This window comes from Coprococcus sp. AF19-8AC, assembly GCF_003603115.1.
Lineage (GTDB): Bacteria > Bacillota > Clostridia > Lachnospirales > Lachnospiraceae > Coprococcus > Coprococcus aceti.
Genome location: NZ_QTMI01000003.1, coordinates 1 through 115,343 on the forward strand (window position 1 = coordinate 1; position 115,343 = coordinate 115,343).

Genomic DNA, 115,343 nt, shown 5'->3' on the forward strand with positions numbered 1-115,343 from the left:
TATCTTTGAACTGCTGCACGAATCAAGGTCATTCTGATAATCAGCGCATTCCAGTTTGACTATCTGTGGCTTCTCCGATTCAACTGGCAATTCTGGTTGAGGGCCAGAGGACCGCATGAATGCTGCAAGTCTCAGCTGCTTGAACCAGTAGTAATACTGATCCTTTGATATGTTATTTTCAGCAAGCCAGTCCTTTGTTTTCATACCGCTGTTCCTGCACTCCTGAATAATCGCAGTCCAGGTCTCTAACTGCTTTTCCCGAATAGCAAGTCGTGTTGCCATAATCTACCTCCAGAATATCTGGATTTTTCGCTCTTATTTTCCAACTAGTTGAGGTAATTATAAAAAAATTCGGGTAAGATGGATAGGTACCAGCTATGGAGCGTTTACGATGACAGAGAGATTCTTCAGGATGCGGGTAAAATCACAGCAGAGATTGCCAAAGCAAAAGCTGAAACTGAATTTGAAAAATATCGTGTTATTCAGGATAGGCTGTTCATGTCTGATTTTGATAAGTACATGTTGGAATTGGAAGAGAATGCGAAGAAGTAGCATGAAACCAGTGATGATGTGGATGGGTTCGGATGAGTAACTTTCAGTTACAAAACATTACACTTTTTAACGATAGCTCAGACCTATCGTTAAAAAGTTCGTGAATATGATTCCAGACACAAATGCAAAAATCGGTAATTCATAAAGTCAACATTTGAACTACAAGGGCTGAACGCTCTGTCTAGAGCCTTCAGCCCAGTTATTATCATAGAAGATCACATTTACAGACTTTTATTTACACACTCTCAAATTGGCTACTAACAAACTATGGTTAGGTACCCCTATTATCCTATGTTTACCAAATAGATTCAGATACTCTGCTTTTACCACCCTTAAGTTGTCTGAAATACACAAATGATCAATCTTTAGATAGCCTCTATAACTAGTTCCATTAATAGGTACTACCTTAATCTCTTTCTTCTTGAGCGATTCGAGAAGTATCTGATAATTAAAGAAGCGCCTAGCGTTTTGCTCTCCATAGTTCTGGCTAATTACGCCGTGGTTTAGATTACCTACTATACATAGATTCTTAGTTTTAATAGAGTCTAGATAATCCAATACACGATCCCACTGCTCTTTTCTACCAATATAGTCCGTATCGTCGCTACCAGCAACCAGTATTTTGATCGAGATGATATCCAATATTAGCCCCTCTTTTTCTATTTGTAAATGAAGCATGTGTGGCTCAGTTAATATATGCAGTATCTTCACTGGATATTCCTTCTTTACCATACACATGATACCCCTCTGAGACGCATCCAGGCCTTTATATGGAATATATCCAGCTGTAGAAAAAGCTTCCATATATTCAGAAGTATTGCATTCCATGTACTCGAGATTACAGTATACATCTGCTTCTAATTTTAGCTGTTCTATTGCAACGTTCTTACTCAAGGAATAGTCTTTGAGCACCTTCCCTAATTTCCTCTCTACTCTTAAGTTCAATGACGTCTCTACGATCTTTAGGTCCATTTTTTTACTCCTTCCGAATAATCTTATTTTTGCTTCTATCGCATTCTACTCTAGCACACCATTTTCGATGTGTCAATAAACGAATATGCACTTATTGCAAAATTTATTGCAGAATTGATATGCCTGTGATATTATATAGAAAAGAGACGAAAGCGAGGTTATTAAATGTTCGAATATAATTTATCTGTCAGTCTATCTGATAATTCTACTCTTAACGATAAAATAATTGATATAATAAAAAAATCTGCAGATAAAGCAAACTCAAAAACAAATGCTTTGAGAAAAGGAAGATTTTTCAAAATAGGTGAGTTAATTGATTCTTCACATATATCAGTACAACTAATATCAGATTCTGAAGTTATTCCTTCAAGAGCTTTGACTGCATTATCTAGATCCATGATTGCTATAGATACCGAAAATATCCTAGAAGAGCATTTTTATCGCGGATGTGTTTTAAAATCAGAGATTATGATGCCTTCTAAAAATGTTAATATTACTAATATATCAGACGTCCAATTACTAACAACATTCACAGAGATGCTATTTGGTCAAACCAACATGAATAATAGGGATAAAAAATTGAGCAGAGAGTATACTGAAAAGATACGTTCAATAATACTCGAATACATTAATCAAAAAACACTAAATGATAATCAGTTCAAAGCGCAATAATTAACTTCTCTCAAAACGAGTGTGTGAATAAAAATCTGTAAATATGAAGAATGTGATAATTGGGGTAGATTATGATATACTATTTGGTTAAGGAAAGCTACAATCCAGATAGAACCTGTTTAATGTTTGAATTCGCGAAAAAACAAACAAAAAAATAAACGATAACAGAAAAGGAGCCCCCAAAAGGGTGCCGAAAGGGAACAAAGTTCAACAGTATATGAAGAAATTACAAGAGATACATATTCTCGAGAGAGAAGGAAGCAACAGAAGTGGACGTTGAATTATAGTTGATGAGAATAAAAAGAAAGATTACTAAGGAGACTAAGTGGACAGAAAAACCGAAGCCCTGAACTACCTGAAACAATACCCCAAGATGGCAAAATGGATGAATACCTGCATTTGTTGCGGTTCCATGGGTTACAATCCGGATATGCCAGACAAGATTACTTCGAGAGATGGCAATGGGGAATATAATACTGTATTTTCAAGAAACATAAAGAAGTATTTTTCTCCGTTGAGAGTAAATGACATGGGGATGTGCGACATTTGTCAAAAATATAGGGAAGAAAATCATTAAGCAACCTGATATGATGAAATTGAGGCTTGCAGCAATAAGCCAAATAGAAAAGGAGAAAAGGCGATGGAATTTATATGTTACCCAAAGTGTTCAACCTGCCAGAAGGCAAAGAAATGGCTGGACGAGAATAAGATCGAATACACGGAGCGCCACATTGTGGATGATAATCCTACATATGATGAGCTTAAGAAATGGTATGGTAGGAGTGGACTTCCGCTCAAGAGATTCTTCAATACGAGCGGCATGCTGTATAAGGAGATGAAATTGAAGGACAAGCTTCCTGACATGAGCGAGGATGAGCAGTTACAGCTTCTTGCGACAAATGGCATGCTGGTGAAGAGACCGCTTGTCGTTAGTGAAGGATTTGTATTGACCGGATTTAAGGAAAAAGAGTGGACAGAGAAAATGTTATAGGGGGTAAATGATGAGTTTTGCATTGTTTCTGGACATAGATGGTGTATTGAATACCCGGACGACAGTTGTGGGGGCTCCTAGTGGAAGAACTGGGATAGACGAGTCCAGAGTGAGACTGCTGAAAAAGGCGTTAAAACAGTTTGGCAAGGCGGAGATCGTTCTGACTTCGGATTGGAAGCTTATGAGAGAAGACGGGGACGACTTCTCATATCTTGTATCTATGTTGGGCAAATTTGGACTAAGCCTGTCTGGAAAGACAACCGATGTCTGGGTTGGCAGAGGTGAGGGCATCCAGAGCTATCTGGCGGAACATCCTGGGATAGATGAATACGTGATACTGGATGACAACACATTTGATTTCTCCAATTATCCTAAGCTTTGGGAACGGCTGTTGTTTACCAATGGCATAGAAAATGCCGAATATGCATCAAAGACACCGGCGATTGAGGCTATGCTTTTTCTGGAAGCAGTTAAGGATTGAAAAGCAACATATGAAAAAACTTAGACCGTCCTAAAAGGGTATTCGTGTGAGACTCTGCGGATCACACCTGCCAGTTGCTCCATAAGCCTTCTTTCTACATCTTCGAAATGAACCCTGCTCATGAGATAGGCATATGAATGCAATGCAATGATAGAAAGCACTGCATCGTGTTGTTCTGATTCATTCAGATTATCAAAGTCTGGATAGGAAAAGGCGAGGTTATTTCTTGCTTCTGTGAGAAAACATTTGTCTATAAATTCGTATATATCCGTGTATTTGTTAAATATTTTTTCTGATTTCAGAAAACGGGTAAATGTATGTTCTGAGTAGTCCAGTGGAAAAGTGGACGTGTAATATCTGCTGAAGAGCAGCTCCAGTCTGGATATAAAAGAGCTGGTGAAAGCTGTCGTGATCACATCCCTCAGTTTGTTGTAATAATTCAGCCATGTTATATATTGTTCTATCTCTGCATAGGAATCACCAGAAAAAAGCTCGTTTACCAGGATGGGAGCCATCTTGTTCTTCATGATAGTTATAACAGCATTCTCATCAAGCTTTAGTTCGTCGCAGCACGTCTTTACTGTAAAATTTCTTACCTCATCAAATCCGAGCAGGTAGTTGGGATCCACATTGTATAGATCACATAGATCCACAAATTCATCAAGTGAAGGGAGCCTTTCCATCTTTTTACTTTCGAAATTGGACATGGTGGAACGACTGCCGAGGTTTATGGATTCACATACCTTCTCCTGTGTCATACCTATACCTTTTCTTGATTTACTTAAACGATTCTTAAATTCGATAAAATTGTTGGCATGTGTGTCACTCAGACTGTGCTTCCCCATATATATAATTTCCTCCCTTGATTTTGATTATTCTTGGTGTAATGTCGATGCATTTAAATTAGCTTTTTATAGATTATATCACTAGTGACACAAATATAATACATTAATAATAAGAAAAGTGATAAAAATGTGTCAAAAGATGTGTACAGACAAACACATTGAAATGCAGTAAGCTAGAATAAGCATTGAGTAATACATTTGAAAAGGAGAAATTGGCTATGAATATGAATAAATCAAAGGCGAAGAAGATGTGTGTGGATTATATGAAACAGCACACACTGGAATTTCATGAGTGCTTAAATACAGATAATGGTAGTACATGTATAGTAGTGGCACTGCCACATTGCTATGATTGTCCGGACAAAAGGCTTGAGGCGGAGCTGTCTTTTTACGATTCATGCATTGAGGCGAGAGTTTTCTATAGTCAGAACGCAGCTTCCTGGGTGGAGAAATCAACTAATAAGGATGCCCTATACAGGCTTATGAACTTTATCAATGCCAGGGTCTGGCCTCAGAGTCACGATGGAGCAGATGGAACATTATATAGTGCAAATTGCCTGATATGTCCGCGTATCTATGTTACAGAGGATGACAGCTATGATATAACTGCGACAGCGATGATCGATTATAATATATGCGATATGGCACCGCTGGAGGTTATGGATGCGGTTACGGTGTCGATGCCACAGATATTGAATGAGCTTAGCGCTCCTATATTTCTTTTGGTGCTGGGCAAGATAGACGTTGAGACCGCAATGCAGCTTGTTCGGGAGAAATTTGGTATGGAGTGATTGACAGATTTAATCGAGGAGGGCGGAAACATAGTATAAAGAAATATAGCATAACAATCACAAAGTGTCAGGTGCAGATGAACGAGAGATGAAAGGAAGCGTTAGATGAGAAAAAATTTATATCTTTCTGAATTAGGCATTTCAAGAGCGATATATGCTGGGAATTTTGTTACTGAGAAAAAAAGATATAGAATGTATCAACGATATAAATATGGATTTGATTACCGAGATATTTTTAACCTAGATGCATCTTTTGCTGAATGGCTCTATTCACATATGCGCATGTACAGAGAGAATAGTATTCATGATGAAGAATTGCATACTGTTATATTTGAGGGAAATGAATTTTCTATCGGGGAAGCTATAGATTGGATCATACAAAAGACCGGTGAATATTTGCGGTATAAGTACTATTTGGATACACATTTTGACTATGTAGCCCGACATCCGTTTAAAGGGAAAATGCTTTGCAGGTTAAATCCATCTATCAGAAAATATTTAGAGGATTATGATTGGTCTGAAGAAAAGGAGCATGAGGTCGAGGAAGATTACATTAAGGCGGGGAGACTTTTTCTAGAAATAATGGGATACTGCTGGCTGTAATTGGACACACAAGTAATAGAGGGAGGAACTTTTATATTGTACGTGCGAAAGGAGAATAAGAGAATGGGGAAAGATTTTATCGATGAATTTATACCGTCAAAAGATACAAGAGCTTACCTGAATAGCATTCATTATGAATTCACGGATTTGGAGAAGGCAACGATTGTTGCAAACCATATTATGATTTCATATGAAGAAAAAGTAAAATGGCTAAATAATTTTATGCACCAAATATCTGATGACGCGTTAACAGATAGAATATCAAAGGCATTAGAGAATTTATCTTATAATGAATCTTTTTTTGACTTTGTATTTATTCCACATGACTTTCGACATGGGGATATTGTAAGATGCCTCTATGGTGACTGGAATACAACTGAGTTTTGTGAAAAAGTAGGAATAATTCTCAATTATTCTGATAAAGAATATGAGTTCTATAAAAGTGTTAAAGGGGATTATTCAGATGTTCAGGTTTGTGTAGATATTAAATTTGACGGAGCAGCTTATCAGGGAGAGTTTGAACACGAGCACATTAATCCAATATACATTGAGCGTATAACTTTAAATGAAAAAGATGAAAGAAGGGCATATCTCAATTACCTTACGAATTTATATAGCAAAAAGGATGCTATGGGTGAAACCGATAATAGTAAGCCTGAATATGCGGGTGGTTCTGATGATTTATTAGAGCAAAGATATCTTGGCAATTATATCCCGGTTCAAGATGAGGCTACTGGTAAATGGTGTGTGCAGATGGGATATGGTTTTGAAAGTGGAGATGTAAATTATATTGCAACGGAGTTCTCTGGAATGGGGTTAATATATCATTTGATGTATAATGGCGAGATGGATCACGTCCATGGATTCGATAGCGTGTTAGCTATGGTTTTGCAAGATCCGGAACATGTAGATATCGTAACGGACTATGGTGAATATTCAGAACAGGCAATCCAAATGGTGAAAGGAATAAAGAGGACAGTGGCATTTGTACAATCACATCACAGACCTATGACCAACGAAGAACTACGTAAAAATAGATTAGAGATAAAGAATAAATGAGAAAATAATTATGGGAACAAATGAAGATTTGCCAAAGATGCTGATGCCTGTTTAATAATCGAGTATTCTGGTGACGCTGAAGAAAAGGACATCTTTCACATGGGTGTAAAGACTGGAAACATTATAGAGATAGATAAAAATGGCAGAGACGAACTATACTACCCCCAATCTACATTGAGAGCCTGGTATGATGATATGAAGGAAAGATTGCTGGAAGATTATTATAGTGGTAGGGGGCATATACATGTATCATTATATTATTGCTGATATACACAATTCGATAAAAGAGTTTAATAGTATAATAGACCAGATAGCCCCCTCAAGACAGGATGAAATCGTCCTGCTTGGGGATGTCTTTGATCGCGGAGGGGAGAATTCAGATCCGGTTGGCGTTTACTTTAGCATTTTGCGGCTAAGCATGAATGTAAACGTGAAGTGGGTTCGAGGCAATCACGATCACATGCTCGCGGAGTATATTTATTCTTACTATGGTGGAAAGAAGAGATGCAATATACCACCATATCAATACAACTCGTTTGATCTGATGAAGGATAGACTTGCTCCAGTGGACATGCTGGACTTGGCTGATTTGATAAAGGGGCTGCCCCTGCAGATAGAGATCAATATTGGATCAAAGAAATATCTTCTTGCGCATGCCATGACATTTGATCCAGCACTTGTAGAACAGGATGATACGTTGTATCTGGAAGGTCTTTATGACATGGAAGAGTATTGGCGCCAGGGCGTGAAAGGGTATGTATCACTTGTAGGCCATACAGATTCAAGCTACCAGTATAACAATTCACATGGTAGATATCTTGATGGACAACATTCAATTTGGACGAATGATTTGGAAAATGTGTACATGCTGGATTGCGGATGTGGCTTGCCAAATGGGAGGCTGGCCTGCATATGTTTGGAAACAGATGAGAGATTCTATGCATGAATTGGGCAGTCAAGAGGTTAATAATAAATGAGGAAATACATATGGGAAAAAAGATAAATATCGAAGCGAGTGATGAACCTTGTATGTTCCAGTTCTTTAAAAAGTATATACACCAGACAGACAAGAACGAATTTTATTGTGATAACAGGGTTGTTGATATCAGTAACCCTAATCCGGGAGTAGTTGTTGATTTTAAAAATATTGATCACACTTATGAAGTATTTGCAGTACTTGGAAATTATTGGGGAGGATGGAACTCTACGCCGACAGCAGCAGAGATGTATAATAGAGCTAAGGAATGGGAAGAGCGATTTGGCACGGAGATAGTTGGATTATCATATAACAGCGTTGATTTTGCATTGAACCGAAAGCTATCTGATATAGAAATAGAGGATTTGATCAAAGAATGTGAGGATATTCAGGCAGATGCGGCTTGTAGTGGCGGATATGAAGAAATGCAAAAAATAATAAGAGAAAAAGGCGAGCTTCATATATGGTGGGATTAATATTATAAATATTGGGGAGGCGATTTAAGTGGCTACATATGTTATTTCAGATATACACGGAATGTACAGTAAATTTATCGAGCTTTTGAATAAGATCAAGCTGAAGGATACGGACACTCTGTATATTCTGGGCGATGTTCTGGATAGGGGGCCAGATCCGATCAAAACATTGCTCAAGATAATGAGCATGCCAAATGTGATCAGCATGCTTGGCAATCATGAGGATATGGCGCTTGACTGTCTTAAGTTTTTTATGACTACTGAGATAACGGAGCAGTCGTTGGCTGGAGTATCTGAGGAGATGCTGGAGAATCTGGTAACCTGGCAGTATAATGGCAGCAAGACGACTATAGACGGGTTTCGGGCACTGGACAGAGCGAAGCAGCAAGAGGTCATTGACTTCATAGAGGATATGCCAGAGATAGAGGAGATATCGGTAGCTGGACAGAAATATCTACTTGTGCACGGCGGACTTGGGGACTTTTATCCGGGCAAACCTATCGAGGATTACACGATCGAGGAACTTATCTGGGCAAGGGCGGAGTATGATATTCAGTATTTTGATGACACTTATGTTGTTACAGGCCATACCCCAACACAGGGAATACCGGGTAATCCCAGACCTGGATACATATACAGACAGAATAATCATATCGCCATCGACTGCGGTGCGGTGAGAAGAAGCGGGCGGCTTGCGGCGATAAGGCTTGATGACGGCAAAGAATTTTACACAGGAGACTGATGTTCAAGAGAACAGGGAGGAGTGCTTATGAGGATATATTGTATGAGTGATATTCATGGCTGCATAGCTGAATTCGTGGATGCTTTAGCTTTGGTGTGGGATCACCTGGATGAGCCTGATACTATGCTTTGCCTGCTTGGGGACTATATTCATGGAGGTGCAGATGGTTATGCAGTCCTGGATAAGATAATGAATCTGCAGAAGAAATATGGTCCTGATAAGGTAGTTGCTCTTATGGGTAACCATGAGGAATTTGTTCTTCTGGGAGACTCGAGTATAAACCGGCTGATCGGTGTCTTTGATGACGATGCAGATGATGCCCGGGAATGTGATGATGACAGATATATAAGATGGATCGAGAATCTTCCGAGGTATTTTACAGAGGGCAACACGATATTTGTCCATGCTGGCATTGATGAGGAAGCCGGTGACATGTGGGAATGGATGACCAGCGAGGACACTTATGTCAACAAGTATCCGGCGGAGACCGGGAAGATAGAAGGACTTGATATGAAGGTCGTAGCCGGACATGTTGGCACAGCAGAGATCTCCGGGGATTCCAGATTTCATGATATTTACTATGATGGCGAATCGCACTATTATATAGATGGAGCCGTGCTGGACAGCGGCATAATTCCGGTCCTTCTAGTTGATACTGATGAGGACAAATATTACAAAGTCACAGAGTCTGGTGAATGGCTTGTACAACCATTTACTACTTAGTCCTTTCCCTTAAAATACAAAGGCGCACAGTTCCGTTGGGAGCTTGTGCGCCTTTGTACATTCATTTGCTGAGAACAATATAGCACGGCGGGAGTGAAAATCGAATCTAAGATATTGCAGTAAAGGTGGATATGTACTACAATATCCGAAAAGTCGGAAGTGAAACGGGGGTACATTGTGAAGGTATATGAGAAGATATTTGCAAGGCTTGACGAACTGAATATGAGCCAATCAGAGCTTTCGAGAAGAACGGGGATTTCCACCAGCACGATAAATGACTGGAAAAAGAAGAAGATCAATCCACAGGCGGATAAGCTGGTTGCTATCTGTAGGGCATTTGATATGTCGCTGGCAGAGCTGCTTGGCGATGATGAGACGGAGAACAGCAGTGTTGATTATAGTGCCGAGGAGAGATATCTGATCGAGTGTTATCGCAGGTCGGATGACCAGGTGAGAAAACATATGCTTAGATATATGGAGCTCATTGACAATGTTGAGCCAAATGAGATGAAGACACCACAGAGGAATGTTGCCGTTATACAGGATGTGGATGGGAATAATATTGTAGTTATCAATGATATTATTTTTAAAGGAAAACGATCCATAACATGGTCTGATGTTGAGAAATATCTGCGCCGGTATGTGGGAGAGTTTTATTCTATAGCAGAGACTGGAGATATAGTTTATATTGGTACGGATCTGCCAGATGAGTATACAGGATCTAATTACACAAAACATATTAAAGGGACAGTGGCAAAAGCAAAGGCAAATGCGGCTCAGGCAATTCCGGAGATCATTGAAATAGCAACATCCAAAACAGTGGAAGAAAATAAAAAAGAGAAACATAGCCGTAATGCTAAAAATGGATGGTATAGATATGATACCAGATTTGCGTTACCGGTTTACGATGAAAGTGGTGAGGTTGAGCGATACAATGTGTTTAGTGCAAGATTATTGATCAGACATGCCGCTTCTGGGAAAATGTATCTGTACGATGTTTTAGAAATAAAAAAAGAAACGAGCAAGCCTTGTCAGGTGTAAAACCCTACCCAGTAGAAAACCCATTTCTTAATAAGTAAAGAATAAATCATGCTAAAGAAAAAGTCAACAGACATTTGAGGCGGAGGTTTCGGATTTGTAAATATTATTTATTTTAGCTTGAAGAGGCTGGAAAGGACATAGATTGAATTTACAGGAGACATTAAAACACTATTTTGGATATGACAGTCTGAGAGCAGGGCAGCAGGAGCTTATAGATGGAATACTTGCAGGCAGGGATGTACTTGGAATCATGCCAACCGGAGCGGGTAAGTCGCTGTGTTATCAGCTCCCTGCACTCATGATGGGTGCTTCCGGTAAGGGCATAACGATAGTTATCTCACCGCTAATATCACTTATGGTAGATCAGGTTAAGGCACTGAATCAGGCGGGAGTTCACGCTGCGTATATCAATAGTACATTGACAGAAGGACAGATCAGAAAAGCTTTGGAATATGCCGGACAGGACAGATATACACTCATGTATGTTACCCCGGAGAGACTTGGCACTGCGCAGTTTCTGGATTTTGCCGGCAAGGCAAGTCTTGCAATGGTGACAGTTGATGAGGCTCATTGCATATCCCAGTGGGGACAGGATTTCAGACCAAGCTATCTGGAAATAGCGGATTTTATAGATAAGCTGCCAGTGCGCCCTGTTGTGAGTGCGTTTACCGCTACAGCAACAGATATAGTAAGGCGGGATATCGTCCAGAATCTTAGACTTGAATCTCCTGTCACGATTGTCACAGGATTTGACAGACCGAATCTGTTCTTCAAGGTTGTGAACAGGAAAGGCGGACGTGAGACGGACAACAGTGTATTGAACTATGTCAAGAGACATGAGGGAGAGAGCGGGATCATATATTGTGCTACCAAGAAGAATGTGGAGAAGGTACACGAATTGTTGGTGGCACATGGAATATCTGCCGGTCGGTATCATGCCGGATTATCGATGGAGGAGCGCAAGAGGAGTCAGGAGGATTTTACATATGACAGGCTCAGTGTGATGGTGGCGACAAATGCATTTGGCATGGGTATTGATAAGTCAAATGTGAGGTATGTGCTTCATTATAATATGCCGCAGAGCCTTGAGTATTACTATCAGGAGGCTGGAAGAGCCGGACGTGATGGTGAGGAAGCGGAGTGCGTACTGTTCTTCTCAAAGCAGGATATCATGATAAACAAGCGTTTGCTGGAACATAAGGTCAGTTCTGCAAATGCAGGCATAGACGATGATGAACTGCGGGCAAATGACCAGCGGAAGCTGAATCAAATGATACGTTATTGTGAAACGGATCAGTGCCTGAGACAGTATATACTGAGGTATTTTGGAGATGAAAGCCCTTGCACATGTGACAAATGCAGTAATTGTGTTGTGACGGAGGAAGAGACTGAGCAGTCATACATAACTGACAAACGTGCTGTGAAAAAGATGGCGGTGATGGCTGATCTGACAGATGAGGGAATGGAACTGTTTGAACTTCTCCGGGCTGGACGCCTGGAGCTCGCAAGGAAGCAGAATGTGCCGCCATTTATCATTTGTTCGGATAAGACTCTCAAGGATATGTGCATTAAGTTGCCGAGAAACAGTGAGGATATGAAGAACGTATATGGTATGGGAGTGCAGAAGACGGAGAGTTATGGAGAGACATTTGCAGAGATTATAGACGAATTCTGCCTTGCACATACGGAATATGTGGAGAGCATGAAAGCGGAAGCTTTGGATTCTGACAATCCTGGTGACTTAGGGACACAAGGTGTGGAATCGGAAAAGCAGCGCAGAAAAGAGAAAACAGTCAGGAAGAAAGAGTTCTATATTGATCCGAACATGCTTGATGATGTGGAGATCGTCGATGAATGTATTGTTTCTGAGCTGGCGAATCGTATAAATGAACTGAATCAGAAACAGGGAATCACAGGCATGAAAAAGCTGACAGCGGCATTTATCAATGGTCTGCTACAGCAAAATGGCTACATTGAAGAACTGGACATGGATGATGGCAGCAAGACGAAGCGGGTTACCTCAAAAGGGGCGGAGATTGGAATTCGTGAGGAAGAGCGGAAAGCGAAGTTTGGCAGAAGATACTATGCAATCACACATAGCAGGGAGAGCCAGAAGGTGATAATAACTCTGCTTAAGGAGTATTTTTTCACAGGATACGGTGAGGGAATAGTGGAGTGAGAAAAATATTATTCATCTTAAAGGGACCGAAATCGATACGTTTAAAAAGAAAGTGATAGATTACTTTATGATTAACAATAGATTGACAATAATGAGGTATGAAGATAATGGTATTTGAAACTATATACAGTTTGTATGAAAAAGAAGTAGTAAACGAGATTAAGAAATTAAAAACGGATGAAGAAATAAAATTTATTGAAAGAAAAGGAATTATACGAGATATTGTGTTGAAAAGGTTGGCAAAAGCATTAAGTGTGGCTGTATACAGAAATGGAAAGATAGAGGATGTACATGCGGGGGAATGCGAAGGGGAAGACTATTTTAGAGGTATACCGGATAGTTGTATGAAAGCAATTAATATTGATGTTTGTAATAAAATATATACGATGTTAAAACTATTGCTTAGTACAGATGAGGATGATTTTAAGATAGCTAATGCAGTTCTAAGATTCTCAGAGATGTGTGCGTCAGATTGGAATGAACCAGAACTGGATGATAGTATATACAATAAAGAACTGCTTGATTTGTTGTAATCATTTTTAGAAAGAGGATCAGACATATGAAGATAATAAATGCAACACCAAAAGACAAAGAAGAACTGCTCTCGCTCTATCACGCCATGATAGGCGGACCGTGTGAGTGGAGCGAGAATTATCCTGACGAGAATACCATAGCATTTGACCTGAAGAACGAGGATCTGTTTGTTATGAAGAATGACAAGGAAGAGATTGTAGCCACAATATCCATAGATCACGACGATGCTGTTGAGGCACTTACGTGCTGGAGAGCAGATCTGGCTCCATCGGGAGAACTTTCAAGGCTGTGCGTCAGGAAGGATATGCAGGGACAGGGAATTGCGAAGACTATGATGAACTATGCCTGTGATGTCCTGAAAAGCAGAGGCATGAAGGGCGTTCATATACTTGTCAGAGAGGGACATGTGGTGGCGCTTTCGACATACGCCAAGATTGGTTTTGAAACGGTTGGAGAGTGTGATCTTTTTGATAAGCATTTCGTATGTATGGAACGGGGATTCTAAAGAGGTAGATATTGCAAGTTATAGGATGCAGCTGCAGCTATATTGTAATATAATGGTGGTGTATTGTTTGATGAGTTATAGAGATGAGACATTTCTATTATATAAGAATGATGAGCGGAGGTGCACAGAATGATAATTACAATAGGCAGAGAGTGTGGATGTGACGGCGATGAGGTGGCAGCAAGACTTGCCTCAAAATATGGTATAGCCTGTTACACAAAGAAAGAGATAATAAGGCTGGCAAAGGAGAAGGGTGTGTATGACAAATATCCGTTTTTCTTTGGAGAGAAGGCTATAGATTCTATGATGCAGTCGGTGTCAGATGACTTTGTCGTGAAGAGAAGAAAGACCCCGGAGGAGGTACTTGAGAGATTGCTTGACGGACAGGATGGCGTTGTAGTGGGAAGAGCCTCGGACTTTGCATTCAAGAACAGGAACGATGCAGTGAGAATATTCCTGTGCGGAGATAAAGACAGCAGAATAAAGAGGATAATGGACAAGCATGGCATATCAGAATCAAAGGCAAAGAGTATTGTGGAGGAGACTGATGCCAAGCGAAGAAGCTATCATGACTATTACTCAGGAGAGAACTGGGGATATTCAGGACATTATGACCTGTGCCTTGATGAGGCGAAGCTCGGCGTGGACGGCGTAGTGGAGATGGTCGCGGCGTATATGAAGGTAATTGGCAAGTAGAATTGAGACAGATGGCAGGCAGATAGAAGCCGGATAGTGTGAGTTAGTCAGAGAGGTTTCTGACATTATGATTTGAAAGGTATAGATATGGGAGAAAAAGCAACAGGAAAATACAGCCTTTTGGTTCCGGAAGGGAAGTATTCGTTTAAAACACTGAGCCCTGTGACCATGCATGATCTGGGATTGGACATGATATGCAGGCAGTTGTCTGCAAATGAGTCCGAGCAAAATTATATAATGGGCGTTATGTCACGGATATATGCAGAGCCGTCTGTTACAAATTACAGATGTGGCGTGTTTGACGATGTCATAGGGAATAAGCAGCTTCGGGACGATATGATGGAGATCCTTGGGAAGATAAGCTTTCTCAAGGACTATGGCAGCTTTAAGCGTGACTATGATGAGAACTCAGGTATATGGGATCTTATGCACAGACTTGATGAAATTGGAGATTATATAGAGTGTGTGGATTCATTATATTCCAGCCTGAAAGATAGGAATCTGCATTCTGAGGGATTTACAGGCCTTAAGGCGTATGTTCAGAACATATATGAAGATAATGGTTTTAGTGAACTTAAGAAGGATATAGCAGAACTTAAGAAGGTGAGCGGTGAGGTTAGGAGTATAACCATAGGAATCAATCTGAATAACAGATATGAGGCAGATGGTGTCGGCTTGATATCAGTCAACAGCAAGCAGTTTACAAGGGGCGGCGTGCTGAGTAATTTCTACGGACATCTTATGTCCAGAGACAAAATAAATGATAACATTGAGGCAAAGAACGACTATAAATTCCAGCCGTTAGATGCGGTAAATGAAGCACTGTCAAAATTTCAGCAGGAGCTGCAGGGAAGAGTCGTAACCGGGGGCGCAAATAATCTGGCGGCAGGTATGGTGGGAATCCCTGATTCTGACAAATCTAAAGACATTACAAGGTATACAGACAGGGTAGTCACTAAGCTTATAACAAGAATTGTAAAGAGAATGAGGGAGACGTTAAATAAGTATGTGTCGATTACCATAACTGACATGACGGATCTCATCCCGGAGCTTACATACTATATAAGATGGGCTGAGTATATAGAAAAATTGCAAAGCAGAGGTGCGGTATTTTCCAAGGCAAGGGTTGTGAACTCTGCATATCAGCCGGACGCAGGTACATCTAAGGAAGCCAATTCCAAGAGCAGATATTATATGAAGGCTCGTGGCGTATATAATATCAAGCTTGCAGCATTTGATACGGAGGAGTCGGAGCACATAGTGACCAATGATCTGGACTTTGACAGCGAGCACAGAGTGTATATTCTGACAGGAGCAAATAGGGGTGGAAAGACGACCATAACCCAGACGATAGGTCAGCTTTTTGTACTGGCTCAGGGTGGTATATATATCCCGGGTGATGAATTTGAATTTGCTCCTGTGGACTGCGTATTCACGCATTTCCCTGCTGACGAAGACAAGACCCTTGATCTTGGAAGACTTGGTGAGGAGTGCAAGAGATTCAGGGAGATATTTGACGGTGCAAATGATCGCAGTCTCATACTTCTCAATGAGACGTTTTCAACTACGTCATTTGAGGAGGGCTATTATATAGCCAGAGATTCCGTGAGAGCTATTCTGACAAAGGGAACGAGAACGATATACAACACCCATATGCATAAACTGGGCTTTGATGTGGATGAGATGAATGAAGGGCGTACAGAGGGCAAGGTATATTCGCTGATCGTACACAACGAGGGCTCACAAAGATCTTACAAGATCGAGATAGCGCCACCCGCTGGCAGATCATATGCCAGTGACATAGCGGAGAAATATGGTGTTACATATGACATGCTGGTGAATAAAGAAAAATAGTTGGCTGTATGCACTGCTTGTGGATGATATTACAGACGATATGTGGGCAGTTTAGAGTCATATAATATGAATTGTCTACAGTGAAGATATTGGAGGGTATAGGATGACAGAAAAGCATACAGACAAGAGAACAATACTTATAGTGGATGATGACGCTGATCTGTCTATGCTGATACAGGATATGCTGGAGGACAACGGCTATGCTTTTCTGTACGCAGCCAGCATAGACGATGCATATGAAGTGCTGACAGATAACAAATGTGATCTCATACTTCTGGATATCAATCTTCCTGATGGTACAGGTTTCTCATTCTGTAAAGAACTCAGGCATACTTCGCAGGTGCCAATCATATTTGCAAGTGCAAGGACGAGTGAGGATGACAAGGTGAATGGCCTTGATATGGGTGGAGATGACTATATCGCAAAGCCGTATTCACTGAAAGAGCTTATGTCTCGTATCCGTTCGATACTCAGGAGAACTTATGGTGTTGATGACAATAAGTCTGAGATGTTGACCCTGAACACAGACGGGAACGAGATAGAGATCAACAGGCACGCACGGACTGTGAACAGAAACAAAAGTAATGTGGATATGAAGCCGAAGGAATTTGACCTGCTTGTATACATGGCGGAGAACAGAGGCAGGGTATTGACCAAGGAACAGATCATGAGTGCCGTGTGGGGGCTGTACAGCGATGTGGAGCCATCCACGGTTGCGGTGCATGTAAGGTGGCTCAGGGAAAAGCTTGAGACAGATCCTTCACATCCGCAGCTTATCCGTACGGTATGGGGAACGGGATATGTGCTGGGAGATAGTGAATAGACAAAGACAGTGAGAATAATATGAGCTTGTAAGGTGGATGTCCACTTGGCAGCTATAGGGAGTTTATATGAAACGACATTCAGTAAGAAGCAATATAATAAAAATGCTGATCGTGTTCATGTGCGCCATAACCATAGTTTTTGCCTGGCTGTTCTACAGGGAGAAGCAGGACGAGACACGGCGGATAAAAGATGATGAATATGGGCAGTATATAGTGGAACTGAATGAAGTGAAACAACTGTATGATTCGGGATCCACAGATGCTGACGAAAAGCTTGACGCTGTAATGAATGAACTCAGGGAACAAAAGCTAGATACCGGCAAGTCAGGACTTAGGAATATAGTGATCATGTATATCGTTGTCCTGTGTGTTGTGATTGTATTATTCCTGTACATATACGTGTGTGTTCTCAGGCCATTTGACGAGCTGGAGGATTATGCATCACATCTGGCAGCAGGTGATATGGACACCGAGCTTAAGTACAGACGGGTAAATATGTTCGGAAGCTTCACGTGGGCATTTGACCATATGAGAACTGAGATAATGCATGCCAGGCGGAGGGAGCAGGAAGCGATAGAGAACAACAAGACTGTTATAGCCACATTGTCACATGATATAAAGACTCCGATCGCATCCATAAGGGGATATGCGGAGGCGTTGGTTATGAACATGGATGCCACGCAGGAGCGCCGGGAGAGATATGCGTCGGTCATCATGAAGAAATGTGATGAGGTGACATCCATAACGAATGACATGTTTATTCATTCCTTGCATGATCTGGACAGACTGGTGGTGAAGAGTGATGAGGTTGAGATAAAACCTCTGATGGAACAGATCCTGTCAGATATAGGACTTGGTATGAATATCGTGGTGAATGGAGATATAACCGAGGCAGTGCTTGAGCATTCAGATTCGGGAAGAGTGGTTCAGGTGATAGAAAATATACTGTCAAATGCCTCTAAGTATGCCAGAGACACGGAGATAAGTATTACCACTGGATATATAGATCCAGAAGAACTTCCAAAAAATGTGCATGTAAGTGGTTCGGATGCAGTATATCGATTGTCGATAAAGGATCAAGGAACAGGAATCCCGGATAAGGATATGCCGTTCATATATGAGAAGTTTTATCGAGGGGAAAACTCCGGTGATGAGCCTGGAGCGGGCCTGGGACTGTTTATTGTCCGCTATCTCATGGAGAGAATGGGCGGATATGTGGAACTTGTAAATCATTCCGATGGCCTGGAAGCAGTGTTATATTTTGCAGCAAGAAAAGTTTGTTAAGGACTTGTTAATAAATAGGGTGGTATGGTTGTAGCACGGTGGCGAAGTGAAGATCCGTAGAGGATGTCTGAACGCCCCACCGTGCTACAACTATAAAAGGAGAGAAAAATGGGAGATATAATACTTCAGGCAAGAGATCTTTGCAAAAGCTTTTCCAGTGAGGGCGTGCAGAACCATGTGCTCAACAACATGGATCTGGATATTTATAAGGGAGATTTTACAGTCATCATGGGAGCGTCAGGCTCAGGAAAATCCACACTGCTTTACAGTTTGTCGGGGATGGACAGACCGACTTCGGGAAAGGTCATATATGATGGCGAGGATATAACAGAATACAAAGAGAAACGCATGGCAGAACTCAGGGTGTATGAGTTTGGATTTGTGTTCCAGCAGATACATCTTGTGAGCAACCTCAGCATTAGAGAGAACATACTTGTGCCGGGTTATATGAATAAGAATACGAGCACAAAAGAGACTGAGAACAGGGCTGATGAACTCATAAAGAATATGAATATAGAAAGTGCTGCTGACAGACTTCCTGCACAGGTGTCTGGCGGAGAGGCACAGAGGGGAGCTATTGCCAGAGCGGTCATCAACAGTCCGGGTATCCTTTTCGCGGATGAACCGACAGGCGCATTAAATCGTAGAAATACCCAGGATGTGCTGGATCTTCTAACCGAGCTCAACGTGGAGGGACAGAGCATACTCATGGTTACCCACGATGTGAGAGCTGCCATCAGGGCGAACAGGATCATCTACATAGAGGACGGAAGGATCATAGGTGAGCTGAAGCTGTCACAATATATTGAAGAAGACCGCAAGAGACGTGAGAGCCAGATAGATGCATGGCTTGGTTCCATGCAGTGGTAGGAGGTAAAGGATGAGATATATCATGATGGTGCTTCGAGGAAATATGAGAAGGAACAAGGGCGTGCATATAAGTGTGTTCGTGCTCATGCTTATCATTTCTCTGGCATTCTGTTCAGTGCTTTCTTATTACACGAATTCCATAAGACATGATTCGGAAGCTATGGAAGAGGTTGGTTATGGAGGTATGCTTGCCGCACTTTATGGGGAGAACAGGCTGGATGCCTATGGAACAAGTGCAGACAAGATAATAAAGAATATTGGCAAATGTGATGCGGTGCAGGAAGTGAAAGCAGCAGATGTTGTATATCTGCTGCTTAAGGACTGCAATGGAAAAGGCGGAAACAGCAGCTTCGTTTTGAATGATACAGACAGCGTGCTCACATATGATCAGTATGATGTGGATAACAAAATGACAGATCGCCGGCTTGAAAAAGGTGAGGTAAGTGTGCCGTTCAGTTTCATAGGTATGTATGACTGCAAGATTGGTGATACAGTCGAGCTGGGCAATGATAATGGTTCTTATACCTTCAAAGTTGCGTCATTTTTCGAGGATCCATATATGGGATCTTCGGTCATGGGAATAAAGACGATATTGATCTCAGATGAGGATTTTGCGGATCTCAAGGCAAAGGCTGCGGAAGATAATAGAAGCGGACTGGAAGATGACAAGAGATCCTTTGAATTGTCAAAGCTTATCATAATAGATAAAAAGCCGGGCCTGGACCTTACGGAGATGGAGTTTGAGAGAGAACTGAATAATGTGAGTGATTTCGCGTCATATTGCTGGATAACTTTATCAAAGGAGCAGGCGGGAAGTTACATGCTTCTTATGACAAAGGTATTCTCCGCGGTGCTGCTTATATTTGTTGTGCTGCTTCTGGTGGCGGCTATGATAGTCCTAGGACACAACATCGGCAGCAGCATAGAGATGGATTTTGTTAACATAGGAATACTCAAAGCGGTCGGAATGACAAATGCATCGGTGAAGCTGGCGTTGCTTGCCGGGTATATGTGCACTGTGGCGGCTGGACTGTTTGCTGGAATACCACTGGCCATTCCGATACTAAAAATTATAAATAGTGCCACAAGATCTTCTTCAGGACTTGAAGTTCCGTCTGATATTAATGTAGGACTTGTGCTGTGTGTCATATTGGCGATACTGCTTCTGGTAGCAGCATTTATCATGTTGAAGACAAGGAGAATATCCGAGGCCACACCTATAAAGGCGATAAGAGGTGGACGGGACAGTGTGCATTTCTCAAGCGTTCTTAAGCTTCCGGTCTCAGGCAAGAAACTTGGTGTGAGTCTTGCATACAGACAGTTTATATCTGAGAAGAAACAGTATGCCGCAGCCATCATAGTGACTGCTATACTTGCCATGTTCATGATACTTATGAATGATATGATGCGCTGGTTTAATTCACAGAATATGCTGGTGGATATGTTTTCAGTCACGAAGTATGACCTGACTGCTTCGTTTGTCGATGAGGATACGCAGAAGGATATAGAGAATGTTATATCAGAACACACAGCGTATAGAAAATATCAAATGTTCAGCGAGTACCTTCTGTTCGATGATGTGCAGATGTATTGTTATATAGTGGAGGACCCTGATATGATCAACACGATAAGAAAGGGAAGAACCTGCACATATGACAATGAAGTGCTGATAACCCAGTATGTGGCTGATGGATTTCACATGAACGTAGGTGACACAGTCACAGTCAAGCGCGGCGGCGTGGCAAGGAAGATGGTGATATCCGGCATATACGATTCGGCAAATGATATGGGCAAGAACTTTGCAATTAGTAAGGCTGCATATAGTAAGTTTGCCCACGAAGAGACCGTAAGTGAGTCTGGTGTCAGTGGAGCTGCCAAAAGCAGTTCAGATGAAGAGGAATGGAGCGGCAAAGGAATATGTTATGATCTTGACAATACTGATGAATGTGATGCGATAATCCAGGAGATAGATAAGAGATATGGCGATAATCAGGGCATCACGTATTCAATACATTCAGCAAAGGATGATTTTGAAGGAGTGGCGGGTACAGTCAACATTGCAATACAGGGACTCACATTGCTCACATATATGTTGGGGGCTGTATTCGTGATAGTCACGATCATAATCGTCTGTGGCAAGGTTCTCATGCGTGAGCAGAAGGATATCGGAATATATAAGGCACTTGGATTTACATCCTTCAGACTCAGATGCCAGCTTGCGGTCCGCTTTATCGTGACGGCAGTTGTGGGTTCGCTGCTTGGTATAGTTCTGGCACTTATCGTCAGCAAGCCATTCTTCAAGGCAGGATTTGAATCATTTGGAATATACAGTTTTAATTTAAGTACAAGCGTGATATCACTGGTTATACCATTGGTATTTATGAGCGTGTTATTCTCTGTGGTAGCATTTATCAGAGCGGGGAACATCAGAAAGGTTCAGCCGCAGGTGCTCATCGCAGATCAGTAGAAGTATATAGGAGAGTGGAACTATGTATACAATGTCAGTAGACAAGGTGGGTATATATAATGGATAAGTTGATCATATATCTGATATGTATAAATATACTGGGAGCTGTCCTTGATGGAGTGACGGCTGCGAGACGCAGGAGAACAAGCCATAAGGCGCTCAGTGTTCTGCTGGGGATCATAGCCATTGCCGGTGGTGCCCCTGGCATGATAATAGCATTTGCGTTGTGTGACAGGACTGCATCCAAGACAAATATGATGCTGAGAGTGTTCACAGTGTGCGTGTGTGTGATAGAGCTTGCGGTGTTCATGACTTGGAATCTTAGACCTGCGGGCAAATGGAACTTTGCATTCTGGAATGTGTTTGTGGAATACAGATGGACATTGTGGTTCGTTGCGGCAGTGAGTGTTATAACATTTGTCATGTTCGGAATTGACAAATACAGAGCGGTCAAGGGAGGATACAGGATCCCCATAGCGGTCCTTCTCGGTATGGCATTTGCCGGTGGAAGTATCGGTGCTCTGCTTGGAATGGTGGTGTTCAGGCATAAGATAAGGAAGAATTATTTCTCGGTTGGAGTGCCACTTATACTTGTAATGCAGGTGGTGCTTTTGATGTGTGTGGTTAATCTGCTGTAGGATCCGCAAATATCCCCAGTTCAGGCGGATAGTTGGTAAATGCAAAGAATGCAACCGCGAGAATTGCCAGGATAGTCATGGAAACGTAGTCGTTTATGCACATTTGTCTGGATTTTGATCTGTTCTCGGTTCGCAGTGCATATATAACCCCGGCGAAATAAAGTGCGATGTTCAGAATTTCATAATTCCTGCCCAGTACACCGTTTAGTGTGTAAAACACGACAACAATGAATGCCATACCTGATAGGATACCGATAGTCCTTGCCGGAAGAAAATTTTCCGGCAGGGGCTTTTCTTGTATATGCGCCCAAAGAGATTCGGTCAGAGTCAGGAGGAGCATGGGAAAGAATATGAGTTTCAGGTGCTCCCAGGTCGACTCGTTCACGGCTGAGAACAGGCCGACAGCAGGATTGTCGCCCGACCATTCGTATGTGAAGTGGAGCAGGACGCCGAGGATCGATATGAAGATGAAGCGGAAAAGGTTGAGTTTGGATTTTATTTGCATTAAGGATTCTCCGATGAAAACAAGTGCTATATTACATAGTATATGACGAATATGGTATTTCATGTAGCGGAGAAACCGAAATCAACGAAATTAAGATAAACATAATTGGGATATATTGTCGGTGATGTTATAATTATTTCAACGAATGTTTTGTTTAAAGGGGAAGTGTATATGCGTTTGATCCATTTATCTGATCTTCACATAGGAAAGCGTGTAAATGAATTTTCTATGTTGGAGGATCAGGAGTATATATTAAAAGAAATACTGGGCACCATCGATGATGAGCAGCCGGATGGAGTCATCATAGCCGGGGATGTATATGATAAGTCTGTGCCGAGCGAGGAGGCGGTGAAACTGCTGGACAGCTTCCTGACTTCGCTTGCAAAGAGAAAGCTGCAAGTATATATCATCAGCGGCAACCATGATTCGGCGGCCAAGCTGGCATTTGCATCAAGTCTGATTGATCTCAGTGGAATCCATATATCGCCGGTATATGATTCGGCACAGATAGCCATGATGGGAGATGGGGTGGTCAGACCATATAAGCTGGAGGATGGAAAAGGACAGATGGTGAACATATACATGCTGCCATTTGTGAAGCCGGCAATGGTCAGAGCGGTGTTCCCTGATGAGGCGGATGATATAAAGGATTACACGGATGCCTGTCGTGTGGCGGTGGAGCACATGGATGTTGATGAGAAGGTTACAAATATCCTTGTGGCCCACCAGTTCGTGACCGGGGCTGTGCGCTCGGAGTCGGAGGAGAATGTGGGCGGTCTGGACAATGTGGATGTGTCGGTATTTGACTCATTTGACTATGTGGCGCTGGGGCATATACATGGGCCGCAGAAGGTGGGCAGAGAGACTGTCAGATACTGTGGAACACCGCTTAAGTATTCACTTTCGGAGGCTAACCACACCAAATCGGTGACAGTTGTTGACATCCCTGAGAACAAGAAAATAGAGATAAGGACTGTTCCGCTTGTTCCGATGCATGAGCTGCGCGAGGTAAAGGGAACATTTGACGAGCTGATGGACAGGCGAAACTATGAGGGGACGGCTGTGGATGATTATCTGTATGTGGTTCTCACGGACGAGGATGACGTGCCGGATGCTTTGGGAAAACTCAGAACGGTCTATCCAAATGTGATGAAGCTTGGATACGACAACACCAGAACCCGTGTGACACAGACGATAGACGATGGTGCTGTGCTTGAAGGGAAAAAGCCTATAGATCTGTTTGGAGAGTTGTATGAGAAGCAGAACAACCAGGAAATGAGCGATGAACAGAGGAGTTTTGTTCAGAATATTATAGACTCTGTATGGAAGGAGGCCTGGTGATGAGACCCATAAATCTTACTATGTCGGCATTTGGACCATATGCGGGAGTCCAGATGCTTGACATGGCCCAGCTTGGGGCTGAAGGCTTGTATCTTGTGACTGGGGATACAGGTGCGGGAAAGACCACGATATTCGATGCCATCTGTTATGCGCTGTATGATGAGCCGAGCGGAGCGAGCCGTGATGCGAGGATGATGAGATCAACGTATGCCGATGTGGACACAGATACCTACGTTGAACTGACATTTGATCATATGGGGAAGACTTACAGAGTTAAAAGAAATCCTTCCTATGAGAGACGTAAGAAAAAAGGTGAGGGAACTACCCTGCAGGATGCGGCTGCAGAACTGTATCTGCCGGATGACTTGGTCATTGCCAACAGAACGAAGGTAAATTCATATCTTCAGGAATTGTTGGGTGTGGACAGAGAGCAGTTTTCACAGATATCCATGCTTGCCCAGGGTGAGTTCAAGGAACTGTTGGTGGCGGAGTCCGGGGACAGACAGAAGATATTCAGCAAGCTTTTTCACACATCAAGGTATTTTGTTCTGCAGAAGCGTCTTCAGGATGAGACGAGAAAGCTTCAGAGTGAACGGGACGATATGAAGAAGAGTATAGAGCAGTATATATCCGGGATAGTCTTCGGAGAGGATGACCCGCTGGGGATCGGTGTCCAGAAAGCAAAGGACGGCCAGATGCCGATTGATGAGGTGATCACACTCATCGGAAAGCTTATTGTAACGGAGAAGGCAAGAACAGATTCATATGAAAAGCAGATCGGTACACTTGAGACCCGGGTCGGGGAACTTGACACGCTGATAGGCAAGGCACAGCAGACAGAGAAAGCCAGAGTGCAGCTTGAAAAGGCACATTTGGAGCTTGCAAATGTACAGAATGACAGAACTGCTGCTGAGGCAGAGTTAAACAGGACAAAGGAAGCGCGCCCAGAAACGGAAGAGCTCCAAAGGCAGGCAGCAGTTATAAATAACGAGCTTCCAAACTATGAGAAACTGGACGAGAAGCGAAAAAATATTGCAGACGAGGAACAGCTCCTACAAAGGCAAAATGAACAGGCAGAGAAGGGCAGAATGATTGTGACAGACAAACAGAAGGGCATAGAAAAGCTGAGACTGGAACAGACACAGCTTGCGGATGCGGGGGAGAAAATAGTTGCAATCACGGCATCGAGGGAGAAGATGGCTGACGCTGTTGACTATCTGAATGGCATAAGCAGACTGCTCATGGAATACAGCAGAAGAAAGCAGGCGGTGGACAAAGCACAGAAGCAGTATCTGTTTGATAATGAGATGTATACCAGAAAGCAGGATATGTATGAGCATATGAGCACGCTCTACAGGAATGCCCAGGCGGGAATCCTTGCAAAGGATCTGAAGGAGGGACAGGCGTGCCCTGTGTGTGGTGCGACGGAGCACAAACTCCTTGCATCGCTGCCAAAGGAGGCTCCGACAGATGCACAGTTAGAGGACGCGAAGAAGGATGCTGACAAAGCCCGCGACAGGGCAAATGCCAGTGCTACGGATGCAAAGGTAAAGCTTGCCAGTGTCATGGAGATCAGAAACAGCATTATTGAGCAGGCTGGAAGGAAATTTGACGATCCGGAGGATATAGACGGTCTGCCGGAAAAGGTTGAGAAGAATATTGGATACTATAATGAGAAGATTGCCGATACAGACAGACAGATCGAGGCTGAACGCAAAAGGGTTAGCAGAAGGAATGAGATTGCTACAAAACTTCCTCAGGAGGAAGAAGCATTTGCCGGGATGCAGGTGAAGCTGGCGGAGCTTGAGAGAAATATATCGGCGCTCACGGCAAAGGTTGTCTCAGACAGAGAACAGGCGACAGAACTGGCCGCGGGGCTCAGATTCAGGAATCGGAGTGAGGCGGAAACGCAGATGAACGAGATTCTTGGCAGAGCAAAGAAACTGCAGGATTCATTTGACGCCGCTGAGAAGAGATATAATGCTGTGATCCAGGATATTAAGACGCTGGAGGGGCAGATAAAGGCTCTGACAGACACTCTGGAATCAGCAGAGAAGCTCGAACTTGCTAAGCTTGAGGAAGATAAAACCGCAGTGAGAGATGAGCTGGGAAGGATCAGGCTTCTCATGCAGGATGGAAACAGCCGCATCCGTGCAAATGAAACGGCGATGGCGAATATAAGCATAAAGTCCGATGAGCTTTCGGCAAAAGAAAAGAAATATGTAAGCGTGAAGTCGCTCTATGACACTGCCTCAGGAAATGTATCCGGCAAGAATAAGATAAACCTTGAGGCATATATACAGATGTCGTATTTTGACAGGATAATTCAGCGTGCAAATCTGAGATTCTTGAAGATGTCAGATGGTCAGTATGAGCTGGGGCGTGTGACGGACAGCAGTGACAAGAGGAGCCAGATCGGCCTTGACCTCTGTGTTGTGGATCATTACAACGGCAGCAGACGAGACGTTAAGTCTCTTTCTGGGGGCGAGTCATTTATGGCATCACTCTCCCTTGCCCTTGGACTCTCTGATGAGGTGCAGGCTTCGGCTGGCGGCATACAGATAGATACGATGTTTGTGGATGAGGGCTTTGGCTCACTGGACACAGAAAAGACTCTGCCACAGGCATACAAAGCGCTGGTCAGCGTGACCGAGGGACGAAAGCTGGTGGGAATAATATCACACGTGACTGAACTCAAGGAGAAGATTGACAAGCAGATCGTGGTGGAAAAGGACAGAACCGGCAGGGCGAAGGCGAGGCTGGTGGTGTAGGAATTTTAGTCATCCGAGTATTGGGCTAAAATGTGCTCAAGTTTATTAAAGTCTACACATGGAATGATCCCGACACCAGGATAATTGTTTCTGAATAAGAATCTTTCGTTTTGTTTTATCTGGGGTATCGTGAGGGTTTAATTTCAGATTGACCTTAGATATAACTGAGTTGTTAACTGGAATCATATTGTTTAGATTGAGAATTCCTATGATTTTAGAAGAATACTCAGGATACTTGCTGTTGTGGTCAAATACTTTGATGAAATCAATCTGGCTTTTCATATTTTCAAATTTCTTTTTGGGTGAGGTAAGGGGGATGCAATATTTCTGACCACCTATAAGAATGATTATTCCAAGAAATGGTCGTTTCTCCTTACCTACCTGAGGGGAGACTGACATTACGTTGTCATCTGCACGAGACAGATTTCTTATGTATTTTAAATCAATATAGTAAAAATTAAGGATATCCATTATCGCCTTTCTGAGAATATAAAAGAGCTGTGCTAAAATGCACAGCTCTTAAAAACCTTTTTGCATGGTAGGGCTCCCATAAAATTGTTCCATTTTGTATGGTAGAACATCCATATTAAAATTGTTCATTTGTTTTATATGGTAGAACACCCATCTCTTAAAGTTCCCATTTCGCATGGTAAGGTTACCATAATCATATCATACAAGAATTCTAACATTCAATAATGTTAGTGTCAATTAGAGCTGACTTATTTAGTAACTTATAGTGATCTGAGAATATTCTAAAAAGTGATCAATATCAAGTGCAATTACTGATATTTTATAAAACGTTTATAAAAGTATACAAAGTGTAGAATAGTAGAAAAATGTTAGCTGTTTGCTTTACAAATCGGAATTGATAAACAATAATGGTTCATGTATGAATGAATAAGGACGGTACACTATAATGGAACTTTTTGATATATGCGACGAACAGGGCAACCCTACCGGAGACAAAGTGGAGAGGAGCGAGGCACATGCAAAAGGCATATGTCACAGGACTGCCCATATCTGGATAGCGAAGCAAGAGAATGGAAGGTATAAGGTTCTTCTGCAGAAGAGGTCGATGGATAAGGATTCTTTTCCCGGAAGGTATGACACTTCCTCTGCCGGACATATACAGGCAGGCGATGAACCGATGGAGTCGGCACTCAGAGAACTGGGTGAGGAGCTGGGCATAAATGCCCAAAATGAAGACCTCGATTTTGCGGGAACATTTAGAATACAGTATGAGAAGGAATTTCATGGCAAAATGTTCAGGGACAACGAGGTGGCATTTGTGTTCGTGTATCAGAAACAGGTGGACATAGCAGATCTGATAATACAGAAGGAAGAGCTTGACGGCGTGTGCTGGTTTGATCTTGAGGACACTTATGAGGCATGTAAGAATCATGACCAGAAGTTCTGCGTGCCACTCGGCGGCCTTGAGACGGTGCGAAGATACCTGGATGGCAAATAGAGATAACTTTCAAAAATATGTTGCCAGACTAGTTAGCTTGTGCTAACATAACATATGTTATGGAAAACGACAAGCGCAGTGAAACGATAGAAAAACTGAAAAAAGCAGGTAAAGAGGAATTCCTTAAAAATGGTTACCAGAGGGCAAGTCTTAGAATGATATGCAATAGTGCGGGAGTTACCACCGGAGCCTTCTACTTTTCATTTGAGAGTAAGGAGGCATTGTTCAAGGCGATACTTGAACCGCTTGTGAACCAATATGAAGCTATGCTTGGAAAACTTATGAAGGGGGAGATTGAGAACCCCGGCACGGGCGTGGATGCAGACAAGATCATGATGCAATTCCTTCTGACACATAGGGAAGAGGTAATGATCATCATGCATGGCGCTGACGGCAGCTGCTATGAGAATTATCACCAGAGGGTTGAGGAGTTCATGAGACATTCATTTGCGGCATATTACAGATCGCAGCTTGGATGCGAGCCGGATGAGACTTTGGTTCGCGTGCTGGCTAAGATGCGGCTTGAGGGAGCCATGGCGATACTGAACGAGGATGTAGACGTGGAGAAGAAAATGTATCTGACAGAAAAGATCGGCATTCATGCCACAGGCGGTACAGAAAAGTTGATAGAGAGTTTAAAGAAAGAGGTTCATCGATGATGAACCTCTTATTTTTATGAACATAACAAAACATGACAAATGTTATATTTCATAAGGAGGGGCCCACGTAAGTGGGAGGATTCCGGCAGAGGAAGCGCACTGATGTGCGCGCAGGTCATCAAGCTGCGCTTGACGACATGTTGTGAAGCACGCAAACGTCTCATACGTTTGCACAATTAAAAAGCAGGAGGAAATGAGAAAATGGTTAGCACACAGAACAATACAGTAAGCAGATCAAAGGTAGACATAACGGGAGTCCCGGAGACGATGCTCCAGACACTCTATGCCAGGGCGAAAGAATCAAGAAAGCCGGATCATGTCATATACGATGGCAAGGCTATAGAGATAGTTGACAGCCTGGATTATGACTTTTCACTGGCGGACAAGGATCTGGCAATGGGAAGCGGAGTTATAGCGCGAACTATAGTTCTTGATAAGCTTGTATCAGAATACCTGAAAAAGCACAAGGGTGCTGTGGTTGTGAATATCGCCTGTGGTCTTGACACCCGTTGCTATAGAAATGAGGGTAAATATAAAGGCTGGTACAACATTGATCTCCCGGAGACCATGACTGTAAGGGCAAAGTTTCTGCAGGAGGACGGACCGGTGTACCAGATAGCGGAATCCGCCATGGACGGCAAATGGGCAGACCTGGTAGAGTATGCAGGTGAACCTGTGCTGGTCATCATAGAGGGGCTTACGATGTATCTCACAGAAGCTGATGTGAAGAAAATATTCGACATAATAGACAGGAAATTTACTCATGCTACGGTGCTCGTAGAGACTATGGCTCCGTTCATGGCAAAGCATATTAAGGAGAAATCCATCCATGGAAGCCATGCCAGGTTTTCCTGGGGCGTGCCAAATGGAAAGAAGCTGGCGGAGATCATACCGAAATACAGATACATAGAACAGCACAGTCTTGTAGAAGGAATGGCTGAGTTCATACCGGTATATAAAGTCATTGGCAAAATACCATTTGTCAGCAATATATCTAACAAGATAGTAGTGCTGGAAAAGTGATAAAAAAGTGTTGACATAAAGTTAAAAGCCATTTATGATACAGTAAAATGCAAATGACTTGCAAATTCAAAAAAGAGGAATATTATGGCGAGGGAGTATAAAACGAGAATAAGTCAGGCTATAGAGGCATTTGCTGCAGAGAGGCAGGACAGAGGGTTTTGCGCGGCTGATGTAAGTGTGTATTTGGATGAGAATGGCATAGATGCGAATACAACAACTGTATATCGCAATCTTGACCGCATGGTTACCCAGGACAAATTGATAAAGTATCAGAGTGCTGATGGTGGTTCAAGTATGTATAGAATGGAAAAGGCTGATCATAGTTGTCACGAACACCTTCATATGCAGTGTGTTAAGTGCGGAAGAGTCATACATATTGACCGCGATACCATGAATCACATAGCTAAAGGAGTTCAGGAGAGGTATGGATTTATGATCGACTGTGACAGATCGTCGATATGTGGTATTTGCAAAGATTGTCAGAGGCGTTGTGGAGTCGCTGTAGTCTAAACTAAACGTGATTGTTACAGATGGGATTGTATCGTTACGGTCACAACGAAAACTATATATCCCCAAATTCCTACAATGAAAAGGAGGTGTGCAGAATGAGTAAAAAGAGAATAATGTCATGGATTCTTATAGTGTTCTTTGTATCGGGAGTACTTTTCTCTTACGGCTATATTGCGCGCAATGTGGAGCATGACTGTACGGGGCAGGAATGTCCTATATGTATGCATTTGCAGCAGGCTGCACAGTTCCTTTCAAATATAAAGACAATGTCAACTACGCCAGTGTTCCTGGCGTTCTTAAGTGTGTTCACACTTGGAGTTGTATTGGTGTATACCCACGAGTATTGTACCGATACGCTCATTTCCCTGAAGGTGGAATTGCTGAATTGATTTAAAGTACGGATATTGACTGAGAATTGCGTCTGGAAATACATCTAAAGATAAGGGCGAATACTTATTATTGGTGTTTTTGATCTAGAGGCAGTTTATTAAATTTACCCAATTATAGGCATCAAAATATGCCTGTCAATTTTATCAATCAATTCGGAGGTTTATTGATCATTATGAAAAATAGAATATTTGGCCTTGTTATGGCATCGGTACTTACTGTTTCAGCATTTTGTGGCTGCGGAGCATCAATGACGGCAGCAGATTCTGATCAGAAAGGGGGCAGTGTGCCTGAAAATGCGGCAAATGCTGCGGCGTACAGCATTGTATGTACGACTTTTCCTCAGTATGACTGGATCCGCAATATTATAGGCGGTGATTCCGACAAGTTTCAGCTTACTATGCTGCTCGATCAGGGGATGGATCTTCACAGTTATCAACCAACTGCAGAGGATATAGCAAAGATAGCTGACGCAGATATGTTTGTGTATGTTGGCGGTGAGTCTGATGGCTGGGTGGATAGTGCCCTGAAAGAAGCGACTAATAAGGATATGAAGGTTGTAAATATGCTTGACGCTTTGGGAACTGCAGTCAAAGAGGAAGAGGTAGTTCCAGGCATGCAGGCAGAGGAAGAAGAGGAAGGAGAGGAAGGCCCGGAGTATGATGAACATGTATGGCTTTCACTCAAGAACGCAGTGGCATTGACGAATGTGTTGGCGGATAATATCCAGGCACTTGATCCAGATAATAAATCTGATTACATGGAGAATGCAGGCAAGTACGTTGATGAACTCAATGATCTTGATGGAAGGTACGAACTAACAGTTTCTAAGGGAAAACGTCAGGCAATTCTGTTTGGCGACAGATTCCCTTTCCGATATATGGCGGATGATTATGGCCTTACTTACTATGCTGCATTTGTGGGATGCAGTGCTGAGTCGGAGGCAAGTTTTGAGACGATAACATTCCTTGCGCAGAAGGTGGATGAGTTAAAGCTTCCGGTTATTCTGACGATAGAGGGTGCAGATCACAGTATAGCAGAGTCGATAAAGAAGACAACAGATTCGAAAAATCAGGAGATCCTGACGATGAATTCGATGCAGTCTGTGACTGCAAAGGCTGTAGCTGATGGTGAGACGTATCTGAACGTGATGGAAGATAACCTGAACGTACTTTCTCAGGCATTGAATTAATTGCTGAACAATAAAACAAATTTAAATTTTTAGGAGAAAACAAATGTCATATATAACGTGCAAAGACCTGGCAGTCGGGTACGACGGAAGAGCAGTTGCGTCAGGCCTTAATTTCAGTATAGACAAGGGAGACTATCTCTGTATAGTTGGAGAGAATGGAGCGGGAAAGAGTACCTTGGTAAAAACTCTGCTTGGCCTGTTGAAACCGGTTTCAGGAGAGATAAAGTTTGGCGATGATCTGACATCGCGTGATATAGGCTATCTGCCGCAGCAGACACCTGTGCAGAAGGATTTCCCTGCGACTGTATGGGAGGTGGCTTTGTCGGGAACGCTGCCTAAGTGCGGAGCACGTCCTTTTTATGGCAGAAAGGAAAAGCAGCTTGCGCAATCTCAGCTTGAACGACTTGGAATGTGGGATATACGCAGGAAATGTTACAGGCATTTGTCGGGAGGACAGCAGCAGCGCGTCCTTCTGGCGAGAGCCCTGTGTGCAACTGAGAACCTTCTTCTGCTTGATGAACCGGTAACTGGCCTTGATCCTGTCGCAACGGCACAGTTCTATCAGATGATACAGCAGTTAAATGAAAATGGTGTGGCAGTGATCATGATATCACATGATCTGAGGGCAATAGATTGCGCCAGACATGTGCTTCATATGAATCATGGGGGCTCGTTCTGGGGCAGCAGAGAGGAATATAAGAACAGCAGATATTGGAACATCATTTCGGTAGAATATGAGAAAGGTGGTGGACAGAGTGCAGCTTGTTGATAAGTTAATTTACTATATGCAGTATCCATTTGTTAAGTATGCTCTTGTGGTTGGTATTCTTATAGCATTGTGTTCGTCACTTTTCGGTGCAACATTGGTTTTGAAAAGATTTTCATTTATCGGCGATGGACTTTCGCATGTTGCATTTGGAGCAATGGCGGTAGGATCTGTTCTGAAACTGACAAACAACACGATTATAGTGATGCCGGTGACTGTGGCTGCTGCAATTCTCATACTTATGTCGGGACAAAATGCGAAGCTTAAGGGGGATGCCGCGATAGCTATGATGTCTGTCGGTGCTTTAGCCGTAGGTTATCTGATAATGAATGTATTTTCCACGTCAGCAAATGTATCTGGCGATGTGTGCTCAACGTTGTTTGGTTCAACATCCATACTGACATTGACAATGGGAGAAGTGTGGCTGTGTATAGTTATGTCAATATGTGTAATAGCGTTTTTCTGTTTGTTCTACAACAGGATATTTGCAGTCACATTTGACGAGAGTTTTACCAGGGCAATCGGGAAAAATGCAGGGGCATATAATCTGGCGCTGGCGGTGATAATCGCTGTGATAATAGTGCTTGCAATGAATCTGGTGGGCTCCCTGCTCATCACGGCGCTTCTGGTATTCCCTGCACTTTCGGCAATGAGAGTTATGTATAGTTTCAGGTCAGTGGTATTATATTCGGCTGTATTGTCAGTTGTGGGAACTTTGACCGGCATGCTGGTATCCATATTATTTTCAACACCGGTAGGATCTACGATCGTTGCATGCGATATGGTTATATTTGCATTTAACAGTATAGCAGGGAAAGTGATGAGGAGATAAGAATATGTATATGAATAGAAATAGAAGAATGCATGGATGCAGACACAGATTTAAGCGATTGATTATGTCAATATTGGTGCTGAGTATGTTGCTGACTGTCACAGGCTGTGGTGGAGCATCTCAGACTGCGGGCAGTCGTTTGAACACACAGAATGCAGTGGATAAGGTGCTTAATCAGAAAACAGGCGATGGTGATGTGGAAAGCAAGTCGTCGGCGGGAGCCACAACAGATACGACGATCACAACAGAGATGCAAACCACGACAGAGACAGAATCCGCATCTGTAACTGAGGCGACATCAGAACCAACATATGGGCAGGTCGTGAATGGAGACAGCTCAGTTATAGCGCAATACAAGTCTGAGGGTGTGGATGTGGATCTCACACTTATGGGAAGCGATCTTGTATATGCGACGGTATATCAGATGATGTCAAAACCTGAGGAATATGAGGGCAAGACGATAAGGATAGAAGGAAAGTATTATGCATCCTATTATCCAATAACCGACAAATATTATAATTATTGTCTCATAGCCGACGCTCTGGCATGCTGCAGTCAGGGGCTTGAATTTGAACTTGGTGGAGGTGCAGTATATCCAGGCGATTACCCGGCGGACCAGAGTGAGGTGATCGTTACGGGAGTATTTGAAACCTACACAGAGGAGGCTGGACAGACATTTTATTACTGCAGGTTGAGAGATGCAGAATATCAACTGGTATCGACAGAGAATCAGTAGAGTATAAATTGCATAACATTTTTGGAATCCGGGCAGATTAAAGTGCCCGGATTTTTTGAGTAAAAAATATTCAGAATCAGGAGGCACATAGCTGCATCAAAACCAGGAATCACATAGAAAAATATGGCAAAATGACGCAAATATACTAAAAAGCATTAAAAATAGCTAAAAAATGATAAAATTACTTAAAAAAGAATTTGATATATTGTAAAAACTATGCTAATTTTGAATAAAGGTAAATATTCAGCCGTGCAGGATAAGAACAGCGGATTCGACATGCTTGCATGTAAGAATCAGGTGTTCTTATCCTGTGGTGACTCGAATAGAGTCACCGCCCCATACAATGAGCAAAATAGCTGCGCAGCAGCGAAAGAGCACGGGAACCGTGCGGTTTTGCGAATGTATGGCCGGCTGAATAAAGGTAAATATTCAGCGCAGCAGCGAAAGAGCACGGGAACCGTGCGGTTTTGCGAATGTATGGTCGGCTGAATACATTAAAATACACAGAAGGGATGTGATTAAGTGAAAGAGAAATACAAAGGTGTACAAAAACTCACAGACAATCCGTTCCTCAACCTCTATCATATAGATGCGGTTGACACGGCTGGAAAAGACTTCAATTATTACTTTGCTTCAAGGAATAAAGAGAACGACATCAAGATAAAGACCCACGATATAAAACCGGAAGGAATAGTTATATATGGAGTTAAGCTGGAAGATGAGCCGAAGCTGGTGCTCATAAGGCAGTACAGATACCCACTCGATACATATATATATGAACTTCCTGCAGGACTGGTGGATGGAGATGAGACTCCGGCGCAGGCAGCAGTCAGGGAGATGAAGGAAGAGACAGGGCTTACCCTTGATGTATATGAGGGCGGAGAAGAACTCTACAGAAGGCCATTCTATATGGGCCCGGGATTTACGGATGAGATGAGCAGTGCTGTATTTGGAACAGTTACAGGAACACCAAATCTCGACAGCAAGGAGAGCACAGAGGACATACAGGTCATACTCGCAGACCGAGGTGAGGTCAGAAGAATCCTGTCAGAGGAACAGGTGTCGCTCAGAGGAGCATACCTCATGACACATTTTCTGGCTGAGGGAGATCCACTAGAATTCCTGAAAAAATAGGAAGCGCTGAGCAGTGATTGCTCAAACAGCAGAACGTTCATAAAAGGGCATACTAAATGAGAAAAAAGAAGGAGAAGTAGAAAGATGAGTTACAGAGACACATATGATTTTTGGATGACAGATGATTATTTCGATGAGGACACCAGGAAGGAGCTTGCAGCCATAGCTGATGATGAGGCTGAGATCGAGGACAGATTCTATCGTGATCTTGTATTTGGAACTGGTGGACTCAGAGGTGTGATAGGCGCGGGAACCAACAGAATGAACTTCTACACCGTCCGCAAGGCTACACAGGGTCTTGCAAACTTCATTGTGAAGCAGAATGCGCAGGACAAGGGCGTGGCAATAGCATACGATTCAAGAAAGTATTCTCCAGAGTTTGCAGCAGAAGCAGCTCTCTGCCTGTGTGCAAATGGAATCAAGTCATATCTCTTTGAGTCACTCAGACCTACACCTGAGCTTTCATATGCAGTCAGAAAGCTTGGATGTACAGCAGGTATAGTTATAACAGCCAGCCACAATCCACCAGAGTACAACGGTTACAAGGTATACTGGGAGGATGGCGCGCAGATCACAGCTCCAAAGGACAGAGAGATCATCGCAGAGGTTAAGGCTGTAACAGATTTCCATACAGTAAAGACCATGGATAAGCAGGAGGCGCTTGACAAGGGCCTTCTCACTATCATAGGTGCCGAGATAGATGACGCGTATATGGAGGAACTCAAGAAGCAGATCATTCATCCTGAGATCATCAAGGAGCAGTCAGAGAACATCAAGATCGTATACACACCGTTCCACGGAACCGGTCTTGTACCTGTAAAGAGAGTCCTGTCCGAGCTTGGTTTCAAAAACGTATACATTGTTCCTGAGCAGGAACTTCCAGACCCTGAGTTCACAACGCTTGAGTATCCAAACCCAGAGGATCCAAAGGCATTTGAGCTTGCCCTCAAGCTGGCAAAGGAGAAGAATGCGGACATAGTTCTCGCTACAGATCCTGATGCAGACCGTCTTGGAATATACGCACTCGATACAAAGACAGGCAAGTATATGCCATTTACAGGAAATATGTCAGGACTTATAATCGCTGAATACCAGTTCAGAGAGAGAACAAAATGCGGTCTCATGCCAAAGAATCCGGCCATGGTCAAGACTATTGTAACCACAAATATGGCTGATCCACTGGCTGCAGATTACAATGTCAACCTCATCGAGGTTCTAACAGGCTTCAAGTTCATCGGTGAGCAGATCAAGTTTTTCGAGCAGAATAATTCATACAATTTCGTAATGGGTATGGAGGAGAGCTACGGATGTCTCGTTGGAACATACGCAAGAGACAAGGATGCTCCGGTTGCAGTTATGTGTCTCTGCGAGGCTGCTGCATACTGCAAGAGCCAGGGAATCACTCTGTGGGATCACATGCTTGATCTCTATGAGAAGTACGGATATTACAAGGAAGGCCTCTACACAATAACGCTCAAGGGTGTTACAGGAGCAGAGAAGATCCGCAAGATCATGTCCTCACTCAGAGCTGAGTCACTTACTCAGATCGATACACTCAAAGTTCTCAAGGTTCGTGATTACGAGAAGAACACGATCACAGATCTTGCCACCGGAGAGGTCACAGAGTCAGGACTTCCACAGTCCAACGTTCTCTACTACGACCTTGAGGATGGCGCATGGGCATGTGTACGTCCATCAGGAACAGAGCCAAAGATTAAGCTGTACTACGGAATCAAGGGAACAAGCCTTGATGATGCAGATGCAAAGCTTGAAGCTCTCCAGACAGCACTTGTTGAGAAGCTCAACAAGCTGGCAGAGTAGCATAAGTATAATATATAGCAAATACAAAAAAGCGCCGTCTGGTCTGGTGACCGGACGGCGCTTTGCTGTCCTTATACGATGACGTCGAACTGTATGTAGTCTCCCTGGTCGGTATTTACCGTGTCGAGATATATTTTACCATTGTACTTGTCGGTCAGTTTTTTCAGGTTGTAGAGGCCGTAACCTTGGCCATGTCTGTCTCCGGTTTTGGTGGTATATCCCGGTGAGAACATATTCTGGCGGAATTCGTTGGTTTTGACGGAACCCTTGTTTCTTGTTCTTATTTCTATTTGGTTCTGCCTGCTGTCCAGGTACAGATATGCAGTACCAAATGGGGCGGTCGATTCAAGCGCATTATCGATCAGTATACCGATGATCCTGATCAGTTCATACTCCGGCATTCGGCTCTTCAGATCCCTGGATGCCACCTGGACTACGAGCTCCTTCTGATCCTTCTGTGCCTCCGTGATCTTGCTGTACACAAATCCGGCTACAACGCTCAGGTTGATCTTGAGCAGATCACAAATGGCTTCTGTAAAGGAATAAAAAAAGGTCGGTTATATTACAAGTCAATTGCAGAAAATATAATTATTTTAGTTAATACCACCATAATAAAACGGCTGCACTATACATCTGCGCAACAAAGTGATATAAATTGCAAGATTAAATATTGAATTTAAAAATTACTTAATATATTATACAAATAACAATAAATTAGCTAAAAATAGCCTAATAAAATGAACGGAAGATAAATTGTGGATAGATAAAAAGGAAAAATCTGTGTGGCCTGTGAGGTCAGGAAAGGGGTAGAAGATGGACGCAAAGCAGAGATACGAGATGTGGCTTGGCAGCGATCAGGTAGATGATGTTACGAAGCAGGAGCTCGTAAACATAAAGGATAATGAAGCGGAGATTGAAGATAGATTTTACACAAACCTTGAGTTTGGAACAGGTGGACTTCGAGGCGTGATGGGAGCGGGAACGAACCGCATGAACATTTACACGGTTCGCATGGCAACACAGGGAATTGCTAACTACCTGGCGAAGATCGGAATATCAGAGCCGTCGGCAGCTATAGCATTTGACAATAGAAACAATGCTTCGCTGTATGCGCTTGAAACTGCTCTCTGCCTGTGTGCAAATGGCGTGAAGGTGTATCTGTTTGATGCGCTCCGCCCGACACCGGAGCTTTCATTTGTAGTGAGACATCTGCACTGCAATATCGGCGTGAATATAACGGCAAGCCACAATCCAAAGGAATACAACGGATATAAGGTTTACTGGGATGATGGAGCCCAGATCGTATCTCCTCAGGATAAGGAGAGCATTGCAGAGGTCAACAATATAGAAGATTTCTCCATGGTTAAGACTATGGACAAGGACGCTGCAATAGATGCAGGACTGTTGAATGTGATCGGTCAGGAGATCGATGACGCATATATAGGAGAGCTTCACAAGCTTGTCATGAATCCGGAGGAGATTCAGAAGGCGGGAGATCTGAAGATCGTATATTCTCCGCTTCACGGAACAGGCCTTAAGCCTGTTACAAGAGTTCTCAGCGAACTTGGTTTCAAGGATGTACATGTCGTTGAGGAACAGGCTGTTCAAGATGGTAATTTCCCAACTGTAAAGTCCCCAAATCCTGAGGGCGCAGAGGCGTATGCCCTGAGTCTTGAGCTGGCGAAGAAGGTCGGCGGAGAGCTGATTCTTGTCACAGATCCTGATGCGGATAGGCTTGGAATGTATGGATATGACAGCAAGAATAATGAGTATAAAGAATTTACGGGCAATATGTTCGGTGCGATCCTCTGTGATTACGTGCTGATGCAGAGATCCCAGAGCGGAAGACTGCCTGAGAATCCGGCGATTGTAACTACGGTTGTTATCACCAATATGGTCAAGGAGATATGTAAGAAGTACGACACTTTCTGTGACTGCAACAACCTGATCGGATTTAAGAATATAGCATCTAGAATGAGGGCTTATGAGCAGACTGGTGAACACAATTATGTGTTCGGGCTTGAAGATACATTTGGATGTCTGCCTGGTACATATGCAAGGGACAAGGACTCGGTTGGAACGCTGATGCTTCTCTGTGAGGCTGCGGCATACTACAAGAACCGTGGCATGACTCTGTGGGACAGAATGGTTGAATTGTGGCAGGAATATGGTTACTACAAAGAGAAGGTTCAGACCATGAAGTTTGATGGACGCGAGGGTGCTGCAAAGATACAGTCTATGATACAGACGCTGAGAGATAATCCGGTGCAGAAGGTCGGAACTTACAGCGTGGAGAAAATCTACGACTACAAGCTTGGAACAGAGACAGACGCAGCGACAGGCAAGTCCGAGGCGGCGGTGCTTCCAAAGTCCAACATGATATATTATCAGCTTGCGGATGGCGCATGGTTCCTTGTGAGACCTTCAGGCACAGAGCCGAAGATCAAGTTCTACCTCGGGGTAAAGGGAAGCTCTCAGGAGGATGCGGCAGAGCAGCTTGACGAGCTTGCGGTAAATGTGAAGGCGATGTTCTCGTAAAACGGGATGACTGGTAAGAAACGGAATGGCTGGCAAATAAATGTCAGCAGAAAATAGGCTAGAAGATCGCGGTAGCGACTAAAAATAATTACAAAGTGGAGGTAAAAAAGATGGGTTACATGGACGAATACAAGTTCTGGCTTGAGTCAGACTGCTTTGATGAGAAGACAAAGGAAGAACTTAGAAGTATCGCAGATGATGACAAAGAGATCCAGGACAGATTCTACAAGAATCTGAAATTTGGAACCGGCGGAATGCGCGGAATCATGGGTGCCGGAACCAACAGAATGAATATATACACAGTTACAAAGGCTACACAGGGTCTTGCAGATTACATACTTGAGGTCGGCGCGGATGCTGCGGGGAGAGGTGTTGTTATAGCACATGACTGCCGAAATATGTCAGCAGAGTTCACAGAGGCATCAGCTCTGTGCCTCAATGCAAATGGCATAAAGACTTATGTGTTTGATGCACTCCGCCCTACACCGGAGCTTTCATTTGCAGTGAGAGAGCTTGGATGTATAGCCGGAATCGTGGTAACAGCAAGCCACAATCCACCTGAGTACAACGGCTACAAGGTGTACTGGGAGGACGGCAGTCAGATCGTATCTCCTCAGGATCAGGATATCCTGAAACATGTGGCGAATGTAGAGAGATACGAGGATGTCAAGACCATGGATAAGGACAAGGCTATCGCAGACGGCCTGTTCTGTATGGTTCCTACGAGTGTTGATGAGAATTACTATCAGGCACTCATAAAACAGACCATCCACGGCGATATCATTCCGAAGGTTGCAGACGATATCAAGATAGTATACACACCACTTCACGGAACAGGAAATGTACCTGTAAGGGAAGTGCTAAAGAGACTTGGCTTCAAGCACGTATATGTTGTAGAGGAGCAGACTGTTCCTGACGGAGACTTCAGCACGGTCAAGTCACCAAATCCAGAGGAACCATCAGCATTTGCCATGGGAATAGACCTGGCAAAGAAGGTGGATGCGGACGTTATCATGGCCACAGATCCTGATGCAGACAGACTTGGAATATACGTCAAGGACAGTACGGGAATTTGGAAAGACACGGAATTTGCAGATGATCCTGCATATCCATATGTCCGCTTTAATGCCAATATGACAGGAGCCTTGATCGCAGAGTATGTCTGCCGTGAACAGAAGGCAGTCGGCAAACTGCCGGAAAATGGTGCTATCTGTAATACAGTAGTCAGCACCAATCTTACAAAGGCGATAGCAGAGAATTACAATCTGAAATATATAGAGACACTCACCGGATTCAAGTACATAGGTGAGCAGATCCTTCTCTTTGAGAAGAACAACACATACAAGTTCATCTTCGGAATGGAGGAGAGCTTTGGATGTTTAGTAGGAGACTACACTCGTGACAAGGACGCTTGCGCAGCCGTTGTCATTTTATGTGAAATAGCAGCATTTTATAAGCTGCAGGGAGAAACCATCTGTAATGCCATGGAAGAGGTTTATCACAAATATGGCTATTACTTTGAAGGTGCGTTTGGGATAACTCTAAAGGGTGTAGATGGTGCAGCACAGATTAAGGAGATGATGGAGAACTTCAGGAACCATCCACTTACGAACTTTGCAGGTATCAAAGTTACCGGCATGAGGGATTATGTGAGCGGAATCCGCAAGCCGCTTGATGGCGAAGAGGAGCACATGGGTCTTCCAAAATCAAACGTGCTGTACTATGAGCTGGAAAATAATGCGTGGTTCGCGGTTAGGCCTTCTGGAAATGAACCAAAGATCAAATTCTACTTTGGCGTGAATGAAATCAGCCTAAAAAATGCCATGTCAAAGATAGATGAGATGAAAGCATGTGTGCAGGAGCTTGCTAAATAAACAAACACAAAATATGGCAGAATTTACTGCCGAAAAAGAAAAACATTCCTTCCATATACTACAAAATTAAACATGTAAATGCACTTTCCAGCCAATGCGCTGAACAAGGGGGATCTCGGCCTTGATGCTGAGGTCCCTTTTGTATAAAAAGAAGGCAGGGAATCAGGAGCTTCAGGGGACTAGATAACTGAACGCTGTTATATGTCACAAAGTAAAATATAGTTAAAAATACTAAAAACTGTTTAAGAATTAACTAAAAAATGTTATAATATATAAAGTAACGGCAGTGTGTGGCAAACGCGTACAGGAGTAGTATAGGAGATTATATGCCAGAAAAAGAAATAAAAAAAGAGAGAGAAATAGAAAAGAAAAATATAAAAAGTATCGCTGGACATATCATCGATGAGAAAACCGATGAAAAAGAGAAACGAGAGCCGGAGAGCGTCTTGGATGTGGATGAGCATATGTCTGAGAAACAGAAACTCAGCCTTATGAACAAACAGCAGAAAAAGGAATACATACTGGAGTATTATGCTCCGAAGGCTCTATTTGCACTTGTTGTTGTGGGCATAGTTGTATTCCTTGTTGTAAAACATTTTACGGCGGAATCTGCGGCACTCAACATCCTTGCGGTCAACACTACACAACAGGAATCCGCGGCGAATGACAAGGCGTATTATGAGGAATTCCTCAGTGAAAATGGTCTTGATGCGGAGAAGGAATATGTCAGTATAAGTACAGGAATCGGCGTGTCAACTGATCCGAATGATGCCATGAGTCAGGATAGTCTACAGCTTATACAGAACAAATTTATGGCGAATGCGGTGGACGTGTTCTTTGCCGACACAGACCTTGTCATGAGTTTTGGAGAGTTCGGATATATGCAGGATCTTGATAAGGTGCTGACTGATGAACTGAAAGAAAAGTATAAAGATTCGTTTGTGTATGCAACGGTTATTGAAACGGGTGAGAAGATACCTGTCGGAATAAAGATCGGTGATAATTCCTGGGTGAAGGATACCGGCTGGTATGAAATGGATGCTGCAGTGGGATTTGGCGAGAATGCCAAGAATATGGATCTTGCACTTGAATTTCTTGAATACATAAGCAGAGAGTGATACCCATAAATAAAACGAGGAGACTATAGATACATATGAGCATAAGATATGATGAGGCAAACAGAATATTTGAACTTGATACGAGAAACACGAGTTATCGTATCGGAATCGCCGATGAAGAGGGGTTTGTCGGACATATATATTATGGACAGAAGATCCGTCCGCAGAAATGTGATCAGTTTTTGAGAACGTGTGAGGCTCCTTTTGTTCCGTCCAAGAATAACAGGGAGAGATGTTCATTTATGGACACATTTCCGACAGAGTATTCCGGAAATGGAATAGGAGACTACAGGGAGAGTTGTATTGCGGTAAAGACTGCAAATGGCAGCAGAACCGTTGATCTGAAATTTGTGGATTACGATATTGTAAATGGAAAGCCGGGGATTAGTGGCCTTCCGGCATCATTTGCGGGAGAAGAGGAGGTTCAGACTCTCGTTGTCCATATGATGGATGGGGGATGTGGCATTGATGTTGACCTGATATATTCTGTGTTTGAGGATGAGGATGTTATAACCAGAAGTGTGAGCGTGAAAAATGCAGGTGATAGGGATATCAGGCTCACAAAGGTATATTCTGCATGTATAGATATGGATGATGAGGATTTTGAGATGCTCACTCTCCACGGCTCATGGGCCAGGGAGAGACAGATCGAGAGACGCCCGATAGCTTATGGCAAGCAGAGTGTAAGCTCTCTCCGTGGTGAGTCATCCCACCAGGACCATCCGTTTATGGCATGGATGACAAAGGGTACAGATCAGACTACGGGTGATGTATATGGAATGCATTTTGTGTACTCGGGTAACTTCATCGCACAGATAGAGAAATCACAGTTTGATTCCATACGCGCAGTCATGGGCATACATTCAGAGGGATTTGAGTGGTGGCTCACGCCTGGAGAGACGTTTACAGCGCCTGAGGTTGTGCTTACATACAGCCATGATGGACTTGGACAGATGACTAGAAATCTTCATGATTTTTACAGATGCCACATGATAAGGAGCAGATATCTTCATCAGAAGAGACCTGTCCTCATCAACAACTGGGAGGCTACATATTTTGACTTTGATACCGATAAGCTCCTTGCGATAGCGAAGAGTGCGGCAGAACATGGAATAGAGATGCTGGTCATGGATGATGGCTGGTTTGGACATAGAAATGATGACGCCACAAGTCTTGGAGACTGGTTTGTAAATGAAAACAAGATCAAGGGCGGTTTGAAACATCTTGTTGATGAGGTGAATAGGCTGGGGCTGAAATTTGGAATATGGATGGAGCCTGAAATGATTTCTCCTGATTCTGAACTTTACAGAAAGCATCCTGACTGGGCGTTTGCGGTTCCGGAGAGAACGGCTACATTATCGCGAAATCAGTACGTGCTTGATCTCTCGAGAAAAGAAGTTAGAGACTACGTGTATGAATGTGTGCATAACGTGATATCATCCGCAAATATTGAGTATGTTAAGTGGGATATGAACAGACAGCTCACGGATATCGGCAGCGTAGAATTCACCGGAGACAGGCAGGGAGAATTGGCTCACAGGTATGTGCTTGGAGTATATGAGTTGCAAGAGCGCCTTGTTAACGATTTCCCAGATCTTTTGCTTGAGAACTGCTCGGGCGGTGGTGCAAGATTTGACCCTGGCATGCTTTACTACAGTCCGCAGATATGGTGCTCCGATGACACGGATGCCATAGAGAGACTTTCTATACAGGAGGGAACGGAACTGATATATCCGCTTTCGACCATGGGCGCCCATGTGTCGGATTGCCCTAATCACACAGTTGGAAGGAGTACACCTTTTATGACCAGGGCACATGTGGCTCTGGCGGGAACATTTGGCTATGAGCTCGATATCACAAAAATAAGTGAAGAAGAACGTGCGATGATCCCTGAGCAGGTGTCTATGTATCATAAATATAATGATCTTGTAAGGGAGGGTGATTATTATAGGGTTGCATCGTACAGGGAAAATGGACTGTATGATTGCTGGATGGTTGTTGCAAAGGATAAGAGTGAGGCATTGGTGACTTACGTTCAGGTGCTTGGAAGACCTAACGTACACAGTAGAAAGATAAAACTTTTAGGGCTTGACGTGACTGCTGGTTACAGACTTGACGGAACGGAGAATGTGTATGGGGGAGATCTCCTCATGAATGCCGGAATGCTCATTGAAACTATGCGTGGAGATTATATGAGCAGACTGTATCACTTTGTACTTGACAATAGTTTAACTTAAAAATAAAATAAAAATTAAGTTATTTAACCACGTGAAAAAATAAAGTGAGAAGGACTAGTTATGGCAAAATCAGTAAAATTGGGAGACATAGCTGCCATTGTTGGCGTGAGTACCGTTACGGTCTCAAAGGCACTTTCAGATCAGAAGGGTGTCAGCGAGGAACTCAGAGCACAGATCAAACAGTTGGCAGATGAGATGGGATACCAGTCACCATCTGAGATCAGAAAGAAGACGGCAAAGAAAAAGTATAATATTGGTGTTCTCATTCAAGAGATATACCTTGGAAAGTATCCGTCGTTCTATTGGCAGTTATATCAGGTGCTTAACAAAAAGGCGGTGGCAAGAGGCTGCTTTACTATGCTGGAGTTTGTTTCCAGAGATAGTGTATTGAACGCTGAGATGCCTATGCTCTTGGAGGATGACAAGGTTGATGGAATAGTTGTTGTAGGTTCCATGGGTAAGGAATACCTGGAAAAGCTGGAGAAGACAGCCAAGGTTCCTATAGAGTATGTGGATTACTACGATAATTCGAGACCGATAGACACGGTTATAGCAAACAGTTTCTATGGAAGCTATATGCTGACTAATTATCTGTATGATATGGGACATAGAGATATTGCATATGTTGGCACGATAGGTTCAACGAACAGTATAACTGACAGATATTTGGGCTATATAAAGTCTTTGTTGGAGCATGATATTCCGTTCAGAGAAGACTGGGTTATTCCGGACAGAGATGTGAAGACGGGTCAGTTTGACGAGGAGAACTGTTTTAAACTTCCAAAGAATATGCCTACAGCGTTTGTGTGCAACTGCGATCTTGCGGCAGCTACGCTCATAAAGATACTCAATGCTGCGGGCTACAGAGTTCCTGAGGATGTGTCCGTTGTGGGGTTTGATAATTACATGTATCCTGGAAGCTGCGATATAGGCGTGACCACATACGAGATCAATATGCAGGAGATGGCAGAGAGAACCATGCATAAGATTATAAAAAAGATATCCAACGAAAAATATACTGATGGCATATTTGTCGTGGATGGACGAATCGTGGTAAAGGATAGCGTTGCCAGAATAGAACGATAATAAAACTACATATCAATTGTAATGCAAATCGGAAATAGACACCGGTGCAGCCTGCTTGAAAGACAGCGGAGTTGTACCGGTGTCTTTTTTGAACAGATTTATAAAATGGTTTGTGTTCTCGATTCCAACCTGGGATCCGACCTCGTGGACGGACAGATCTGTTGTGAGAAGGAGCCTTTTGGCAGCATCGATCCTGCGACTGTTGAGATAGCGCATAGGTGATTCACCGAAGTGAAATGAAAATTCTCTGCATATCCTGTATCTGCTGATCCTGTAAGTTGCCTCGAGGTCATCAAGCGACATCGGTTCGGCGTAGTTTGTATCCATCTGATTCTTTACCGATAAAAGATAAGAAGGCACACAATCCATCTTCTTGGATGAGTTTTCAATAAATACACATAATTCGGTCAGGATATCATTAAACCATTTGGAAATTCTGAAAATATCGGTGGCAGACAACTCCCCCTGGAGTCTGCTTATCAGTGAAAGATGGCTCCAGAGTACAGAGGCTCCGGCAGAGTCCTTTTTATAATATATGGATTCGGGGAGAAACTCGTGATACAGGCGAAGCGGAGCTCCGAGGATGAATGCCTCGTAGAAACGACACTTGCCGTTCGTGGCGTATGTTATTTCTGATCCTGCCTCAAAAAGCGCGGCTGTATTCTTGGAATATGATGATTTGCTGCTGCCCGATGTTACTGTAAGAGTTCCTTCATATATATAGAAGAAATGGTAGCACGGAATGAAAGAGAAGGTATAACTGCATGAATAAGCAAAAGAAATATCGCCGTTGGCCAGAAGATGAATCAGACCATCGTTAATCATTGATTCTTCATATGTAAAGAACGCACTGTGGAATCTTGCGTTCTCAATATCTTTCTGAATATTGTAACCTGACAGTACAGTGCAGGAAATTAATTCTTTAGCTAACATGCAAACCACCTCCTATCCATAATAATACAATTATTAAACAATCATCACAAGCTAAAAGCGATATAAATTAGTGGCTAATTAGCTAAAAAAACAATAAAATACTAATTAAAGATAAAAATATATAGATAAAATGTCTATATGATATTGAAAAAAAATAATGATAATGGTAAAATTAACGAAAAGTACAAAATACTGTGATTAAAAACAAAATTGAGTGATGACTAAAAAGTAAATTAATGTATACTTAATATAAAGTTAAAAACAAAGAAGGTTTTAAGGAGGACAAAACTATGAAATCAAAGCGTATTGCATGTATCGCAATGGCTGGTCTTATGGCAGCATCACTTGCAGGTTGTGGAGGCTCAGACAGCGATAACAAGGACACAACAGAGGCAACAAAGGCTGCCACAGAGGCAGCAGGAAGTGATTCAGCAGATGACACAACAGCTGATGCTGAGGGAATCAAGTCATATGCAGACATCCAGTTAGGAACAGACTTCACAGATCTTTCAGCGGAGATCAAGTTCTACAACAACAGAACTGATATGGACTCAGATGATTACGGCGGAAAGAACTGGAAGCAGTATCTTGAGGACTTCAACAAGGAGTATCCAAACATCAAGGTTGATGTTATCACAGATACAAACTATGCAGAAGATGCTCTTACACATCTTCAGTCAGGAAACTACGAGACAGTAATGTGTATCCCGGCAGTTGACATGGCAGACCTTTCAACATATTTCATGTCATTTGGCGATTATGATACAATGAGCAGTCTTGTAAATTACTCAAACAGATGGCTGTATCAGGGTCAGGTATATGGTGTACCTCTTACAGCTACAACACAGGGTATCGTATACAACAAGAAGGTATTTGCTGATGCAGGTGTAACAGATGTACCTAAGACACCAGAGGAGTTCATCGCAGCTCTCAAGGCAATCAAGGATAAGAATCCGGATTGTATTCCACTTTACACAAACTATGCAGCAGGCTGGACAATGGGAGCTTGGGATGATTATATCTCGATCACAGCAACAGGCGATGCTACATACAAGAACCAGAAGTTAGCCCATACAAAGGATCCATTCAAGAACTATGGCGACGATACACATGCTTATGCAGTATATAAGATCCTTTACGATGCAGTATCACAGGGACTTACAGAGGATGATTACTCAACAACAGATTGGGAGTCAAGTAAGGGAAAGCTCAACAACGGCGAGATCGGATGTATGGTACTTGGTTCATGGTCATACCCACAGATGGAAGCAGGTGGACCTAACGCAGACGATATAGGATACATTCCTTTCCCTATCTCAGTAAATGGTAAGCAGTACGCTTCATCAGGTGCAGATTACTGCTACGGTATCAACGTAAACGCTTCAGATGATGAGAAGCAGGCAGCTCTTGTATTTGTTAAGTGGATGACAGAGAAGTCAGGATATGCTTACAACGAGGATTCACTTGCACTTGTTCCTGGTTCAGAGTCAAAGATCTCATTCGATGGTGTTGACTTCGTTGCAGACGAGGCAGCTCTTGAGGGCGAGGAGGATTACCTCAACCAGCTCAACTCAGAGTCAGAGCTTAACGTAAGCAATGGTGGTAATGACAAGATCCAGGCCATCATCGAGCATGCTGCAAACGGCGACATGTCATTCGATGATATCATGGCTGAGTGGAACCAGAAGTGGTCAGATGCTCAGGAGTCATTAGGAATCGAAGTTACTGAGAAGTAATAAAGACTCTATTATAACAAGTAAGAATAAGCTACAGACCGGGGGGGGGATTGCCCGCCCCGGTTTATTAAAAAAGGCGGTGGAATGAGTATGGCTAACAAAAAACAATCCGGCTTTGGTAAATGGGCATCAAGCAGGAAGGGGCAGCAGGTTATAATATGCGCAGCCTTCGCAATTATCCCATTGCTTTTGCTATTAGTATTTACATATATACCATTCGGAGAGATGGTTAAATTTAGTTTCTACAAGATGAAATATACGACGCCTGTAGAAAAGAGAGAATTCGTAGGATTAGCAAATTATATCGATGTGTTCACAAGAAAAGACTGTTTCGGTGCATTAAAGCTCAGTTTGTATTACATCGTAGGAGCACTTGTACAGTTAGTGCTTGCACTTTTCCTTGCAACTCTTCTGAGTTTCAGAGTAAAAGGTGGTAACCTTTTCAAGGGATTTATTTTCTTCCCTTACCTTATCAGCGGTATCGCTGTAGGTTTCATTTTCAAATTCTTCTTCACAAGAGGATTCGTGTTTGACTCAATCCTTCAGTTGTGTGGATTTAGCTTAGACAACCTTCCATACTGGCTCAAAGACCAGAGTGTCAACAACTGGACACTGGTTTCAACCTCGGTCTGGAGATACCTTGGACAGATGATGGTTCTCTTCATTGGAGCTATCATGTCGGTAGATGCAGAACTTTATGAGGCGGCAGAGCTTGATGGTGCAAATAAATTCCAGCAGTTTAGATATATCATACTGCCAAGTATCAAGACAATCGTTACATTAAATGTAATTTTAGCAATAACAGGATCACTCAGTGCTTTCGAGCAGCCTTTCGTTATCACAACAGGTGCAAACGGAACAGGTACTTACTTCATCATCATGAACAAGATAGCACATACAAGCCAGAAGGTCGGTCTCGCTTCAGCAATGGCCGTTGTACTTCTCCTTATCATACTTATATGTGCTGCGCTTCAGAAGCTGTTCTTTGAGTACGTCTTCAAGGATTCAAGCTCAGATGATGAGAGTTATAAGGCAAAGAAGCTTCGCAAGAAACAGGAGAGGGATACCAAGAAATACATGAAGCAGATGGCTGCTTCTGCGAAGGGAGGCAAGTAACATGGCAAGAGGAAAGACAGATGTGCCAAGCATAGCACCAATAAAAGAAAAACGAACCGTTGGATATTATGTAAGAGGTTTCCTCAAGTACTTTGTACTCATATTATTCTCACTGTGTGCGGTTGTACCTCTTATATCATGTGTTACAACAGCCTTCAAGACAACAGATGAGTATAAGGCTACTTCAGTAATGAAACTTCCTGAAAGCTTTCTGAACTTCAGCAACTTTGTAAAGGCATTCGCGACTGCCAACATGGGACGTGCGTTCATCAATTCGGTCATAGTTATGATATGTGTACTCCTTGTGTCAGTAGTAATAGGAACACAGCTTGCATATGTGCTTAACAGATTCAAGTTCCCGGGAAACGGCTTTATCAGAACACTTTTCCTTGTGGCATCATTGCTTCCTGCAGTTGCTATGCAGGTTACAGTCTACAACATCATGGGTGATCTGAGATTCATAGATCACTTATATGGTTACATCATCATGAGCTGTGGTACAGATGTTATCTCAATCTACATCTTTATACAGTTTATGGAGAACATATCAGTATCTCTTGACGAGTCAGCTATCGTGGATGGTGCATCATACTGGACTATCTACTGGAAGATCATACTTCCACTTCTTAAGCCAGCTATCGTTACAGCTTGTATATTGAAGGGCGTTGTAATCTACAACGAGTACTACGCTGCAAACCTTTACCTCATAAGCCCGGAGATCAAGACAATGGCTATCTCACTCTACAAGTTCGTAGGACCTATGGGAAGTCAGTACAACCTGATCTGTGCAGGTGTTATCATATCGATCATACCGGCACTTATAGTATTCATCTGCTGTCAGAAACAGATTTACAGTGGTATTACACAGGGTGCTGTAAAGGGTTAATAATTTATTAGAAGAAGAGAGTTCATGAATATGAGAAATGAAATTCAAAAAGAATTAATAGATGCTATCATCCCATTCTGGGAGGCCCTGAGGGATGATGAGTACGGCGGATTTTATGGGTATATGGATTATGACCTCAACCTTGATAAAAAGGCTGAGAAGGGTTGTATTCTTAACAGTAGAATTACCTGGTTCTTCGCAAGTGCGTATAAGGCACTCAAGGACCCGAAGCTTCTAGATGAAGCTGCTCATGGATATGAATTTCTGAAAGAATATTGTATAGACAGGGAATATGGCGGAATATATTGGTCCATGAATTACGATGGTTCACCCAAAGATACGACAAAACACACCTACAATCAGGCATTTAGTATATATGCCTTATCCGCCTATTACGAAGCTTCCGGTGATTCGGAAGCTTTGGACCTGGCCCTGCAGCTTTTCCATACAATAGAAGAGAAATGTACTGACGAAGGTGGCTATCTCGAGGCATTTACAAGAGAGTTCAAGCCAGAGTCAAATGATAAGCTTTCTGAGAATGGTGTTCTCGCAGAGAGAACAATGAACACACTGCTCCATGCACTTGAGGCTTACACAGAACTTTATAAGGTATCCAAGGATTCCAAGGTAAAAGAGCGCCTGGAATGGCTGCTCGATGTATTTGCTGATAAGGTATACAATCCGGAGCTTAAGAGACAGGAAGTGTTCTTTGATAAGGATTATAACTCTCTGATCGATCTGTACTCATACGGACATGACATTGAGACATCATGGCTTCTGGATAGGGCGACCGAGGTGCTTGGAGAGGCAGAGTATACAGAGAAGATTACAAAGATAACAGATATCCTTGCGGAGCAGATATATGAGCTTGCTTTCGATGGACATTCAGTTCTGACAGAATGTGAAAAGGGCGTGCCATACACGGTAAGAGTATGGTGGGTTCAGGCAGAATCAATAGTAGGATTTATAAATGCTTATCAAAAGTCGGGTGATAAGAAGTATTACGAGGCTGCTGAGAAGGTGTGGGAGTACATAAAGGAATACTTCATAGACAAGAGACCGGGATCAGAGTGGTTCTGGGATCTGAATGCGGATGGAACACCAAGAGTCGGACGTCCTATAGTTGAGCCATGGAAGTGCCCATACCACAACGGCAGAATGTGCCTTGAGATTATGAACAGACTCGCTGACGGCAAATAAATAGCATTCAATTGCTTTCAAATTATAAGGAGAATGCCTAAATGATGAATGAGAAATATTATGTAGAGCTTGACAAACTGAACAAGCTTCTTGAGAGAAAGAATAAGAAGACAGATTTCTATAATGGAATCTATGACAGATATGAGTACCCTGTACTCACAAGAGAGATGATACCTCTCACATGGAGATATGACTTAAACCCTGAGACAAATCCATACTTCATTGAGCGTCTCGGAGTTAACGCTGTCATGAACTCAGGTGCAATCTACCTGAACGGCAAGTATTATCTTGTCGCAAGAATAGAGGGAAATGACAGAAAGTCATTCTTCGGAGTAGCTGAGAGTGACAACGGTATCGATGGATTCCGTTTCTGGGATTATCCAATCCTTCTGGATGATGTATGTCCTGAGGAAACAAATGTATATGATATGAGACTGACACAGCACGAGGATGGATGGATCTACGGTGTGTTCTGTTCAGAGAGCAAGGATACAACTGTGAATGATCTCTCGGCAGCTGTTGCAGCAGCGGGTATCGTGAGAACAAAGGATTTAAAGCACTGGGAGCGCCTTGACAACCTCAAGACTCTTCGTTCCCCACAGCAGAGAAATGTAGTGCTTCATCCTGAGTTTGTAGATGGCAAGTATGCATTCTACACACGTCCAATGGATGATTTCATCGAGACAGGAAGCGGCGGCGGAATCGGATTCGGTCTCTGTGATGATATAGAGCATGCGGTTATAGACGAGGAGAAGATGACAAGTCTTCGTAAGTACCACACTATAACAGAGGCAAAGAACGGTGCAGGTGCACCTCCAATAAAGACAGACAAGGGCTGGATCCACATCGCACATGGTGTGAGAAACACAGCTGCCGGTCTCAGATACGTGCTTTATGCATTTGCGACAGATCTCAATGATCCTTCAAAGGTTATCGCTGAGCCATCAGGAATGCTTATCGGACCTCGCGGCGAGGAGAGAGTCGGCGATGTATCCAACGTTGTATTCACAAATGGCGCCATCGTAAACGAGAACAACGAGGTGTTCATCTACTACGCATCAAGCGATACAAGAATGCATGTTGCAACAACAACAGTTGACAGACTTATCGATTATGTATTCAACACACCATCTGATCCGGGAAGAAGTGTAGAGTGCGTAGCACAGAGATGTGAGCTTATCAAGAAGAACCTGGAGTTCCTTAAGAATGCCGACAAGTAAGAAAGTATAATATATGGGCTGCCAGATGAAACAGCACGTTGGTTAGTATGCCCTTTGCCTGTGCAGATACCATATAACGTGATAATAAAATAAAAAATCCGGCTAAGATGCCGGAAGAAAGAGGTACTTATGTCAGAAGTAAAAATGTTCAGCGAGCCTGTGCCAAACGTGCCATGGCAGGACAGACCGGCAAATGACAATCATGACGCTCCAATCTGGAGATATACAGAGAATCCTATAATAGGAAGAAACCCGGCAAAGGGTGTTGCAAGAATATTCAACAGTGCGGTAGTTCCATTTGAGGGAAAATTTGTCGGAGTATTTAGAGGCGAGCAGGTGAATGGAATTCCATACATCTACCTCGGAGAGAGCGAGGATGCTATCCACTGGAATATCAGCGAGGAGAAGATCAAGTTTGTTGATGAGAACGGTGAAGAGTTCATGCCTATATACGCATATGATCCAAGACTTGTAAAGGTAGAGGATACATATTATGCAATCTGGTGCCAGGATTTCTATGGCGCAGCGATAGGTATAGCAAAGTCAAAGGATCTCAAGACATTTGTGAGAATCGAGAACCCATTCCTTCCATTTAACAGAAATGCAGTTCTCTTCCCAAGAAAGATCAACGGTAATTTCGTGATGCTGTCACGCCCAAGTGACAGTGGACACACACCATTTGGTGATATATTCGTAAGTGAGAGCCCAGACATGGTTTACTGGGGTAAGCACAGACATGTCATGGGCAAGAGCAGCGAGTGGTGGGAGTCACTCAAGATTGGCGGCGGTGCAGCCCCTATCGAGACTTCTGAAGGATGGCTGTTATTCTACCATGGAGTAGCGGGAACATGTAACGGTTATGTATACTCGATCGGTGGAGCAATCCTTGATATCGACAACCCATCGATCGTTAAGTATCGTTGTGAGAACTTCCTTCTCACACCAGAAGAGTGGTACGAGGAGCGTGGATTTGTTCCTAATGTATGCTTCCCATGTGCTACTATTCACGACAGCGAGTCTGGAAAGATCGCCATTTACTACGGTGCAGCTGACAGCTATGTTGGCCTTGCATTCACAAAGCTTGATGAGATCGTAGATTATATCAAGTCACACAGTGTGGTAACAACTTCTGATACCGAGATCGGTAGAAGATAGTTAGTTATAGATCGCTATGAGCCCCTACTCATACGCGGCAATTGTATTAATTTTTTCTCATTTCCCAAGGCGGTGCCCGCCGCCTTCGGGGCCCCTCTAAAAAGAAATGTAATGGCAGGTGATTGCCAAAACTTTTAGACTATGACAGCCTGGCAGTAAGCCGGGCTGAATTTGATTCTGAGGGTTTTGGCAATCATAAAAACTAAAAAGGCAGAAAAAAGACTGTAATATGTAGAAAAAGGCAACAGATGCAATAAAATAGCAGTTACATACATTATCATGGAAATGACGAGTGAAGAAGTCATGGTCAGTGTAAAAATGTGATTTCTTCACCGTCTTATATAGAACAGGCAATTGGGGAATGGTGTAATCAGTAACAGGTGTACACCGTACGGATATGCACACAATTGCCGTACGTCAAAAGGAGGAGAATGACAATGAACAAGGAAATACTTTTTTTAAATCCCGTGTTTACGCACAATATCTGGGGCGGTACAAAGCTCAGAGAAGAATACGGATATGATGTTGAGGGCGATGATATAGGCGAGTGCTGGGGAGTTGCGGCACATGAGAATGGCAACTGTACAGTGAAAAATGGCGAGTTTGCAGGTCATACGCTTGCCGACTTATGGGACAGCCACAGAGAGTTGTTTGGCGGCATAGATGGTGTCAGATTCCCACTGCTTATAAAGATAATCGATGCAAAAGATGATCTGAGTATTCAGGTGCATCCGGACGATGCATACGCAGCAGAACATGAGAATGGTTCATTTGGTAAGATGGAGTGCTGGTATATTCTTGACTGCAAGGAAGATTCAACACTTGTAATCGGTCATAATGCAAGGACAAAGGAAGAATTATGTGATATGATCGAAGGTAAGAAATGGAAGGAATTTATCAGAGAAATCCCTGTTAAGAAGGGTGATTTCATTCAGATAGATCCCGGTACAGTACACGCGATCAAAGGCGGAATCACACTTCTTGAGACACAGCAGAACAGTGACATCACATACAGAGTTTATGATTATGACAGACTGAGCAATGGGAAGCCTAGAGATCTGCATGTAAAGCAGAGCATAGACGTTATAACAGTTCCTGCAAAACCGGTTGAGGACAGCATTATAAGTGTAAGGGCAGATAAGGCAAATGAACTCTGTGAGCTTATAAGATGTAAGTATTACACAGTATACAAGCTGGATGTTGAGGGAAAGGCAGAGCTGAATGTGGGCGACAAGCCATTCCTTATCATGTCTGTAACCTCTGGAAGTGGAACAGTGGATGGAAACGCTATAAAGAAGGGTGATCACTTTATCCTGCCAAACGGATACAGCAATCCAGTATTTGAGGGCAATATGGAGATCGTGGCATCCACAGTCAGCAAGTAAGATCCCGCCTTTGGAAGAGAATGTCAAGGGGGATAGTTATGAAGAGAAAGACGATAGGTGTTCTGGTAGGCGGAATCACGGATGATTTTACGAGGCTGCTCTGTCATGGGGTTATAGAGAGAGCAAAGACACTTGATGTCAATATAGTTGTTATTCCGGGTAAGTTCCTTGACCGGGAATACTCAGAAACGTCAGATATATATTATGAATATCAGTACCAGACACTGTTCTCCTATGTTACAAAGGAGAATCTGGACGGCGTTATTGTTGCATCGAGTTGTATTGGCTGCTTTGCAACCAAGGAGCGTATCAGAGAATTTATGAAAAGATATCTGCAGATGCCGTGTGTGATAGTGGCTGCAGATGAGCCGGATCAGATTTGTGTCAGATATGACAATGGAGCAGGCATAAGAGAAGGACTCAATTACATGATTGAGGAACTTGGTTATACAAGAATAGGTATGATAGGCGGTCCGGACTCCAATTATGATGCAAAGGAGAGAAGGAGAACCTACATTGAGGCGCTTGAGGCTCATGGAATAGAGTTTGATCCGGAGCTTTATGTGGAGGGCAATCTTACATCGGAATCAAAAGAGGTTTTCAGAGATATTCTGGACAGAAATCCAGATATGCAGGGAGTGTTCTGCGTGAATGATTCCTGTGCATCTGGTTTTTATGAAGAACTTAAGGCGAGGGATATTCTGCCGGGAAGAGATATATCAGTCATGGGTTACGATGATATTGAGTGGGCTACACAGATATATCCGACGCTCTCGACTGTGCGCGCAGACGCGGGAAAACTTGGCTCAGAGGCTGTAAATCTTATGGTCAGGCTCATTGATGGCAAGCAGGTTGAGAGTAAGATACTTCCTACTGAGTTTATCAGAAGAGATTCATTTTGTAAAAAAGGCGGATCAAGAAAACGTAATAAGAATGTCATTGAGGGATATCTCTCAATGAACCATATGCTCTCAGAGCAGTGGGAAGAGCGGAATAAGACTCAGTTCAAGATGAAAACATTTATCCAGAAGGTCTTGAGCTTTGACAGAGGCAACGACAGAAGTTATGGAGAGATTCTTGGCACCATGGACTGGCTGGACATAGAGAATGCATTTATATTCTTATATAAAGAGCCAATAATACATCTGATCGGTGAGCCATTTGAACTGCCTGACCAGTTATATCTCAAGACTAAGGATCTTAAAGAGAAGGTCAGCAGTGTGATCACTGTGAACCAGAAGGTGTCATCATCAAATCTCTATGATTTTGAGAGCCTCGGTGTGGAAGGAGCTGGAATATATGTACTCTTGCCGCTGTATTCCAACGAAATACTCTATGGAGTTCTTCTGTGTGATCTCACGGAAGGAGTTCTGGTGAATGGGGAGTTTCTTGGAAACCAGGTCTCAGCTGCTGTCAAGATGATCAATCTGCTCAAGACGAACGAGGAGATCATGAAGCGCCTTGAGGAGAGTATGGCGATCCTGCAGAAAAACAACATTATGCTTGACAATCTGTCAAAACAGGATCCCCTTACAGGAATCATGAATAGACGAGGTTTCTTTGACAGATCATTACAGCTGCTCAAGGAATGTGAGGAGCAGAAAAGGACGGCTACGGTATTCTACGCTGATATGAACAGTCTCAAGATTATCAATGACAGATATGGACATGATGAGGGTGATTTCTCTCTTAAGACTATAGGAGATATTCTGATTGAATCTGTAGGCGATAATGGAATCGTAGGCAGAATAGGCGGCGACGAGTATTGCTGTCTTGTACTCGGCCTTAAGGACTCTGACGCTGCAGATGCATTTGCTGAGGAAGTATACAGTTCATTTGAGAAGTTTAATGAGCATTGTGATAAGCCTTATAAAGTGAGTGTATCGCTTGGAAACTGTCAGATCGTAGAATATAACAAGAAAGGCCTTCAGAATGCCATGACTATGGCAGATGAGAAGCTGTATGAGGTGAAGAAGTACAGGAAGAAGGATGTTGTTAAGGTTAAGAATTGATAATTTATATATTAAATAAAAGGTATGATCAGGTTGCGTTGAGTGCAGCTTGATCATACCTTTTTTTGTAAAATCTATGCTCCCAGAAAAAATGTCTAAAATGTATAAATACAGAAAAAATATCTAATAATACTTGTGTGATGCATATTGCGCATGGAGGTGTTGTTGAGATGAAAAGAAATGATCATGGATGGAAGCTGGTTTCGGATTCCGGCTGCAGTCTGCTTGTGCCGGATGGACCGGATGGACTGGCTGGAATAGATATAGATATAGATCATGCTGAGGTTCCGTTTGTAATATCTGTTGATAACACAGATTATATAGACGAACCGGGTATAGATATAGAGAAGATGCTTGAACATATTGCAAATTGCCGGTCAGGCGGAAGAACTAGCTGCCCTTCGCCGCATGCGTGGCTTGAGGCGTGGGGGGATGCGGAAAATGTTATAGCATTTACGTTGTCAGCTGCATTATCGGGAAGTTACAACAGTGCCATAGCTGCAAGACACATGGCACTTGAGAAGAATCCCGGCAGGAATATTGCAGTTATAAATACTTGTGGTGCCGGAACTATGCCTGGGTGTCTGATGCAGGCTGTAAGTGACGGTGTGGATGATGGGGATTCGTTTGATGTCATAGCGAAGACTGCAGAAAATATAGCGAGAAACACAAATGTCATGTTTGCCTTGGGGAGTCTGGACAACCTGATAAAGGCGGGCAGATTAAATAAGCTTGTGGGTTATGCGGCTCATAGATTTAATATATCCGCAATAGGTGTGGCATCACCTGGTGGACGAATTGAACTCAGACACAAATTCAGAGGTATGAAGAAGACATATGATAAGCTGATAGACACTCTCCGTGAGACGGGATTTGCAGGGGGAGAGCTGGTCATAAGCCACTGTATGAATGAGGATGGAGCAGAGAAACTGGGGCATCTTATCAAGGCTGAATGGCTTGACACGGATGTGAGCGTCGTACCTGCAAGCGGACTGTGCAGCTATTATATGGGAAAAGGCGGGATGATAATAACATATCATGAGTAGACTGCTGCACGGATAAATAATATAAAATGCTTGAAATAGACAAAATAATGAAAAATAATGGAAGGCTGCCGCACCTTCTATTATTTTTTGTGTATTAACCTATTGACATAGTAGGTAAATGGGAATATCCTATTTTTGCGAGTCAGATATTGACTTATTACGCCAAAAAAATGGCGGATGAGGGTGATGACTGGAATGACCGTGTATTTGCGGCTGGAATGTGATCACACTCATATGTAAGGAGGATTTACAGATATGGTGATTTCTTCAAAGGGAGAATATGCCCTGAGGGTCATGGCAGACCTTGCCATAAACCACGACGGCAGATTCATTCCGTTAAAAGAAATAGTTCAGAAAGAGGAACTGTCCCAGAAGTATCTGGAGAGTATAATGCGCATGCTGTCCAAGGCAAATCTGATAGAGGCAGCCAGTGGACATGGTGGCGGCTACAGACTCAAAAAAGCCCCTGAGGAATATACACTGTGGGAGATACTTGAACTCACGGAAGGTGGACTTGCTCCGGTGGCATGCATGAAGAATAGCGCAATGACCTGTGACAGATCCGGACAGTGCTACACTTTGCCGATATGGCAGGGACTGGCGGAGTTGATACAGGATTATTTCCAGGGTAAGACACTGGCGGATATAGCCAGAAATGTGGAATGAGCAGAGTAATTTGATACAAGCAAAAAGATAATTAAAGCGGGACAATTGAATCGCCGGATATAGAAGTGATAAAGCAATTGCCGGGCTTGGTATAAAAGGAGGCAGACTGATGTCAGATAAAAAATTATTGGAAGTTAAGAATTTACATGTTGATGTTGAGGATAAACAGATCCTTCACGGTGTGAACCTGGAGATCGGCAAGGGTGAGACACATGTACTTATGGGACCTAATGGAACCGGAAAGTCAACCCTTGGATATGCACTTATGGGCAATCCTAGATATACAGTCAGAGAGGGCGAGATATGGTTTGATGGTAAGAACATCACAGAAGAGGCTGTCAATGAGCGTGCAAAGGCAGGAATATTCCTCTCATTCCAGAATCCTCTAGAGGTGCCTGGTGTGACACTCAGCTCATTTATAAGAAATGCCCTTGAGCAGAAGACCGGCAAGAGAATCCGTCTCTGGGATTTCAAGAAGGAGCTTGAGAGAACCATGGAGATCCTTCAGATGGATCCATCTTATGCGGAGAGAGACCTGAATGTGGGATTTTCAGGTGGTGAGAAGAAGAAGGCAGAGATACTTCAGCTTCTGATGCTCAAGCCATCACTGGCAATCCTTGACGAGACAGATTCAGGACTTGACGTTGATGCAGTCCGTACAGTATCAGCAGGTATCGAGGAATACCAGAAGAACTGCAAGGGAAGTCTGCTTATCATCACACACAGCACCAAGATCCTTGAGTCACTCACCGTTGACTACACACATGTCATGGTTGAGGGCAAGATCATAGAGACTGGTGACGCATCACTTGTGGACAAGATCAACGAGTCTGGATTTGCAGAGTATGAAAGGATATAGAAGATGAAGGAAAAGACATATGTAGAGGACATAGACAGAAATATATATGACTTCAAGTATGATGACAAAGATGCCTATAAGCTTAAAGCTGGTCTCACACCTGAGATAGTTGAGCAGCTTTCAAAGGAGAAACATGATCCGGCATGGATGCAGAATTTCAGACTTGAGTCTTTACAGATATACAACAATATGCAGGTGCCTGACTGGGGCCCATCCATCGAGGGACTGGATATTGACAATATAGTTACTTACGTAAGACCAAATACCAAGATGAAGGGCAGCTGGGATGAAGTTCCTGAGGATATCAAGGATACATTTGAGAGACTTGGAATCCCTCAGGCTGAGAGAAAATCCCTTGCGGGAGTTGGTGCACAGTACGACTCAGAGCTCGTATATCACAATGTCCGTCAGGAGGTTGCGGACATGGGCGTTGTGTACACTGATATGGAGAGTGCACTCACAGGTGAGTATGCAGACATGGTGCAGAAGCATTTCATGAAGCTTGTCACCCCTCATGATCACAAATTTGCAGCACTTCACGGAGCTGTGTGGTCAGGCGGTTCATTTGTATATGTGCCACCTGGAGTAAAGGTTGAGATCCCACTTCAGTCATACTTCAGACTTAATGCAGCGGGCGCGGGTCAGTTTGAGCACACACTCATCATAGTAGATGAGGGAGCAGACCTCCATTTTATAGAGGGATGTTCGGCACCGAAGTACAATGTGGCGAACCTTCACGCAGGCTGTGTGGAGTTGTTTGTCGGCAAGAACGCAAAGCTCAGATATTCAACCATAGAGAACTGGTCCAAGAACATGTACAACCTGAACACCAAGAGAGCTCGAGTTGAAGAGGGTGGAACCATCGAGTGGGTATCGGGTTCATTTGGATCACATGTGTCATACCTTTACCCGATGAGCGTGCTCAAGGGCAAGGGCGCCAGGATGGAGTTCACCGGAGTTACATTTGCCGGTAAGGGACAGAACCTTGACACAGGAGCGAAGGTAGTTCATGCGGCACCTGACACAAGCTCATATATCAACACAAAGTCTATCTCCAAGGACGGGGGTATAAGCACATTCCGTTCATCAGTTGTAGTGACAAAGGAGGCTGAGGACTCCAAGGCAGCAGTTTCCTGCCAGTCACTTATGCTTGATTCGATATCACGTTCGGACACCATACCGGCCATGGATATCAGAACCAAGAAGGTAAATGTGGGACATGAGGCACAGATAGGAAGCATCAGTGACGAGGCTGTGTTCTACCTGATGTCCAGAGGAATGAGTGAAGAAGACGCGAGAGCATGTATCGTCAGTGGATTTGCAGACAATGTATCGAAGGAGCTGCCGCTTGAGTATGCTCTTGAGATGAACAACCTCATCCGTCTTGAGATGAAGGGCAGCATAGGTTAAGGAGGTGCGGTGACATGGAGAACAATAACGAGATGAAGATCAACAAGCTCCCGGCAAAGACATGGTACTGGCTTCGCATGAACGACACAGCACTTAACTGGAATCCGGACATGGCGGGATGCAGTGTGAAGATAGATGGCGGCAAGGAAGCTGATAAGCAGGCTTCTGATTTCGATGGAATAGAGACTGGTGCGGGAAGAGATGCGGACATACTCTTCGCACAGCAGGCAGCAGGAAGTGTACTCGTTGCGGACGAGACCAATAAAGGTCAGACAGTGCACGTGCTGATAAATGGAACCGGGGCAAATGGCAGCAGCGGTTATGCTTACGTGCAGGCAGATGCAGGTTCAGACATGACAGTCATAGAGACATTTGGCGAGAATGCGGAGGGTGGCAGCCTGGCATTCCGTACGCGTTTTAATATAGAGAAGGACGCACACATACGTCTTGTACAGATATTTATGCAGGATGAGAACACGACCATACTCAACGACGTGGGAAGTGAGTGTGCGGAGAATGGGCAGCTAGATGTGCTTCAGATATTTATCGGCAAGGGCAATCTGTACAACGGCGTGAGAACTGAGCTCATTGGTAAGCGTGCTTCAACCAACATGGATATAGGTTACCTTGGCCAGAAGAAGCAGGTCATAGATATCAACCTTGTGGTTAACCATATAGGCAAGAAGACCAACTGCAACATACAGGTGGATGGAACACTTAAGGATGCTGCGGAGAAGATATTCAGAGGTTCGATAGATTTCAAGACAGGTTCATCGGATTCGAAGGGCGCTGAGACTGAGAATGTACTGCTGCTCGGCGATGATGTGGTGAACAAGACTATACCACTCATCCTCTGTGCAGAGGAGAACGTGGAGGGCTCACATGGAGCGACCATCGGTGAGCTTGACGAGGACACTTTATTCTACTTCGCGTCAAGGGGAATAGACATGGAGACAGCCGAGGACATGATGACCAAGGGCAAGATGGAGGTCCTCTACCGCAAGATCCAGGACGAGAACACAGAGAAGCTGGTGGAGAAGCAGCTTGCGGAGGTAATGGAATATGACAGACAGGAATTATAGAGAGGATTTTCCTCTGTTGAGAAACAATGACACAGCTTATATAGACAATGCGGCCACAGCGCAGAAGCCACAGGTGGTCATAGACGCTGAGAGAGAGTTCTATGAGAAGAGCAATGCGAATCCACTCAGAGGATTCTATCCGCTCAGCCTTGAGGCTACAGAGTGTTATGAGAGTGCCAGGAAGGTAGTCAGGGACTTCATTCACGCTGACTCTGAGAAGGAGATAATCTTCACCAGGAATACCACAGAGAGCCTTAACCTTGTGGCATACAGCTACGCATTGAACAATCTGAAAGCCGGGGACGAGATAGCAGTCACCATCATGGAGCACCACAGCAACATGCTTCCATGGCAGATGGCGGCCAGAGTCACAGGTGCAACTCTCAGATATCTCGACTGCGAGAAGGATGGAACGCTGACTGACGAGACCATCAATGCGGGAATCAACGAGCACACAAAGCTGCTTGCTGTCGGACATGTGTCAAATGTCCTCGGATGTGTGAATCCGGTCAGAAAGATGGCTGACAGGGCGCACAGCTTTGGCGCGGTTGTCGTTGTCGATGGCGCACAGAGTACACCGCATATGGCTATAGATGTGCATGAGCTTGGCGCTGATTTCTTTGCATTTTCAGGCCACAAGCTGATGGGACCTATGGGAATAGGAGTGTTATACGGAAGACAGGAACTGCTTGACGCGATGCCTCCATTTATGTCAGGTGGAGAGATGATAGATTCGGTTTCAAGAGATGGTGCGGTATATGCGGAATTGCCTCACAAGTTTGAGGCTGGTACAGTCAATGCGGCAGGAGCTGCGGGACTTGCGGCTGCTATAGGCTACATCAAAGAGGTTGGGTTTGACTATATAGAAAAGAGAGAGCTGGAGCTCACGACCCGTGCCATGGAGGGACTTGCAAAGCTTCCTCACGTACATGTCATCGGTTCAGATAAGCCGGAGAACCACACCGGAATAGTGGCGTTCACCATAGACAATGTACATCCGCATGATGTCAGCGAGATCATGGCTGCGGATGGAATAGATGTGAGGGCTGGACATCACTGCGCACAGCCACTGCTTGTACATCTGGGTGTGTACAATACGACAAGGGCAAGTTTTATGTTCTACAATACAGATGAAGAGGTAGATGCATTTGTGGAGAGTGTCGCAAATGTGAGAAGGAGAATGGGATATGCAGAATAATATTCAAAACAGGAATTTTTATAATGAGATCCTTACAGAGCACAATATGAGACCTGAATTCAAATATGATCTTCCTGCAGCAAATGTTGTGCTGGAGGGTGTAAATCCCAACTGCGGTGATGACATCTGGCTTAAACTGAAGGTTGAGAACGGAGTCATCGAGGATGGATCATTCGTGGGAGACGGATGTGCTATATCCCAGGCGTCGGCAGATATAATGCTTGGAATGATCATAGGAAAGACCAAGGAGGAGGCCTTGAAGCTTGGGCAGCTCTTTCTGAAGATGATACAGGGAGAGGCGACAGATGAGGAGATAGACCAGCTTGAGGAGGCGTCTGCGCTCAAGGATATCGCACACATGCCGGCAAGGGTAAAATGTGCTGTTCTCGGATGGCACACCCTTGAGGAAGCTTTGAAGAATATATCATAAGGGGGGATTCCTTATGATATATTCTTTATCTGCATCTTAACTATAGGCATGATATACTTCACTTGAATGTGTGAAAGCGGGCGCCGCTGGTAAGATCTATGTCGTTTGTGACATGAGGTGTACTGGTGGCGCTTTCTTTAAAATAATCCAAAGGGATTGATACATATGAAAAAAATAAATATACAAAAAAGCATAAATAATACGGAGTGTAAATGTAAGGATGTTATAAAAAATGTGCTGTTGATGCTGGTTGTGATAGCCATAGGGGTTGGACTGTGTCTGATAATAAAGACAACATTTACTACAGACATATTGATACCGGCCGTTATGGTGTTTTCGGTATTTTTGATATCGGTGTTTACTGACGGGTATGTATATGGAATACTGGCATCTATAGTCAGTGTGATAATAGTGAATTTTGCATTTACATTTCCGTATTTCAAGATAGATTTCCTTATACCTGAAAATATCACATCGGCGATAATCATGATAGCCATAGCGTTTATCACCTGTGGATTTACAAGCAAGATAAAGTATCAGGAAATGCTCAAGAAAGAGAGTGAGATGGAGAAAATGAGAGCGAACCTGCTCAGGGCGGTATCCCACGATTTCAGGACTCCGCTCACAACTATATATGGTGCGAGCTCGGCCCTCATAGAGAACGGAAGGGAGTTCACGGATGAACAGAGGGAGAAGATGCTCAGGGGAATACAACAGGACTCCCAGTGGCTTTACCGTATGGTTGAGAATCTGTTGTCCATCACCAGACTGGATGGTGATATCAAACTTATAAAGACGCCCATAGCACTGGATGAACTTATAGATTCTGTGCTCATCAAATTTGCAAAGAGATATCCTGATCAGGAGGTGGAAGTCAATCTGCCCGATGAGCTGGTCATCATACCGATGGATGCCATTCTCATAGAACAGGTTATCATAAATATCCTCGAGAATGCAGTACAGCATGCGGAGGGAATGAAGAATCTGGCATTGAATGTGAAATGCGATGGCGACAGGGTTGTGTTTGAGATCCAGGATGATGGCGATGGAATACCGGAGGATAGGTTGAAACACCTGTTTGATGGCAGTCTTTTAGGAGACAGCTCCAATGAGGTGTCCGCGGACTGCAGGCAGAGAAAGAATGCCGGAATAGGTCTGTCGGTATGTGCGACTATCATAAAAGCACATGGCGGAGATATAAGCGCATACAATTCCGTGGAAGGCGGTGCAGTATTCAGATTTACATTGAAGATAGAGGAGGTTACGGATGAGCAATAACAAATATAAAGTCCTGATAATAGAAGATGAGCAGAATATCAATAATCTGCTGGATACTTTAATGCAGGCAAATGGCTATCAGACGATCATAGCCACATCCTGCGGAAGCGGTCTTATGATGTATGCGTCCCACAGACCTGACATAGTGATACTTGATCTGGGACTTCCAGATAAGGATGGAATAGCATTTCTCACGGAGATAAGAAAGACGGATTTCACGCCGGTCATAGTGCTCTCGGCGAGATCTGATGAGAAGGATAAGGTGGAGGCGCTCAACCTGGGGGCAAATGATTATGTGACCAAGCCGTTTGGCTCTGAGGAGCTGGTTGCCAGGGTCAGATCTGCACTCCGCACAGTGCTTTACCAAGCACATGACAGTGAACTGCCGACAGGGAAATTCCAGACTGGGGATTTGCTCATAGACTACGAAGCCAGACGAGTGTTCATAGGGGATGAGGAGATCAAGCTGACTCAGACTGAGTACAACATAGTCGATCTTCTGTCCAGACATCCGGGCAAGATGCTTACATACAGTTTCATCGTAAAAGAGGTATGGGGCTACAATGACATGGGAAGCACCAAGAGACTTCAGGTAAATATGGCGAATATAAGAAAGAAGTTCGGAGTGAAGCCGGGCAAGAAGAGCTTTATCATCAACGAGCTGGGAGTCGGGTACAGGATGTGCGATGACAGCGAAAAACTCATTGATAGTATTTGATTGTAGATTAATAAAATAAAGTCCGCTATACTGATTTTATGAAGTATAGCGGATTTTATTATTAAATCAGGAGGAGTGTTATGAAAGGGTACAGAAAAATCATGAAGGCTGTGGCGGTCATTCTTGCATTTGCACTGATATTTTCAGGTATGAATGTTCCGGGAACTGCGCTGGCAGCTACAACGGCGGCTACGGCAAAAAACACGGTTGTAAAGAGCATCACTGTGAGCAATCTGCCAGCCGGCACACTTACGCTCAAGGCGGGAAAGTCATTTGCTCTTAAGACAAATGTGGCGGCGAAAGAGCTGAAATTCGTAACCAGCAACAGAAGGATAGCAACCGTGACAACTGCGGGAGTGATCAAAGCAGGAAATGTAAAAAATGGGACAGCTAAGATTACAATGTCGCTGAAGGCTGATCCTAAGGTAAAGAAGGTTATTACGGTAACTGCAGGACGGCCTGTCACGAGTGTAAAGCTTACTAAAAGCAAGCTGACGCTGGTAAAAGGAAAAAGTGCTGTGGTAAAGGCTTCTGTTGGAACAAGCAAGGCAAGCAATAAGAAGGTCGTATGGAAGAGCAGCAATATAAAGGTTGCTAAGGTTAATTCCAGAGGACGGATAACAGCAGCCGGAGGCGGTTCGGCAGTCATCACAGCAGTAGCTGCAGATGGTTCCGGCAAGAAGGCGAGCTGTAAGGTATCAGTCAAGGCGTATGTAACTTCTATAAAGTTCAAAAAGGGCAGCGGTAAGATGTATGTGGGAAAAACAGAACAGTTAAACCCAGTCATTGCACCGGCAGATGCAACAAACAAGAAGTGTACCTGGAAGTCTTCGAATGATAAGGTCGCTATGGTAAGTTCATCCGGACTCGTTGTGGCTGTTGGCGCTGGAACCACAGTGATTACAGCAACAACTACAGACGGAACAAAAAAGACAGTAAAATATAAGCTGACAGTTCTAAATGCTGTGAAGATTGCTTCGGCGCAGGTGGATAACAGGCAGACAATAAATGTTACATTGTCATCTGCACAGAAGCTGACAGCATCAAATTTTGCTGTTAAAGTAAAGACCACATTAAATGGCGGCATATACAACAAGAGCATTCCGATTGAAAGTGTGTCTACAGGAGACAATAAAAAATACACGATCAGGTTAAACAAGGAGAACAGGCTTTCATCTTCGGACAGAATATGTGTGTACGTAAGTGGACTTATAGGAACAGGAACCGGTAAGGTGGAGACATATTATTCTGACGGAAAGTATAATAAGACATATTATGAAGCCAGAGCAATTGAGCAGAATGCGAATGTGAATACAGACGTTAATTTATCTGGCAGTGGCTACCTCAAGGTTTCTGTAAAGGACGTTCCGGCTGGAATGAGGTATACAATAGGTGGAATGCGTTCCAACTGTATTACTTTCACAGGGAAAATAACCAAGTCTGGCACATCAGTCACGACAATTACAGCAGTTGATGAGTATGGTAATACAATGACAACTATCGTAACATGGTGTGTATACAACAGCTCCGTGATATCAGCTTATTACAGCCCAAGGTATTATCGCACTCGTGGTGAAAGTGGAGCGGCTGTGCATGTAGCTGCTGATATAAATTCTGTAGCTGGTGGCTCAGGAAATTATATCTATGATATAGTTGGCAATACTTATGGTCTTGATATTTATAGTAATGGTAAATTGGAGGGTTACATCAATAAGGCTGGTACTTATAATATAAAAGTCAGGATAACGGATTCCGATAATGCCGGAGTCAGCACAACTGTAGACTGTGTGATAAATGTTGCACAGGGAATTACAGTATCGGGATATATCAGGGATGTGGCAGGAGAAGTATTGTCAAATGCATATATTATATTTACGAATAGGGACAAATCCACAGAGTATACATATTACTGTTATTCTGATGTAAAAAGAGATGGATCGTATTCTGTAGATATTGTTCCTGGGACATATGATATAGCTATATATTCGGGTTCGGACACAACATACATATATTCACAGCGGTTTACCGGAAACATTTCGGGAAGAAATTATTCGTCGGATGTAAAAAAGATATCCGTTAGATCAAAAAATAACGGATATAATATAGAGAATATCGGCACATGGTATGACGAGGATGGCAACAGCGTTGGAGCTGGTGCATACGTTTATCTGGCGCCTGGTACTTACAGACTTACAGGTCGCGGGGTTGCTTTAGCCGGAACTATAACCGCAACGATAAACCGCAAGACTTCATATGTTGTAGCAGATATTAAGACAGACTATGAGGAGATTGGTGATAGAACCTCTATAAATGCATCAGTGGGAACATACTATAGATTTGTTCCAAAGATGACGGCAGCATACTATATCTATTCAAGTTCTGGATCGGATAATAATCCATATGGACATCTTTATGATGCAGATGGAGAAGTGCTTACAATTAATGATGATGACAAGCAGGAGCATATCAGCACAGGAAATGACCACGATTTCTATATGTCATATAACTGTGAAGCAGGAAAAGTCTACTATATTAATGTTACACGAAACAGCAGTATGGTATATATAACCACAGAGTATCCTGGAAATTAAGAGGATACCCGTACGTCTTTTTATGTGGGTATGAATAATGCTCAATAGCATGTGCGAGATTGACAAGCATAATATATAATTTATAATATATGATATGGTGTATTAAAAGGTAATGTTACATAAAAAAGGAGGAAATTTATGAAAAAAGGGAACAGGTTTATGGCGGTCATTGCGGTGATCCTTGCATTTGCATTGACATTTACAGGTGTCAGCATTCCGGCAAATGCGGCGGCCACATCAACCGTCAAGAGTATCACGGTGAAGAATCTTCCAAGTAATACTCTTACACTCAAGGCGGGGAAAACATTTACACTGAAGACAAATACGACTTCAGGCAATCTGAAATTCTCAACAAGCAATAAAAAGATCGTGACAGTATCTTCTGCAGGCAAGATAAAAGCAGTGAAAAAGGGTAGTGCAAATATCACGATCTCTCTCAAGTCAAATGCGAAGATCAAGAAGGTGGTGAAGGTCACAGTCGGACAGCCGGCCACAAGAGTCAAGGTGAACAAATCTGCGTTGACGATCAAGAAGGGCAGGTCGGCAGTGATAAAGGCGACAGTAGGACCTAACACAACCAGCAATAAGAAGGTTATCTGGAAGAGTAGCAATTCCAAGATCGCAAAGGTAAGTGCTACAGGCAGGGTCACAGCGGTAAAAGGCGGAAAAGTGACTATCACAGCAGTGGCTGCTGACGGTTCAGGAAAGAAAGCAGTCTGCAAGGTAACAGTAAAGGCACCGATAACATCATTAAAATTCAGCAAAATAAGTGGAAGGCTGTATGTAGGCAAAACGATGCAGCTCAGCCCAGTTATAAAGCCGACAGATGCAACCAATAAGAAATGTGCATGGAGTTCTTCAAATGATAAGGTAGCCATGGTAAATTCTGAAGGAAAAGTATATGCGGTTGCTGCAGGAACAGCAGTGATAACAGCAAAGGCTACAGATGGCACAGGTAAGAAGGCGACATACAAAGTCACAGTTACGAAAGCGAACACCATAGCATCTGCAACTGTCAGTGACCCACAAACTGTGCAGGTTACATTATCGGGAAGTCAGAAACTTCCGGCTTCCAGTTTTGTTGTAAAGGCGAGCACGGTACTGAATGGAACATATAACTATACCATTCCATTGGACGGCGTGACGACAAAGGACAATAAAACCTACACCATAGCGCTGAGAAGAGGATGCTCATTAAGCGATTATGTGAGAGTCTGTGTCTATGTAGATGGACTGTATGGCACAGGTAAGTCAAGTATTGAGACATATTATTCCAAGGATCATTCAAATAGAAGGGTTTATATGACTTATGAACTTGAACAGAATGAGTCATTCAGCAGAGAATTTACAGTGGATCGCGCAAGAGGAATATGTAAAATTACTGTAGACAAGCTCCCTGATGGTATGAAATATGCAATAAAAACGGATGGAAGTAACGCGATCAGTTTCAGTGGAACAGTGAGAAAGACAGGAACAACGAAAACAACAATTAAGTCTGTTGATGAGCTGGGGGATATAGTTACATACATAATCACATGGAATGTCAGCAGTTCGTCGGTGATCGCGGCGTATTATATACCTCAATACGGCATGATAGGCACGGATGATAAATATTATTCAGTAAGTGTGAAGCCTGCATCTGTCGCAGGCGGTTCAGGGAAATACACTTATAGCATAGACGGGGATGACTATGGCTTGAGTGTTGATATAACAGGAAGGGTCACAGGAAAAATTTATCAGGAGGGAACATATAACCTGAAGGTAAAGATAACGGATGACAACGATACGAAGATCAGCACCACAGTTAACTGTGAGATAAATGTTAAAAAGGCAATCAAGGTTGAGGGGTATGTCAAGGATATAAATGGAAATAACCTGAACGGGGTATCGATCAAGTTCTACAATCAGGATAAAGCAACTCCTTATAAGCTTGCGTGGAATGGTGCTACATCAAGAAATGATGGCTCATATTCGATGGATCTGTTCCCTGGTACATACGAAGTGGTAATATCCATAAGAGATGACAGCACATATCTGTATAATCAGAAATTTGACAAGTCTGAGACTGGCAGAAACTTTGTATCAGATGTATTAAAACTTACTGTAAATCCTGACAATGCCAAGTATTCTGTTGATGATATCGGAGTATGGTATGATGAATATGACAGACAATGCGGTACAAATGGGTATGTTTATCTTGTCCCAGGAACATCATATACACTTAAGGCCAAAGGAATGGGTAAGCGGGGAGTGATAACTGCAAAGGTAGACAGAAAGGCAGTTTCAGTCACAGCAAAAATGTCTGAGGATGTGATCGAGATTGGCGATAAAACCTCATTTTATGCAGAAAAAGAAGAGTTATACAAATTTGTTCCAAAAACCACGGGCACATATTACTTCTATTCAATTTCGACAGGAGATCCGTATGGATATCTGTATGATGAGAACAGAAAAATTCTGGCAGCAGTGGATGATGTAAAGCACGACCTGTCAACTAATAAAAATGATTTTTGCATGAGTTATAAATGTGTTGCGGGCAAGACATATTATATATCCGTAATCAGATCCGCATGTGATGTATATATATCGACTACTAATCCGAAATCGGGTAATTAACTATTGGGGGTAAGTTAAAATAGGGGGACTGTATGAAAAGGTACAGAAAGATATGGCATTTGTTGCCATGTACACTGTATATATCTTCCGTTTCTCCGTGATCAGGTGAATAAGTTAATTTAAAAATATGGACAGGCTGTCGCCTGACTTATAGATTAAGTCGGGTGACAGCCTTTTTGTATACAAAAACACATAATCCCTATTGACATAGTAGGAAATAAGTTGTATACTCCAACATGTTGACAGATAATTACTACATATCAGATAGGATATATGTGGATTGATGATGAAATCCATTGAACAGAGCGAGGTTCAATAGACAGGAGGTGGATAAATGCAACAGGTGTTGTGCTTTGGAGATTCCAATACATGGGGATACAATCCTGAGAATGGGGAGAGATTTCCCTGGGGGATCAGATGGACCAGTATATTGCAGCAGAAGCTGGCAAATAAAGATATAAGGATCATAGAGGAAGGTCTCTGTGGAAGAACAACAGTGTTCGAGGATCCACTGAGACAGGGAAGAAAGGGCGTGTCGCTGTTCCCTACTCTGCTGGAGACACACAAACCGGAGAATATAGTGATCATGCTTGGAACAAATGACTGTAAGACAGTGTTCTCGGCATCACCGGATGTGATAGGCAAGGGAATACGGAGACTGCTCATTCAGGCAAAGCAGTATTCAGCGGACAGCAGGATACTTCTCGTATCACCGATACATTTGGGCGAGCAGGTGTGGAAGGATGAATTTGATCCTGAGTTCTCACCGGAGTCCGTTGAGGTGTCAAGGAAACTCACAGATGTGTACAGGAAGATAGCCGATGAGTTTGGCGTGGAATTCCTGGCGGCATCATCCGTGGCGGACAGCAGCGAGGCAGATCAGGAACACATGAATCCTGAGGGCCATGCAGCACTGGCAGGAGCGATAGAGGAAAAGATTTATCAGATGGCCTGTTAAGAATTATATAGAAAATAATGTACAGTATATAAAGATAGTAAAGAATCAAGAAAGAACATAGAGACTTGAAAAAAGTAAAAAAAGAAAGGAAACAAAATCATGGCAAAGATAGCATCACAGTTAACAGAACTTATAGGAAACACTCCACTTCTGGAGCTCACAAATTATGAGAAGGAGCTTGGACTCAAGGCACACATCGTTGCAAAGCTTGAGTATTTCAACCCGCTTGGCTCAGTGAAGGATCGTGTGGCAGCAGCCATGATCGAGCAGGGAATAAAGGATGGCCTCATCAATCAGGATACAGTCATCATCGAGCCTACATCAGGAAATACAGGAATCGGACTTGCATTTGTATCAGCAGCAAAGGGCCTTCACCTGATACTCACCATGCCGGACACCATGAGCGTTGAGCGTAGAAAGATCGTGTCAGCTCTCGGTGCTGAGATCGTGTTAACACCGGGCAGAGAGGGAATGAAGGGAGCCATCGCCAAGGCAAATGAGCTCAAGGAGCAGTATGGAAATGCATTCATCCCACAGCAGTTTGAGAACAAGGCAAATCCTGCTATCCACAAGAAGACAACAGCAGAGGAGATCTGGAGAGATACAGACGGAAAGGTTGATGCATTTGTATCAGCAGTAGGAACAGGCGGAACAGCCACAGGAACAGGAAGCGGACTTAAGGAGCACAACCCGAAGGTCAAGCTGATAGCAGTTGAGCCTGCTGATTCACCTGTTCTCTCAGGCGGTGCACCTGGCCCACACAAGATTCAGGGAATCGGAGCAGGATTCGTACCTGGCGTTATGGATCTGAGCATCGTGGATGAGATCATCAGGATCCAGAACGATGATGCATTTGACACATCAAGAAAAATAGCAAAGACAGACGGTGTGCTGGTTGGAATATCCGCAGGTGCGGCACTATATGCGGCAACTGAGCTTGCAAAGAGACCTGAGTACGAGGGCAAGACCATCGTGGTACTTTTCCCTGACACAGGAGAGAGATACCTCTCAACATCACTGTTTAACCTGTGATTCACATCTGCGGTTCGTAAATGTGTCAAATGCGATTCAAGATTTTGTATACCAAGCTGGGATCGCTTCCGCTCAACTTAGCCTGCAGCGGTACTAAGGTGCCGCTTAAGGCGCCACCTAAGGACCGGCGGCTTCGTATGTCCCTACTTGATATACAAAATTTGAATCACATATGAACGTTGCTGAGGAGCCGCAGAGCGCGAAAAATGACGGTGGACTTTTAGGAGAACTTAGACATGAGACTTTGGAAGAAAATAATGCTTCTGTCCATGGTGGCGGTGCTGGCGATAGGTGCTGCCAGCTGTGGCGGGAAGAAGGACGATGTTATCACAATTACAAATGTTTCGTATGACCCGACGAGGGAGCTGTATGAGCGATACAATGACATGTTCGAACAGTATTGCAAAGAGCAGTACGGACAGGACATCAAGGTCATCCAGTCTCATGGAGGCTCCGGCTCACAGGCGAGGTCGGTTGTGGAGGGCTGTAATGCGGATGTTGTCACACTGGCACTTGAGCATGACATTGACCTCATATCGGCAAATGGCCTGATAGATAAGGGCTGGATGGATGAATTTGACAAGGATTCAGCGCCGTACACATCCACGATCGTCTTTCTGGTTAGAAAGGGAAATGACAAGAACATACAGGACTGGAACGATCTGGTGAAGGACGATGTGGAAGTCATAACACCCGATCCGAAGAGCAGTGGCGGTGCCTGCTGGAATTTCCTTGCAGCTCTTGCATATGCGAGGGAGACGTACAGTGATGAAAATGATATATGGCAGTTCATGAAGATGCTTTATCAGAATGTGTCGGTCATGGATTCGGGAGCCAGAGGTTCAACCACCACATTTGTGGAGAATGGCAAGGGTGATGTGCTTATAGCCTGGGAGAATGAGGCGATAGCAACCCTGAAGGAATATCCGGAGGATTACGAGATAGTTAATCCGTCGGTGAGTATACTGGCTCAGCCGAGTGTGGCGGTTGTCGATGACAACGCAAAGCTGGGTGGAACAGAGGAGGTCAGCACAGAGTATCTGAAGTACCTGTACAGCGATGACGCTCAGAGGCTTGAGGCCGAGAGTGGATACCGCCCGACAAATGAGAAGATACTCGCAGAGTATGCGGATGTGTTTGATCTGGACATCAAGCTGTGGACCATAGATGATTTCGGAGGCTGGGACAAAGCCTATGAGGATTTCTTCGACGACGGAGCAAAGTTTGATGAAATTTACGATTATTAAAATGGATTGGAAGACGAGATGGCAGCAGAGGAAAATGGCAAGAAGGATAAACTTAATAACGCAAAGAAGACCAGAGTTATCCCGGGATATCATCTGACGCTTGGAATAGTCATTGCCATGCTGTCGCTGATAGTTCTGATCCCGTTGGCATCGGTGCTGGTGTCATCGCTGAAGCTTTCGCCGGGTGAATTCTGGCATCTGCTTCTGAAGAAGAACGTGCTGAATGCATTTAAGACCAGCATCGGCTGTTCGTTCATAGCGGCGATAGTCAACACGGTGTTTGGTCTGATAATAGCGTGGACACTGGTCAAATACGATTTTCCCGGCAAGAAGATACTGGACGGATTCATAGAGCTTCCGTTCTGTCTGCCAACGGCGGTTGCCGGTATCACACTGTCGAGACTTTACAGTGAGGATGGATTCCTTGGAAAGCCGCTTGCGGCTATTGGAATAGATGTTGCATACACAAAGATCGGACTTACCATCGCCCTTGTATTTGTGGGGATACCATTTGTCATAAGGGCGGTGCAGCCGATACTTGAGAAGATGGACAACCAGTACGAGGAGGCGGCCTACATGCTGGGAGCCACACCGAGAAGAACATTCTTCAAGGTCATACTTCCAGAGCTCAGACCGGCACTGCTGACCGGATTTGGATTGGCATTTGCCAGAGGAATCGGAGAGTACGGAAGCGTCATCTACATATCAGGCAACAGCGCGAAGGAGCAGACACAGGTCATATCATACGTGATCATGCAGAAGCTCAGCTACATAGACTATGCCAGCGCAACAGCGATAGCACTGGTGATGCTGGTCATATCATTTGTATTGTTATTTGCGATCAACATAGTACAGCTGAAGCAGTCCAGAAGAACAAATTTATTATAACTTTTCATAAGGAGGGGCCCGCGTTAAGCGGGAGGAATCCTTGTGAAGCACGCAGACGCCGCGCGAAGCGCATTTTAATGCGTCTGCTCAATAAGGAGGAGACACGGAAAATGAGCGAGCAGGAAAAGCTGCAGCGCGGCAAGCGCAGGACAAAGATAATACTGATAACCGTGACGGTGCTTTTCATAGTGCTCATGCTTGTTGTTCCACTTATATCGGTGATAACAAGTGCGCTGAAGGAGGGCTTTAAGTTCTACCTGCAGTCCATCACGACAGAGTACGTGATAAGCGCGCTTGGAGTCACACTTATTGCCACAGTCATAGCTGTGGTGGTAAACACATTTTTCGGAATATGTGCGGCATGGCTGCTGACGAAGTTCTCCTTCAAAGGCAAGCAGGTGCTGGCAACATTGATAGACATTCCTTTTTCCATATCACCGGTCATCGTAGGTCTTGCCTACCTCATGACATTTGGAAGACTCGGATGGACGTATCCGGCGATCAGATGGATCAATGATATGCTGGGGACAAACATCAGGATAACATTTGCAGTTCCGGGCGTTGTGCTTGCTACCATATTCGTGACATTCCCATTTGTGTCAAGGGAGCTTATCCCGGTGCTGAACGCGCAGGGTAAGGACGAGGAGGAGGCTGCGGCGCTCATGGGAGCGAAAGGCTTCACGATATTCAGAAGGATAACACTTCCCCAGATGAAATGGGGACTCATATACGGAATAATTCTCTGTACCGCCAGAGCACTCGGCGAGTTCGGTGCGGTAAATGCACTGTCCAAGACAAGGGGCGGGACATTTACACTTCCACTTGAGATCGATGCGCTGTACATGTCGGGAACGGAGGAATCCATCACAGCGGCATTTGCAGTATCATCCATACTGGTGATCATAGCGGTCATCATATTGTTTCTGAGAAATCTGCTTGAGTACAGAGCGAAGAGGAAACGCGCTTATGAACGAAGTTCATAACTCTCATGCGCGTGACGACCTGCCGCTGAGCGGAGGCGAGGGGGCGATACCCGAAAAAGGGTGATATCCGATAAGGGCGAAGTGAGATATTCTGCATATGGGATGGCTTGCAGGAGTTTCGAGAGATAGATCAGGTGCGGAAGAATAAGAGAACAAAAAGGAGGCTGACGACATGTACGTCGAGATGAAAAATATATATAAGAAATATGGAGATTTCCTGGCGTCCAACAATGTCAGCTTTGGTGTGGAGAAGGGCAAGCTGGTGGCGCTTCTGGGACCGTCGGGAAGCGGAAAAACGACACTTCTCCGAATGATAGCCGGACTTGAAAATCCAAATTCCGGTGACATATACATAGACGGCAGGCGTGTAAATGATATACCAGCTGCGAAGAGAGGAATAGGATTTGTATTCCAGAATTATGCACTGTTCCGTTACATGACGGTATTTGACAATGTGGCATTTGGACTTGAACTTATGAAGGTTCCAAAGAAGGAGATCAAGAAGAGAGTTATGGAGCTTCTGGAGCTTACAGGGCTGTCAGGTATGGAGAAGAGATATCCGAATCAGCTCTCAGGCGGACAACGGCAGAGAGTGGCATTTGCCAGGGCGCTGGCACCGAATCCACAGGTGTTGCTGCTGGACGAGCCATTTGCCGCGATAGATGCAAAGGTCAGGACGGAGCTTAGAACCTGGCTCAAGGAGATGGTTGAAAAGCTTGGCATAACGAGCATATTTGTCACTCACGATCAGGATGAGGCTGTGGAGGTTGCGGATGAGATCATCATCACCAACCACGGACAGATAGAGCAGATGGGATCGCCGATGGAGATATACAAGACGCCGTCCACACCGTTTGTGGCACAGTTCATCGGAAGGTCAACCGTTGTGGAGGACTACGAGAAGCTCAAGGGCTTTGACAGAGTGCCGGGAGCAGACAAGGCAGTCATCAGACCGGAGTTCGTCAAGATATCCAAGAGCGGCAGACTGGATCAGTACCAGAGTGCGGCGGAGTCGGGGATAGTCAAGGATGTGCTGTTCCGCGGAAGCCATCTGGACGTCACGGTGGATGTCAACGGAGTGGAGATCGTCGCCGAGAGATCCATGGAGAAGGATGTCGTAAAGCCGGGTGAGCAGGTCCACGTTCTCATCTACAGGCTGTATGTATTTGATGAGAATCAGACATATCTGCTGGAGAACAAGGCAATGCAGGATAACGATGTATTCTACATCTAATTATAAAAGTGATTGGAGAGAAAATATGGGTATTGCAAACAGGAAAATACTTCATACGGACATTTTGATAATCGGTGGTGGTACGGCGGGCTGCTATGCAGCGCTGACTGTCAGAGAGCATTCTGATTATTCCATCATCATCGCCGAGAAGGCAAATATAAAGAGAAGTGGATGTCTGGCGGCGGGAGTGAACGCCATCAACGCATACATAGTGAAGGGCAGAAAGCCTGAGGACTATGTGGATTACTGCAGGACAGACGCTGACGGGATCGTCAGAGAAGATCTTTTGCTTTCTATGTCACAGGGACTGAACCGTGTCACAGACAAGATGGAGAAGCTGGGGCTGGTAATCTTAAAGGATGAGAATGGTGAGTATGTTGCAAGAGGCAACAGAAATATCAAGATAAATGGCGAGAACATGAAGCCGCTGCTGGCAAAGGCGGTGGAGGAGCTTGACAACTGTCAGATACTGAACAGAGTCAACATCACGGATTATATAGTTGAAAATAATCAGATCCTCGGGGCATTTGGATTCTCCATAGAGGATAATACAGCCTACGAGATCAGAGCAAAGAAAGTGCTCTGTGCTACAGGTGGTGCGGCGGGACTTTACAGACCGAACAATCCGGGATTTTCGAGGCATAAGATGTGGTATCCGCCGTTCAACACCGGAGCGGGATATGCAATGGGAATAAATGCCGGAGCGGAGATGACGACATTTGAGATGAGATTCATAGCACTCAGATGTAAGGACACCATAGCACCTACGGGAACCATAGCCCAGGGTGTCGGCGCCAAGCAGGTCAACTCACTCGGCGAGGTATACGAGAACAAATACGGACTCACCACATCCCAGAGAGTGTACGGAACGGTGAGAGAGAATATAGAGGGAAGAGGTCCATGTTACCTGAGAACAGAGGGCATCACCCCTGAGCAGGATGACTCACTGAAGAGGGCATACCTCAACATGGCTCCGAGCCAGACTCTCAAATGGCTTGAGTCCGGCAAGAATCCGAGTGAGCAGAATGTGGAGATAGAGGGCACAGAGCCTTATATAGTCGGCGGCCACACGGCGAGCGGTTACTGGGTGGACAACGACAGAGAGTCCACAATACGCGGACTGTTCGCAGCCGGAGATGTGGCGGGCGGATGTCCACAGAAGTATGTGACCGGTGCGATGGTTGAGGGAGAGATAGCAGCCATAGCCATGGTAAAGCAGCTTGACGAGGGATACCTAGATCCTGAGCTTGACGAGGAGGCTGCATTTGACAGAAAGATAGAAGAGTATGACCATTTCCTCGACACAGACGAGAAGATGTTCACATACGAGGCGATAGAGGAAGCCATGCAGAAGGTCATGGACAACTACGCCGGAGGAATATCCACCCACTACCAGTTCAATGAGAAACAGCTTGAGCTGGCAAAGGAGAAGATAGAGCAGCTTCAGAAGCTTGTATGGCACATAAGTGCCCACGACATGCATGAGCTCATGTTTGTGTATGAGGTGAAGGAGAGACTTACAGTTGCACTCTCCGTAATCGCACACCTGAAGGACAGGAAGGAGACGAGATGGCACAGCTTTGCGGAGAACCTGGACTATCCGGAGAAGAGTAAAGACTGGGAGATATTTGTCAATTCAAAGATGGTGGACGGCGAACTTAAGATGATACACAGAGAGCTGGTTAATTTGTGCCAGGTTCCCGCAGGGAATATGGCATGCAGCGTCAGCCCCTCGCCGGAGGCGACTTCAAATGGGCTGATGTTCCAAGGAAAGGGGGAAGCATATGAGCATAGTGATAAATAAAGAGCTTTGCAAAAACTGCGGCAAATGTGCAAATGTCTGCCCGGGTTCCCTCATAAAGAGAGATGAGGATGGACAGATATTCATGAAATACCCAAAGGATTGCTGGGGATGCTCATCCTGTATCAAGGAGTGTGCATTTGACGCCATCTCACTGTATCTCGGAGCAGACATCGGCGGAATGGGAAGCCAGATGTCGGTGGAGAACAAGGGAGATCTGCTTCTGTGGAATATCCGCAAGATGGATGGCACCACAGACCAGATAGTGATAGACAAGAAGGAAGCTAATAAATATTAAAAGATAAAAGAAGAAAGGTTGGTATAGATATGGGTACATTATCACATCTTGACGAACTGGAGGCAGAGGCGATATACATCATCCGCGAAGTTGCTGCGGAGTGTGAGAAGCCGGTTATGCTTTATTCCATAGGAAAGGACAGCTCGGTAATGCTTCATCTGGCACTCAAGGCATTCTATCCTGAGAAGCCGCCATTTCCATTTTTACATGTAAATACAACATGGAAGTTCAAGGAAATGATCGAGTTCAGAGACAAGACAGCGAAGAAATATGGACTGGACATGATCGAGTACATCAACGAGGAGGGTGTCAAGAAGGGCATCAACCCATTTGACCACGGCTCAGCATACACAGATATCATGAAGACACAGGCGCTCAAGCAGGCTCTTGACAAATACGGTTTCACAGCAGCATTTGGCGGCGGACGCAGAGACGAGGAGAAGTCCCGTGCGAAGGAGAGGATACTCTCATTCAGAAATGCACAGCATGCCTGGGATCCAAAAAACCAGAGACCGGAGATGTGGAAGCTGTTCAACACCAAGATCCAGAAGGGCGAGGAGGTCAGAGTATTCCCACTTTCCAACTGGACAGAGGCTGATATATGGGAGTATATAGAGCGTGAGAACATAGAGATCCCATCACTGTACTTTGCAAAGGAGAGACCTGTTGTATACCGTGACGGCAATATCATCATGGTCGATGATGACAGAATGAAACTCAGACCTGGTGAGAAGATAGAGATGAAGAGTGTTCGTTTCAGAACTCTCGGATGCTATCCACTGACAGGCGGCGTGGAGTCCACAGCGGACACACTCCCTGAGATTATCGAGGAGACGCTCAGTGCGGTATCCTCAGAGAGAACCACCAGAGTTATTGACAACGAGGCAGCAGGCAGCATGGAGCGTAGAAAGAGGGAGGGATACTTCTAAGATGAGCGGATTACTTAAATTTATAACATGCGGAAGTGTAGATGACGGAAAGTCAACACTTATAGGACATATATTATACGATTCAAAGCTTTTATATGCAGATCAGGAGAAGGCTCTGGAGCTTGATTCTAAGGTAGGAAGCCGTGGCGGTGCCATCGACTATTCACTTCTTCTGGACGGACTGATGGCAGAGCGTGAGCAGGGTATCACCATTGACGTTGCATACAGATATTTTACAACTGACAAGAGAAGTTTCATCGTTGCGGATACACCGGGCCATGAGGAGTACACAAGAAACATGGCGGTTGGAGCATCATTTGCCGATCTGGCAGTCATCCTCATCGACGCAAAGCAGGGCGTGCTGGTGCAGACGAGAAGGCACGCAAGGATCTGCGCGCTGATGGGAATCAGATACTTTGTATTTGCAGTAAATAAGATGGATCTTGTCGGATACGATGAGAAGCGTTTCAACGAGATAGTTGAGCAGATAAATGAGCTGTCATCCGAGCTCAGTCTGCCAAATATCACGATCATCCCAGTGTCAGCTACAGAAGGTGACAACGTGACAAAGAAGTCAGAGAACATTCCTTGGTATAAGGGACCAGCACTTCTCACATACCTTGAGGATATAGATATCGCGGAGGATAACACAGAGGCAGGCTTCTATATGCCTGTTCAGAGAGTGTGCCGTCCTGACCACACCTTCAGAGGTTTCCAGGGTCAGATAGAGGACGGTGAGATCCACGTTGGAGACGAGATCAACACACTCCCAAGCAACGAGACTGCAAAGGTCAAGAGCATCCATGTGGGATTTGACACAGTTGACTCAGCACAGAAGGGACAGCCTGTAACAATACAGCTTGACCGTGAGGTTGATGTGTCAAGAGGATGTGTGCTCACAGTTGATTCAGGTGCAAAGGTTGCATCTTCGATCACCGCAACACTTCTCTGGATGGATGACGATGAGCTGTACAATGGCAAGAACTTCTTCGTGAAGCTCGGAACCAAGATGATCCCTGGTACAGTTACACACATCGATTACACCATAGATGTAAATACAGGTGAGCAGAAATCAGCGGACACTCTTGCAAAGAATGGTATCGCAGTCTGCAGGATCGCATTTGCCGACAGGATCGTGGTAGACGAGTTCAAGAAGCATAAGACTCTTGGAGAACTCATACTCATCGACCGTGTAACAGACATGACAAGTGCCTGCGGTGTTGTCGAGGAAGTTCACACTGAGGAGACCGGATTATATGAGGGACGCATAGACAGAAATGTGCGTGCAGCGATCAAGGGACAGAAGGCTGTCATAGTTCCATTTGCATCAGGCAATGTCACAAGAGATTTCGTTGAGTCTGTAGAGAAGAAGCTCAGCATCGATGGACGTCATACATACCTGTACGCTCCAGATATCCGTGAGGATGTAAATGCTGTATTAAAGCATCTTCATCATGCCGGAATCATCGTGCTTCTCTTCGCAAGCGAGCAGCAGATCGCAGGAATCAAGGTAGAAGGCGCCGAGGTCTACAGCGGCGATTGGAATGCTGACGGCGAGCTCGACGCAGACGAGATTGCAGATGAGATCCGCAAGGAGTCTGTATACGATGCGGCTCAGGTTCACGATGGAAACTACATCTAAAAAAGATCACGTAGTAATATAATAATAAAGCGAAGGATGGAGGTGTTTTATGCCTTCGTCCTTCGCTTTTGTATAGAAAGTAGTAATATGAAATATTTATTTGTCAGAACCTTTAAGTCTGGCTATTTCTGCCCTTAATTCGGCAAGCTCGTAGTCCTTGTCGGCGAGCTTCTTGTCTTTGTCGGCAATCTCCTTATCCATCTCAGCCATACGTTTTTCCATCCTGGCTTTCTCTTCCCGAAAAACATCCACAAATGTAATAATCGACTGTTCCACCATATCCGTAACCTCCTCGGTCTCTTCAAACTGGGAATATAGGCGAGTATAAAGCATCTGAGTAAATCTGTATAGTTGTGCTCCATCCTCAGCTGTTATATTCCCAAGTTCCACGTTCTTGTCTATGCTACCCATTATATCTGTTTTGATGAGGCTTTTCAATGAGGCTATATTCTCTGGTGTACGTGCTTTCTTATTCCTCAGCTTTTCGCGGAGTTTCAGAATGTAGAATGGAATCAGGATGATCATTTTCCTGTCGTTTATTTCCTTTACGGAGCAGGACGTGAGTTTTGTAACAGGGACGTTGTAGGTTATGTTCTGGGTATGCCCGAATCCCACCTGCAACGAATATGTATCAGGTACTGATTTTGGTACATTGCTCAGATATATCACACAGGGTTCAGGAAAATGAATTCGATATACCTGACAGCCCTCTTCGTCCTGCAGTATCTCCTTAGTCTGATCTGCATATCCCGCTCCATATGAAAATACACGGAATACAATAGAATCATCCTTTTTCATCTGCGCTTCCAAATGATATGCATCGGAATTGTTGATTACGAGTATGGTGTCGGCCAGAGTTGTGGTCATAGAATTCTGATTATCGTGAACATTTTCAGTCCAGTGATAAGATACTGTTGAGTTTTCCAGATCGTAAAACATGTTGAACAGGCCGTTAATCATGTTGATCACAGCTTTCGAGGACAGCGTGAGAATCTTCTTGAAGATGCTGTCATAAAGTTTTCTTGTTGTTGGCAAGAGTGTTCCTCCTTAGTATATTATCCGGCCGGTAGGCACACTTTAGACCATTCAAATCGCTGTGTCAATAGGTTTTGGCAAATGCGTTTATAAAGCGCAGAGTGACGCTGTGAGTGGAAAAATAAGGGGGAAATGGGAGGTGATTTTACTATTTGTATAGTAGACGAGGGAATATGTTTTGCTCTTGTTTTGTTTGCTTCACATCCTCCATTGTGCCCCAACATACTCTGTGTTAAAATTGTTCATGGGACTAGGCACCAATGGTACGAGGTGCTGCGACTGGGAGACCGCCATGAAGCGGGCTGATGAATATATGTACAGGCAGAAGAGCGAACATAAGCATTGCTGTGTGTGATTTATCAGAACATATATGCTACTAGTTGGTGAGGAAAGAAATGAGTTCTACATTAAAACAAAATAAATATGAAATTGATATGTGCAACGGGACAATCATGGATAAGCTGATCTCATTTTCGCTCCCGCTTATGCTCTCGGGTATTCTGCAGCTGATGTTCAATGCGGTGGATATCATTGTTGTAGGGAAGTTCAGTGGTAACGAGTCGCTGGCGGCGGTCGGTTCAACCACAGCACTTATCAATGTATTCACCAATTTGTTCATAGGGATATCCCTTGGGGCAAATGTGCTTGCGGCAAGATTTTATGCCGCAGGAAAAGATAAAGAAATGTCAGAGACAGTACATACCGCGATAACGTTAGCGCTGGTCAGCGGTATTATTATGGCCTTTGTCGGGTGGGTTTGCGCAAAACCGGCGCTTGAGCTTATGGATACTCCGGGGGATGTCATCGGACTTTCTTCTTTATATATGAGGATATATTTCCTGGGAATGCCATTTTTCATGCTGTACAATTACGGCGCTGCCATACTCAGGGCGGTGGGAGATACCAAAAGACCACTCCTTTTTCTGGTTATATCCGGAATTGCAAATACAGGCCTTAATCTGTGTTTTGTGATCATTTTCAAGCTTGGAGTTGCGGGGGTCGCAATCGGAACAGTCATCTCACAGCTGATATCCTGCGTGCTCGTCCTCCGCTGCCTGTGCAGGTCAGAAACGAGCTATCAGCTGAGATTTTCAAAGCTTACCATCAAGGGGGTATATGTAAAGCAGATCTTTTCGGTCGGAGTTCCGGCGGGAATTCAGAGCACAGTCATCAACTTTTCGAATGTGCTGCTTCAGTCGTCAGTCAACTCATTTGGCTCGGTTGCCATGGCGGGCTACACGGCGGCAAATAATATATTTGGATTTCTGTATGTGACGGTGAATGCTGTAACGCAGGCGTGCATGAGTTTTACGAGCCAGAACTACGGTGTCGGCAAATGGAAACGTATGGAGAGAGTTCTGATCGACTGCCTAATATTGTCATTTGCGGCAATGATGGTTCTGGGCAATGGAGCGTATTTCTTTGGTCCGCAGCTGCTGCACATATATACGAGCAGCGATGCGGTTATAAAATGCGGAATGGAGATACTGTTATATACGACGGTCACATATTTCCTGTGCGGATTTATGGACTTGTTCCCAGGGGCGCTTCGTGGGATGGGACATTCCGGAGTTCCGATGCTCCTCTCGATCATAGGAACGGTTGGAACCAGAATCGTGTGGATATACTGGATTTTCCCGAGACACAGATCCCTGGCGGTTCTGTTCATCTCATATCCGGCATCCTGGATCATAACCCTCGCCATGCAGATAGTATGTTATTTCTATGTGAGGAAGATGCTGTATAAGAAAATTGCAAATAGGAAATGAGCGAAAACGTATGGGGAAACTGCCAGAGAAATGGGGGTGATCCATACGTTTTTATTTGCTGTTGTTTAAGAAGATAGAAATGTCGTATAAGAATAGGCTCATCTGAATTAAAATAAGCAATGCTTTCCCTCGCCACTGATGTGGCTCGTGAGGAGGGGCTGCATGAACGAAGTTCATATTTAATCAGCCCCGACGACCTGCCGTCTGGCGAAGGCGAGGGGGCATTACCTGTGGAATGGCATTACCAGAGAATGGCATACGCCGTGTATACCGTACGGAATTATAAAATAAGCAATGCTCCCCTCGCTGCTAACGCGGCTCGTGGAATGGCATGCGCCATATAGATAACAAAAAAACACCAGTTGATTGTGAGCAAGCTCCCATCAACTGGCATTTTTTTATTATCTGCATTGCTTATTTTATAATTCCTATTGACATAGTAGGGTATAAGAGCTATAATCCTATCATGTTCGTAGGAATTATAGGATTTATTATTTAGTGAGGCATAGAAGATCATGAGATTTAACACAGCATTATTACACAGCGCAAAGCTTGGTGATGAGAATACAGGCGCCACACTTACACCGATCTATCAATCCAGTGCATTCTATCAGCCTTCAGCGGAGCAGCATGAGAAGCTCTTCCACAACAAGGCGACGGGTTATTCTTATACGAGGATCAACAACCCGACGATAGTTGCATTTGAGGAGCGGATGACGAATCTTGAAAAGGGAGTGGGTTCGGTAGCGTGTTCTTCTGGAATGGCGGCACTCACAAATGCACTCTTAAATATAGTAGGAGCCGGCGGAGAGATAGTCTCCAGCACAGGACTCTACGGGGGAACGATAGATCTGTTTCACGATCTGGAGGCATTTGGAATCAAGACGACATTTGTGGAGATATCGGATAAGGAAGCGGTTGAGGCAGCGATAAATGAGAACACCAGAGTGATATTTGCTGAGACGATCGGCAATCCGAAGCTTGATGTGGTGGATATAAAGGCGCTTTCGGAGCTGGCACATTCACACAGGCTTCCGCTCCTAATAGACAATACAGTGGCAACTGCATATCTGGTCACACCACTGACATTTGGAGCGGATATAGTCATCAATTCCACATCCAAGTACATCAATGGCAACAGCGATGCCATAAGCGGAGTCATCACCGACAGCGGCAATTTCAAATGGGACGCAGAGCGTTATCCGCTTCTGCAGCAGTACAAGATGTTCGGAAAGTTCGCCTATATAGCAAAGCTCAGAAACGGACTTTTTAGAAATACAGGAGCCTGCATAGCTCCGCAGACGGCATTTTACAATATGCTGGGCATGGAGACATTGGGGCTTCGAATGGAGCGATGCTCACACAATGCACTTGCCCTTGCTCAGTTCCTGGAAAGTCAGGAGGGTGTAAAGGTCAACTATCCGGGACTTGAATCCAGTCCTTGGTATGACATCGCAAATGAACAGCTCCACGGTGGTTATGGTGCCATAATCACCATCAGAGTCGGCAGCAAGGAGAAGGCATTTGCGGTGATGAACAAGCTCACAATACCGCAGATAGTGTCGAACATAGGAGACACAAAGACGCTCATCGTGCATCCTGAATCAACACTGAATGCGCACAGCACAGAGCAGGAGAAGCTTGACGCCAACGTATATGATGATATGATTCGTATTAGTGTCGGAATCGAGGACGTGGAGGATCTGATAGAAGATTTCCAGAAAGCCCTTGCCGACTAATACACAAATGATTTGGAGGAACTACATATGGCAGTAGATTACGCGGCTCTGAAAAAGGGCGGATTCATGAGACAGAAGCAGAAGAATAACTTTTCTCTGAGACTTCAGGTGGTGGGAGGAAATCTTACCGCAGAGAATCTCAAGAAGATAGCAGAGGTTGCCGAGAAATACGGAGATGGACATGTACATCTCACATCGAGACAGAGCGTCGAGATCCCATTTGTTAAGCTTGACGATGTGGAAGAGGTAAAGGAAGAACTGGCAAAGGGAGGCTGTAAGCCGGGTGTGTGTGGCCCAAGAGTAAGAACAGTCACAGCGTGCCAGGGAAATCAGATCTGTCCGAGCGGCAATATAGACACTTATGATATAGCAAAGAAGCTTGATGCGAGATATTACGCAAGGGAGCTTCCTCACAAGTTCAAGTTCGGTGTCACAGGATGCCAGAACAACTGTCTGAAGGCAGAGGAGAACGACGTGGGAATCAAGGGCGCAATGGTAGTAGAGTGGGATGAGCCATCATGTATCATGTGTGGCGTGTGCGTCAAGGCGTGTCGTGAGGGTGCGATCACCATGGCGGACGGCAAGATCATCCTCGACACAGACAAATGTAACTACTGCGGTCGATGCGCAAAGGCATGTCCTACAGATGCATGGAAGGGCGAGACAGGATACCTTGTCTCATTCGGAGGATTATTTGGAAATACGATCCACCGCGGCGAGGAGTTACTTCCGGTTGTTACATCTGAGGAGCAGCTTTTCCGTATCACAGATGCAGCAATACAGTTCTTTGCAGACAATGCAAAGCCAAGCGAGCGTTTCCAGTTCACCCTGGAGCGTGTGGGCTTAGACAAATTCAAAGAAGTATTAAAGGAGGCTTACAATGGCTGATTATGAAATCAATGACAGAGTAGATATAACTGATGTGGTGTGCCCGATGACATTTGTCAAGGCGAAGGTAGCCATGGAGGAGCTTGAGATAGGACAGGTGCTTGCGGTTACCATGAACGACGGCGAGCCTGTACAGAACGTACCAAGAAGCTTCAAGGAGGAAGGACAGCAGATCCTGAAGCTCATCGACAACGAGAACGGTACTTATGATCTTATAGTTAAAAAACTGGAGGATTGATCAGATAAGGTAAGCCGGATGTTTCACTGCAATAATTCATACTATGCTTACATGTTCTGTCTTAACATACCTATCATGGGTCGTTTCCACTTAACTCAGTCTGCAGCGGTACTATCGCTCGCAAGCTCGCTGAGTACCGGCGACTTCGTATTCCCATGATATGGTAATGTTAAGCAGAACATGTGATAAATATATAACCCAAGCAGTGAAAACATCCGGCAGGAAAGGAGAAAATGAATGGCAGTAAGAGTCAGTGCAGAGAATTTCGATGTGAAGGTTCTTCAGTCGGAGCTTCCGGTCATCGTGGAATTCTATTCGGACAGCTGCATACCATGCAAGCAGCTCTCACCTATCCTTGGCGGCATCGAGGATGACTACGAGGACAAGGTAAATGTATACAAGGTAAATGTAAACTTCGACGCAGAGCTTGCTGAGAAGTACGCAGTCATGGCGTCACCAACCATACTCTTCTTCAAGGGAGGCGAGGAGGTTTCCCGTATCCGTGGCCTTGTGAAGAGAAATGAGCTGGAGGAGGAAGTTGGCAAATTATTGTAGAAATTCGTTGGTAAAGTGACACAATGGAGTATTTGACTGTAGTCAATTACTTCCGGTGTACAGAAGAATGAAACTATATAATTAAAATTATAAAGTATATAATCACATTTTATGTCAGTCTGGCAACGCCGGACAGGCAAATGAATCGTCAGGAGGAAAGAAAAATGACAGTCACAATAGCAGGAAAGAAGAAAGAGATAGCAGAGAAGACAACAATAGCTCAGATCATCGTGTCAGAGAACGTTGAGAATCCGGACTATGTCACAGTAACAGTCAATGATGAGTTTGTTGACTCAGATGCATTTGCAACAACAGAGCTCAAGGACGGCGATACAGTAGAGTTCCTCTACTTCATGGGAGGTGGCAGCTTCTAATGGCATTCACAAACGAACAGATGGAACGTTACTCACGTCACATCATCCTTCAGGAAGTTGGCGTGAAGGGACAGAAGAAATTGTTAAATGGCAAGGTGCTGATCATAGGCGCAGGTGGACTTGGAGCACCAGCCGCTATGTACCTGGCAGCAGCCGGAGTAGGAACCATCGGTATAGTTGATGCCGATGAGGTAGATCTGTCAAATCTTCAGAGACAGATCATTCACGGAACAGCAGATGTGGGCAAGGCAAAGGTCAAATCCGCAAAGGAGACCATGAACGCCATGAACCCTGATGTAAATGTGATCACATACAGAGAGTTCGTTACATCAGAGAACATCATGGATCTCATCAAGGACTATGATTTCATCATCGATGGAACAGACAACTTCCCTGCAAAGTTTCTTATCAACGATGCGTGTGTTATGGCTAAGAAGCCATTTTCACATGCAGGAATAATCAGATTCAAGGGTCAGCTCATGACATATGTTCCAGATGAGGGACCATGCTACAGATGTGTATTCAAGGATCCACCTCCAAAGGATGCAGTTCCTACATGTAAGCAGGCCGGAGTCATCGGAGCAATGGGCGGTGTTATCGGAAGTCTTCAGGCTATGGAGGCAATCAAATATCTCATTGGAGTTGGCGATCTTCTGACAGGAAGACTCCTTACATTTGACGCACTTAAGATGGAATTCCACACAGTAAAGCTTCCTCACAAGAAGGGCTGTGGCTGTGCTGTATGTGGACCAAATCCAACCATCACCAAGCTCATCGACTACGAGCAGGTGGAGTGCGACGGTAAGTAGAAGATCAAGGCAGGTATCTGTGCTTGAGGAATGCCTGTACGGTTGTTATTATGCCGCCCCTGATGACATATACCATATCAGGGGAATACGCGGTCGCCGGTACTTAGGTGGTGCTTTAAGCAGCACCTTAGTACCGCTGCAGACCAAGTTAAGCGAGAGCAACCCCGGATATGGTATTGTCAGTCGGGGGTGGGCATACGACAAACAATGTATCCTCAAGCACAGATCCTGTTACAGTTGATAATAAGGAGGATATGAAGTAAGATGTTGTACATGACAAAGTCTGATTACGAGAAGATACTTGCACACTGCAAGGAAGGCCTTCCAAATGAGTCCTGTGGTCTGATCGGCGGTGTTAGAGAGGGCGATAAGAAGTACATCAGGAAGGTGTATCTCCTGACAAATATTGACGCCAGCAACGAGCATTTCTCCATGGCCCCAAGAGAGCAGCTTGCGGCAGTTAAGGATATGCGTGCAAATGGATACGAGCTTCTTGGCAACTTCCATTCCCATCCAGAGTCTCCATCCAGACCTTCGGAGGAGGATAAGAGACTTGCATATGATTCCAAGGTGAATTATCTGATTCTCTCCCTCATGGAGATAGACAATCCGGTACTCAAGGCCTTCAACATAGATGAGGAAAAGAATGTGACGATAGAGGAGCTTGTTATAGAATCATGATAGATAGCAGGCATTTGAAAGAACAGGGCGGGCTTTGATACCCGCCCTTGTTCTTTACGTGGGCTTGTCATTAATTTTCATTTGGAGTTACTGAAGATATGTTTTGCATAAGTATAAATCATAAAAATACACCGGCCGATGTCAGGGAGAGCTTTGCATTTTCGACAAAAGGACAGAGACAGTTCACCGAGCGGCTAAAGGCTGCGGTGGGTGGATGTGTCGTGTTGTCGACCTGCAATAGGATGGAAATATACTTTACGGATAAATGTGAGCCATGTGGGCCTGTTATAACAGGAAAAATGAGCAGCGGTGAAGCTTCCGGTGGGCGAGGTGGCCTGCTTGAACAGGTAGAAATGCTTCTGGCTAATGATAGGGATGTCCCTGTCAGCCTCATAAGAAGATATAGCATGAATTATGAGGGATTCCAGTGTATGTTACATCTGTGCAGAGTGGCGTGTGGTATGGATTCCATGGTGCTCGGCGAGGTGGAGATCATACATCAGGTGAAGAGCGCATATCTTGTGGCAAAGAAACTTGGAGCCTGTGACGGCGAGCTGAATATAGCATTTCAGGGAGCACTTGCGGCGGCAAAGGCGGTGGCAACGGAGAGTGATGCCACGAGACTTCCGGTATCCGTCGGAACCTTGTCAGCACGGGAGGCAGTGAATTTTACAAGAAATGGCGGTATTGAAAACACGTGCAGAGATATTCGAAGTGATGTGGTAAGCAGCAGTCAATTTGAGAGTGTGGATGCTGAAAAGGCAAATACCGGGCATATCCTAGTCGTAGGGGCCACAGGCAAGATAGGCAGCATAGTTGTCAAGGATATTGCAGATCTTGCGCCAGACATAGAGATAACAGGCACAAGCAGAAGCCACCACAGTGCAGATGAGGTATTTGGCAGACATCAGCAGATCAGGATAGAGGACTACAGCAGAAGATATGAGCTGGCAGCCTGGGCGGATGTCATCATCAGCGCGACAGCAAGCCCTCATTATACATTTGTCAGAGATGAACTGGCAGAAGCCGTGAAAATGCATCATAAGCGGAGGTTGTTCCTGGATCTGGCAATGCCGAAGGACATTGACCCGTCAGTCTCAGAGGTGGACGGATGTGTATTGCGTGACATAGACTATATCAGGACACTTTCCAGAGAGAACAATGAAAACAGGGCAAAGACAATCACAGAGATGGAGCCGTGGCTCATATCACAGGTTGACGAGATCATGAAGAACATAGCATTTTCGAGGTTCAACAGGGAGCACGGAGACGTGATGGCGAAGCTTAAGACTATAGATGGCGCAAAGATGGTATATAAACTCAAAGGGCAGCTTGAGTATGAGGCATTTGAGAAAATGCTGGACAGTATTGTGACTGCCGGATGTGAGAACTGAATACTGCTTGTTTGCCTGAGGTTATGCAGTATCATCGGCTGACTAGGCTCTTGTCAGATGTCAGATAATTGGAACAACTTTTGGTGCTTTTTAATAGAGACTCAATAATAGAAATTAGAGGTAGTGATGTCGTATTTCCCATTTATGATAGAATTGAATAATGAGAGATGCCTGATCGCAGGAGGCGGAACTGTTGCATACAGAAAGGTGTGCAGCATGCTGGAATTTGGCGCGGTGGTCACGGTGGTGTCACCGGAGTTCTGCCCGGAGCTTTTAGAACTGGCGGAGCGATTGTGTGTATCGGATAAATATAGTTCAGGACATCTCACACTTGTGAAAAGATGCGTGCAGCCGCAGGATATTGACGGTGCATTTGTCGTCATAATGGCGACGGACGATGGGAAAGTCAACCACGAAATGGCGGAGCTTTGCAGGCAGCAGCGCATACTGGTAAATGTGGTGGATGTGAAATCGGATTGTGGATTCTACTTTCCAGCGATCATAAAGGATAAAGAGGTTGTTATAAGCGTTTCCACCGGTGGACAGAGTCCAGTGCTTGCGGGCACGATCAAGAGAAATATAGAGAGCCATTTAGGTAGGAGTTATGGCGATATAGCAGAGCGTATGGGTGAGCTCCGCGAGCAGATCAAAGCACAGATAGACGGCGAGGAAGAGCGAAAGAAAGCATTTCAGCAAATGGTTAGGAGTCTGTTAGATGAGAGTTGAGAATGGACATGGTAAAAATAAACCGAATATTCGTAAATTTGCGGAGAATGACATGGCAGATGGATTCAATAGTGACGGTTTGGATTGCGAAAGCGGAGGACAGAAAAAAACAGTAAAAGTTGGAACCCGTGGCAGCATGCTTGCTCTTGCTCAGACTGAACTGGTGATAAAGGCACTCAAGGAGAGATTTCCCCAGATTGATTTTCAGATGGTTACAATGAGTACCCGGGGGGACCGGGACACTAGCAGAGCGCTTCTGGAATTTGGCGGTAAGGCTGTATTTGTCGAGGAGTTCGAGGAAGCTATACTTAAAGGTGACATAGACATAGCGGTGCATAGTGCCAAGGATATGCCGATGGAGATCATGGATGGACTTACGATAGCGGGTACACTTCCGAGGGCCTGTCCGCAGGACGTTCTCATATATAAGAGCGGCAGAATATTTGACAGAAACGACAGATTTGTGGTGGGAACCAGCAGCCTGAGAAGGCAATACCAGATAAAAGACATGTATCGAAATGCTGTGTGCAAGAACCTGAGAGGAAATGTCGGCACCCGCATACAGAAGCTGGAAGATGGCGAATACGATGCCATCATTCTTGCAGCGGCAGGGCTTGAGCGCCTGGGAGTTATTGAAGACAAAGGCAATGACAGCACAGAATGCTTTGAAGTGCACAAGGACGAACTTACATTCAGATACATCAGCACAGAGTCCATGCTTCCGGCAGCATGTCAGGGAATCATAGCCATAGAGACACGAACCTCTGGCGAGGTATACGACATGGTCAGAGCGATAAATGACACAGAGGCATACACACAGCTCACATGCGAGCGCGCAGTTCTGAATCGCATGAACGCCGGCTGTCACGAACCGATAGGCGTGTACTCAGAACTTCATGGCGACCACATGAAGCTAAGCCTGATGAAAGCAGATGCGGCTTCATCGGACAAAGAGAAAGATGAAGAAATCCAGATACACAGAAAGACGGTAGAAGGAAACACCGCAGAATGGGAGCAGCTGGTAGAGAATTTAATAAAGTAGAGTAAGTTGTTTTGCAACAGTATATTTAAAAGATAAATAAAAACATAAAATGTAGATTGTTTTGAAGTAGTATGTATTGAAGATAAAAGAAAAGTAAAGAAGTAAATTTTTTCGATGCGTAAGCCGTGTGAGTTGGATGGGTGTCTCTACGGCGGGTAGCACATAAGCGATGGAAGCTTGTCGCTCCTTGCCGAACGGGAGCCTCAAACGCCCTTATCGGAGGCGGGAGTGAGTGCAAATAGGAGCAAGACAAGGTGACTGAGCTGTGCGTAGCCGAGAGACACCCATCCAACTCACACGGCGAATGGAGAGCAAAAAAATGGTATATTTGATAGGCGCAGGCCCCGGCGATCCGGGACTAATCACGGTGAAGGGCCTGGAATTCATAAAACAATGCGATACAATCATATATGACAGACTCGGAACCTACCAGCTTCTGGAGATGGTGAAGCCGGACTGCCGCAGGATATACGTCGGCAAACAGGCGGGCAGCCACTACAAGAAGCAGCCTGAGATAAACGAGATACTTGTTGAGGAAGGCCGCAGAGGCAACATGGTGGTGCGCCTCAAAGGTGGCGATCCATTTGTATTTGGAAGAGGCGGCGAGGAAGTGACCGCACTTCTAGAAGCGGGGATCCCATTTCAGGTGATACCGGGAATAACGTCCGCCGTGGCGGTTCCGGAGGTGTGCGGCATACCGGTGACCCACCGCGGAACGAGTAGAAGCTTTCACGTGATAACAGGACACAAGCGGGCGGACATACACAGATCTGATGAAGGTGTTTCAAATGATTATGATTACATCAGAAATCAGGAAGGGACAAGCGTGTTCCTCATGGGACTTAACAGGCTTCCAAAGATCATGGAGAGACTTGTTCAGACTGGGGCGGAGGAACATACTCCGGTCGCGGTCATTTCCAAAGGAACCATGCCAGGGCAGAGGATGGTCCGCGGCGATATACAGACAATTGCGGACAAGGTGAACGAGGCAAAGCTTGAATCTCCTGCGATCATAGTTGTGGGTGAAAATGCAGCGTTGGATTTTACAGCACCAAACAGAGGACCGCTTCAGAATGTCCACGTTGGACTTGTTGGAACGCCAAAGCTTCGCGAGAAGATGAGAGTTGCAATAGATGCACTTGGCGGCCAATCCTACAGCATAGTGGATATGAGCGTGGAGCAGACAGAGGAGAAGAACAGGCTGCGCGTGGCTCTGGGACATATAGAAGATTACAGCTGGCTGGCATTTACCAGTCAGAACACCATAACCTTGTTTTTTAAATGGCTCAGAGAATGGAATATAGATGTCAGAAAACTGGCTCATCTGAAACTTGCAGTGGTCGGCGCCGGAACAAGGGACGCACTTAAGGCTGAGGGCTATATAGCGGATTACGTGCCGGACGAGTACACTACAAGCGCCCTTGCTAGGGGACTTGCAAATGTGATGAATGACGGAGAGAAACTTCTCCTTCCGAGGGCAGTCCAGGGCAGCGAGACGATGCTTGACATACTTGATCAGGGCGGTGTGGTATATGAGGAGATCCCAGTTTATGACGTGGTTGGACGCAGGATGGAGAGCATACAGTATCTGAAGGATCTGGATGTGATAACATTTGTCAGCGCATCAGGAGTCAGAGGATTTCTAGATGTTCTTGATGCAGAGAAAAAAAACTGCGGTTTGGCTCATATGTTGAATGATATAGATTCATGTGGGGATCATACGGACAATACAGACGGCAGTTTTAAAATACATGATATAATGAAGAATATCCGCATAGCGGCACTTGGAAATGTGACCGAGAAGGCTTTGGAGAAGGCTGGTTATCATGCGGATATAGTTCCGGAGGTTGGTGATATCGAGCACCTTATATCAGCCATCGGTGATTATTATTTTAGAGAAAAGAGGCAGTAACATGATAAGACTCAGAAGACTTCGCGGCAGCGAGGCCATCAGAAATATGGTTAGAGAGAACAGGGTTAACAAGGAGGATCTTGTATATCCGATGTTTGTGGCTGAGGGCACAGGGATCAAGAATCCGGTAGACTCCATGCCGGGAATATACCAGTATTCACTCGACACATTTGAGGAGGAGCTTCGCAGAGTGGCGGACGCCGGAATCAGCGCGGTTCTCCTGTTCGGCATACCGGCTCACAAGGATGAGGTGGGCAGCAGCGCGTACGACGACCAGGGAATCATGCAGAAAGCGGTCAGGAGGATAAAAGAGCTGTATCCGGACATGATAGTCATAGCGGACATTTGTCTGTGCGAGTACACATCACACGGTCACTGCGGAATTATCCATGACGGCAAGATACTCAACGATGAGACTCTTCCATATCTGGGCAAGATGGCTGTATCCCTTGCAAAGGCCGGCGCGGACATGGTGGCTCCATCAGATATGATGGATGGACATACCGCTTACATCAGAAAGGCACTTGACGACAACGGGCTGACGGATGTACTGATCATGGGTTACAGTGCGAAATTTGCATCTGGTTACTATGCACCATTTCGCGATGCGGCACATTCTGCACCACAGTTTGGAGACAGAAGGACATACCAGATGGATCCCGCAAATGGCAGGGAGGCTCTGAGAGAGTGCGAGGCGGATATCGCCGAGGGAGCAGACATAATCATGGTCAAGCCGGCACTTGCTTATCTGGATGTAGTCAAGGATGTGAGAAACCACACGGACTATCCGATAGCGGTGTACAATGTCAGCGGCGAATACTCCATGGTCAAGGCAGCTGCGGCAAATGGCTGGATAGACGAGAAGAGGATTGTCATGGAAAACATGACAGCCATGAAACGTGCCGGAGCAGGGATCATCATAACCTATCACGCCATAGACGTGGCAAAATGGTTAGAGTCGGAATCAATATGACGGAGTCATATTTGGGAATGATTCCGACGATCTGCCCCGCTCGACGGAGGAGAGAGGGGCGTTTCCAAAGATGAGGAGAATGCGACATCAACACTTAAAAGAAGATAGAGCTGAGTAGGACAATAGTTGCTATGTATAACGAGACGTTTTTATCTATTTGGAATATAAAATAGAAAAAGATATAATATTGTATCTAAACGGCTAAAATAACATAGCTTTGCGAAAAACAAAATGAAACAAAGAAAAAAGTCACATAGGACGATAAATTATAGAAAGAAGAATGGCAATGACAAATTCACAGGATCTATTTGAGAAATCACAGAAGGTAATTCCGGGCGGCGTCAATTCACCGGTCAGGGCATTTGGCTCGGTGGGACGGACACCTGTATTTATGAAGAAAGCAAAAGGTTCACATATATTTGACGAGGATGGCAATTCCTACGTGGATTATGTTTGTTCCTGGGGCCCGGGAATTCTGGGGCATGCCGATGACAGAGTCATAGATGCGGTGAAGGCGGCTTGTGATGACGGACTTACATTTGGCGCACCGACAAGGAAAGAGCTCGAGATCGCAGAGCTGATAAATGAGCTTATGCCTTCAATGGAGCTGACCAGAATGGTCAACTCGGGAACAGAGGCAGTGATGAGTGCGCTCAGAGTGGCGAGAGGATTTACAGGCAGAGACAAGATTGTAAAGTTCCGCGGCTGCTATCACGGACACAGTGATGGACTTCTGGTCAAGGCAGGCTCGGCGGCACTTACACAGTCAGTTCCGGACAGCCTGGGAGTTCCAAAGTCGTATACACAGCATACACTCATAGCAGAGTATAACAACGAGGACAGCGTAAAGAAGTTATTTGAGGCGGAGGGCAAAGACATTGCCGCAATCGTGGTCGAGCCGGTTGCCGCAAATATGGGAGTTGTCCCACCGCATGATGGATTCCTTCAGTTCCTCAGGGACATAACAAATGAATACGGCGCACTTCTTATATTTGATGAGGTCATCACAGGTTTCAGGCTCAGCCTTGGCGGTGCCCAGGAATACTTCGGGGTAAAGCCTGATCTCACAACACTTGGCAAGATAGTCGGAGGCGGAATGCCGGTGGGAGCATACGGCGGACGCCGCGATGTCATGAGCATGGTGGCACCACTTGGCGGAGTATACCAGGCGGGAACTCTGTCGGGCAATCCGATAGCCATGACAGCCGGACTCACAACGCTCCGCATACTCCAGAAGGAAAAGGATACAATATATCCGGCGATAGAAAAGAGCACAAGGCAGATAGCCGACACAGTCAGAAGCACATTTGGCGACACAGTCCATGTCAACCAGATAGGCTCACTGATGAGCGTATTCTTCACAGATCAGGAAGTAGTAGACATGGATACATCAACATCCAGCGACACCGCAAGGTATGCAAAGTATTTCTCATACATGCTGGACAACGGAATCTACCTTGCACCATCACAGTTCGAGGCAATGTTCGTATCTTACGCACACAGCAAGGAAGACGTATCCAAAACCTGTGAGCTGATAAAGAAATACAAAGAGAACTAGAGAGACTTAGTAGGTCAGAAGATGTCTCATTAAAAAGGAATTTATATTCCTATATTGTAGAAATAATTAGATAAGTATTAAAAGAGTGGTTTGGAAATAACATAATAAAACTAACGGTTATCGAAGAGTAAGCTGTCATGTTTATGTGATGCTCCAAAGGCGGGTAGCACATAGACGACGGAAGCTTGTCGCTCCTTGCTGAGCGGGAGCCCCCTTGCCCTTATAGGGGGGCGGGAGCGAATGTAGTCAGGAGCTAAGACAAGGTGACAGAGTCGTGCGTAGCCTTGGAGCATCACATAAACATGACAGCGACCTTCTTCGACAAGGAGGAAATATGAGAGATTTGGTTATTGTGGGCAGCGGCCCTGCGGGTCTGTCCGCCGCAGTCTACGCCAAGAGGGCGATGATGGACGTGGTGGTACTGGAGAAGGAGGCATTCTCCGGCGGGCAGATCGTAAATACAGAGCAGGTGGACAACTACCTTGGGCTGCCGGGCATAAGCGGCTTTGACATGGGTATGAAGTTCAGAGAACACGCGGATACATTTGGCGTGGAGTTTGATGACAGAGAGGTGACAGCCATCGAGGATCACGGCGATCACAAGAAGGTCAGCCTGGAGGATGGCAGCAGCATAGAGACAAAGGCGGTTCTGATAGCCACGGGTGCAAAGCACAGAAAGCTTGGCGTTCCCGGTGAGGAGGAATTCACAGGGGCAGGAGTTTCTTACTGTGCCACATGTGACGGAGCGTTCTTCAAGAACAAAGAAGTCGCAGTTGTGGGCGGAGGTAATATAGCTCTTGAGGATGCCCTGTATCTGTCAAAGATGTGCAGCAAGGTACATCTGATCCACAGAAGAGATGAGTTCAGAGGCGAGAAAATACTCGGAGCGCAGGTGCTTGAGACTGAGAATATAGAATTCCACCCATTTGCGCAGGTGACGGAGATAGGCGGAACGCCGGGCAAGCTGGAACTAAAGGTCGCTGTTAAGACACCGAAAACAGTGGACGGACAGACAGACAGCAATTTCACACTTCCGGTAGCCGGTGTATTCATTGCCATAGGAACAAGCCCTATCACAGACTTACTCGGTGACGTTGTGGAGCTTGATGGTGCTGGTTATGTTGCAGCGGGTGAGACCGGACTGACCAGCACACCGGGAATATTTGCCGCGGGAGATGTGAGGACCAAGGCAGTGCGCCAGGTGGCGACAGCCGTCGGAGATGGTGCAGCAGTTATCCATTATGTTGAGGAATACCTGAACGGATTAAAAAAGAAGGTATAACTTGAGTATCTGATCAGCAACATATGGTAGGCAGCATAGAAACATAATCATAAAAATCAAGTGAATTAAACGGAAAATAATTGGCACGGAGATAAGGTAAGAACATTATAACTGCTTTTTCTCCTTGCCAAAAAAAATAAAACTAATTCATAGTAATTCTATAGGTAAAATATAACAATGAACAGGAGGCAGAAAAATGTTAATATCATCAAAGGGACAATATGCACTGAGACTCATGGTAGATATATCTATAAATAGCGGCAGTACGGTTACTGTCAAAGCCGTAGCCAGAAGATGTGGATTGTCTGACAAATATCTTGAGCAGGTTACATCTTCTCTGCTAAAGGCAGGATATTTAAGGAGCGTGAGAGGGCCGAGGGGCGGTTACCGTCTGAACATGCCGGCGGAGGAGATCACGGTTGGAATGGTGCTAAGGGCGATAGAGGGCAGGATATCACCGATAGATAACAGAGTTGATGAGGACGGCGACACCAACATGGTCATGAACGATGTCATCGGAGATGTGTGGGATGCCCTTGAGACTGCCATCAACAATGTCCTTGATAACAAAACCATCGCCGATCTCACCCGGGAGTACAGTGACCGGATTGGATACATGTATTCGATATAAATCGGTACGGAGGGGCCAGATGTCAATAAGATTTCAGTTGAAAAAAAACTTATTTTGTATATAGTTGTAGTGGGATATATATCATATTAGGAGAATAAGAGATGTTAACACAGTTTTCGAGAACAGAGCTGCTATTTGGCAAGGAAGCCATGGACAAGCTGGCAGGCTCTAAGGTAGCGGTATTTGGAATAGGCGGAGTTGGCGGTTATGTATGCGAGGCGCTGGTCAGAAGCGGTGTCGGAGCATTTGACCTGATAGATGACGACAAGGTGTGTCTGACAAATCTCAACAGACAGATCATAGCGACAAGGAGCACAGTTGGAAAGTATAAGACCGATGTTATGAGGGACAGGATGCTTGACATCAATCCAAATGTGGAGGTTGAGGTACACAAATGTTTCTTTCTTCCGGAGAATGCGGACGACTTTCCTTGGGACAGCTACGACTACGTGGTCGATGCGGTTGACACAGTGACAGCCAAGATCGCTCTTGTCATGAAGTGTAAGGAGAAGAACATTCCGATCATCAGCAGCATGGGTGCGGGAAACAAGCTTGACGGAAGCCAGTTCAAGGTTGCAGATATATACAAGACAAAGGTGTGCCCGCTTGCGAAGGTCATGAGAAGAGAACTGAAGAAGAGAGGCATCAGGAAACTCAAGGTCGTATACTCTGAAGAGATTCCGACAAGGCCGATCGAAGATATGGCGATAAGTTGCAGAAACAACTGCATCTGTCCTCCAGGAGCAGAGCACAAATGTACAGAGCGCAGAGACATCCCGGGCAGCGTGGCATTTGTGCCATCAGTCGCAGGGCTTATCATAGCCGGTGAGGTGGCAAAGGATCTCATCAGGGTATAAAAAAGAAGACGCTGAGAAATCAGCGCCTTCTCCATAAAAATACCAAAGTTCCAAGCAGAACAGCACCACCATAGATGAATGGTGCATTTTTGTCGCTGTTCATAGTTTTTTCCGTATAAGATGCAGATGGATTCTCCGGGTTGTAATATATTGCGATGGACGACATGGAGTTGTAATTTGTTAGACCGCGGACGGAAAGAAAACCATTGTGCAATACTCCGGATTGGTCGCGGTATTCATAGTTGATATGGGTTCTTTTACTGACTCTTCTGACAGATGTGATATTGGCGGACGTTCTGGTATAGTCCCGCTCGATACGGCATGCCTTACCCCGTATGGAAAGACCGATGACCACAGCTATGATGAATGATGCTATTGGAATAATGTAAGTCGTATAAGGTAATAGTCTGAAAAAAATACTGATAGAATCCCCCGATGTTAAAATCATAATGTACCTCCTGAAATTGTTGTTTCCCCAAAATGTCAGACATGAGATCCCTATTTACATGCCGGACTTGTATGTGTAAATTATAATATAAAGAAGACTGGTTGAGAATCCCTTAATTTAAGAGGATAAGTCTGTTAATATAGCAAATCTCAGGTAATAAATATATTACTGTATGCACTGCCACTCATGGTGGTCATAAGCTCAGTCATATTCGCATTTGCCAGAAGTGATAACATGGTGATAATAGGCCAATAATATAATAGAGAATATACAAAAGGAAGATGAACGAGATGGATAAGAAAGAAGAAAAGAAAATCATAAGACAGGAGTTTCTGACAGGTGAGAGAGCTCTTTTCATGGGAAAAAATCTCGATATATATGATACGATATTTGACGACGGCGAGTCTCCGCTTAAGGAGAGCCGCGGCATAAATCTGTACGGCAGCATGTTCAAATGGAAGTATCCGCTGTGGTACAGCAAGAACATTGTTGCGGAGGATTGCCACTGGTTTGAGATGGCGAGAGCCGGAGTCTGGTACACTGATAATATCGCGGTGAGGCGGGCACTCATCCAGGCGCCAAAGAACTTCCGCAGATGTAAAGGTCTGGAGCTTACGGATGTGACATTCACCCATGCGGAGGAGACACTGTGGAGCTGCGATGACGTGACAATGGACCACGTGACAGCAAAGGGCGACTATTTTGCCATGAACAGCAATAATATGAAGATAGACGACCTGAAGCTTGACGGAAACTATTCATTTGACGGATGCAGGAATGTGGAGATAAGAAACTCCAATCTGCTTTCAAAGGATGCATTCTGGAACACAGAGAATGTGACCGTATATGATTCATTCATATCGGGCGAGTATCTTGGCTGGAACGCAAAGAACCTCACCCTGGTGAACTGCACCATCGAGAGCCTTCAGGGCATGTGCTACATCGACAACCTTGTGATGAAAAACTGCAAGCTCATCAACACAACACTTGCCTTCGAATACTCAACAGTGGATGCTGATATCTGCAGCAAGATAGACAGTGTCATGAACCCGACATCAGGAACCATCAAAGCCCAACACATCGACAACCTGATAATAGAAAAAGACAAAGTAGATCCGTCAAAGACGAAAATAATAGTACAGGACTAAACGAGTTTAAGATTTGGTGATATATCATAACGTAAATGAGATTCCGCGGCTGCTGTGGTGATACGAGTTGGCACATATAGATTGCTCAATTGGTAGTGAAGTCGACTGAGCATTGCTGCTTCTTGCCGGAGCGGCGCAAGCAACGCACTTATCGCTTGCAGAGCGCAGTGCAGATAGAAGCAAAGCAAGGCGAGGGAAGACGAACGTGATGGAGCACTCTATATGTGCCAGCCGTTTGCCACAGCAGCCGCGGAATCTCTCCATGAAGTGGAGGGATAAACATGAAGTTTGATTTTGACAAGGTTATAGACAGACGCGGCACAGGCTCCCTGAAGTGGGACGTGCCGAAAAATGAACTGCCAATGTGGGTGGCAGACATGGACTTTCAGACGGCTCCGTGCATCAGGGAGGCACTGGCAGCCCGGGTTGAGCACGGAATATTCGGATATTCCATCATCCCGGACGAGTGGGCAGATGCCTACGTGAACTGGTGGGGCAGCAGACACGGATTTGCGATAGACAGGGATTGGCTGGTGTTCTGCTCCGGAGTCATCCCAGCCATATCAACGGCGGTGAGAAAGCTCACTACACCTGCAGAGAATGTTGTAGTGCAGACCCCTGTCTACAATATTTTCTTTAATTCTATATACAACAATGGGCGAAATATATTGGAAAGCCCTCTGAAATACGACGGCGAGGGATATGCCATGGACTTTGAGGATCTTGAGGCAAAGCTTGCAGATCCACAGACCAGCCTCATGATACTCTGCAATCCACAGAATCCTGCGGGGAAGATCTGGGATAAGGAGACACTTGCCCATGTGGGAGAGCTATGCGCAAAGTATGGTGTGACGGTCATCTCGGATGAGATACACTGCGATCTCACCGATCCTGGAAAGGAGTATGTGCCATTTGCCACGGCATCTGACACATGCAGGGATATAAGCGTGACCTGTATTGCGCCGACAAAGACCTTCAACATAGCCGGAATCCAGACTGCGGCCATTGTGGTTCCGGATAAATTCCTGAGACACAAGATGTGGAGAGGCCTGAACACAGATGAAGTAGCCGAGCCAAATGCATTTGCGGTGGATGCGGCGATAGCAGCATTTACAAATGGTGGCGAGTGGCTGGACAGTCTCAGGCAGTATCTGTATGAGAACAAGCAGTATGTCAGGAAGTTTATAGATGAAAAAGTGCCGGGTATAAAGGTGGTGTATTCGGAGGCCACATACCTTCTCTGGCTTGACTGCAGTAAGATAACTGACAACGCAAAACAGCTTTCAGCATTTATCAGGAAGAACACCGGACTCTATATGTCGCCGGGACTTTCATATGGTAAGAACGGAAAGGCATTTATCAGACTTAACATCGCATGTCCAAGGTCGATCGTGGAAGAGGGCATGAAGAGACTTGCCGAGGGAACCACGGCATTCAGAAAAATGAACGCAGAGACGGTAAACATAGACAATGCGGCTAAAAAAGGAGATATAGATGAGTAGCAGTGAAAACTTGCTGAAGGACATGATATCTGGAAAGTCCATGACCGCATCCCAGCAGATAGGACTTACGGTCAGGCTCAGTATTCCGGCGATCCTTGCCCAGATCTCGTCCATTGTCATGCAGTACATCGATGCATCCATGGTGGGGCGTCTCGGTGCAAATGCATCGGGAGCCATCGGACTTGTCTCGTCCACGACATGGCTGTTTGGTGGGCTGTGCATTGCAGTGACTACAGGATTTACTGTGCAGATAGCCCAGGCTGTGGGCGCCGGTGAGGATAAATCTGCCAGAAATATCATGAAACAGGGACTCATAATAGCCATGTGCATAAGCGTCATACTTGCACTCATTGCAGCAGTGATAAGTACACCGCTTCCGAGCTGGCTCGGCGGTGAAGCTGCTATACAGAAGATGGCAAGCCAGTATTTCCTTGTGTATATGTTGGGACTTCCCGCTCTGCAGATGAACAGCATAGCGGGCGGCATGCACCAGAGCTCCGGAAATATGAGACTACCAGGTATACTGAATGTCATGTGCTGTGTGATGGATGTGATTTTTAATTTGTTCTTTATATTTCCGACAAGAATTGTAAATTTAAGTATTCCGTTTTTATCCAGCGTAAGGCTGGTTGGTTCTCAGATGGCAGAAACGGTTCAGGCAGGAGCCTTTGGTTCCCATTTGTCAACACTTGTGCAGTCTGAAACCTCGATGAATGGACTGACATTTACCATGCCGGGACTTGGACTTGGCGTTGCAGGTGCGGCGCTCGGAACCATCACGGCTGAGGCGGTCACCTGTGCCATCATGGTCACTGCACTTCTGTGGAAGAACAGGACACTTCACTTAAGAAAGGGCGAACACTTAAGATTTCACAGGGATATACTTGTCAAAGCAGTAAAGATAGGAGCGCCGGTGGGGCTTGAGCAGATGGTCATGTGCTCAGCGTACGTCATGTCTACAAAGATCGTGTCACCGCTCGGAACGATAGCCATCGCAGCCAACTCATTTGCAGTTACTGCGGAGAGCTTCTGCTACATGCCGGGCTACGGAGTACAGGCGGCATCAACCACACTTGTGGGACAATGCGTGGGAGCCGGACAAAAACAGTTGTCCAGAAGAATGGCATGGATTACAATGGGATTAGGTGTGTCGGTTATGACCATTGGCGGAGTCCTCATGTACATAGCAGCTCCGGCCATGATAGGTGTGCTGACACCGAACGAAGAGATAAGAAATTTAGGTGCGGCAGTGCTGAGGATAGAAGCATTTGCCGAACCATTTTATGCCGCATCCATAGTTGCATCGGGAGCACTCAGGGGAGCCGGGGACACGCTGGTTCCCAGCTGCATGAACTTTGCCAGTATGTGGTGTGTGCGGATACCGCTTGCAGCCATACTTGCGCCGAGAGTCGGTCTCTACGGTGTATGGATCGCCATGTGCGTGGAGCTCTGTTTCAGAGGAATCCTGTTCACCACAAGGCTTAAACGGGAAAGATGGATGCGGGTGTTTGAAGAAAAATAAAATATGATGTTTTATAATTGCAAGGTATGATTAAACTTGCAATAAAGCATCATTATATTAGGGAGGGAAATATGCCAGTATTTGATTTCAGCGGAAGTGACAACAAGAATAAGAACATAGTTACATATGAGACGTTCCAGTCTTCGGAGTCTACAGCAACAGCGGAGAAGCCGATCATGATCCTTGAGAACACGGCCAGGAAGTGGGCTCACCACTCCAGCGGAAAGTTCACCAATCCGATCAAGAGAACAGCATTTGAATTTGACGAGGTGGACGGAGTTCAGTCCGCCGACATAATGAAGATAGATGCGAGATTTGTAAGCCTTCTCAAATGGCTCGGCGAGAATCACATCAACGTCCGTCTGTCGGGAGAGAACAGACCGGAGGGCTACGCAGTGTACAAGATAAGGGAGACTGAGTTTGGCGGCGGATCAAAGCTCTCGGCAAATGATGGATTCCTGCAGTTTATGATAGAGAGACTTCTTGCCAGCGATGCCCCTTCGGAGGAAGAGAAATCCGAGGAGGAAGAAGAGGAGGAGGCACTTGGCGATGACATGAAGCTCACGAGCATGCAGAGCATCATTGACTTCATGCACTGCGCCGGAAGAACACTTCCTGACAATATAAGGCTGTGGGCCAGAAGAAATCTTGCGGTTGCCAGATCCAGCGAGGTATCACCGGAGGAGAGACGCCACGCCCAGAGAGCACTTTCCATGGCGATGAACATCAGATGGAAGAGCAATTACTTTGAGGCGATAGATCCGGAAGAGGCCAGAAGGATACTGGACGAGGAACTCTACGGAATGGAGAAGGTAAAGCAGAGGATCATCGAGACAATCATCCAGATCAACCGTACACATACACTTCCTGCATACGGACTTCTGCTCTGCGGACCTGCCGGAACAGGAAAGTCACAGATAGCCTATGCGGTTGCGAGAATACTCAGACTTCCATGGACGACCCTCGACATGAGTTCCATCAACGATCCGGAGCAGCTTACAGGAAGTTCAAGAGTATATTCCAATGCCAAGCCGGGAATCATCATGGAGGCATTTTCACAGGCTGGAGAATCTAACCTCGTATTCATCATCAACGAGCTGGACAAGGCAAATTCCGGCAAGGGCAACGGCAATCCTGCCGATGTACTGCTGACACTCCTGGATAACCTGGGATTCACCGACAACTACATGGAGTGCATGATCCCGACAAATGGCGTGTATCCTATAGCAACGGCAAATGACAAGGAGAACATCAGCAAGCCAATCATGTCGAGATTTGCTGTTATAGACATACCGGATTACACCCCGGATGAGAAGAAGGAGATATTCAACAAATTTGTTCTGCCGAAGGTGCTCAAGCGCATCGGACTTGAAGGGAGCGAGTGCATCATCCTTCCAGACGGCGTGGATGCGGTCATCAGGAAGTGCGATGGTGTGACTGGAATCAGAGATATAGAGCAGGCTGCAGAGCACATAGTTGCACATGCGCTTTACCAGATCGAGGTAAATCACGTTCAGAGCGTGACATTTGACGGAGCTATGATAGAGGAGCTTTTGAGCTGATTATCGTCATATTACACAATTTACATTACAGAAAGTATTATGGTATACTCTTCTTATGAAACAAGTTTCATGGACTACAGTCTGAAATTCATAAGGAGAGTATATTTATAAATGGCAAGTATAAGAGATGTTGCAAAGGAGGCCGGGGTTGCAATATGTACAGTGTCAAGACTTATCAACGGCACGGCAAAAGTTGAACCCGAGACTCAGAAGAAGATAGAAGATGCGATGAAGAAACTGGATTATGTTCCAAATGAGCTTGCGCGCGGCATGTTCAAGGGCAGGTCCAATTCCATTGCGATGTTGGTTCCAAATATACAGCACCCATGGTTCTCATCACTGGCATCGGAGATTGAAAAGATACTTTATGAGAAAAAGTATAAATTCATGCTTTTTTCCACATCCGATGACAAGCAGAGGGAGAAGGAGTGTTTCAAGCTGTTAAAGTCCAATATCGTGGACGGAATCATATGCGGAACAACCACAAGCACAGCAAAGGAATATCAGAGGATAGACAAGCCTATGGTCATGCTGGATTACATGGTGGGAAACAAATTCCCTGTCGTAGTGTCTGACCATAAGATGGGTGGACAGCTTGCTGCCCGGGAATTCATAAACAGTGGATGCAAATACGTCATCCATATATCCGGAATCAGGACTGACAAGAATATCATGTCATTTGAGTGCCATGAGGAACTAGATAGAGTCCTTGCCGAGAATGGGATAAAATCCAGAAGGGTTCCTGTTCAGTGGAATGACTTTGATTTCCAGGGATACTTTGAGATGGCAAAATGCATACTGGAGGAGTATCCTGACGTGGACGGAATATTTGCCGCAGACATGCCGGCGATAGCATTCCTCAAGGCGGCACTTGCCATAGGCAAAAAGATTCCTGATGACCTGGCGATCGTGGCATACGACGGAACGTACATAACCAACGCCAGCACGACAAGGCTCACATCGATACATCAGCCGTACAAGGAGATCGCCCAGGAGGCAGTACGCCAGCTTATGGAGATGATCGACGGACCGGAGGAGGAAGATGATGCCGAAGGACAGGTTGAAAGTGCAACCGCAGATCAGATAGACAGCGCAAAAGAGAGAAACACACATATAGACGGAAATCTTATACTACTTCCGGTGAGCGTAGAAAAAGGCGATACAACTTTATAGTATGATTACGAAAAGAAGTTCATGAAGAGAAAATGAGGTGCCACTCAAAAATCATGAACTTCTTTTTATGTGGATACAAAACATAAGAAACTTACTAAGAGCACAAAATACAAAAATCTATAAATCCCCTATTGACGAAACATGTTTCATATGATAATCTTAGGACAAATGAAACATGTTTCATTTAAGCGCTTATGAAATGTGTTTTATCGGAACAATATGAATGATAGCGAGAATTAACAAGAGGGAAAATTCAAAGCAAGAAAAGGAGAAAAGGTTATGAGAGCAAAGAAATTAGTAGCATGTGCGCTTTCAGCAGCTATGATGCTGGGACTTGCATCTATGACAGGATGTGGTTCAGCAAAGAAGGATTACGATCTGTATATTTACAACACAAAGTCTGAGATTGCAGACAGCATCCAGGATCTGTGCAAGGATTATGAGACAGAGACAGGAGTTAAGGTTAAGGTTTACACATGTGGTACACAGGAGGCCATGGAGACACTCAGATCAGAGATGAATTCCAAGAACTATCCTACACTGTACGCGATAAACCAGGCACAGTTCACAGAGTGGAATGAGGGCGGATTTGTACTTCCATCAACATCAGTAAAGAATGAGGAGTTAAAGTCAATCTACGATTCAATTCCAGAGAGCATGCAGCTCGCAGATGAGAGCGGAGCAAGCTGCGGAATCCCTTACAACGTAGAGGGTTACGGACTTATCGCAGATACACAGATGATATGTGATGTATTTGGACTTGACAACGCAGACGCATTTGTCGCTGATTACAGAAGTGCCAATTATGAAGAGTTCACAGGCATGATCAAGGCAATTGATGATTACATAAACGGCAAGGGTGGCGAGAAGGTTACACTTTCAGGCAATGCATACACCACGGCAAAGGACAAGACAGCCACAACAGAGAACATGAACGGAGTGTTTGCAATCGCAGGCGCTGAGAAGTGGACATATGCAAACCACTATACAAACTACGCACTGAATGCAGTGTTCCCTAACTACAATACAACGGCAGCAGCTACAAAGGAAGATGTTGATAAGCTTGAGGAGCCACTTGTAAAGATGGTTCAGGAGCTTGACATGCTTTCAAGCTACACAGCAGGACCAAGCGGCAAGGTAGAGCGTGGATCAGAGTACATCAACTCAACAGTGACAGGATATGATCAGGCAGTTCAGACATTTGCCGAGGGTAAGGCAATGTTCATCAAGCAGGGTAACTGGGTATACGGAACCATCGCAGGTGTGGATGCAGACAAGGCATCAAGACTCACAATGCTCCCAATGAAGGTTAACCTTGAGCAGAGTGACATCTCAGCTGAGGGCGTTACAGTTGACAAGATGAACAGCTCAATCCCTGAGTTCGTTTCACAGTATTACGTTATCAACAAGAAGGATTCCGAAGAGGAGCAGAAAGCCGCTGAGGACTTCCTTGTATGGCTCTACACATCAGATACAGGAAAAGATTACATCACCAACAAATTTGCATTTGTCCCATTCAACGCAGACGAGAGCGAGAAGCTTGAGAATCCTCTCAGCAATTCACTTGTATACTATATGAGCAATGACCTTGTAATGGGCAATGACTTCGATGCATTCCCTGAGTCATGGGGACTCAATACCATCGGTGCAACTATTCAGGAGCAGTTGTTTACAAATCCTGATCAGTGGGATGAGAACACTATAAGAACAGGCGTGGAAGATGCACTGACAAAGTGGAAGGACAGCATCAAGGAGTAATCGGTGTTCAATGGGATGTGTCAGGTTTTCTATGAAAACCTGACATGTAGCGCCAGCCATTTGCCGAAGGCAAATTTTGTATGGCTGGTGTTCAATGTAGGAAAGGAAAAACTATGAAAAGATTTTACAAGAGAAAATTCTGGCTGATGGTTCTGCCTTCTATAGTGTTGTTTCTGCTGATTATCATAGTTCCTTTTATAGAGGGTGTGATTTACTCCTTCACTGAGTGGAGAGGTTCATACTTCGTAGGTGGGGAGCACTGGTGGAATGCACTGGTGGGACTTAAGAATTATACAAGCATATTCAAGTCGAAGGATTTTCTTCAGTCACTTGGATACACGGCCATATATGCTGTACTCGCAGTAATAGCACAGAATGTTGTCAGTCTTCTTCTGGCACTGATGATCAAGAAGCTTACCAAGGGCAAGGGACTTTTCAGAACGGTACTGTTCCTTCCATATGTACTTGGAATGCTTGCCATGGGTTATGTATGGCGTTTCATATTTGAAAATGTATTTTCACAGACACTGTTCGGAACAGACGGTGTGGTACACGTAGAGGTGCTCAACAACATGCTTCAAAATCAGTGGAAAGCACTTCTGGCATATGCAATCGTTGGTGTGTGGCAGGTTGCAGGTTACTATCTGATAATCTACCTCAACGGACTCAACAATATTTCTGAGGATATTTATGAGGCTGCCAGAATAGATGGAGCCACAGGCTGGACAAGCTTCAGGAAGATCACACTTCCGCTTCTCATGCCTTCATTTACGATAGTTCTCTTCATGTCACTGGCAAACAGCTTCAAGATGCTCGACCTCAATGTTTCACTGACAGAGGGCAATTTCGGAACGACCATGATATCCTACATGATACTGAAAACAGTAAGAGAGAGCTCTCCTCCAGCATACGGAGAGGCACAGGCACAGGCAGTTATATTCTTCGTAATCATTGCAGTTATATCTATAGCTCAGGTAATGATCACTAAGAGAAAGGAGATCGAATCATAATGGGAGTAAGAGGCAAGATCAAAAGAGCAGTCATAGTGGTTATACTCGCTGTATTGGCAATCGTGACCATATTCCCAATATGGTTCCTGATCGTCAATTCATTCAAGGGACAGCAGGAGATAGTAGCATCTCCAATAGCTCTCCCGAAGTCATGGAATCTGGACTATCTGAAGAATGCGGCTGAGCAGATAAATCTCGGCAGCAGCCTGCTTCAGACAGTACTCATAACAGTTGCGGCTGTGGCACTTATCGTGGTCATATCTTCATTTGCCGCATGGGCAATTGCCAGAGCAGATTCCAAAATGGCAAATATACTCTTCATCGCGTACACAGCAGCCATGCTCATACCTTTCCAGTCAGTTATGTACCCACTTGTATCACTGATGGACAAGCTGGGACTCAAGAATACACCAGGTCTGATCCTCATGTATGGAGGATTTGGAATCAGTATGTCGGTTCTGCTGTACAGAGGCTTCATCAAGAGCATCCCACTGTCACTCGAGGAGGCAGCAATGCTCGATGGAGCAAATATATTCCAGATATACAGATATGTGGTCATGCCGCTCTTAAAGCCGACGACCATGACAGTTGTCATCACAAATGCAGTGTGGATATGGAACGATTACCTTCTTCCATTCCTCGTAATAGGAAATAACGACAAAAAGACGCTCACGCTGAGCTTATACTATGCAAAGAGTCTGTCAGGACAGTACGGAAATCCTTGGGAGCTCATTTTCCCTGCGGTACTTCTTTGCATCATCCCTATCGTGATCATATTCATCATACTTCAGAAGAATATCATCGAGGGAATTTCAGCCGGAGCTGTGAAAGGATAAACATAAAATATGGACAGAAAATGGTGGAAAGAGGCGGTATTTTACCAGATATACCCTAGAAGTTTCTATGACAGCAACGGAGATGGCATAGGAGATCTGAAGGGAATAACCGAGAAATTGCCGTACCTCAAAGAACTTGGTGTGACCGCTGTGTGGATATGTCCATTCTTCAAGTCGCCTATGAAGGACAACGGATATGACATATCGGATTACTACGATGTGAATCCTGAGTTTGGAACCATAGAGGATGCGGATGAACTTATAAGATGTGCAAATGAAAATGGCATCAAGATCATCATGGACATGGTCATCAATCACACATCAGACCAGCACAGATGGTTCCAGGAGGCGTGCCGGGACAGACACAGCAAATACAGAAATTACTATATATTTAAGGACAACATAGATGGACTTGCAGATCTCAGATCCAACTTCGGTGGAAGCACATGGACACAGATTGAGGATGGCAGCTGGTATTTCCATTCATTTGCGAAGGAGCAGCCGGATCTCAACTGGGAATGTGAGGAGATGAGACAAGAGCTCTACGACATGATGAATTGGTGGCTTGACAAGGGAGTTTCAGGATTCCGAATGGATGCCATCACATTTATCAAGAAAGACCTCTCATTCCCGCCTATGCCGTCAGACGGCGAGGACGGCAGATGCGATGTTGGAAAATGCTGCCTCAACAGGCCGGGAATAGATGAGTTTCTTCACGAGTTAAAACTCAACACATATGGCAGAGGAGACTTTGTGACTGTCGCAGAGACTCCTGGAGTTCCAAATGAGGATTTGGACAGATACATTGGGAGAGATGGACATTTCTCCATGATATTTGACTTTAGTTACACAGACATAGATATCAATCCGGGCGATCTCTGGCTGCACCAGAGAGACTGGACGATAGAGGAGTTCAAGGACAAGCTGTTCACCAATCAGAGACTTGTGAAAAAGATCGGATGGGCAGCAAACTACCTGGAAAACCACGATCAGCCTAGAAGTATAGGCAAGTACTTCCCAGCCGGTGATATTCCTGAATACAGAACACAAATGGCAAAGGCGCTTGGTGCGTTGTTCTTCTTCCTGAAGGGTACGCCATTTGTATATCAGGGACAGGAGCTTGGAATGATCAACACTCATTTTGACAATATAGATGAGCTCGACGATATCAATTCCAAGGGACAGTATGCGAGATGCCTTGAAGCCGGATACAGTGAGACTGAGGCGATGAAATCCGTAAATATAAGGAGCCGCGACCAGTCAAGACTTCCAATGCAGTGGAACAGCGAAAAAAACTTTGGATTTTCAGCGCATGAGCCATGGCTGGCATGCAACAATCAGTGTGACCTCCAGACGGTGGAGCTTGAGAGCGTTGATAAGGATTCTGTGCTTAACTTTTATAAGGCGATGATACAGCTCAGAAATCACTCAGAGTACACACAGACTCTCATCTACGGAGACCTGGAGGATGTGGAGACGGATAATGCAGGAATCATAGTGTACAGGCGCAAGCCGGTTCAGATTGAGTGTGCATGTGGAACTGGAGCAAATGCAGAAAGCGCAGACAGATCGGTATATGTTGTTGTCAACATGACCGGTAAGGATGTGGGCTATGCAATTCCTGAGACTGCGGATGTGCTTATGGGTAATTATGCGGATTATGATGGTACGCTCAGACCTTATGAGACTGTGGTGTACGCGGTGTAGGCCGGAGCTGGCAGAAAAAGCCTGAATATTGGTGGAGACTGATTGAAAATTACAGTTGGTCTGGTATCAGTATTCAGGCTTTTTTCATTGCCTGTATACTTTTGGGATACTTTGCTCAAATCTATAGACAAAGTGAATGGATCATTAAATGCAAGATATGTCTTAATGTTCAAAGCGTATTCACAGTTCAGAATAATCCCCCCACTTAACCATCATCGGTACCATATTTGGTCAACTTTTTTCCATATAAAAACGAATCTCTAAATATTAAAATAACGGTAATAAAAGCAAGTTGAAAAGTGATTTTAGAGCAGGGGGACGTTGTGAAGTTGTCTGCTCAGACAAATAAATGGAGAAAAGGAGATACACTTATGGGTATTATATTTCACGAAGAGACACAGACATTTCACCTTACAAATGGTGAGATAAGCTACATCATGACGGTGCTCCCGAACGGACATCTGGGAAATCTGTACTATGGTAAGGCGATAAGGGACAGAGAGGATTTCTCACATCTGTTGGAGCTCGTCCAGAGACCTATGTTCCAGTATGTATATGACGATGACAGACTGTTCTCACTTGAGTCAGTGAAGCAGGAGCTTCCTGTGTACGGAACCACAGACTACAGAGCACCGATGGTTGAGGTACTTCAGTCAAATGGCAGCAGGATATCAGATTTTGTATATGTATCACATGAGGTAAATGCGGGCAAGCCAAAGCTTGAGGCACTGCCGGCAACATACACAGAGAATGATGACGAGGCAGAGACATTGATCGTCACATTGAAGGATTCACTCACAGGCATAAAGGCGAGAATGCTTTATACAATATGGAGCGACAGACCAGTCATAGCAAAGAGCGTAGAGTATGTAAATGAAGGCACAGAGGCGGT

Annotated in this window: 106 protein-coding genes and 1 pseudogene (1 of these 107 running past the window's edge); 98 read left to right on the forward strand and 9 right to left on the reverse strand. The window is 44.6% G+C overall.

Annotated features, from left to right (window positions below; translation table 11 throughout):
* Positions 1–282, reverse strand: a 282-nt coding sequence (gene tnpA / locus DWX57_RS08185; protein ID WP_330514564.1) for an IS66 family insertion sequence element accessory protein TnpA, incomplete at its 3' end; no start/stop codon positions are given.
* 102 nt (positions 283–384) lie between these two features.
* On the opposite strand from tnpA, the pseudogene DWX57_RS08190 reads away from it, so the two are divergent.
* A pseudogene (locus DWX57_RS08190) lies at positions 385–552 on the forward strand (cell filamentation protein Fic); the annotation flags it as partial.
* Between the two features lie 231 nt (positions 553–783).
* Here the strand turns inward: DWX57_RS08190 and DWX57_RS08195 are convergent.
* Positions 784–1,524, reverse strand: a complete 741-nt coding sequence (locus DWX57_RS08195; RefSeq protein WP_120123549.1) for a hypothetical protein — start codon at positions 1,522–1,524, stop codon at positions 784–786.
* Positions 1,525–1,689: 165 nt separating this feature from the next.
* Between DWX57_RS08195 and DWX57_RS08200 the strand changes: the two genes are divergently transcribed.
* The 4 genes from DWX57_RS08200 to DWX57_RS08215 all read left to right on the forward strand — a co-directional run bounded on the left by DWX57_RS08200 (position 1,690) and on the right by DWX57_RS08215 (position 3,668).
* A complete protein-coding gene (locus tag DWX57_RS08200) occupies positions 1,690–2,196 on the forward strand; it encodes a hypothetical protein (RefSeq protein WP_120123552.1) in 507 nt (168 codons plus the stop codon).
* 325 nt (positions 2,197–2,521) lie between these two features.
* Positions 2,522–2,773 (forward strand): hypothetical protein, encoded by a 252-nt coding sequence (locus DWX57_RS08205; RefSeq protein WP_120123554.1) that lies wholly within the window; start codon positions 2,522–2,524, stop codon positions 2,771–2,773.
* A gap of 63 nt (positions 2,774–2,836) precedes the next feature.
* Complete coding sequence (locus DWX57_RS08210; RefSeq protein ID WP_120123556.1) at positions 2,837–3,187, forward strand: arsenate reductase family protein; 351 nt, start codon at positions 2,837–2,839, stop codon at positions 3,185–3,187.
* 10 nt (positions 3,188–3,197) lie between these two features.
* The gene (locus DWX57_RS08215; RefSeq protein WP_120123558.1) at positions 3,198–3,668 is read left to right on the forward strand and encodes an HAD domain-containing protein; all 471 of its coding nucleotides are present in this window, start codon (positions 3,198–3,200) and stop codon (positions 3,666–3,668) included.
* A 20-nt stretch (positions 3,669–3,688) separates the two neighbouring features.
* Here the strand turns inward: DWX57_RS08215 and DWX57_RS08220 are convergent, their stop codons facing one another.
* Positions 3,689–4,426, reverse strand: a complete 738-nt coding sequence (locus DWX57_RS08220) for a helix-turn-helix domain-containing protein (RefSeq protein ID WP_165852783.1) — start codon at positions 4,424–4,426, stop codon at positions 3,689–3,691.
* Positions 4,427–4,731: 305 nt separating this feature from the next.
* Between DWX57_RS08220 and DWX57_RS08225 the strand changes: the two genes are divergently transcribed.
* From DWX57_RS08225 to DWX57_RS08310, 19 genes are all read left to right on the forward strand, one after another.
* On the forward strand, positions 4,732–5,304 hold the full coding sequence (locus tag DWX57_RS08225) for a hypothetical protein (RefSeq protein ID WP_120123563.1): 573 nt from the start codon (positions 4,732–4,734) through the stop codon (positions 5,302–5,304).
* Positions 5,305–5,409: 105 nt separating this feature from the next.
* Positions 5,410–5,907 (forward strand): hypothetical protein, encoded by a 498-nt coding sequence (locus DWX57_RS08230; protein ID WP_120123566.1) that lies wholly within the window; start codon positions 5,410–5,412, stop codon positions 5,905–5,907.
* 63 nt (positions 5,908–5,970) lie between these two features.
* Entirely contained in the window at positions 5,971–6,966 is a 996-nt protein-coding gene (locus DWX57_RS08235) for a hypothetical protein (protein ID WP_243106200.1), read from the forward strand.
* Between the two features lie 99 nt (positions 6,967–7,065).
* Positions 7,066–7,233 (forward strand): hypothetical protein, encoded by a 168-nt coding sequence (locus DWX57_RS14135; protein ID WP_004851867.1) that lies wholly within the window; start codon positions 7,066–7,068, stop codon positions 7,231–7,233.
* On the forward strand, positions 7,211–7,912 hold the full coding sequence (locus DWX57_RS08240; protein WP_120123571.1) for a metallophosphoesterase: 702 nt from the start codon (positions 7,211–7,213) through the stop codon (positions 7,910–7,912). The genes DWX57_RS14135 and DWX57_RS08240 overlap by 23 nt, the downstream gene beginning before the upstream one ends.
* A gap of 41 nt (positions 7,913–7,953) precedes the next feature.
* A complete protein-coding gene (locus DWX57_RS08245) occupies positions 7,954–8,418 on the forward strand; it encodes a DUF4253 domain-containing protein (protein ID WP_165852784.1) in 465 nt (154 codons plus the stop codon).
* A gap of 28 nt (positions 8,419–8,446) precedes the next feature.
* A complete protein-coding gene (locus DWX57_RS08250; RefSeq protein ID WP_120123575.1) occupies positions 8,447–9,160 on the forward strand; it encodes a metallophosphoesterase family protein in 714 nt (237 codons plus the stop codon).
* Positions 9,161–9,187: 27 nt separating this feature from the next.
* Positions 9,188–9,883 carry a metallophosphoesterase gene (locus tag DWX57_RS08255; RefSeq protein WP_120123578.1) on the forward strand — a complete coding sequence of 232 codons (696 nt, stop codon included), beginning with the start codon at positions 9,188–9,190 and terminating at the stop codon, positions 9,881–9,883.
* Positions 9,884–10,060: 177 nt separating this feature from the next.
* Positions 10,061–10,924, forward strand: a complete 864-nt coding sequence (locus tag DWX57_RS08260) for a helix-turn-helix domain-containing protein (protein WP_022216827.1) — start codon at positions 10,061–10,063, stop codon at positions 10,922–10,924.
* Between the two features lie 142 nt (positions 10,925–11,066).
* The gene (locus DWX57_RS08265) at positions 11,067–13,103 is read left to right on the forward strand and encodes a RecQ family ATP-dependent DNA helicase (RefSeq protein ID WP_120123581.1); all 2,037 of its coding nucleotides are present in this window, start codon (positions 11,067–11,069) and stop codon (positions 13,101–13,103) included.
* 98 nt (positions 13,104–13,201) lie between these two features.
* Positions 13,202–13,636 (forward strand): hypothetical protein, encoded by a 435-nt coding sequence (locus DWX57_RS08270; protein ID WP_133300880.1) that lies wholly within the window; start codon positions 13,202–13,204, stop codon positions 13,634–13,636.
* Between the two features lie 26 nt (positions 13,637–13,662).
* Positions 13,663–14,142, forward strand: a complete 480-nt coding sequence (locus tag DWX57_RS08275; protein WP_004851846.1) for a GNAT family N-acetyltransferase — start codon at positions 13,663–13,665, stop codon at positions 14,140–14,142.
* A gap of 129 nt (positions 14,143–14,271) precedes the next feature.
* Positions 14,272–14,838 (forward strand): cytidylate kinase-like family protein, encoded by a 567-nt coding sequence (locus DWX57_RS08280; RefSeq protein WP_117550274.1) that lies wholly within the window; start codon positions 14,272–14,274, stop codon positions 14,836–14,838.
* Between the two features lie 87 nt (positions 14,839–14,925).
* A complete protein-coding gene (locus tag DWX57_RS08285) occupies positions 14,926–16,692 on the forward strand; it encodes a MutS-related protein (RefSeq protein WP_120123583.1) in 1,767 nt (588 codons plus the stop codon).
* Between the two features lie 103 nt (positions 16,693–16,795).
* Positions 16,796–17,515 (forward strand): response regulator transcription factor, encoded by a 720-nt coding sequence (locus DWX57_RS08290; RefSeq protein ID WP_015534677.1) that lies wholly within the window; start codon positions 16,796–16,798, stop codon positions 17,513–17,515.
* Positions 17,516–17,582: 67 nt separating this feature from the next.
* Entirely contained in the window at positions 17,583–18,800 is a 1,218-nt protein-coding gene (locus DWX57_RS08295) for a sensor histidine kinase (RefSeq protein ID WP_120123586.1), read from the forward strand.
* Between the two features lie 108 nt (positions 18,801–18,908).
* Positions 18,909–19,670 carry an ABC transporter ATP-binding protein gene (locus tag DWX57_RS08300; RefSeq protein WP_120123588.1) on the forward strand — a complete coding sequence of 254 codons (762 nt, stop codon included), beginning with the start codon at positions 18,909–18,911 and terminating at the stop codon, positions 19,668–19,670.
* Positions 19,671–19,680: 10 nt separating this feature from the next.
* Positions 19,681–22,137 (forward strand): ABC transporter permease, encoded by a 2,457-nt coding sequence (locus tag DWX57_RS08305; protein WP_120123591.1) that lies wholly within the window; start codon positions 19,681–19,683, stop codon positions 22,135–22,137.
* A 59-nt stretch (positions 22,138–22,196) separates the two neighbouring features.
* Complete coding sequence (locus tag DWX57_RS08310; protein ID WP_120123593.1) at positions 22,197–22,775, forward strand: DUF1294 domain-containing protein; 579 nt, start codon at positions 22,197–22,199, stop codon at positions 22,773–22,775.
* Here DWX57_RS08310 and DWX57_RS08315 read toward each other — a convergent pair.
* Positions 22,762–23,280: a DUF6512 family protein gene (locus DWX57_RS08315; protein WP_120123595.1), complete on the reverse strand. Its 519-nt coding sequence runs from the start codon at positions 23,278–23,280 to the stop codon at positions 22,762–22,764. The genes DWX57_RS08310 and DWX57_RS08315 overlap by 14 nt on opposite strands.
* Before the next feature lie 171 nt (positions 23,281–23,451).
* Between DWX57_RS08315 and DWX57_RS08320 the strand changes: the two genes are divergently transcribed.
* Both DWX57_RS08320 and DWX57_RS08325 read left to right on the forward strand, forming a co-directional pair.
* Entirely contained in the window at positions 23,452–24,621 is a 1,170-nt protein-coding gene (locus tag DWX57_RS08320; RefSeq protein ID WP_120123598.1) for an exonuclease SbcCD subunit D, read from the forward strand.
* Complete coding sequence (locus tag DWX57_RS08325) at positions 24,621–27,392, forward strand: AAA family ATPase (RefSeq protein WP_120123600.1); 2,772 nt, start codon at positions 24,621–24,623, stop codon at positions 27,390–27,392. Before DWX57_RS08320 ends, DWX57_RS08325 begins: the two co-directional genes overlap by 1 nt.
* Positions 27,393–27,437: 45 nt before the next feature.
* On the opposite strand, the gene DWX57_RS08330 is transcribed toward DWX57_RS08325, so the two are convergent.
* Entirely contained in the window at positions 27,438–27,863 is a 426-nt protein-coding gene (locus DWX57_RS08330) for a type III toxin-antitoxin system ToxN/AbiQ family toxin (RefSeq protein WP_120123602.1), read from the reverse strand.
* Positions 27,864–28,308: 445 nt separating this feature from the next.
* Between DWX57_RS08330 and DWX57_RS08335 the strand changes: the two genes are divergently transcribed.
* The 11 genes from DWX57_RS08335 (at position 28,309) to DWX57_RS08385 (ending at position 37,920) form a co-directional block, all read left to right on the forward strand.
* On the forward strand, positions 28,309–28,860 hold the full coding sequence (locus DWX57_RS08335; RefSeq protein WP_120123605.1) for an NUDIX hydrolase: 552 nt from the start codon (positions 28,309–28,311) through the stop codon (positions 28,858–28,860).
* A gap of 59 nt (positions 28,861–28,919) precedes the next feature.
* On the forward strand, positions 28,920–29,519 hold the full coding sequence (locus DWX57_RS08340; RefSeq protein ID WP_120123607.1) for a TetR/AcrR family transcriptional regulator: 600 nt from the start codon (positions 28,920–28,922) through the stop codon (positions 29,517–29,519).
* A gap of 201 nt (positions 29,520–29,720) precedes the next feature.
* Complete coding sequence (locus tag DWX57_RS08345; protein ID WP_120123610.1) at positions 29,721–30,542, forward strand: class I SAM-dependent methyltransferase; 822 nt, start codon at positions 29,721–29,723, stop codon at positions 30,540–30,542.
* 84 nt (positions 30,543–30,626) lie between these two features.
* Positions 30,627–31,052, forward strand: a complete 426-nt coding sequence (locus DWX57_RS08350; RefSeq protein WP_015534691.1) for a Fur family transcriptional regulator — start codon at positions 30,627–30,629, stop codon at positions 31,050–31,052.
* Between the two features lie 95 nt (positions 31,053–31,147).
* The gene (locus DWX57_RS08355; protein WP_120123613.1) at positions 31,148–31,441 is read left to right on the forward strand and encodes a hypothetical protein; all 294 of its coding nucleotides are present in this window, start codon (positions 31,148–31,150) and stop codon (positions 31,439–31,441) included.
* 173 nt (positions 31,442–31,614) lie between these two features.
* Entirely contained in the window at positions 31,615–32,631 is a 1,017-nt protein-coding gene (locus tag DWX57_RS08360) for a metal ABC transporter substrate-binding protein (RefSeq protein WP_120123615.1), read from the forward strand.
* A 43-nt stretch (positions 32,632–32,674) separates the two neighbouring features.
* On the forward strand, positions 32,675–33,400 hold the full coding sequence (locus DWX57_RS08365; RefSeq protein WP_117550303.1) for a metal ABC transporter ATP-binding protein: 726 nt from the start codon (positions 32,675–32,677) through the stop codon (positions 33,398–33,400).
* Positions 33,366–34,229: a metal ABC transporter permease gene (locus tag DWX57_RS08370; protein ID WP_055280263.1), complete on the forward strand. Its 864-nt coding sequence runs from the start codon at positions 33,366–33,368 to the stop codon at positions 34,227–34,229. The genes DWX57_RS08365 and DWX57_RS08370 overlap by 35 nt, the downstream gene beginning before the upstream one ends.
* Positions 34,230–34,239: 10 nt before the next feature.
* Positions 34,240–34,965 (forward strand): hypothetical protein, encoded by a 726-nt coding sequence (locus DWX57_RS08375; protein ID WP_243106201.1) that lies wholly within the window; start codon positions 34,240–34,242, stop codon positions 34,963–34,965.
* Positions 34,966–35,487: 522 nt separating this feature from the next.
* Positions 35,488–36,099 (forward strand): NUDIX hydrolase, encoded by a 612-nt coding sequence (locus DWX57_RS08380; protein WP_120123618.1) that lies wholly within the window; start codon positions 35,488–35,490, stop codon positions 36,097–36,099.
* An 84-nt stretch (positions 36,100–36,183) separates the two neighbouring features.
* Positions 36,184–37,920 carry a phospho-sugar mutase gene (locus DWX57_RS08385; protein WP_117550309.1) on the forward strand — a complete coding sequence of 579 codons (1,737 nt, stop codon included), beginning with the start codon at positions 36,184–36,186 and terminating at the stop codon, positions 37,918–37,920.
* A 71-nt stretch (positions 37,921–37,991) separates the two neighbouring features.
* Here DWX57_RS08385 and DWX57_RS08390 read toward each other — a convergent pair whose 3' ends face one another.
* A complete protein-coding gene (locus DWX57_RS08390) occupies positions 37,992–38,402 on the reverse strand; it encodes an ATP-binding protein (RefSeq protein WP_243106202.1) in 411 nt (136 codons plus the stop codon).
* A 331-nt stretch (positions 38,403–38,733) separates the two neighbouring features.
* On the opposite strand from DWX57_RS08390, the gene DWX57_RS08395 reads away from it, so the two are divergent.
* The 5 genes from DWX57_RS08395 (at position 38,734) to DWX57_RS08415 (ending at position 46,773) form a co-directional block, all read left to right on the forward strand.
* Positions 38,734–40,458, forward strand: a complete 1,725-nt coding sequence (locus DWX57_RS08395; RefSeq protein ID WP_120123623.1) for a phospho-sugar mutase — start codon at positions 38,734–38,736, stop codon at positions 40,456–40,458.
* 110 nt (positions 40,459–40,568) lie between these two features.
* Positions 40,569–42,332, forward strand: coding sequence for a phospho-sugar mutase (locus DWX57_RS08400; protein WP_120123626.1), 1,764 nt, complete (start codon positions 40,569–40,571; stop codon positions 42,330–42,332).
* 326 nt (positions 42,333–42,658) lie between these two features.
* On the forward strand, positions 42,659–43,450 hold the full coding sequence (locus DWX57_RS08405; RefSeq protein WP_120123628.1) for a hypothetical protein: 792 nt from the start codon (positions 42,659–42,661) through the stop codon (positions 43,448–43,450).
* Positions 43,451–43,485: 35 nt separating this feature from the next.
* Positions 43,486–45,687 (forward strand): alpha-galactosidase, encoded by a 2,202-nt coding sequence (locus DWX57_RS08410; protein WP_117550319.1) that lies wholly within the window; start codon positions 43,486–43,488, stop codon positions 45,685–45,687.
* Between the two features lie 60 nt (positions 45,688–45,747).
* Positions 45,748–46,773 carry a LacI family DNA-binding transcriptional regulator gene (locus DWX57_RS08415; RefSeq protein WP_117550321.1) on the forward strand — a complete coding sequence of 342 codons (1,026 nt, stop codon included), beginning with the start codon at positions 45,748–45,750 and terminating at the stop codon, positions 46,771–46,773.
* A 12-nt stretch (positions 46,774–46,785) separates the two neighbouring features.
* On the opposite strand, the gene DWX57_RS08420 is transcribed toward DWX57_RS08415, so the two are convergent.
* Complete coding sequence (locus DWX57_RS08420; protein ID WP_118758499.1) at positions 46,786–47,706, reverse strand: helix-turn-helix transcriptional regulator; 921 nt, start codon at positions 47,704–47,706, stop codon at positions 46,786–46,788.
* A gap of 290 nt (positions 47,707–47,996) precedes the next feature.
* On the opposite strand from DWX57_RS08420, the gene DWX57_RS08425 reads away from it, so the two are divergent.
* From DWX57_RS08425 to DWX57_RS08565, 29 genes are all read left to right on the forward strand, one after another.
* Positions 47,997–49,442, forward strand: coding sequence for an ABC transporter substrate-binding protein (locus tag DWX57_RS08425; protein ID WP_117550325.1), 1,446 nt, complete (start codon positions 47,997–47,999; stop codon positions 49,440–49,442).
* 84 nt (positions 49,443–49,526) lie between these two features.
* Entirely contained in the window at positions 49,527–50,558 is a 1,032-nt protein-coding gene (locus tag DWX57_RS08430; RefSeq protein WP_120123631.1) for a carbohydrate ABC transporter permease, read from the forward strand.
* A gap of 1 nt (position 50,559) precedes the next feature.
* Complete coding sequence (locus DWX57_RS08435) at positions 50,560–51,444, forward strand: carbohydrate ABC transporter permease (protein ID WP_243106203.1); 885 nt, start codon at positions 50,560–50,562, stop codon at positions 51,442–51,444.
* Between the two features lie 24 nt (positions 51,445–51,468).
* Positions 51,469–52,644 (forward strand): AGE family epimerase/isomerase, encoded by a 1,176-nt coding sequence (locus DWX57_RS08440; protein ID WP_120123633.1) that lies wholly within the window; start codon positions 51,469–51,471, stop codon positions 52,642–52,644.
* Positions 52,645–52,685: 41 nt separating this feature from the next.
* A complete protein-coding gene (locus DWX57_RS08445) occupies positions 52,686–53,864 on the forward strand; it encodes a glycoside hydrolase family 130 protein (RefSeq protein ID WP_120123636.1) in 1,179 nt (392 codons plus the stop codon).
* Between the two features lie 129 nt (positions 53,865–53,993).
* Positions 53,994–55,019 carry a glycoside hydrolase family 130 protein gene (locus tag DWX57_RS08450; RefSeq protein WP_055224512.1) on the forward strand — a complete coding sequence of 342 codons (1,026 nt, stop codon included), beginning with the start codon at positions 53,994–53,996 and terminating at the stop codon, positions 55,017–55,019.
* A gap of 437 nt (positions 55,020–55,456) precedes the next feature.
* Positions 55,457–56,404, forward strand: coding sequence for a type I phosphomannose isomerase catalytic subunit (locus tag DWX57_RS08455; protein WP_243105863.1), 948 nt, complete (start codon positions 55,457–55,459; stop codon positions 56,402–56,404).
* 38 nt (positions 56,405–56,442) lie between these two features.
* On the forward strand, positions 56,443–58,416 hold the full coding sequence (locus DWX57_RS08460; RefSeq protein WP_243106204.1) for a GGDEF domain-containing protein: 1,974 nt from the start codon (positions 56,443–56,445) through the stop codon (positions 58,414–58,416).
* 170 nt (positions 58,417–58,586) lie between these two features.
* Positions 58,587–59,462 carry a DegV family protein gene (locus DWX57_RS08465; protein ID WP_120123640.1) on the forward strand — a complete coding sequence of 292 codons (876 nt, stop codon included), beginning with the start codon at positions 58,587–58,589 and terminating at the stop codon, positions 59,460–59,462.
* Between the two features lie 255 nt (positions 59,463–59,717).
* On the forward strand, positions 59,718–60,128 hold the full coding sequence (locus tag DWX57_RS08470; RefSeq protein ID WP_015534709.1) for an RrF2 family transcriptional regulator: 411 nt from the start codon (positions 59,718–59,720) through the stop codon (positions 60,126–60,128).
* A gap of 109 nt (positions 60,129–60,237) precedes the next feature.
* Entirely contained in the window at positions 60,238–60,987 is a 750-nt protein-coding gene (gene sufC, locus DWX57_RS08475; protein ID WP_004851768.1) for a Fe-S cluster assembly ATPase SufC, read from the forward strand.
* A gap of 3 nt (positions 60,988–60,990) precedes the next feature.
* Positions 60,991–62,397 carry a Fe-S cluster assembly protein SufB gene (gene sufB / locus DWX57_RS08480; protein ID WP_055224519.1) on the forward strand — a complete coding sequence of 469 codons (1,407 nt, stop codon included), beginning with the start codon at positions 60,991–60,993 and terminating at the stop codon, positions 62,395–62,397.
* 14 nt (positions 62,398–62,411) lie between these two features.
* Entirely contained in the window at positions 62,412–63,479 is a 1,068-nt protein-coding gene (locus DWX57_RS08485; protein WP_120123642.1) for a SufB/SufD family protein, read from the forward strand.
* Positions 63,460–64,677 carry an aminotransferase class V-fold PLP-dependent enzyme gene (locus tag DWX57_RS08490; protein ID WP_120123645.1) on the forward strand — a complete coding sequence of 406 codons (1,218 nt, stop codon included), beginning with the start codon at positions 63,460–63,462 and terminating at the stop codon, positions 64,675–64,677. Before DWX57_RS08485 ends, DWX57_RS08490 begins: the two co-directional genes overlap by 20 nt.
* Positions 64,667–65,107, forward strand: a complete 441-nt coding sequence (gene sufU, locus DWX57_RS08495; RefSeq protein WP_004851759.1) for a Fe-S cluster assembly sulfur transfer protein SufU — start codon at positions 64,667–64,669, stop codon at positions 65,105–65,107. The genes DWX57_RS08490 and sufU overlap by 11 nt, the downstream gene beginning before the upstream one ends.
* Positions 65,108–65,272: 165 nt before the next feature.
* Positions 65,273–66,385, forward strand: coding sequence for a sensor histidine kinase (locus DWX57_RS08500; RefSeq protein WP_330410615.1), 1,113 nt, complete (start codon positions 65,273–65,275; stop codon positions 66,383–66,385).
* Positions 66,375–67,103, forward strand: coding sequence for a response regulator transcription factor (locus DWX57_RS08505; protein WP_117550346.1), 729 nt, complete (start codon positions 66,375–66,377; stop codon positions 67,101–67,103). Before DWX57_RS08500 ends, DWX57_RS08505 begins: the two co-directional genes overlap by 11 nt.
* 80 nt (positions 67,104–67,183) lie before the next feature.
* Complete coding sequence (locus tag DWX57_RS08510; protein WP_119999924.1) at positions 67,184–69,694, forward strand: Ig-like domain-containing protein; 2,511 nt, start codon at positions 67,184–67,186, stop codon at positions 69,692–69,694.
* A gap of 138 nt (positions 69,695–69,832) precedes the next feature.
* Positions 69,833–72,310, forward strand: coding sequence for an Ig-like domain-containing protein (locus DWX57_RS08515; protein WP_120123647.1), 2,478 nt, complete (start codon positions 69,833–69,835; stop codon positions 72,308–72,310).
* A 334-nt stretch (positions 72,311–72,644) separates the two neighbouring features.
* A complete protein-coding gene (locus DWX57_RS08520) occupies positions 72,645–73,268 on the forward strand; it encodes a GDSL-type esterase/lipase family protein (RefSeq protein WP_055145420.1) in 624 nt (207 codons plus the stop codon).
* Between the two features lie 99 nt (positions 73,269–73,367).
* Positions 73,368–74,300: a cysteine synthase A gene (gene cysK / locus DWX57_RS08525; RefSeq protein ID WP_120123649.1), complete on the forward strand. Its 933-nt coding sequence runs from the start codon at positions 73,368–73,370 to the stop codon at positions 74,298–74,300.
* A gap of 236 nt (positions 74,301–74,536) precedes the next feature.
* Positions 74,537–75,547 (forward strand): sulfate ABC transporter substrate-binding protein, encoded by a 1,011-nt coding sequence (locus DWX57_RS08530; RefSeq protein WP_120123652.1) that lies wholly within the window; start codon positions 74,537–74,539, stop codon positions 75,545–75,547.
* Between the two features lie 18 nt (positions 75,548–75,565).
* Positions 75,566–76,435: a sulfate ABC transporter permease subunit CysT gene (cysT, locus tag DWX57_RS08535; protein WP_120123654.1), complete on the forward strand. Its 870-nt coding sequence runs from the start codon at positions 75,566–75,568 to the stop codon at positions 76,433–76,435.
* Between the two features lie 110 nt (positions 76,436–76,545).
* Entirely contained in the window at positions 76,546–77,418 is an 873-nt protein-coding gene (locus DWX57_RS08540) for a sulfate ABC transporter permease (RefSeq protein WP_004851742.1), read from the forward strand.
* 172 nt (positions 77,419–77,590) lie between these two features.
* On the forward strand, positions 77,591–78,652 hold the full coding sequence (locus DWX57_RS08545) for an ABC transporter ATP-binding protein (RefSeq protein WP_015534721.1): 1,062 nt from the start codon (positions 77,591–77,593) through the stop codon (positions 78,650–78,652).
* Positions 78,653–78,677: 25 nt separating this feature from the next.
* Complete coding sequence (locus DWX57_RS08550; protein ID WP_120123657.1) at positions 78,678–80,456, forward strand: adenylyl-sulfate reductase subunit alpha; 1,779 nt, start codon at positions 78,678–78,680, stop codon at positions 80,454–80,456.
* Complete coding sequence (locus DWX57_RS08555) at positions 80,437–80,751, forward strand: 4Fe-4S dicluster domain-containing protein (protein ID WP_004851736.1); 315 nt, start codon at positions 80,437–80,439, stop codon at positions 80,749–80,751. Before DWX57_RS08550 ends, DWX57_RS08555 begins: the two co-directional genes overlap by 20 nt.
* A gap of 29 nt (positions 80,752–80,780) precedes the next feature.
* A complete protein-coding gene (gene cysD / locus DWX57_RS08560) occupies positions 80,781–81,680 on the forward strand; it encodes a sulfate adenylyltransferase subunit CysD (protein ID WP_015534724.1) in 900 nt (299 codons plus the stop codon).
* A 1-nt stretch (position 81,681) separates the two neighbouring features.
* Positions 81,682–83,322 carry a sulfate adenylyltransferase subunit 1 gene (locus DWX57_RS08565; RefSeq protein ID WP_120123659.1) on the forward strand — a complete coding sequence of 547 codons (1,641 nt, stop codon included), beginning with the start codon at positions 81,682–81,684 and terminating at the stop codon, positions 83,320–83,322.
* 96 nt (positions 83,323–83,418) lie between these two features.
* Here DWX57_RS08565 and DWX57_RS08570 read toward each other — a convergent pair whose 3' ends face one another.
* Positions 83,419–84,357, reverse strand: a complete 939-nt coding sequence (locus DWX57_RS08570; protein ID WP_120123661.1) for a hypothetical protein — start codon at positions 84,355–84,357, stop codon at positions 83,419–83,421.
* Between the two features lie 395 nt (positions 84,358–84,752).
* Here DWX57_RS08570 and DWX57_RS08575 point away from each other — a divergent pair, with 395 nt between their 5' ends.
* The 17 genes from DWX57_RS08575 to DWX57_RS08655 all read left to right on the forward strand — a co-directional run bounded on the left by DWX57_RS08575 (position 84,753) and on the right by DWX57_RS08655 (position 101,785).
* Positions 84,753–86,126: an MATE family efflux transporter gene (locus DWX57_RS08575; RefSeq protein WP_120123664.1), complete on the forward strand. Its 1,374-nt coding sequence runs from the start codon at positions 84,753–84,755 to the stop codon at positions 86,124–86,126.
* Positions 86,127–86,641: 515 nt separating this feature from the next.
* Positions 86,642–87,865, forward strand: a complete 1,224-nt coding sequence (locus DWX57_RS08580; protein ID WP_120123666.1) for an O-acetylhomoserine aminocarboxypropyltransferase/cysteine synthase family protein — start codon at positions 86,642–86,644, stop codon at positions 87,863–87,865.
* Positions 87,866–87,892: 27 nt separating this feature from the next.
* Positions 87,893–88,753, forward strand: a complete 861-nt coding sequence (locus DWX57_RS08585) for a 4Fe-4S binding protein (RefSeq protein WP_004851725.1) — start codon at positions 87,893–87,895, stop codon at positions 88,751–88,753.
* Entirely contained in the window at positions 88,746–88,991 is a 246-nt protein-coding gene (locus DWX57_RS08590) for a sulfurtransferase TusA family protein (protein ID WP_015534730.1), read from the forward strand. The genes DWX57_RS08585 and DWX57_RS08590 overlap by 8 nt, the downstream gene beginning before the upstream one ends.
* A gap of 237 nt (positions 88,992–89,228) precedes the next feature.
* Positions 89,229–89,546, forward strand: a complete 318-nt coding sequence (locus DWX57_RS08595; protein ID WP_120123668.1) for a thioredoxin family protein — start codon at positions 89,229–89,231, stop codon at positions 89,544–89,546.
* Positions 89,547–89,710: 164 nt separating this feature from the next.
* Positions 89,711–89,920, forward strand: a complete 210-nt coding sequence (gene thiS, locus DWX57_RS08600) for a sulfur carrier protein ThiS (protein ID WP_015534732.1) — start codon at positions 89,711–89,713, stop codon at positions 89,918–89,920.
* Positions 89,920–90,729, forward strand: coding sequence for a thiazole biosynthesis adenylyltransferase ThiF (gene thiF / locus DWX57_RS08605; RefSeq protein WP_004851717.1), 810 nt, complete (start codon positions 89,920–89,922; stop codon positions 90,727–90,729). Before thiS ends, thiF begins: the two co-directional genes overlap by 1 nt.
* Before the next feature lie 264 nt (positions 90,730–90,993).
* The gene (locus DWX57_RS08610) at positions 90,994–91,410 is read left to right on the forward strand and encodes a M67 family metallopeptidase (protein WP_118016855.1); all 417 of its coding nucleotides are present in this window, start codon (positions 90,994–90,996) and stop codon (positions 91,408–91,410) included.
* Between the two features lie 98 nt (positions 91,411–91,508).
* Positions 91,509–92,804, forward strand: coding sequence for a hypothetical protein (locus DWX57_RS08615; protein ID WP_120123671.1), 1,296 nt, complete (start codon positions 91,509–91,511; stop codon positions 92,802–92,804).
* A gap of 126 nt (positions 92,805–92,930) precedes the next feature.
* Complete coding sequence (locus tag DWX57_RS08620) at positions 92,931–93,530, forward strand: precorrin-2 dehydrogenase/sirohydrochlorin ferrochelatase family protein (RefSeq protein ID WP_243106205.1); 600 nt, start codon at positions 92,931–92,933, stop codon at positions 93,528–93,530.
* Positions 93,520–94,572: a hydroxymethylbilane synthase gene (gene hemC, locus DWX57_RS08625; RefSeq protein WP_120123673.1), complete on the forward strand. Its 1,053-nt coding sequence runs from the start codon at positions 93,520–93,522 to the stop codon at positions 94,570–94,572. The genes DWX57_RS08620 and hemC overlap by 11 nt, the downstream gene beginning before the upstream one ends.
* 319 nt (positions 94,573–94,891) lie before the next feature.
* Positions 94,892–96,484: a uroporphyrinogen-III C-methyltransferase gene (gene cobA / locus DWX57_RS08630; protein ID WP_120123675.1), complete on the forward strand. Its 1,593-nt coding sequence runs from the start codon at positions 94,892–94,894 to the stop codon at positions 96,482–96,484.
* A gap of 1 nt (position 96,485) precedes the next feature.
* A complete protein-coding gene (gene hemB, locus DWX57_RS08635) occupies positions 96,486–97,457 on the forward strand; it encodes a porphobilinogen synthase (protein ID WP_117550379.1) in 972 nt (323 codons plus the stop codon).
* 280 nt (positions 97,458–97,737) lie between these two features.
* On the forward strand, positions 97,738–99,015 hold the full coding sequence (gene hemL / locus DWX57_RS08640; RefSeq protein ID WP_117550382.1) for a glutamate-1-semialdehyde 2,1-aminomutase: 1,278 nt from the start codon (positions 97,738–97,740) through the stop codon (positions 99,013–99,015).
* A gap of 334 nt (positions 99,016–99,349) precedes the next feature.
* Complete coding sequence (locus tag DWX57_RS08645; RefSeq protein ID WP_120123677.1) at positions 99,350–100,297, forward strand: NAD(P)/FAD-dependent oxidoreductase; 948 nt, start codon at positions 99,350–99,352, stop codon at positions 100,295–100,297.
* A gap of 196 nt (positions 100,298–100,493) precedes the next feature.
* Positions 100,494–100,928 (forward strand): RrF2 family transcriptional regulator, encoded by a 435-nt coding sequence (locus DWX57_RS08650; protein WP_120123679.1) that lies wholly within the window; start codon positions 100,494–100,496, stop codon positions 100,926–100,928.
* A 101-nt stretch (positions 100,929–101,029) separates the two neighbouring features.
* A complete protein-coding gene (locus tag DWX57_RS08655; RefSeq protein WP_118758466.1) occupies positions 101,030–101,785 on the forward strand; it encodes a tRNA threonylcarbamoyladenosine dehydratase in 756 nt (251 codons plus the stop codon).
* Positions 101,786–101,804: 19 nt separating this feature from the next.
* Here DWX57_RS08655 and DWX57_RS08660 read toward each other — a convergent pair whose 3' ends face one another.
* Positions 101,805–102,233: a DUF3592 domain-containing protein gene (locus DWX57_RS08660; RefSeq protein WP_120123682.1), complete on the reverse strand. Its 429-nt coding sequence runs from the start codon at positions 102,231–102,233 to the stop codon at positions 101,805–101,807.
* 290 nt (positions 102,234–102,523) lie between these two features.
* On the opposite strand from DWX57_RS08660, the gene DWX57_RS08665 reads away from it, so the two are divergent.
* The 10 genes from DWX57_RS08665 to DWX57_RS08710 all read left to right on the forward strand — a co-directional run.
* A complete protein-coding gene (locus DWX57_RS08665) occupies positions 102,524–103,381 on the forward strand; it encodes a DUF3737 family protein (RefSeq protein WP_055145479.1) in 858 nt (285 codons plus the stop codon).
* Positions 103,382–103,662: 281 nt separating this feature from the next.
* Positions 103,663–104,883, forward strand: coding sequence for a MalY/PatB family protein (locus tag DWX57_RS08670; RefSeq protein WP_118758464.1), 1,221 nt, complete (start codon positions 103,663–103,665; stop codon positions 104,881–104,883).
* Positions 104,876–106,405: an MATE family efflux transporter gene (locus DWX57_RS08675; RefSeq protein ID WP_120123684.1), complete on the forward strand. Its 1,530-nt coding sequence runs from the start codon at positions 104,876–104,878 to the stop codon at positions 106,403–106,405. Before DWX57_RS08670 ends, DWX57_RS08675 begins: the two co-directional genes overlap by 8 nt.
* Before the next feature lie 71 nt (positions 106,406–106,476).
* A complete protein-coding gene (locus tag DWX57_RS08680) occupies positions 106,477–107,967 on the forward strand; it encodes an AAA family ATPase (protein ID WP_120123686.1) in 1,491 nt (496 codons plus the stop codon).
* 111 nt (positions 107,968–108,078) lie between these two features.
* On the forward strand, positions 108,079–109,140 hold the full coding sequence (locus DWX57_RS08685; protein ID WP_118758461.1) for a LacI family DNA-binding transcriptional regulator: 1,062 nt from the start codon (positions 108,079–108,081) through the stop codon (positions 109,138–109,140).
* Between the two features lie 279 nt (positions 109,141–109,419).
* Entirely contained in the window at positions 109,420–110,898 is a 1,479-nt protein-coding gene (locus tag DWX57_RS08690; protein WP_118758460.1) for an ABC transporter substrate-binding protein, read from the forward strand.
* A 113-nt stretch (positions 110,899–111,011) separates the two neighbouring features.
* A complete protein-coding gene (locus tag DWX57_RS08695) occupies positions 111,012–111,908 on the forward strand; it encodes a carbohydrate ABC transporter permease (RefSeq protein ID WP_120123688.1) in 897 nt (298 codons plus the stop codon).
* Entirely contained in the window at positions 111,908–112,744 is an 837-nt protein-coding gene (locus DWX57_RS08700) for a carbohydrate ABC transporter permease (RefSeq protein WP_120123691.1), read from the forward strand. The genes DWX57_RS08695 and DWX57_RS08700 overlap by 1 nt, the downstream gene beginning before the upstream one ends.
* 9 nt (positions 112,745–112,753) lie before the next feature.
* The gene (locus DWX57_RS08705) at positions 112,754–114,451 is read left to right on the forward strand and encodes an alpha-glucosidase (protein ID WP_120123693.1); all 1,698 of its coding nucleotides are present in this window, start codon (positions 112,754–112,756) and stop codon (positions 114,449–114,451) included.
* 371 nt (positions 114,452–114,822) lie between these two features.
* A protein-coding gene (locus DWX57_RS08710; RefSeq protein WP_118758457.1) for an alpha-galactosidase crosses the window boundary here: on the forward strand, positions 114,823–115,343 show its 5' portion. The gene runs 1,804 nt beyond the window's last position; only the first 521 of its 2,325 coding nucleotides appear in the window; its start codon is at positions 114,823–114,825; its stop codon lies off the right edge, out of view.

Coding starts and splice junctions, on each gene's coding strand:
- DWX57_RS08300 (WP_120123588.1), top strand. CDS start 18,909: ATGGGAGATATAATACTTCAGGCAAGAGATCTTTGCAAAAGCTTTTCC.
- DWX57_RS08540 (WP_004851742.1), top strand. CDS start 76,546: ATGAGCGAGCAGGAAAAGCTGCAGCGCGGCAAGCGCAGGACAAAGATA.
- DWX57_RS08445 (WP_120123636.1), top strand. CDS start 52,686: ATGATGAATGAGAAATATTATGTAGAGCTTGACAAACTGAACAAGCTT.
- DWX57_RS08465 (WP_120123640.1), top strand. CDS start 58,587: ATGAAAAGAAATGATCATGGATGGAAGCTGGTTTCGGATTCCGGCTGC.
- DWX57_RS08430 (WP_120123631.1), top strand. CDS start 49,527: ATGAGTATGGCTAACAAAAAACAATCCGGCTTTGGTAAATGGGCATCA.
- thiF (WP_004851717.1), top strand. CDS start 89,920: ATGGCATTCACAAACGAACAGATGGAACGTTACTCACGTCACATCATC.
- DWX57_RS08455 (WP_243105863.1), top strand. CDS start 55,457: ATGAACAAGGAAATACTTTTTTTAAATCCCGTGTTTACGCACAATATC.
- DWX57_RS08675 (WP_120123684.1), top strand. CDS start 104,876: ATGAGTAGCAGTGAAAACTTGCTGAAGGACATGATATCTGGAAAGTCC.
- DWX57_RS08515 (WP_120123647.1), top strand. CDS start 69,833: ATGAAAAAAGGGAACAGGTTTATGGCGGTCATTGCGGTGATCCTTGCA.
- DWX57_RS08645 (WP_120123677.1), top strand. CDS start 99,350: ATGAGAGATTTGGTTATTGTGGGCAGCGGCCCTGCGGGTCTGTCCGCC.
- DWX57_RS08375 (WP_243106201.1), top strand. CDS start 34,240: ATGAATAGAAATAGAAGAATGCATGGATGCAGACACAGATTTAAGCGA.
- DWX57_RS08520 (WP_055145420.1), top strand. CDS start 72,645: ATGCAACAGGTGTTGTGCTTTGGAGATTCCAATACATGGGGATACAAT.
- DWX57_RS08555 (WP_004851736.1), top strand. CDS start 80,437: ATGAGCATAGTGATAAATAAAGAGCTTTGCAAAAACTGCGGCAAATGT.
- DWX57_RS08440 (WP_120123633.1), top strand. CDS start 51,469: ATGAATATGAGAAATGAAATTCAAAAAGAATTAATAGATGCTATCATC.
- DWX57_RS08245 (WP_165852784.1), top strand. CDS start 7,954: ATGGGAAAAAAGATAAATATCGAAGCGAGTGATGAACCTTGTATGTTC.
- DWX57_RS08395 (WP_120123623.1), top strand. CDS start 38,734: ATGGACGCAAAGCAGAGATACGAGATGTGGCTTGGCAGCGATCAGGTA.
- DWX57_RS08415 (WP_117550321.1), top strand. CDS start 45,748: ATGGCAAAATCAGTAAAATTGGGAGACATAGCTGCCATTGTTGGCGTG.
- thiS (WP_015534732.1), top strand. CDS start 89,711: ATGACAGTCACAATAGCAGGAAAGAAGAAAGAGATAGCAGAGAAGACA.
- DWX57_RS08670 (WP_118758464.1), top strand. CDS start 103,663: ATGAAGTTTGATTTTGACAAGGTTATAGACAGACGCGGCACAGGCTCC.
- DWX57_RS08235 (WP_243106200.1), top strand. CDS start 5,971: ATGGGGAAAGATTTTATCGATGAATTTATACCGTCAAAAGATACAAGA.
- DWX57_RS08385 (WP_117550309.1), top strand. CDS start 36,184: ATGAGTTACAGAGACACATATGATTTTTGGATGACAGATGATTATTTC.
- DWX57_RS08655 (WP_118758466.1), top strand. CDS start 101,030: ATGTTAACACAGTTTTCGAGAACAGAGCTGCTATTTGGCAAGGAAGCC.
- hemC (WP_120123673.1), top strand. CDS start 93,520: ATGAGAGTTGAGAATGGACATGGTAAAAATAAACCGAATATTCGTAAA.
- DWX57_RS08255 (WP_120123578.1), top strand. CDS start 9,188: ATGAGGATATATTGTATGAGTGATATTCATGGCTGCATAGCTGAATTC.
- DWX57_RS08590 (WP_015534730.1), top strand. CDS start 88,746: ATGGCTGATTATGAAATCAATGACAGAGTAGATATAACTGATGTGGTG.
- DWX57_RS08575 (WP_120123664.1), top strand. CDS start 84,753: ATGAGTTCTACATTAAAACAAAATAAATATGAAATTGATATGTGCAAC.
- DWX57_RS08580 (WP_120123666.1), top strand. CDS start 86,642: ATGAGATTTAACACAGCATTATTACACAGCGCAAAGCTTGGTGATGAG.
- cysK (WP_120123649.1), top strand. CDS start 73,368: ATGGCAAAGATAGCATCACAGTTAACAGAACTTATAGGAAACACTCCA.
- DWX57_RS08490 (WP_120123645.1), top strand. CDS start 63,460: ATGACAGACAGGAATTATAGAGAGGATTTTCCTCTGTTGAGAAACAAT.
- DWX57_RS08365 (WP_117550303.1), top strand. CDS start 32,675: ATGTCATATATAACGTGCAAAGACCTGGCAGTCGGGTACGACGGAAGA.
- DWX57_RS08550 (WP_120123657.1), top strand. CDS start 78,678: ATGGGTATTGCAAACAGGAAAATACTTCATACGGACATTTTGATAATC.
- DWX57_RS08345 (WP_120123610.1), top strand. CDS start 29,721: ATGGTTAGCACACAGAACAATACAGTAAGCAGATCAAAGGTAGACATA.
- DWX57_RS08195 (WP_120123549.1), bottom strand. CDS start 1,524: ATGGACCTAAAGATCGTAGAGACGTCATTGAACTTAAGAGTAGAGAGG.
- DWX57_RS08610 (WP_118016855.1), top strand. CDS start 90,994: ATGTTGTACATGACAAAGTCTGATTACGAGAAGATACTTGCACACTGC.
- sufB (WP_055224519.1), top strand. CDS start 60,991: ATGAAGGAAAAGACATATGTAGAGGACATAGACAGAAATATATATGAC.
- DWX57_RS08620 (WP_243106205.1), top strand. CDS start 92,931: ATGTCGTATTTCCCATTTATGATAGAATTGAATAATGAGAGATGCCTG.
- DWX57_RS08425 (WP_117550325.1), top strand. CDS start 47,997: ATGAAATCAAAGCGTATTGCATGTATCGCAATGGCTGGTCTTATGGCA.
- DWX57_RS08405 (WP_120123628.1), top strand. CDS start 42,659: ATGCCAGAAAAAGAAATAAAAAAAGAGAGAGAAATAGAAAAGAAAAAT.
- DWX57_RS08215 (WP_120123558.1), top strand. CDS start 3,198: ATGAGTTTTGCATTGTTTCTGGACATAGATGGTGTATTGAATACCCGG.
- cobA (WP_120123675.1), top strand. CDS start 94,892: ATGGTATATTTGATAGGCGCAGGCCCCGGCGATCCGGGACTAATCACG.
- DWX57_RS08660 (WP_120123682.1), bottom strand. CDS start 102,233: ATGATTTTAACATCGGGGGATTCTATCAGTATTTTTTTCAGACTATTA.
- DWX57_RS08435 (WP_243106203.1), top strand. CDS start 50,560: ATGGCAAGAGGAAAGACAGATGTGCCAAGCATAGCACCAATAAAAGAA.
- DWX57_RS08340 (WP_120123607.1), top strand. CDS start 28,920: ATGGAAAACGACAAGCGCAGTGAAACGATAGAAAAACTGAAAAAAGCA.
- DWX57_RS08400 (WP_120123626.1), top strand. CDS start 40,569: ATGGGTTACATGGACGAATACAAGTTCTGGCTTGAGTCAGACTGCTTT.
- cysT (WP_120123654.1), top strand. CDS start 75,566: ATGGCAGCAGAGGAAAATGGCAAGAAGGATAAACTTAATAACGCAAAG.
- DWX57_RS08335 (WP_120123605.1), top strand. CDS start 28,309: ATGGAACTTTTTGATATATGCGACGAACAGGGCAACCCTACCGGAGAC.
- DWX57_RS08680 (WP_120123686.1), top strand. CDS start 106,477: ATGCCAGTATTTGATTTCAGCGGAAGTGACAACAAGAATAAGAACATA.
- DWX57_RS08665 (WP_055145479.1), top strand. CDS start 102,524: ATGGATAAGAAAGAAGAAAAGAAAATCATAAGACAGGAGTTTCTGACA.
- DWX57_RS08360 (WP_120123615.1), top strand. CDS start 31,615: ATGAAAAATAGAATATTTGGCCTTGTTATGGCATCGGTACTTACTGTT.
- DWX57_RS08330 (WP_120123602.1), bottom strand. CDS start 27,863: ATGGATATCCTTAATTTTTACTATATTGATTTAAAATACATAAGAAAT.
- DWX57_RS08450 (WP_055224512.1), top strand. CDS start 53,994: ATGTCAGAAGTAAAAATGTTCAGCGAGCCTGTGCCAAACGTGCCATGG.
- DWX57_RS08220 (WP_165852783.1), bottom strand. CDS start 4,426: ATGACACAGGAGAAGGTATGTGAATCCATAAACCTCGGCAGTCGTTCC.
- hemL (WP_117550382.1), top strand. CDS start 97,738: ATGGCAATGACAAATTCACAGGATCTATTTGAGAAATCACAGAAGGTA.
- DWX57_RS08505 (WP_117550346.1), top strand. CDS start 66,375: ATGAGCAATAACAAATATAAAGTCCTGATAATAGAAGATGAGCAGAAT.
- DWX57_RS08370 (WP_055280263.1), top strand. CDS start 33,366: ATGAGAAAGGTGGTGGACAGAGTGCAGCTTGTTGATAAGTTAATTTAC.
- DWX57_RS08420 (WP_118758499.1), bottom strand. CDS start 47,706: ATGTTAGCTAAAGAATTAATTTCCTGCACTGTACTGTCAGGTTACAAT.
- DWX57_RS08290 (WP_015534677.1), top strand. CDS start 16,796: ATGACAGAAAAGCATACAGACAAGAGAACAATACTTATAGTGGATGAT.
- DWX57_RS08270 (WP_133300880.1), top strand. CDS start 13,202: ATGAAGATAATGGTATTTGAAACTATATACAGTTTGTATGAAAAAGAA.
- hemB (WP_117550379.1), top strand. CDS start 96,486: ATGATAAGACTCAGAAGACTTCGCGGCAGCGAGGCCATCAGAAATATG.
- DWX57_RS08460 (WP_243106204.1), top strand. CDS start 56,443: ATGAAGAGAAAGACGATAGGTGTTCTGGTAGGCGGAATCACGGATGAT.
- DWX57_RS08305 (WP_120123591.1), top strand. CDS start 19,681: ATGAGATATATCATGATGGTGCTTCGAGGAAATATGAGAAGGAACAAG.
- DWX57_RS14135 (WP_004851867.1), top strand. CDS start 7,066: ATGGGTGTAAAGACTGGAAACATTATAGAGATAGATAAAAATGGCAGA.
- DWX57_RS08275 (WP_004851846.1), top strand. CDS start 13,663: ATGAAGATAATAAATGCAACACCAAAAGACAAAGAAGAACTGCTCTCG.
- DWX57_RS08350 (WP_015534691.1), top strand. CDS start 30,627: ATGGCGAGGGAGTATAAAACGAGAATAAGTCAGGCTATAGAGGCATTT.
- DWX57_RS08295 (WP_120123586.1), top strand. CDS start 17,583: ATGAAACGACATTCAGTAAGAAGCAATATAATAAAAATGCTGATCGTG.
- DWX57_RS08200 (WP_120123552.1), top strand. CDS start 1,690: ATGTTCGAATATAATTTATCTGTCAGTCTATCTGATAATTCTACTCTT.
- DWX57_RS08705 (WP_120123693.1), top strand. CDS start 112,754: ATGGACAGAAAATGGTGGAAAGAGGCGGTATTTTACCAGATATACCCT.
- DWX57_RS08500 (WP_330410615.1), top strand. CDS start 65,273: ATGAAAAAAATAAATATACAAAAAAGCATAAATAATACGGAGTGTAAA.
- DWX57_RS08320 (WP_120123598.1), top strand. CDS start 23,452: ATGCGTTTGATCCATTTATCTGATCTTCACATAGGAAAGCGTGTAAAT.
- sufU (WP_004851759.1), top strand. CDS start 64,667: ATGCAGAATAATATTCAAAACAGGAATTTTTATAATGAGATCCTTACA.
- DWX57_RS08685 (WP_118758461.1), top strand. CDS start 108,079: ATGGCAAGTATAAGAGATGTTGCAAAGGAGGCCGGGGTTGCAATATGT.
- DWX57_RS08530 (WP_120123652.1), top strand. CDS start 74,537: ATGAGACTTTGGAAGAAAATAATGCTTCTGTCCATGGTGGCGGTGCTG.
- DWX57_RS08595 (WP_120123668.1), top strand. CDS start 89,229: ATGGCAGTAAGAGTCAGTGCAGAGAATTTCGATGTGAAGGTTCTTCAG.
- DWX57_RS08210 (WP_120123556.1), top strand. CDS start 2,837: ATGGAATTTATATGTTACCCAAAGTGTTCAACCTGCCAGAAGGCAAAG.
- DWX57_RS08615 (WP_120123671.1), top strand. CDS start 91,509: ATGTTTTGCATAAGTATAAATCATAAAAATACACCGGCCGATGTCAGG.
- DWX57_RS08470 (WP_015534709.1), top strand. CDS start 59,718: ATGGTGATTTCTTCAAAGGGAGAATATGCCCTGAGGGTCATGGCAGAC.
- DWX57_RS08545 (WP_015534721.1), top strand. CDS start 77,591: ATGTACGTCGAGATGAAAAATATATATAAGAAATATGGAGATTTCCTG.
- cysD (WP_015534724.1), top strand. CDS start 80,781: ATGGGTACATTATCACATCTTGACGAACTGGAGGCAGAGGCGATATAC.
- sufC (WP_004851768.1), top strand. CDS start 60,238: ATGTCAGATAAAAAATTATTGGAAGTTAAGAATTTACATGTTGATGTT.
- DWX57_RS08565 (WP_120123659.1), top strand. CDS start 81,682: ATGAGCGGATTACTTAAATTTATAACATGCGGAAGTGTAGATGACGGA.
- DWX57_RS08285 (WP_120123583.1), top strand. CDS start 14,926: ATGGGAGAAAAAGCAACAGGAAAATACAGCCTTTTGGTTCCGGAAGGG.
- DWX57_RS08355 (WP_120123613.1), top strand. CDS start 31,148: ATGAGTAAAAAGAGAATAATGTCATGGATTCTTATAGTGTTCTTTGTA.
- DWX57_RS08240 (WP_120123571.1), top strand. CDS start 7,211: ATGTATCATTATATTATTGCTGATATACACAATTCGATAAAAGAGTTT.
- DWX57_RS08230 (WP_120123566.1), top strand. CDS start 5,410: ATGAGAAAAAATTTATATCTTTCTGAATTAGGCATTTCAAGAGCGATA.
- DWX57_RS08695 (WP_120123688.1), top strand. CDS start 111,012: ATGAAAAGATTTTACAAGAGAAAATTCTGGCTGATGGTTCTGCCTTCT.
- DWX57_RS08700 (WP_120123691.1), top strand. CDS start 111,908: ATGGGAGTAAGAGGCAAGATCAAAAGAGCAGTCATAGTGGTTATACTC.
- DWX57_RS08690 (WP_118758460.1), top strand. CDS start 109,420: ATGAGAGCAAAGAAATTAGTAGCATGTGCGCTTTCAGCAGCTATGATG.
- DWX57_RS08650 (WP_120123679.1), top strand. CDS start 100,494: ATGTTAATATCATCAAAGGGACAATATGCACTGAGACTCATGGTAGAT.
- DWX57_RS08325 (WP_120123600.1), top strand. CDS start 24,621: ATGAGACCCATAAATCTTACTATGTCGGCATTTGGACCATATGCGGGA.
- DWX57_RS08585 (WP_004851725.1), top strand. CDS start 87,893: ATGGCAGTAGATTACGCGGCTCTGAAAAAGGGCGGATTCATGAGACAG.
- DWX57_RS08410 (WP_117550319.1), top strand. CDS start 43,486: ATGAGCATAAGATATGATGAGGCAAACAGAATATTTGAACTTGATACG.
- DWX57_RS08225 (WP_120123563.1), top strand. CDS start 4,732: ATGAATATGAATAAATCAAAGGCGAAGAAGATGTGTGTGGATTATATG.
- DWX57_RS08280 (WP_117550274.1), top strand. CDS start 14,272: ATGATAATTACAATAGGCAGAGAGTGTGGATGTGACGGCGATGAGGTG.
- DWX57_RS08310 (WP_120123593.1), top strand. CDS start 22,197: ATGGATAAGTTGATCATATATCTGATATGTATAAATATACTGGGAGCT.
- DWX57_RS08315 (WP_120123595.1), bottom strand. CDS start 23,280: ATGCAAATAAAATCCAAACTCAACCTTTTCCGCTTCATCTTCATATCG.
- DWX57_RS08485 (WP_120123642.1), top strand. CDS start 62,412: ATGGAGAACAATAACGAGATGAAGATCAACAAGCTCCCGGCAAAGACA.
- DWX57_RS08510 (WP_119999924.1), top strand. CDS start 67,184: ATGAAAGGGTACAGAAAAATCATGAAGGCTGTGGCGGTCATTCTTGCA.